Genomic DNA, 113,687 nt, shown 5'->3' with positions numbered 1-113,687 from the left:
CTGTCAGGATGCGGCTTTCTTCTCACTTTTTTAAGGCTTAAGGATTACTTTAATATTTCCATCGGACTTCTTATCGAAAATGTCATACCCTTTTGCCGCTTCTTCAATTGAAAAGGTATGAGTGATGATGTCGGTAGGGTCAAATTGCTTCTCTTCAATCATATCGTATAATTTTGGCATAAGATGAATCACGGGAGCTTGCCCCATCTTAATGGAAACATTCCGGCTGAAAAAGTCCCCTAAGGGAAATCGATTTGCTTCAGTTGCATATACACCCGTCAATTGAACAGTTCCGAACTTCCGAACCGCTTCTGAGGCTGTCTTGATCGGACTTATTGTCCCAAATTGATTATCAAAGTCTGAACCGAACGATTCATTTGGCTGAACGGTCCCATCCATTCCCACACAGTCGATCACAACATCAGCGCCCCCTTTTGTTTCTTCATGCAGGAGCGACCCGATATCGTTATGATTTTGAAAGTTAAATATCTCTGCTTGATTGGTACGTTTAGCATGTGCAAGTCTATGATCTACCTGGTCTACTGCGATGACTCTTTCGGCGCCTTTCAATTTAGCGAATTTCTGGGCCATCAATCCAATTGGGCCGCTACCTAACACAATGACCGTATCGCCTTTTTTAACACCACTGTTTTCTACGCTCCAGTAAGCAGTGGGTATTACATCGGAAAGGAAGAGAACACTTTCATCCTCCAGCTGACTTGATTCAGGGACTTTAAACGACGTGAAGTCTGCATATGGCACCCGCAGATACTCCGCTTGCCCCCCCGGATATCCACCATTCATCTCAGTGAATCCGAAAAGACCGCCCACTTCTCCATGGGGATTGGACTCATCACATTGACTTTCCATTTGGTTCTCACAGAAAAAACACTTCCCACAGCCAATATTAAAAGGAATAACCACGCGATCCCCTTTTTTAAGCGTCTTCACTTCCGATCCGACCTCTTCGACGATACCCATCGGTTCATGTCCCACAACATAATCTTGTTCTGGTTCGATTCCTCCCTTGTATAAATGTAAATCAGAACCGCAAATTCCGCTTGCCGTAATCTTTACGATGATGTCAGTATTTACCTGAATGGTTGGATTTGCTACTTCTTTCACGACCATCTTTTCTTTTCCTTGAAACGTAACACCCTTCACGATCATCACTCCTGTAAATTTTGTAAGATTCTTCTATGTGTTTAAACTCTTTTGGAGTGAGCTAAACATCAAGTCGTCCCAATTTTGAAAAACTCAATAAACCGATGAGGAAGTCTTATTAGAAAATCTTGTTTGAACAGTGTTCCATCAATTATTAATTGGATTTAATTACCACTATTTATTTAAGCGTCCGGAAACAGGGGGATTTAGATAAATGAAAAAATAAATTTAAAATTCTTACTTTTCATTGACAGTCTTCTCTGTTTGTTATAAGTTATGGGAAAGCACTTTACAAATTCATATTGTTTCTTATCAAGAGAGGTAGAGGGACTGGCCCGAAGACACCTCAGCAACCAGCCAACGTTTTAGGTATGGTGCTAATTCCAGCAAGTTGATATCAACTTGGACGATAAGAGGGAGAACGAACGTACAAAACCTTCTTATTTTCATTAAGAAGGTTTTTTTGTTTATTCCCTTTTCGTTTTCATTGAGAGAAAAGGAGAGAAGAATGTTGAAAAAACATATTAATACTTTGCTTGTCCATGCAGGCACTCGGAGGGATCCTGCTACAGGTGCCGTCAGCCTGCCCATTCATCTTTCGACAGCATATGAACATAAAGGGATCGGTGAATCAACCGGTTATGATTATACGAGAACAGGAAATCCAACCAGGTCTACCCTCGAAGAAACTCTTGCTCAATTGGAAGAGGGGCACAGCGGATTTGCATTCAGTTCGGGAATGGCTGCGATTCAGGCAATCCTGAGTTTATTCTCAAGTGGCGATGAATTGATTGTATCGAAGGACCTTTACGGAGGAAGCTACCGCTTATTTGTTCAGTATGAAGCCCAATATAATATCAAATTTCATTTCGTTGATACAAGTGATACAGGATCCATAGAAGAGAAAATATCGGAGGGAACCAAGGCTGTTTTTCTTGAAACACCAACCAATCCTTTGATGAATGAAACAAGTATTTCTGAGGTTGCCGGTATTTCAAAGAGACATGGATTGCTCTTGATCGTAGATAATACCTTTTACACACCTGTCCTGCAAAAACCGCTTAAAGAGGGAGCGGACCTGGTTATTCACAGCGCCACCAAATACTTAGGGGGCCATAATGACGTTCTGGCCGGGGTTGTCGTCGTAAACACAGAAGAATTGGCTGAAAGGATCTATACGATCCAAAATTCAATCGGGGCAGTTCTGGCACCTTTTGATTGTTGGCTCTTAATAAGAGGGATGAAAACCCTTAGTCTCAGAATGGCTCAGCATGAAAAAAATGCAAAAGAATTAGCTCAATATCTTGAAGGGCATGATTGTGTAACGGACGTCTTATATCCAGGTAAAGGAGGCATGCTTTCATTTCGGATAGCAAAGGAAGAATGGGTCGGTCCCTTCCTTAAACATCTGAAAGTCATTACGTTTGCTGAAAGTTTAGGAGGAGTAGAGAGCTTTATCACTTATCCAGCCACCCAGACCCATGCCGATATTCCTGAAGAAGAGCGGAAAAGACTTGGTATCTGCAACAGACTGCTCAGGTTCTCTGTAGGAATTGAATTTATTGATGACCTGATTGAAGACTTGGAGAATGTTTTTCATCAATTTGAAGAAGAGGTGTCCACGTATGAGTAAAAAACCATTTTCACTTCAGACGTCACTCATTCATTCCCACGGATTTGATAAAGAGACAGGTGCTGTTTCTACACCGATTCATCATGCCACAACTTTTCATCAGCAGGATTTTGATCAATACGGAACGTACGACTACAGCCGCTCAGGCAATCCAACGAGGGAAACTGTCGAAGAAACGATTGCGGAATTAGAAGGCGGGGTAAGGGGTTTTGCCTTTTCATCCGGTATGGCGGCGATCTCCACAAGTTTTCTTTTATTATCGAGTGGCGATCACGTTCTCGTCTCGGAGGAAGTCTACGGGGGGACCTATAGGATGATCACAGAGGTCCTTACTAAGTTTGGAATAGAATACACCTTTGTGAATATGAAGGACTTGCATGAAGTGGCTTGTGCAATTAAGCACAATACGAAGGTGATTTATATGGAAACCCCTTCGAACCCGTTATTGAATATTACTGATATTGAAGGGGTCGTGAAGCTCGCCAAGGCAAATGACTGTTTAACATTTCTAGATAATACATTCATGACGCCACTGCTGCAAAGGCCAATCAGTCTCGGGGTGGATGTTGTCCTGCACAGTGCGACGAAGTTTCTTGCCGGTCATAGTGACGTCTTAGCGGGTCTTGCGGTGACTGGAAATGAAGAGATTGCGGGGAAACTTGCTTTTCTGCAAAATTCCTTTGGGGCGGTGCTTGGGGTACAGGATTGCTGGCTGCTCTTAAGAGGACTGAAAACACTGCACGTTCGATTGAAGGAATCGTCAGAATCGGCTTATAAGATTGCAAGCTTCTTAGAAGGTAGAAAGGAAGTGGAAGAAGTGTATTACCCGGGCTTAAGCTATCATCCCGGTCGTGAAATTCAAGTCCGGCAAGCAGAGGGTCCCGGAGCGGTTCTTTCCTTCCGGTTAAAAGGGGAAGCGGAAGTGAAGCAGCTCATCAAACATGTAAACATTCCCGTATTCGCCGTCAGTTTAGGAGCGGTTGAATCGATCCTATCCTATCCATCAAGAATGTCACATGCATCTATGCCTAAAGTCGAAAGGGAAAGAAGAGGGATTACAGATGGATTACTGCGCTTATCCGTCGGTCTTGAAAACGTGGATGAATTAATAAAGGATCTCCAAAACGGTTTGGATAGTATACAAAAAATCAATCGAAACAACGTGATAAATTTGTAAAGTAGGAGGGAGTCTCATGAAGCCGTTGCTGGAAGCATTGAAAGAGAGAATCTTGATTGCAGATGGAGCAATCGGAACATTGTTGTATTCATATGGAGTGGACAGATGCTTTGAAGAACTGAATCTTTCTCACCCAAATGAAGTGTTGAAAGTCCATCAAGAGTATATCGATGCAGGAGCAGATATTATCCAGACCAATACGTATGGGGCCAATTATCAAAAGCTATCGAGATACGGACTGGAGGATTCCGTTAAAGAAATAAATACAGCTGCAGTTCGTCTCGCTAGAAAAGCAGCAGGTGAAAGCACTTATATTCTCGGGACCATCGGTGGAATCAGGGGCATTAAACAAAATGTGTCACTGGAAGAGATCAAGAGGAGCTTTAGGGAACAGCTTTACTGTTTATTATTAGAAGGCGTCGATGGCATTCTGTTAGAAACCTATTATGATTTCGAGGAACTGACCACCGTGCTGAACATTGCCAAACGGGAAGCCGATATTCCTGTCATAGCCCAAGTTTCCCTGCATGAAACGGGAGTCCTTCAAAATGGAATGGAACTTAAAGACGCTCTTCAGCAATTGGAGTTACTGGGGGCCGATGTTGTTGGCATCAATTGCAGGATGGGACCATTTCATATGGTCAATTCATTAGAAGAAGTACCCTTACCGAAAAGGGCATTTCTATCCGTTTATCCGAACGCGAGTCTCCCAAACTATGAAGAAGGCCGATTCTATTACTCTGCTGAGCCTGATTACTTTGGGGATATCAGTAATGAATTACGGCTCCAGGGTGCTAGAATCATTGGGGGGTGTTGTGGAACCACCCCCGATCATATTCGTTCTGTAGCTTCCCGGTTGAAAAGCAGGGAACCTGTAATAGAAAAAGAGGTAAAAAAGAAAAAAGTAGTTCAGTTATCATCACCATCCATCAGTGGAAGTTTGCTGCATGAGCAGGTAAGAGAGAAGAAAACGATCATCGTTGAACTCGATCCACCAAAGCATCTCGACACGAAACTGTTCTTCCAAGGAGCGGCTGCACTAAAGGAAGCAGGCATTGACGCGCTAACCCTTGCAGACAATCCGTTGGCATCGCCGCGAATCAGTAATGACGCGATCGGGAGCCTGGTGAAGTCGAAATACGATCTTACACCTCTCGTTCACATCACTTGCCGTGATCGAAACTTGATCGGACTTCAATCCCATTTAATGGGCTTACACACATTAGGGATCCACAATCTATTAGCGATAACCGGTGATCCAGCCAAAATCGGGGATTTTCCCGGTGCTGCATCCGTATATGATCTTTCTTCCCTGGAACTCATTGAACTCATTAAACAGAACAATGAGGGGATATCGTTTTCCGGTAAATCACTCCGGGAACACACTCAATTTTCAGTAGGGGCAGCCTTTAATCCTAACTTCCGTCATTTAGACGCCTCTGTAAAAAGGCTTGAAAAGAAAAAGAAAGCCGGAGCCGACTATTTCATTTCTCAACCGATCTTTGGGAAGGAACAGCTGATTCGAGTACATGAAGCGACAAAGCATCTGGATGTTCCGGTCTTCATCGGAATCATGCCGTTGATCAGCTCAAGAAATGCAGAATTTCTCCATCATGAAGTGCCCGGAATCAACGTGCCGGAAGAGACGAGACGTAGAATGAAAGAAGCTGGAAATGATCCTGTCACTGCCAGATCAGTCGGAATGGAGATAGCCAAAGACTTACTGGATACTGCCATAGAACTGTTTAATGGCATTTATCTCATCACACCTTTTGTTCGATTTGATATGAGCATTGAACTGATTCATCATTTACAGGAGAAAACCAACATAGAAAGAGAGGTTCCCTATGGCCATCACATTGTTTGAAGAACAGCTTAGAAAAAAAATACTCGTACTTGATGGAGCAATGGGGACGATGCTTCAACAAGCGAACTTATCCCCGGAGGATTTCGGAGGAGAGGAACTTGAAGGGTGTAATGAAAACCTTGTATTGACAGCGCCGGAGGTAATCTATCAAATCCATTTGGAATATTTAAAAGCGGGTGCTGATATGGTTGAAACAAATACATTTGGCGCAACCCCCATCGTACTGGACGAATATGATTTAGGGCATAAAGCATATGAAATCAACAAAGTAGCCGCTGAAATTGCCAGGAAAGCAGTAGAAGATGTCTCGACTTCCGAATGGCCAAGATTCGTTGCAGGATCGCTTGGTCCCACTACGAAAACCTTATCCGTAACTGGGGGAGTAAGCTTTGACGAACTAGCAGACAACTACCGTGTTCAAGCAGAGGGCCTTCTCGATGGAGGTGTTGATGTACTGTTACTTGAAACAAGTCAGGATGCTTTAAATGTAAAAGCAGCGAACCTCGGAATTCGAGAAGCCTTCGAATCCAGAGGGAAGGAAATACCGATTTTGTTATCCGGAACCATTGAGCCAATGGGCACCACACTCGCCGGGCAAACAATCGACTCATTTTATTTATCCCTTGAACATTTAAACCCTTTGGTCGTAGGCCTGAACTGCGCAACTGGCCCAGAATTTATGCGTGACCATATCCGTACATTATCGGATTTAGCCACTACCTATGTAAGCTGTTATCCAAATGCCGGACTCCCTGATGAAGAAGGGAATTATAATGAGACAGCTGATTCACTCAGTGTAAAGATGAAAGGATTTGCAGAGAAAGGCTGGCTGAATCTTGTTGGGGGGTGCTGTGGAACGACACCGGAGCATATTCGTGCCCTTTCAGAGGTGGTGAAGGGATTCCCGCCTCGTAAACCGAAAGAATCTCATCCCCATGCGGTCTCGGGAATTGAAGCCTTCATCTATGAAGATGAAGACAGAAGACCGATTCTGGTCGGAGAACGGACGAATGTCATCGGTTCCCGGAAATTCAAACGATTGATTGCAGAAAATAAGATAGAGGAAGCGTCAGAGATTGCAAGGGCACAAGTGAAAAATGGGGCTCAGGTAATCGACATCTGCCTTGCCGACCCCGATCGTGAAGAAGTAGAGGACATGAATGTCTTTATTCAGGAAGTTGTGAAGAAAGTGAAAGTACCACTTGTCATCGATTCAACGGATGAGAAGGTGCTTGAGGCAGCTTTGAAATTTTCTCAAGGGAAAGTGATCATTAATTCAATTAATCTGGAAGACGGGGAAGAAAGATTTGAGAAGGTCGCTAAACTGATGAAAGCCTACGGAGCGGCAGTGGTGGTCGGGACGATTGATGAAAAGGGAATGGGTGTGTCAGTAGAGCGAAAGGTGGACATTGCCCTTCGTTCCCATAGACTCTTAACAGAGAAATACGGGATTGCTTCTGAAGACATCATCTTTGACCCTCTCGTATTCCCGGTAGGTACGGGGGATCAGCAATATATAGGGTCAGCCAATAGCACCGTGGAAGGAATAAAGAGGATTAAAGAAGCCTTGCCGGACTGCCCTCACATACTGGGAGTCAGTAATGTTTCATTCGGGCTGCCTCCTGTCGGAAGAGAAGTACTTAATGCTGTGTATCTTTATCATTGTACAAAGGCGGGGCTTGACTATGCCATAGTCAACACGGAAAAGTTAGAGCGCTTTGCCTCTATTCCTCAAGAAGAAGTCCGAATGGCTGAGAAACTATTATTTGAGACGACGGATGAAACCCTTGCAGAATTTACGGCATTTTACAGGGGGAAAAAGAAAGAAGTAAAAGTACCCGTCAACACTATGACTCTAGAAGAGAGACTGGCCCATTATGTGGTGGAAGGGACGAAGGAAGGGCTGATTGCCGATTTAAATATCGCATTGGAGAAATATGACGCTCCCCTTGATATCATCAATGGTCCCCTTATGGCAGGAATGAGTGAAGTAGGTAGATTATTTAATGATAACCAGCTGATTGTAGCGGAAGTATTACAGAGTGCCGAAGTCATGAAAGCCTCCGTTGCCCATTTGGAACCACATATGGAACAAACGGAAAGTTCATCTTCGAAAGGCAAGGTAGTCTTAGCTACGGTTAAGGGAGATGTACATGATATCGGTAAGAATCTCGTGGATATTATCCTTAGTAATAACGGATACAATGTGATTGATTTGGGCATTAAAGTAACACCTCAGGAACTGATCGGAGTCATACGGGAAGAGAAGCCAGATATCGTAGGTTTGTCCGGACTCCTCGTGAAGTCTGCCCAACAAATGGTCATTACTGCTCAAGATTTAAAGCAGGCCGATATTTCAGTTCCTCTTGTAGTAGGAGGTGCAGCCCTTACCCGAAAGTTCACTACAAACAAAATCGGCAGGGAATACGGCGGGCTGGTCCTTTATGCAAAGGATGCAATGGATGGATTAAGTATTATGAATGGAATTCAACATGAAGAAACAAGGCTTCAACTGGAAGAGGAAAGCCGTGAGAAACAAAGCAGGATCGTAATTCGTGACGAATCGTCTAATCGAGACAGATCATCCGTTGCTGTGAAAGCTCGTTCCGCCGTATCGACTGGTGTAAAGGTTCATGTTCCGCCAGACTTGATTCCACATACTATAAAAGAATTTTCACTGGATCAAATCCAGCCCTATATCAATCAGCAAATGCTTCTTGGCCATCATTTAGGAATTAAAGGAAAGATTTCTAGATTGTTGGAAGAAGGGGACGAACGAACAATCGGCCTGAAAGCCGTGACGGATGAGTTGTTCCAAAAAGCAAAAAGGGAAGGAATGATCCATGCATCTGCCCGGTATCAATTCTTTCCTGCCCAGTCAGATGGTGATGATATCGTTATTTATCACCCGGAAGATCCATCTTCAGAAATGGAGCGCTTTCACTTTCCAAGACAATCGGGGAATCAGCATCTGTGTTTAGCTGATTATTTGAAAACGGTTGAAAGTGGGGAAATGGATTATGTCGGATTCTTTGCCGTAACGGCCGGCGTGAAGATCAGGCAGTGGGCCAGGGAGTTAAAAGAAGAAGGGAGGTTCCTGGAAAGTCACGCATTGCAGGCTATTGCCTTGGAAACAGCAGAAGGACTGGCTGAAAGAGTTCATGAAATGATGAGAAGCAGATGGGGTTTTCCTGATCCCGTAGACTTTACGATGCAGGACCGTTTCCGTACCCATTATCAGGGTCAACGTTTTTCATTTGGGTATCCTGCGTGTCCCGAACTTGAGGATCAGAAAAAGCTGTTTAAGCTTATCCAACCTGAAAAAATCGGGATCCAACTAACAGACGGATGTATGATGGAACCCGAGGCGTCGGTAACTGCAATGGTCTTCGCTCATCCGGAAGCAAGATATTTTAATGTATTGTGATCACATTATTAAAAAGGCAACTTCCAAAAACGGAGTTGCCTTTTTGTAATTAATTTTAAGCTTGGTAAGTTCTTGCAATAGTCGACTATTCAAAGTAATGACGGGGATTTTGGCAATGGCAGAACGTAACGTTAGAGATGAAGGGAAATCGGCTGGTAGAGTAATAAAGGGGAAATACAGAGTTAGAAAGAGTGATCTTCTGCTTTTACACTTTGATTACTAAACTTTGTTTCAAGTATTTCGAGGATCTTTTCTTCGGAAAATCCTGTGATCATCGTTAGATTAAGCAGACTGGGCTTGAGACCTATTGTCTCACAAAAATGATAGGCACTTTGGATAGAAAGTGTTTCGATACACTTTCTTGTCAGCTTATTATTCATTCTCTCATCAGCTCCCAACTATTTTGACATATGACTGAGTAGTAAGAATACGACATCATATTAAGATTAGAGGTTGGTTTCTAATAGGAGATACCTATACATCAAAATAGTATATCGAGACATACCCTTGCTGTCTGATTCTCTGCTAATATCCCCATTATACACTTTATATTGTGAATTGTAGAGGGGATTTACAAAATAGTGTAATATTATTTAAAAATGCTCATTATTCTAACTTTACTGTTTTACCCGAAAAAAGAACCCTTTTTTTTCTTTGCATTTCACATTGTATTCATTTCCTTAGGTACCCTCTGAATGACATTGCTCCATGAATGTGTTATATAATAGAAGGAGAGAGAAGATAGTTTTGAACATTTTACTTGAAAAGAGTATGATTTCCCGACTACTCATAACGTCAGATAGGGAAGAGGAAAAGGAACATTTTGATGGATATTATAGGAGGAATCATACATGCATAGAAACAAAGAAGTACATACATTTTTATTGAGCAAGGCTCGTCAATTGACAGATGAATGGTATGAGACATTGGATAAAAACACAACGAGCGGGGTTTACTCTTCCACCGATCCGAAAGTGATCGAAGCATTGAAAAAGCAAAACTTTGAATTCCACGGTATCCTCTCTAATGTATTTGCGGAAGATAGAGAAACGTTTAGTAAGAAAATTGATGAATGGGTGACTAACCTTGCGAATGATAAGGAACATTTAGATACCCCTACCCACTATATCCTCAAGGAATTTATGAGGGTAAGAAATCAGTATCTGGACTTCATAAAAGAATATGCCGATTCTCATTTGGATGAGGGTATATTTGACCAATTTAATTTATGGAGCAAGGTGATCATGGAAGCATTTGACCGGGTCATGATGCGTTTTGTCGAGTTACAGTCTGAAGTCATGGAACAGCAACTGCAGAATCAGCAGGAAATCATAAATGAACTAAGTTCTCCCGTCATCTCTTTGAATGAACATACGGCTCTGTTGCCTCTTGTAGGTAACATCGATCCTTCAAGGGCGGAACTGATCTTAGAAAATGCCTTGGAACAATGTGTGAAGATGGAAGTTTCTCAATTGTTCATCGATTTATCCGGTGTTGTATTAATTGATACGATGGTAGCCCACCAAATTTTTCAGCTGATCGACGCCCTTCAATTGATCGGGGTGAAACCAATTCTTTCCGGACTGAGACCTGAAATTGCTCAAACGGCTATTCAACTTGGATTGAATTTCGAAAACCTCACCATTACCTCAACATTGTCTCAAGCTTTAACGATCAAAAACAATGAAGTATAATCAAACAGATTAGAAGCATCCTTACATCTTGTATGGATGCTTTTTTATTTTCATTAAGCTTCTAAATATAGAGATAAAACTCTGAATTAAAATATCTTGAATTAAAGATAAATATCGTGTATGATACATTTATAAGGTAATACTATCTCTTAAGGAGTGAAAAAAGATGAACCTGAAACCATTAAAAGGGCAGCATCACGTTTCTGCCATAACAGCAAATGCAAAGAAAAACTATGAATTTTATACAAAAACACTTGGATTAAGATTAGTGAAAAAATCCATTAATCAAGACGATACCTCTGTTTATCACCTTTTTTATGCAGATGAAAGAGGGAATCCAGGGACTGACCTTACATTCTTCGAGATTCCACATGCAGGAAACACGTATAAAGGAACGAACAGTATTTCATTGACGGCTCTAAGGGTGAACACAGATGAGTCATTGTCTTATTGGAAACAGCGTTTTGAAGAGCTGGGTGTCGATCATGACCCTATTTCTCACCATACTGGCCGGTCTACTTTACGTTTCCGTGATTTCGAAGGTCAGCGGCTTATGCTGGTATCTGATGAGACGAATGAAGGAGTACCCGGCGGTAAGCCCTGGGATAAGAGTCCGATTCCGGTCGAACATGGAGTTGTCGGTTTAGGTCCCATCACTTTGACCGTCGCACGTGGTGATAGCACAGCAGCTGTGCTGAAAGATGTTTTAGGCTTTAAAGAAACCGGAAGCTTTCCTTCGGATATAGAAGGTCAGGCAGATATCAGGGTATTTGAAACAGGGGAAGGCGGAACCGGTGGAGAAGTGTATCTTGAAGAAAGAAACGATCTTCCCCAGGAAAGACCGGGAAGAGGAAGTGTCCACCACGTGGCATTCAGGGTGGAGAACGAAACAGAGTTGCAAAAGTGGGTAGGATGGATTACAGAAAACCGCCTGCCGAATTCAGGTTTTGTGGAGCGTTTCTATTTCCGTTCCCTCTATTTCCGGGAACCAAATGGAATTCTATTCGAACTTGCAACAGATGGTCCGGGCTTTGAGACTGATGAGGACTTCGATACTTTAGGCGAAAATTTATCTCTACCACCATATTTCGAAGCTCAAAGAGAATCCATTGAAGCGAAATTAAAACCATTGGATACGAAAGAATAAGGAGGACAATTTCTTGAAACATATCTTCAAACAAGGAAACAAAGAACTCCCTACGCTTTTGTTGCTGCATGGGACAGGGGGAGATGAACGTGATTTACTTCCCCTTGCCGGGATGATAGCACCGGAAGCTTCCGTTTTAAGTGTAAAAGGGAACGTGGATGAAAATGGAATGGCACGTTTTTTTGCCCGCTTACGGGAAGGGATTTTTGATGAAGAGGATTTAGTATTCCGTACGAATGAATTGAAGCAATTCGTTGATGAAAGCGCGATTGAATATGGATTTGACCGGGATCATGTCATTGCATTGGGCTATTCAAATGGTGCAAACATTGCTGCAAGCATGATGTACCATATAAAAGACTCATTAAAAGCCGGTATCCTATTACATGCCATGGTACCAAGACGCGGGATCGAACTTCCGGATTTATCTGGTGTCCCGGTCTTTATTGGTGCCGGTAAGCGCGATACCCTTATCCCAATGAATGAAACAAAGGAACTTGTGGAAAACCTGAAAAAGGCACATTCTCCCGTTACTGAGTTTTGGACAGATGGAGGGCATGAGCTTCGTCGTGAAGAGGTGGATGAAGCAAAGAAATGGTTTGAAAAGAACTTTAAGTGATTGTGGAAAAACTCCGGAAGACGTTTGTATTCCGGAGTTTTTTTGTGAATTAAAATAGAAGAATTCTATCTTTCAAATGGTATGGCTATCTTATGATATGCCTGGAAGATTCTTAACATGTCCACGGTTAAAATCCCCCGCCATTCCGTTTCCGCAACGGGCCATGTTTCTTCGTAGTGCCCAAACCAGGACCAAGTGGGCTGCCAGAACCCGTCAGGATGTTGAGATTCTAACTCCTTCCCCAATTGTATCTCTATGACATCTTTCAATATCTCATAAAAAGGTGATGAAGGTTCATTCGCTACCTGAAGCGGTTTTGCCACATATTCATTCCACCTCGCAGGATCCGTGCAAACCGTTTTACGAACATTCGTCGAGAGGATTTTGAATACAGTGGATTTTGTTTTCCCATTCACTTCATTTAACAGCTTTTCGTAACAGAGGAAATCATGCATGTCGATTGGCTCGATGAATCCAGTAAGTTCACTGACCGCTTTTTCCGTCCATTCTTGAAGACGGGGATGATCCGGTTGAAAACGATGGAAATATCCTACGATCTCTGCATTTGGATTTGCCCAAGTCGTCTGGACGCCGCAATGGCCTCTCTCAGGATCGAAATGCCACCATGGAGCGTGAGGCACTGAATTGACCTCTTTGGGTACAGCATTCCAACCTTCGTTTTCTTCATCGAATTCGTTCTGTAAATAACTCATAGCCTTTTGAACGATGGGGTGACTGGCGGGAAGTTTTAATTCCTTAGCCTTTTGTAACCCAATGGTTGTAGCAAGTGGGGATGAACTGTCCAGACGAAAGTCAGGTTCGATTGACCGGCCGAATCCACCGTCTTCATTTTGGTAGCAAGCTAACTCATGAATGGCTTCGTCTTTACTTCCTTCTTCAAAGTGAAAGTTGAATAATTTCTGTTCAAGGGGCCTTGCATGCTGTCGGATATAATCTTTTGCCTTTTTCCATTGCTCGGGGGAAAGGTTCATAATATGAAAAACTCCTTATTTAAGCATATTTGGTTATAGTAATAGATTATCTATTCGCAAGGGGAATCCCTGCTTGTTAGGTGAAAAATTCAGAGATCCGTCCCTCTTTAAAAAATTGATGCCTGATTTTCGGCGGCATCGTTTTTTGATGTATGTATAATAGGATTATATAAAGGATATAGGGGGACTGAGAGGATGATCTCGCTTAAATTGCAAAGGGAGTATTATAATGCATTGGTAGACAAGAGGACGGACTATGAAGGTGTATTTTACGTCGGAGTGAAAACAACGGGGGTGTTTTGCCGCCCTTCTTGTCCAGCCAGAAAACCGAAATTTGAAAACTGTGAATTCTTTCACACAGCAGAGCAAGCATTGCTTTCATCTTATCGTCCTTGTAAGAGATGCAAACCATTAATTCATCCGAATAGTGTATCGGAAGTAGTGAAAAAGTTAGTGGAGGCTGTAGAGGAAAATCCGGAGAAGCGATGGAAGGACAAGGATTTTCAGCAATTATCGGTTGATGCGTCCACTGCCCGGCGCCAATTCAAGAAAAGATTTGGCATGACATTTGTTGAATATGCGAGAGCCCGCAGGATGGGGCTTGCCATGAAGGAAATCAGATCGGGTCTCAAAGTCATTGACGCCCAGCATGTAACCGGTTATGAATCAGCCAGTGGATTTAGAGACGCTTTTTCAAAAATCATGGGTTCTGCACCGGCTTCCTCGGAACATAGTACTGTGTTAAAAACAGCGTGGATCGATACCAAACTCGGGCCAATGATCGGGATTTCTGATGAAAAGGCATTATATCTATTAGAGTTTGTTGACAGGCGAGGCCTGGAACGGGAAGTGGAAAGGTTGAGGCATAAAACAAAGTCAGCCATCATCCCAGGCACATCAGAGCCACTTCGTTCCATAGAAAAGGAACTGGAAGCTTATTTTAACGGGAACCTGTCCGCGTTTAGCACTCCTTTGCATATGAGTGGATCTACCTTCCAATTAAATGTATGGAAGGAGCTTGAGAGGATTCCAATTGGAGAAACAAGGTCCTATACCGAGATCGCTAAACACATTGATCATCCCACAGCTGTTCGTGCAGTTGCCAGGGCAAATGGGTGTAACCAGCTCGCCATCATTATACCTTGTCACAGAGTGATCAGGGCAAATGGTGATCTAGCGGGATATGCGGGAGGCCTTCACCGGAAAAAATGGTTGATTGAGCATGAACGGAAGGTGGCAAATAAGAAGGGGCAGGTCTTATGATGTTGAGCAGATGGATCCTCATATGTAAAGGATTTCAATGCTACCGTAAGGAAATAGGTGTTGCAGATTCTGAAAAGAGCTACTAGACTATGAAATAGAGTCTTTTACAGAATCGGGAGCAATGTACATATGAATGTGTTGAGAAAAGCAGTTATTTTAGGGTTCGCATCAACCATACAAGGTTTGGCTATGGCGGTGTTTTTGTTTCCCCACTTCATCCCTTCCGGTGGTGCAGCAAGTGTGAGTGTGTTATTAAACTATTTACTGCATATCCCTTTTGCGGTCACCTTGTGGGTAATGAACGCATGTTTATTGGGTGCTGCTGTGAAGTGGCTGGGGAAGGGAAATGCGATCTGGACCATGTATTGTGTAACAGTCACTTCAGGGGTGGTGAATGCGGCCGATCCATTCCTGACGGGTACTGTTTCATCTGTTCTTGTGGATCTTCTCATTGGAAGCATCCTTTTTGGAATCGGGGTCGGAGTCCTGTTTAGGATGGGGGCATCCTCCGGGGGCATGGACATTTTAGCCTTAATCATTTCAAAGCTGAAAGGATACTCACCAGGGAAGACGTTATTCGTAATAAATGGCAGTGTATTACTGTTAACAGGAATCGTAGTGGATCTGAAAATCATCCTATTCGCCATAGCGTGTCAATTTATCGCTACCAGAATCTTGGATATCATCATCAAGTTTGACTTCAGGCGAAGCCTTACACATGTCGAAAACGTTTAAGTGAAAGGTCCGTCCCTCAGCAAGAGGGACGGACCTTTCACTTAGGATATTTCTTTGATGATTGATTTGACTGTATGTGTAGGAGAGTTTTCAAAGAAAGAGATGTATTGAAACAATTTGTTTTTCGGCAGGAGGTTTTTGCGTATTTTCTTGGCTGATTTTCCCTCCAGGTGCGCTTTTGTGACAGAATCCTGGAGATGGAGAAGGTAATCCCGTTTCTTCTCGAGGAGCTTTCTACCGTGCTTAAGGTACCCTTGGTGAGAACAATACACCTCTTCAAAGGAATACGTCAGGACTTTGTTTATGGATCGAATCAGTTCTGGTACCGACTCGAACGAGAAATTAGAAGTGGGAGAATGAAACAAATATAAATCTCCGGAAAAGCAGATCCCTTTTTCTTCATCGATCAGAATAATATGATCATCAGCATGGCCGGGGGTATGGACGATTTGAAACGAATGGTGTTTCGTCTCAAATGTAGCTTGCAGAAGGGGCATAGGATGAAACGAAGGCCGGTTATTCCAAAACATGGCCCGATAGAAAGGCAGTTTGGTACTTTGACTGCACTTATCAACTCCCAGGGGATGAATCCATTGAGGAATGGAATAAAATCGTTCTATCCAAGCACTATTTCCCGTATGATCTTCATGGTGATGAGTGTGAATGACCCTTTTGATGGGAAGCTCTTTGAAAATCGTACGAACTTCATTTTTCATACTATATGGTCCTGTGTCTACAAGAACATCATCGACTTGAAAAATATAAACGGGCATTTTTTGACCAAATGTTTGAACGCTTAATTTAAATGATTGTATCAAATCAGTTACTCCTCACGAATAAGTGTTATAGTACAATATTCGAATAAAATGTGGAAATCCCTGCCTGTATCTCATCTTTTCTAGGGACGGACCTCAAATATCATCTATTACTCGAATGCCGAAAATGGTAAACTAGAGAAAAAGTAGTTGTTCGACATAGGGGGATATGCTTTGCAGAAATGTAATATATGTAAACATCAATTTCAGTGGAAAGAGTTATTATTTTCAATTTGGGCTTCATATAAACCAATTGAGTGTAGTCAATGCGGAAAAAGGCATACAATCAATTTTGTCTCAAAATTCATCGTGTCCTTTTTGATTATCATACCGGCAGTAGTTTTTGGTTTATTGATTGCACCTTCAGAAGGGCTATCAAAACCGGTGACATTCGGAATCATTGTTATGATGGCGTTTGTTATTTCACTTTTCCTCCCGTTATTCGTTAAATATGAATATAAGCAAGGATAAAGAGAGAGCTGCCAATCATGGCAGCTCTCTCTTGAAAGATTCACTATTTCTTCTTCATTTCCTTTAATACCTCTTCTAATCGATCAGGGTAGTTGGTGAACATCCCTGTCACTCCCCATTCAATCAATCTTTTCATATCTTCTTTTTCGAGGACAGTATAAGGATGGATAAGAAGATCGTGTTCACGCACTTTATCTACATATTCTTCATCGATTTTCTTGAAACTCATTCCAAGACCAACAGCATATTCTTCATAATGATCAAGCTCTTCGTCAGTGATGGTTGCCTTATTCTTATAGTCAATTAACTGGACAAGGGGGATGTCTTCATTCATTTCATGAACTTTTTGAAGGCTTGCTTCACTAAAAGACTGAATGATCACTTTACTGGAAGGGCCATTTTGTCTTGTCAGATGATAGTCTTTTAATATCTTAAGTAGTTTTTCCTCCATACCGGGATATACTTCAGGAGATTTTGTTTCAATATAATAATGTTTGTTTTTTCCGAAATGCTGTATGACTTCTTCAAGAGTCTGAACTTGAAGGCCGTTATATTCCGACTTAGCCTTTTCCGGATACATTTCATTAAACCAGGATCCGGCATCCAATTCTTTGATTTGATCCAGCGTATAATCCTTAACAAGGCCCGTCCCATTCGTTGTTCGATCGAGTGTTTCGTCATGCATGGCAATCAATTCACCATCTTTGGTCATTTGCAGATCAAGTTCTATGTAGTCACCGCCCATTTCATCACCCAACTGATAGGATGGCAGCGTGTGTTCCGGGGCGTAACCTGATCCCCCTCTGTGAGCAATGTTCAAAATCTTATTGTCATTCATTGAGGGGTGACCTGATTGCGCAGAGGCTGGAGAAACGGCAGCGGCGCCGATGCCCATGATTGCTGCAGATAAACAAACATTCTTCATTAATGTATTCATTTTATTTTCTCCTTTCTGATACGAGCTCAATTAAAGGATATAAAATGAATGTGAATGGAAATGCAGAAGAATGAAAAGCTTATGTGAAAATTCGATGAATGGAATATGACAGTTAAGGCGAAAGGCATGCGTCCAAAGTTTGCAGAATAATTTACAACATAAAACACTATAAGAAAAAAAAGGAGCCGAGAGATGGAGAAACAGGACATCAGATTGACTACATCAGAAATCTCCGCTTTGTGGACGACATATATTAAATGCTTGGCATTGAATTGTATTTACACTCATTTTCTTACTTACCTAAAAGATGAAAGTATTATATCCCTTGTTGAAGACAGCTTGAACACAAATGTTGAGACGATGGGTGAAATAGAGAAGACCTCTTAATGCCCCTTTCTATCATCACAAAATGTTCGGAATTTCTTTTTGTTTCTAAATGACAAGAAACGTATGGATAGGTTAGAATATAAGACATCAAGGTAAGGCTTCAAAAGCGTTGAAAGTATCATGTGACTGGGTCGAAAAATACGGTTTCACTATAAAGAAGATTATTATAGAAGGAAAACGGTGCTTGATTGACCATTTGATTCGTTCCAACCTTTTGGTAGGTTGTGCTGTTTATAAGGAGAAATGGATGCTAGAATACATCGTACATCAGGGAGTCGGCAAAGAATATGTGGTTTTCCTTCATGGAATCGGAGGGACCTCAAGCATTTTCTGCAAACAAATGGAAACCTTTAAAAATCATTATAACGTAGTGACGATTCACTTACCTGGTCATGGTGATTCACCAGGGGTTGATACATATAATGAACCATTTACAATCAATCTAATTGTTCGAGAGATCGTAAAAGTTCTGGATGAGATTGGGATTGGACAGGCTCACTTTATTGGGATATCTCTTGGTTCAGTGGTTATTCATGAACTGATGCAACAAGTTCCGGATCGCGTGCAAACGGCGGTACTCGGTGGTTGCATTACTCGTTTCACATTATTATCAAACACTTTGCTGCAGGCAGGGCATGCTTTGAAAAGCATGATTCCATTCATGTGGTTATATAAATTATTCGCATACGTCATGATGCCCAAAAGAAATCATAGAATTTCGAGGAAGTTATTTATTCGGGAAGCAAAGAAAATGAAGCGGAAAGACTTTCTTGGGTGGTACAAGCTTACCCCATTTGTGAAATCGACCTATGCCTCTGTGCAGGAAAGGGCCTCACATATCCCGAAACTGTACATTACAGGAAAAGAAGATCATCTGTTTGTTCGTTCGCTTGATGAAGACACGAAAGGAGACCCTTCTGCTATGAAGGTATTCCTTGACGGTTGTGGACACGTTTGCAATGTAGAAAGACCGACTGAATTTAATAGACTGGCGCTTGATTTCATTCATAATAGACAGGTCCTTCCGCTGCAGAAGGTTCAATAACTTGCATTCATCCCATTTCTTAATCGAAGTGGGATGTTTTTTGTGTCGCAATTTGGATTGGGAGGATGGGAAGGAATATTCATAAACGAATGTACGGAGATAGGGATGAAAGGTCCGTCCCTAAGGGTTGGTCTATAAAAGGCTCTAATTAAGGGAAGTGAGAGGGGGAATCGAGGTCCGTCCCTTTAAAGGAAATGGAGGCATGTTGGGAGAATATAGTATAGATGGGTGTATGTTGGGGGGGATTGAGGATTTGATTCGTGAGGTATTGAATTTCAGGTATGAGGAGTATCCGTTTGAGCTGTTTTCCGCTTCTCATTTGGCTGCGATTATGGTTTCTATTGGATGCATGGTGGGGTTATATATTTTCAGAGATTATGTAAAGGGTAGTATGAAGAACTTATTGAAATGGGTGCTGGTTACTTTTCTCGTATTGAGCGAAGTGTCTTTTCAGGTTTGGTATGGTTTGAATGATCTGTGGGACGTAACGATAAATTTACCTTTTCAATTATGTTCTATGTCTTTATATCTTTGTACCATCATGCTAATTAGCAATAATTATAGAATGTTTGAAATTAGTTTCTTTTCCAGTATGTCCGGGGCGTTTATCGCCATCGTCACCCCTGAATTATTTTTTGGCTATCCCCATTTCCGTTTCTTTCAATTTTTTCTGGCTCATCTGTCGATTGTTCTGTCTTGTTTGTACATGGTATGGATTGTAGGGTACAGGTTGTCTTTCGGATCTGTGATCAGGGCATTTATGGCATTGAATGGAATCGCAGTCGTAGCTTATGCAGTCAATAAAGTAGTCGGGGCAAATTACATGTTTCTTATGCATAAACCGTATAACGCAAGTCCGATCGATTATTTGGGGGAATATCCCTGGTATCTCCTTTCACTCGAAGGGGGGAGTCTTTTATTATTTTTACTTCTCTATGCTCCTTTCGCCCTTTTTAAAAAGAATCGGAAAGGTGAAAGGTAAATATATGAAACTTTCCTTCGACTACATTCGTCTATTAACATATAAAGTGGGGAGCAGGTTTTATGAATCAACTGGTAATCATAAGTGTAATCGTTTTGGTTTCTTACGGATTGGGCAGTATGACAGGAGCTTATTATGTAGTGAAATTATTTACTGGCAAGGATATTCGTAAGATCGGAAGCGGCAATGTCGGCGCAACGAATGCAGGAAGAATTACAGGTAAGAAAGGTTTTTTACTGACTCTCGTTATAGACGCAAGCAAGGTGATACTGGCATTATCCTTCACTTCTGTACTGACTGATGGGGAGGGTTATTTGATCATAAGCTCGGTACTGATCATGATGGGGCATCTGTTTCCCATTCAACTTGGATTTCATGGGGGGAAGGGGGTTGTAGCTTATTTGGCTACAGCATTATTTTTCTGCCCTATTAGTATTGGTGTTTTCGCTATTATAATGGGCGGATCTTACATCATCATTAGGAGATACACATTCTCAGGTTTTCTTTCAATGGGTACCATCCCGATAACTGCCTATGTGATTGAAGGTTCATTCATTACATCTGCAGGCCTGGGAGCTTTATTTATGACTGTCCTATTTTTCCATAACCGATCATTTCATCATTCAGTCGAAACATAGGAGGTACGAGAATGAATAATGATACTCTACACTATAAAATTGCATGCGAACAAGAAGAATTTCAACAAATATACTCGCTGAATTATCAAACGTTCGTTGAAGAAATCCCGCAGCATGAGGGAAATGATAGGTTTATGCTGGTGGATAAATTTCACGATGAAAATACATATGTAATAGCAAAAGCGGATGATGAAGTCGTCGGGATGATTGCCGTAAGGTCCGAACGGCCTTTTTCGTTGGATCAGAAGCTCGGCAATCTGGATAAGTATTTACCTGATCGGGCAGTCCCCTGTGAAATCAGGCTGCTTTCAGTGAAGGAAGCGTATAGGAGTACAAGAGTCTTTTATCAATTATGTGATCGCCTCGTATCCTATTGTTTGGATCAGGGATATACTATGGCGCTCATTTCCGGTACGGTACGTCAGCTTAAACTTTATAAGCGGATTGGATTTCTCCCGTTTGCTGAACTTGTGGGAGAAGAGGAAGCAAGATTTCAACCTATGTATCTGACACGTGAGAGCTTCGAGACTTCTACAAAAGCGTTTCAGCGCCTAATGACCCGTAAAACGGGTACACTAACTACCAGGTCTTTTCTGCCAGGACCAGTACCGCGTCATACAAGAGTGGAGGCCGCATTTAAAAGGGACGCAACATCTCATAGAAGCCGCTCCTTTTTGCACGAAATGGAAGTTGTAAGAAAGAGTTTACGCGATATGACGGGTGCGAATCATGTACAGGTGGCTGTGGGGACCGGAACCTTATCTAATGATATGGTGGCAGCTCAGTTGAAAAAGATACCAAGTAAAGGTCTGATTCTTTCAAACGGGGAATTTGGCTCCAGATTGATGGATCATGGTAAACGATTCGATTTAACCTATCATACAATTGAAAAGGAGTGGAATGAACACATTACGGTGGAAGAAATCGAAACCGTCCTTCAATGTGATCCCGAGATAAAGTGGCTGTGGACGGTTCATTGTGAGACATCAACAGGTTACTTATATAATATAGGAGACATTCTTTCACTCTGTCAAAAATATAATGTAGAACTTTGTATTGATGCCTGCAGTTCAGTCGGAACAGTTCCAGTCGACTTTAGTCAAGTGTTTCTGGCTACCTCAGTAAGCGGAAAGGGACTGGGATCGTATCCTGGACTTGCCATCATTTTTCATCGGGAAAAAATCAATCCAAATGCGTCAATTCCCAGATATCTGGATGTGGGAATGTATGCTTTGAATAAAAGTGTTCCATATACTCACTCATCAAATCTACTCGCTGCTTTAAATGAAGCCCTCGAGTTGATTGACTATATTGGGACCTTGAACATCTCCAAAAATGTAAGGCGGAGGTTAGCCGATGAAGGGATTCAAGTCTTAGGGGATGAAGATTATTCCCCCGGAGTGATTACCATTGCACTAAATAGGGAACAGTGTAGTAGACAATTCGGGGATGCCTGCAAAAGGAGGGGCATCTTATTAAGCTATGAAAGCGAATATTTGATTAATAGGAATTGGGTGCAGGTGGCACTTATGGGAGATCAGAATGAACGAGAGGTTTTGGATGCCATGACAATGCTCATCAGAGAATATAACAGTATGCTTGGAACAAAGGTAGTGAAATGAGTGGGGTGAAAGATTTCTTTTCGCGTTTTAAGACAAATAAACTGGTTGGGTTTGCTCTGCTTTCACTATGGATCAAAACCATTTTGGTCTCATTAATAGGGTTCAACCTCCACGTAGAGACTTTTCTGGACTTAATTCTCATATTATTGAATCCGGTCGGTTCCATAATGATATTGATCGGGTTCAGCTTTTTTTTCTTTAAGAGGGTCAAGAAGATCCTGGTCGTACTTTTTATGGGGATTGCGACCGGTCTTCTTTATGGCGATCTTCTTTACTTTCGTTTCTATTCAGATTTCGTAACGGTTCCCATTCTTTTTCAATTTAAGAATGTAGGGGGCATCGGACCCAGTACGTTTGAATTGATGAGCCCGTGGGATCTCCTCTTATTGGTTGATATCATCATTGCAGGATGGATGGTAAAGAAGGTCCGGGGAGTTTCTGACACCTTGTCACGCAGATGGAAGTTGACCTATATCATCATTAGTGTTTCATTATTGGCGTTGACCATTGGACTGGGGTTGATCAAATCCCCCTATTTATTTGCCGAATCCTATGATAGGGAACAAATGGTTAAATCCGTTGGGCCTTATAATTATCATATGTATGACATCGGGATTGCCGCAACGAACCCATTTTCTCATCTGCTTGCGAGCAAATCTGACACCAGGGCATCCATGAAGTATATTCAATCAAAGAAGCAAGATCCTTCTGATTTATTTGGGGTTGCTGAGGGGAAAAACCTGATTTTAGTCAGCATGGAATCCACCCAGAACTTCACTATCAATGCGAAAGTGAATGGAGAAGAAATTACACCATTTTTGAATTCCTTGATTAAGGAAAGTTTTTATTTCAATAATATATACGACCAGACGGCTCAAGGGAAAACGTCGGATGCCGAGTTCATGATTGATACCGGGTTATACCCATTATCAAGCGGATCGGCTTTTGTGAGAAAACAGGATAATACCTACGCCAGCCTTCCTCATATGCTGAAAAAGAAGAAAGATTACTATGCAGCTGTTTTTCATGGGAATGAGCGGACGTTTTGGAACCGCGAAATGATGTATGAGACTCTGGGATATGATCGCTATTTTTCAAAGAGGGATTATACGGTAACAGAAGATAATTCGATCAATTATGGCATCAAGGACATTCCTTTTTTCGAGCAGACGATTTCGCATCTTGAGAATATTCCACAGCCATTTTATACCCGTCTAATTACGTTGACGAATCATTTTCCTTTTTTATTGGAAGAAGAAGATCAATTCATCGATACCGCTTCCACGAATGTAGACGTAGTAAACCGCTATGTCACAACAGTCCGCTACGAGGATGAAGCGATTAAAACATTATTTGAGAAGCTGAAAGCAAATGGGATGTATAAGAATACGGTTGTGGTCCTTTATGGAGATCACTATGGAATTTCCGAGAAATACGAACCGGGTGTATTTGAGCTATTAGATCAGAAGGATACACCCGTCAACCACGCCAAGCTTCAGCAGGTACCCCTGATCATCCATGTCCCAGGCGAAGAGGCAAGGACCATTGACACCACAGGAGGGGAGATCGATATCAGGGCAACGGTCCTGCATTTAATGGGGATTAATACAAAGAATACTCTCTCATTCGGTCACAGCCTATTCACACGAAATGAGAATCATCCCGTTATTTTCCGTGATGGGGATTTCATTACAGATAAATACATTTTCCAGGATAATGTCTGCTATAATAAACAGAATGAGGAGTCTGTCAGTGATTCCCAATGCGATCCATTTAAAGAAACGGTTAGAAAAGAGTTGAGGATGTCAGATGACATTCTGTATGGTGACTTATTAAGATTTCTGGAATAGAAGCAATTGAAACCCCCGGCTTAATGGGAGCCGGGGGTTTATTATGGAAAAGAATGTTATGTGGCGACTATAATTTTATTATGTAAACAATATTGATGATGTCTTAAAATTCATCGTTATTATGCAGGGGATAAAACCTGCCGTTAAAACCAATCACGTCGATCTGTTTAATCTGCAGAGGATCATCTAGGCTCTTATACTGTCTGTTTATCCGTAAAGTAAATATTCCGGGAGAATAGGTACCACTTGCATCAGTGAATTTAATCCTCTCTGTTATATCTCCACTGACACTTTCCACTTCAATGATGGAACAATCTTCGTTGCAATCGATCATATACTCTTCCTGAAGCCACTTTTTAAAATCTTTTTCCGTCGGTCTGTTGAGAATCGTAACAATACTTAGTGTTACGACAACAGCCACAACAAAAAGAAACGTCCATCTTTTGTTCATTGTTCGATCACTTCTTTCAAAAAATGTTGGAAAATACTGATAAAAATAGTTTATCACAGTTTGTGAGAGAAGGGTATAAACACCATATGAAAAGAGCCTGGGGTCCCAAGCTCTTTTCAAAGATTCATTTTACGGAAGAAGCGGCAGTGTGATTTTTACAACAGTTCCTTTGTTCAATTCACTTTCATATTCAATCATGCCGCCCATTTCACGAATAAGTTTATTTGTCACCATGCTTCCCAATCCCGTCCCTTTGGTCTTCGTTGTATAAAAGGGTAAGCCGATTTTCTTTAACTCATCTCCGGTCATTCCCTTTCCGTTATCCGAAATGCTGATATGAATAGAGCGAGAGAAGGGATCTTCTTTTAAAGTGATTGAAATTTCCCCTTGATTCTCAATGGATTCGATGCCATTTTTAATAACGTTCATGATGGCTTGCTTCAAATGGTCCTCATCACCTTTAATAAGATGGGAGCCGGTCCTATGAAAAACGATAGAAGTATTGGAGTAAGCTGCAAAAGGCCTCAATAGATCTACACAGTCCCCGATGATATCTTCAATGTTAAGCTTTGCCAGTTGAAATCCACTTGGTTTTGCCACGCTCAGATAGTCTGTGATAATTTTGTTCGTTCGATCCAATTCATTCAGGATGAGGGGGGAGTACCTCTTTAACCTGCTATCCTGTGAATCCTCGCTTAGATGCTGAATGAATCCCCTAACAGTTGCAAGGGGATTGCGGATCTCATGGGCGATAGAAGCCGCCATTTGTCCTACCATATTCAGTTTATCAAGATATACCATTTCTTCAATCTGTTTATTCGTGCGGATGAGATGCTCGATGATGAACACCAAAGCAAGAAATGTAAAATAAAATACTGAAAAATAAATGATGTAAAAGGGCAGATGTAATATAGGGATATAAACATTAATAATCGTTATGTAGAGTGTAGAGTGGATAAGAAAGATAAGAGTACTTACTAAAAATTTGTATTGAGTCTTCAACAGCAACTTACGAAAGATCATTCCCATCACAAGAGCCAATACTGAAACGGCAATACCCACTGCAACATAAGGACCTCCGATTAAATAACGAAAGATGATGACACACCCGAGTACGATAGACCCTGATAATAACCCTGCATATATGGTGGAAATCAGGATCGCAATCATGCGTAAATCAAAATGGGTGGCACCAAGCGTCTCGATGGGGTACAACATGCATAAAAGTGCACCAAATGCTCCGACTAACCCATACGTGATTTTATGTTTGAAAATAGAATCCTGTTTTTCTCTGAATGGAAAAAGGACATTTGCATTATAGGTAAAAGAAAATAAGATTGTGATATTGACCAGTAGAGTTTTGATTAATGTAATCAAAGAAAAGCCTCCAAAACGATTTGACTCAGGAACACCAAAAGCTTCCTGTCTAAAAATATACAAGAACATACAAATATTAAAAATACTTCATTTCCCCCTTTTAGTCAAATTTGAGGGACGGACCTCTATATTGCTTGGATTTTTAAGCAATGATTTTTAAAAAATGTAGTGTTGAAGCATGTTACAAGGGAGTTTGAGAACGAAAATGTGACTTATTCCAAGGTCCGTCCCTCACTATGAGCAGGTATTTTAGCAGGGGGAATAGAATATATAAGATATACAGGCTTTATTGTTGGTAATTGTATGAAAAGGGTATGATACATAGTTGGGTGTTGCCAAGTGCATATAGTAGTTCGGCCGTTCTGTTAGAGTATCGGAAGGGGAGGAATGAAGATGATGGAAGGACAGGTCTTGCATCAACGGCAGCAAGTGAAAATCATGCATAAGAAAATCCCAATGAAAGAAGTGGTGAAGAGGGCATTCCTGATTACTATAGGAGCTGTGATCATGGCTGTCGGTCTTGAGATTTTCCTTGTTCCCAACCAGGTCATCGATGGAGGGATTGTCGGCGTTTCCATTATGCTCTCACACATAACAGGCATTAAGCTGGGAATTTTTATCTTTATCTTAAATATCCCCTTTTTCTTCATTGGATATAAACAAATCGGTAAAACCTTCGCATTTTCTACGCTTTATGGCATTATCATCCTTTCGATTTCAACAACCTTTCTACATCCTGTTGCGGCCTTTACACAAGATATTCTGTTGGCTTCCTTATTCGGAGGCATCGTTCTCGGCATAGGGGTCGGCATTGTCATCAGATACGGGGGGTCCCTTGATGGAACTGAAATCCTCGCCATTTTATCAAGTAAAAGGCTTCCTTTCTCCGTAGGGGAAATCATCATGTTTGTGAATCTATTCATTTTAGCCAGTGCAGGCTTTGTCTTCAGCTGGGATAGGGCCATGTATTCTCTGCTCGCTTATTATGTTGCATTTAAACTCATTGATATTACGATTAAAGGACTGGATGAATCCAAATCCGTTTGGATCATCAGCGAGAATTACGAAGAGATTGGAGACGCCCTTCTTCATCGGTTAGGCAGGGGTGTCACTTATTTAAAGGGAGAAGGTGCCTTTTCAGGAGATGATAAAAAGGTCATATTCTGTGTCATCACACGACTTGAAGAGGCAAAATTGAAGGACATCGTGGCAGAGCATGATCCATCCGCGTTTCTGGCAATAGCAGATATTGCAGAGGTAAGGGGAGGAAGGTTTAAGAAAAAAGACATTCATTGACCACAATGTTATGAAAGCTACATTTAAATGCGCAGAATCGGGATAACTCCTGGTTCTGTGTTTTTTTATATGTGAAGTCCAAAAAAAGCAGAATGTGTCCGTTTACTCGGTATGCTTTCTGTATTGGATTATGTATATATACTTATTGTCGACGACTACATCTACTTGTAGTACTATTATCTAGGTTGCGATGACTCGTTTTTTTCTGAGATACCGAACATTTAATGAGGAACCTTCCAACGAGTCAAAAAAATATCATCTTCAATAGAGGAGAACAGAATCATGGATGTTGTAATACTGATTAAAGCATTTATTCTCGGTATGGTAGAAGGCTTGACGGAGTTTGCTCCGGTATCCTCTACCGGCCATATGATCGTGGTGGACGATCTATGGATCAAATCGAAAGAAGTTTTGGGGAAATACCCAGCCAATACGTTTAAGGTACTCATTCAACTTGGTTCCATTCTTGCGGTAGTCATAGTATTTCGAGAGAGATTCAAGGACTTGTTGGGGATGGATTCCCGTAAAGAAAAAAGATCACCAAAATTAAAACTATCACATATTTTAGTCGGTTTGCTCCCGGCAGTAATACTTGGGTTACTGTTCGAGGACTACATCGATGAACATCTCTTTTCACTAAATACGGTCCTTGCAGGATTAGCCATAGGTGCGTTCCTTATGATCGCTGCCGATGTGTTCCGGCCAAAGGTACAGGCGGTGGAAACCGTTGATGGGATCACCCACAAGAAAGCGTTGATGATTGGACTGATACAATGTCTATCATTATGGCCGGGATTCTCAAGGTCTGGTTCTACCATTTCAGGTGGTGTATTACTTGGCTTAAGCTACCGTGCAGCGTCTGATTTTACCTTCATTATGGCTGTACCTATCATGCTGGGTGCAAGTGTCCTGTCTCTGATGAAAAATTGGATGTATTTCAATGCTGAGTTCATGCCCTTTTTGCTTGTGGGCTTTATCAGCGCATTTCTATTTGCTTATTTCTCGATCCGCTTTTTCTTAAAAGTGATCAATAAAGTCAAGTTAATCCCATTTGCCATTTACCGCCTTATTCTGGTGTGCATTATTTTACTGATTTTTTTATAATGGAGCCCTTGACAGTTAGAAAATACTCCCATATAATTTCAGTAACACTTTTATCAATAATTGAATATACTATACGAAAGCAAAGAAAAGGACATGATTCATTCACTATTTTCTTGATCAGAGAACAGGGTCACCGGCTGAGAGCCCTGAAGAGAATTGAATGTATTACCACCTTGGAGCTATTATGGAGAAATAACAGTATCCATAATCGGGAAAACCGTTATCTTACTTAAGCGAAGCGTTATTTTTTAAACTTCGAAATTAGGGTGGAACCACGACCGCACTCGTCCCTTGGTTAGGGATGAGTGCGGTTTTTTTATTATAAATAATCAGTGCGCTATGAAGAGGACACGGATCATTTAAACTTTCTTACCAGAGAACAGGGTCATCAGGCTGCAAGCCCTGAAGAAAGGAAAATGGTTTACCACCTTGGAGCTATTATGGGGAAATAACAGTATCCATAATCGGGAAAACCGTTATCAACTTTGAGCGGAGGACCAAAGAACTTTTTGTCCTTCGGAATTAGGGTGGTACCACGACCGCATTCGTCCCTTGGTTAGGGATGGGTGCGGTTTTTTATATACAAAATTTAAGGAGGAAAAGACATGTCGATTCAATCAGAGGTGGAAAAGAGAAATCACAGGAAACTAGGCCAGGAGCTAGAATTGTTTATCTCCATGGAAGAAGCACCAGGGATGCCGTTTTATTTACCCAAGGGGATGCTCTTGCGGAATGAGCTGGAGGAATTCTGGAAAAAGGAGCACCTGAAAGCAGGCTATCAGGAAATCAGGACTCCCATCATGATGAAACAGGAATTATGGGAGAAATCAGGTCACTGGGATCATTATCATGAAAACATGTATTTCTCAGAGGTGGATGATCAGAAATATGCCATCAAGCCAATGAGCTGTCCTGGAGCAGTCCTGATTTATAAAAGTAAACGGCGAAGCTACCGGGAATTACCTATCCGTTATGGGGAGCTGGGATTGGTCCATCGCCATGAGTTGTCAGGGTCGTTAAGTGGATTATTGAGAGTGCGTTCGTTCACTCAAGATGATGCTCATCTATTTGTAAGGGAAGATCAAATTCGCGCAGAGCTTCATAAGGTTCTGGATCTCATTGATCGTTTTTATGGAAAATTCGGTTTTGAATACAAAGTTGAACTGTCAACTCGCCCGGAAGATTTTATGGGATCCGTCGACCTTTGGAATCAAGCGGAAGGGGATCTCGAAGGAGTATTGGAAGAAAGGGGCGTCGATTATCAGATCAACCATGGAGATGGAGCCTTCTACGGCCCGAAGATCGACTTTCATATTTTTGATTGTCTAGGGAGGAGCTGGCAGTGTGGAACGGTTCAACTTGATTTCCAAATGCCTGAAAAATTCCAGTGTGAATATATTTGGGAAGATAATCAAGTTCTGAGACCGATCATGATCCATCGTGCCATTTATGGATCAATTGAACGGTTCATGGCCATAATCATTGAACACTTCGGAGGGGATTTTCCCCTTTGGTTAGCTCCCCACCAGGTTAAGGTCCTCCCTATTTCTGAAGCTCATATCCCATATGCCCAAGAAGTGAAGTCAAAGCTTGAAAGAGAAGGGTTCAGGGTGGAACTGGACGATCGCGTTCAGAAAATGGGGTTGAAAATCAGGGAAGCCGAGCTGCAGAAAGTGCCATATATGATGGTTATAGGGGATAAAGAAGTCCAGCAACAATCGGTTTCACTTAGAAAAAGGAAGGAGGGCAACGTGGGAGTCCTTCAAGTGAGTGATGTTATCCAAAAATTGAAAGAGGAGATGCGGTAACAATGGTAATTCCTTTATTGGCTGGAACAAGAGGGAGAAAATACTTATTATCCCCTTGACCATTTCCTTTATTTTCTATAAACTAACAGAAGGAAAATTCTGAATACAAAGAAAGGGGGAGGAGAAATGGGCACATTTAGTCTGGTTTATCGYTTTATTCCTTCTTTCCTTTATAAGAGCTAAAAGGTAATTTATTTACTTTTTAGCTCTTTTTATACTATGGGGGAATGAATATGGGATATAAGAGAGTGTTAATAAAATTAAGCGGTGGGGCTTTGGCAGATAACGAAGGCAATAATTTTGGGACGTCAGAGCTTGAGCATATTGCAAACGAGATCTTATCCATTGTAAATATGGGTATTGAAGTGTCTTTAGTAGTGGGAGGAGGAAATATCTTTCGTGGGAGTTTGGCAGATACATGGGGGATTGAAAGAGTCGAAGCCGATAGCATCGGGACGCTAGGAACGATCATTAACAGCTTGATGCTGAGAGGTGTTTTGAAAAGCAAAACGGATAAAGAAGTCAGGGTCATGACCTCAATCCCCGTTTCAGCAGTGGCTGAACCTTACATCCGCCTTCGAGCGGTCCATCATCTGGACAAAGGGTATATTGTCATCTTCGGAGGGGGTAACGGGCAGCCCTTTGTAACGACCGATTATCCCAGTGTCCAACGTGCTATTGAAACAAACAGTGATGCTATCCTTGTAGCAAAACAAGGAGTAAACGGTGTATTCACCTCTGACCCGAAACGGGATAAAGAGGCGAAGATGTATCAAAATTTAAATTACGATGATGTGGTATTAAATAATATAAAAATCATGGATCAGTCAGCGCTCCTACTAGCACGTGATTATAAACTTCCTGTTCATATCTTTAACTTTGACCAGGTGGGAATCATGAAAAAAATATGTTCCGGACAGAAATGGGGAACATTGATTAATCACGAAGAGACTAAACTTTAAACGAAATGATTGCATTTCCAACGGGGATCAATCTCAGCTTTCAGAAAATGATGTGTTAGTTATTAGTTAGTTTAAAAGCAATAATTTATAACCGGGAGAGAAATAGAAAGTAAGGAGGGGGAACGGTGAACGTCAGGATCCAGAACCGTTTTGAACCGGATAGACTGAATGAAATGAAAGATGTATACCATTCAGTAGGGTGGCTTAAGCATACAAATGAGGTGATATCCAAAATATTTCTGAGGAGTGATATCGTATCTGTGGCCGTTATAGAAGGACGCATTGTTGGATTGGGAAGAGCCCTGACCGATGGAGTCTTCAATGCGACGATCTATGATGTGGTTGTTCACCGGGATTATCAACGCAAGGGAATTGCTACTCTTATTATGAATGATATATTGGAGCAGCTGGCGGATGTATCTTGTGTCTTATTGATCTCGACTACGGGTAATGAAGCTTTCTATAGAAAACACGGAATGAAAAGTTTGAAGACGGGAATGGCAAGGTATCTCAACCCATCCCTTGCCGAGGAATATTTAACATAATCATGGAAACGAGCCGGCCACAATATGACCGGCTCTTTCACTACATATCTTCAAATCGTATGTGTTTTTTCCTTGGGTTCTTCGAGATTCATTTTTTCTAATTCAAGTCTCATTTTCTGGGTTTCTATGACGAAATTTTCATGTTTGAGTTTTTCAAGTTCGAGTTCATCTTCTATCAATTTTTGTTTCAGCTTGGATTGTTTTTGGAAATGGTCTGTAATGATACCGAGAATAGGTATGGAAAAAATCATGATTACAGCTATGGTTCCAGTCATTTCAATCCTCCTCTTTCTCATTTTATGCTCGACTTGTAATAGTTAAATTATAACAAAGTGCGAGATGAAATAGTATAAAATGTGGTAATCATAAGTAAGAAATCATTATAAAAGTATATACGAATGAATCCGGGAAAGAGTTTCAAAAATTTCAAAGTAATAGAATGGAATCCACCAATATATCAGTAGAAATAGGGAGATTTATACGTTCCACTTTCTATGAACGAATGTAAGCAATGTCACTCGGTATTTTTTTAGGGCAGAATTCATGATGGCATAGGTTAGGATCCCGAATAATGGAATGTTGATCATCATTCCTGTAAAGAAAGCTTTTCCTATTTGCAATCCGACCCCTACCGCGTCACCCGAGGAATCAACCGGAAAGAAGAGATGTCCTACGACAAGATTCAAGTAGAAGAAGAAAGGGAAAGCCCATATTAAAGAGACACCGCCAACTAATCCGGCGAACGGGTTTCCTTTGAATATCTTTGCACTGGCTGTAGAAATGACAGGACCGATGCCGAAGGAAGGCACGAAATTAATCAATAAGCCAACCGTGAATCCTAATGCGATGCTATGGGCGTTATCTTTAAGCCGCAATAGTTTTAAAGTCAAGCACTTTAATTCTCTTAGTTTTTTTCTAATCATTTGATCATCACCATATATTATTAGAATGTGATTCCGTTCGATTGTGTTATTATCATCCTTGTTTATAGTATGTCTAATTTTGAGCTTTGTAAATTAAAAAAGGACTTTTTTATAGGAATTATTGATCTTTTTTCATGACACAGCTTTATGAGGATGAATAAAATGGTATTCTAATACTAATAGAATTTTTGGCAGAGTGAGGACTGAACATGAAACTAACAAAAAAAATCCCCAATATGGTGACCTTGGGGAATTTATATTGCGGATTCTTATCCATCGGATTTGCAGCGAATGGACAATTTAAAAATGCAGCAGTTTTAATCATTATTGGCATGATGCTCGACAGTATGGACGGTAGACTTGCGAGGATGCTCAATGCAGACAGTATTTTGGGGAAGGAATTGGATTCACTGGCGGACATCGTGACATTCGGGGTTGCACCATCATTTCTTGTGTATTATACATACTTTTTTCAATTCGGATTATTAGGGTTCATAGTGGCTGGTTTATTCCCTTTATTCGGTGCGTACCGTCTTGCACGATTCAACACAAGTCCCCCGAAATCGTCTCTTCACTATTTTGTGGGCGTCCCTATAACGGCTGCGGGTGGGATCTTGGCCATTCTAACATTATTCGGTAACTGGATTCCGAATATCGTGACAACGGTCATTTTTACAGCGATGTGCTTTCTGATGGTGAGCAGGATCAGGATACCAAGTCTGAAAGAAGTTCCGTTACCTAAATACGGGACGATTGTGACAATCTTCATCGGGGCATTATTGTATGTAATCTTCAAAGGTACATATGAAGAATTCCCATATTTAATTTACATTGCAACCCCTTTGTATATTGCTTATCTGGCGTACAGATTTATTAGAAGGTAAGATAAAATTGTTTCTCTACGTACAATCGACAGACAGAAGATATCAAAATATGAAATGAGCCAGGCGATGAATGCCTGGCTCATTTCTGTATTCTATTACAATATCTTGATCACAATCCCACCAAGTGCCCCTGCAATCACGACCATCCAAGGCGGCAGCTTCCAGTACACCAGCATACTGAACAGAATCGCTGCAAAGGCAAAATCAACAGGTGCCTGGATCGATGATGTAAAGATCGGGTGATAGAAAGCCGCAATCAGAATCCCGACCACCGCTGCATTCACTCCCATCAATGCGCCTTTAATCTTGGGATTCTGTCTAAGGGAATCCCAGAACGGCAAGGTCCCGGTAATCAGTAGAAATGCGGGCAAGAAAATGGCGACAGTCGCAAGCATCCCACCTTTCCACCCGTTGATAACAGCTCCAATATAAGCTGCAAACGTGAAAAGGGGACCCGGAACCGCCTGGGCTGCACCATACCCTGCTAGAAACTGTTCTTCGGTTAACCAGCCAGTCGGAACAAATTCACGTTCCAACAGCGGCAGTACAACATGCCCCCCACCAAAGACCAGTGATCCCGATCTGTAGAAACTATCAAATAGTGCCAACCATTCCAAAGTGGTTGCTTCCCGGATAATGGGAAGAAGGATTAATAATCCAAAAAATATCAATAAGCAAATCACAGCTAATCTGCGGGAAATCGGTATCTTCACTTTTGCTTCCTCACCTGAAGCGTGATGTTTATAGAGTAGGAAGCCGACAAGTGCAGAGAGAAGGATGACTGCAACCTGGGAGAAAGCGGTCTGCCACATCAAAATGACAACAAGAGCGAGCAGGGCAATGGCTTTTCTTTTCAAATCCGGCGTCAACTTTTGTGCCATTCCCAGGACCGCATGACCCACTACTGCAACTGCAACGATTTTCAGTCCATGTATCCATCCAGCGTCAGTCACCCCCATTTCCTGGAGGACTAGTGCAAAGAGAACTAATGCCACGACCGATGGCAGAGTGAATCCGAGAAAAGAAACGATACCACCAAGCACCCCTGCACGCATAATACCGATACCCATCCCAACCTGACTGCTTGCCGGTCCAGGCAGGAACTGGCAAAGGGCAACAAGATCAGCATAGCTTTTTTCATCCATCCATTTTCTTCTGCGAACATATTCTTCATGGAAATAACCAAGATGGGCAACAGGCCCTCCAAATGATGTGAAGCCAAGCCTGGTTGAAATAATAAGGATTTCCATTAGTGTTTTAAGATTCAATGTTTTCACCTTCTTATTAATCTTTAATTTCTTTAAATAGCTCGAACGCTTTGTTACGGGCCTCGATCAAAACGGCACTTCCTTTATCAGTGATGGAATAATACTTCCTGATTTTCCCTTCCACGTTTTTATCTTCTTTTATTAGTAGTCCGTCGGTTTCCATCGAGTGCAGGATCGGATACAAAGTACCCGAGCTGATGCTGTATCCATGCTCCTTCAGTTCCTCCAACATCCATGTCCCATAAATGGGTTCTTCTTTGGCATGATGAAGAATGTGTATTTGAATGAAACCGAGGAATAGTTTCCGTAAAACTTTTTCTTCCACTTTAGTCACCTCCAATTGATATCGATATGCGATATCGATAATCGAAATCGATTGAGAATACTATAGCATAAGGTTCAAGTTAACAGAAGAACGAACATACAGATTTACAAAACTTTAATATAAGTAGAAATGATTGATTTAGGTTTAAGAGTGAAATTTATTAACTGAGTCATTCTTACTAGTCTCTCAACACCTTTTAGACCTTTCTTCACATATTATTTAATCCATGCATATCTTCTGATTCATGCCGATATACTTTACAGGTTTAATTCAACGGTAAAGGAGAGATGATATGTTCAAAAAAATGATCATGACGATTGTAGCGCTGTTTTTATTCCTGCCTTCATGGAGTCAAGCGGGATCTTTCGGAAATGATGATCCATCAGGAGTTCCAGGGCAGTGGTATGTAGGTACGACTCCTTCGTATGTTGCTCCTTCAAAGCAACCGATTCTCTTTGTTCACGGTTTGAACAGTTCTTCAAATACCTGGTGGAACGAAAATAATATGTACGATACCGCCTATCAAAATGGGTATGAAACCGCTTTTATCGACCTGTATCCTACAAAGAATATGTGGGACAACGGCGCGCTCCTGGCTCAAAAAATACGAGAGATTTACAATTACTACGGAGAGAAAGTGGTGGTTGTAGCCCATAGTAAAGGAGGAATCGATACCCAATCGGCACTCGTTCACTATGGTGCCTTTCCTTATGTTTCAAGAGTGATCACCCTTTCTACACCACATCACGGCTCACAATTGGCGGACTTGGCTTATAGCAGCTGGGCTGGGTGGCTTGCTGGCATCCTTGGTAGTAAGAACGATGCCACCTACTCCCTGCAAACGGGGTATATGGCATATTTCCGCTCTGAAACCGATCAGCACGTAAATGTAAATAAAAATCCAATTTACACATTCGGGGGGACTAAGTGGGGTGGCTTTGGAAGCTCTCTTTATTGGGGAGGATTATATCTCTGGGGGTATGGAAGCAATGACGGAGCCGTTACGGTCAATAGTTCCAGACTGCCGTATGCCACTGAGTTAAGGGTGGGGGACTGGAATCATTTCACCATTAAAGAAGGATCCTCCACTTTCAATTTATTCAGGGATTATTTAAATGAGGGCACCACCAACTCATCAGGTGCAAAGATTCAAAGCAGTGAGCATTCTTCGTCCTATAATACTGAGACAGCCTCGTACGTCAGAGGTGGGGAAACGAACGGGAAAAAACAAGAAAAAGTCCTGGTTGAAGAAGGGGCAGAGTCGGTGACCTTTGATTGGATGAGTAATATTCCTTCCTCTCGCTTGACCCTGGAAGATCCGAAACGGAAAATACATTCTTCCTTCAAAGTAACTAAAGACGAAGGGGAGTATTTTAACGGGGCTTATCATTTTACCCTTACGATTCCGAACCCTGTTCCTGGGGAATGGACTCTCCAATCAACCTCTGTAAATTCAGAGAAATATCTTATGGATGTTACATTCGAGAGTCCAGTGAATGATGCTGTGAACGTGAACATTGCTCAGGGTGAGATCAGCTTGAAGAAAAATGATATTAAGTTAGACCTACAACAAGACATCACAATTGAATATTACAAGAACGGCAAGGTGAAGGAGAGTAAGATGAAACTTAAGGACGGTACTCTTAAACTACCGAAACTGGGCGAAGGCGTTTACAATGTAACAATTGATATAGACGGTGCAAAAGATAAAAAGAAATTCAAACGGACTTTTATCAAAACGATTTATGTTGATCAAACGGGGAAGATTTTCGGTCAATAATAAGTTCACTTATTAGGGGGAGCTCACGAACAGCTTCTCTTTTTTTGATATCAGAGAGAGGGACGGACCTCCAATTTTATGATCTAGGATTGAACGAATGCTGATTATTGCTATAATTAAGGTTAGTAGGTGGGAGAAATTGGAGGTCCGTCCCTCCGGTAGGAAAGGGTGGTTTTATTGGGTGCATTGTATCTTTCTGGCGGTGGGGATAGGGATCAGACGTTGGCGATTGATAAGGAGTTTGCAGGTGAATTGAGCGGGGGAAAGTCATTGTTATATCTGCCGGTGGCGATGGATCCGGGTGAGATTTCATATGAGACGTGTTATGAGTGGATAAAGAGTGTGTTTGCACCATTTGGGGTTAAAGACATTGCGATGTGGGAGGATCTTAGGGGGAAGACCCTGCAAGACCTTATGAGGTACTCTGCTGTGTATATAGGGGGTGGAAACACGTTCAGACTAATGAGTAACATTCTTCAGTCGGATTTCCATGTTCATTTGTCGGCTTTCAAAGAAAAAGGCGGAACGATCTACGGTGGCAGTGCCGGTGCGATTGTGCTGGGCAGTAATATAGCAACGTGCACCCATGTGGACGACAATGATGTTCTGCTGAAGACGAGAAATGGCTTGTCTTTTCTCGATAACTTTTCGATCTGGTGCCATTACGAGGAAGGAAATGACCCACTGATCCATCAATTTATTCAGGCATTCCATAAACCTATCATAGCCCTGAGTGAAGAAACCGGTCTGAGAATCCTGAGTGGAAGAATGGAAGTGCTTGGTACTAAGCCCGCCTATGTTTTTGATAGGGATCTGATTAAACGGGTTTTTGAACCGGATCGATTTATCTGAAAGCAGTTGAATAATAAGAGGAAGAAGGAAAACGATGAAACAAAATATTTATGACAATTCCACATTTTTTGAAGGGTATATGAATTTGCGCGATTCCAAAATGACCTATAATGATTTTCTTGAACAGCCTGCCATGAAAGAAGCGCTTCCGGATCTGAAGGGGAAACGGGTAATGGATCTTGGATGCGGAACCGGAGAATTGTCCAAATACTGTATAGAAATGGGTGCAGCAGCTGTCGTAGGGGTGGATATTTCTGAAAAGATGATCACCAGGGCGTTAAGAGAAAATAAGGATGACAATATTACATATATTTGCAGTCCGATTGAAGACCTATCCAATCAAACAGAACCTTTTGACTTGATTGTAAGCTCACTGGCGATCCATTATATTGAAGACTATGAATCTCTGATCGAGAAGCTTCACACGCTATTAAAGCCAGGCGGAATATTGATCTATTCAACCGAGCATCCAGTCGTAACAGCACGTAAAGACATGAAGAATTGGTGGAAAAATGAAAACGGCGAACGCCTGCACTGGGCACTTGATCATTACCGGGAAGAAGGGAAACGGGAACAGCATTGGTATGTGGACGGGGTGATCAAATATCACAGAACAATACCGACCCTGGTCAATGGGCTTATCTGTCATGGTTTCATGTTAGAAAAAATGCTTGAGCCCCTGCCCACTAAGGAAGGGCTTAATCTGATGCCTGATTTAAAAAATGAAGAACGCAGACCATCTTTTCTTATTATTAAATCAAGGAAAATAGACTGATCGGCTAGCTAATCTACACTTACGCAAGGTATCTCATATACATATAAAAAAGGACTTCAGCTTATGATGTCCTTTTTCATGTTTATAGAAGCAATTAATGAGCTTCTACGGCTTTATTAAGTGTTTGATAGATTTTGATGGTTGAAATATTAATTCCCATTTGAACAAATTCAATGCTCATCTCTGGACGCATTCCTGACAAAATCGGTTCAATTCCAAGTAATTTCAGGCTGTCAATCAGTTTCATGATCCCTTGTTGGAACAAAGGATTCACTTCATATACTCCTGAAAGATCTATGATCAACTGATGAATGGATAGCTTTTTGCACTCAAGCAGAACATGCTCTGCCATCATTTCCCCTCGAACTTCATCTACATGACCGATAAGGGGCAGTACAGCCAGGTCCGAGAAGATGGGGACGACCGGTGTAGACAGGGACAGATATTTTTCTTCGGAGATCTTCAACTGCTCATCTGCATATTCACTATACGCTTCACAAAAAGCGGAAATCATTGTCGTGAAGGATTGATCGATATCGTGTGTAATCTCTAGAAGAATATCTTTCGCCAGAGTGTCATTATTATGAAGGACTATATCTTCTAATACCACTTTTTTATAGAGAGAAACTTTACTAATTGACATATTGAGAGGGACTCCTTGACCGGAAGCGAGTTTTCCAACCTCTTTCCCCCAGTCCTTTGAATGACTGTCAAAGCTCTCTCCTTTCAGTAACCCATTGCCTATGAGTTCAATCAGCTTAACAAAATATGGCAGACTGTCATTTCTTCTTTCTTCGACATATAGATCGGGGTACGATGTTGCAAGTTCAGAGAAGATCGAGTTGGCGATTTCTCGTTTTCTTTCAATCAATTGATCCCCTATGGAAGTGGTGATTGTGTGGTGAGTCATTTTCATCCTCCAGTTGAATCTTTTTCCTCTAGTATAGAGGATTATTCTCATTTAGTATAGGCGAATAATAGTATACCAGGTATATTGACAAAGGGGTTAGTATTCCCTTATAATTTCAATAATTTAAAATATTTCCAATTAAAACGAAACAATCAGGGGATTGCTTCAACCTGCTACATATTAAAATTGCGTCGTAAAATCCCGTTAATGATAATTCGTTAAGTCTGGAAACGTACTATGCAGATAACTGAGGTGGTGACTCGCGTCCTAAAGATTCAGTTCTTGAGGAGGAGGGTTTTTTATTTTAAAGGAGTGTTTTGCAATGAATACCGTATTACTTGATGTTCCTCCAGTGATCACAACAGAAAGACTGGAACTAAGGATGCCTCAGCCGGGTGACGGCCATGCAGTCAATGCAGCGATCAAGGCTTCCCTGCCTGAATTACAGCCATGGCTGGGTTTTGCCCAAAGTAACCCTTCCGTAGAAGAAACGGAGACGAACACCCGTCAAGCACACGCTAAGTTTGTTACCAGGGAAAGTTTAAGGTATTTGATGTTCTTGAAAGATACCAATGAATTCGTCGGTTCAACAGGTTTTCACAACATCGATTGGAGTGTTCCGAAATTTGAAATCGGATATTGGATCGACACCCGAATGAGTGGAAATGGGTATATGGCAGAAGCAGTTGGGAAACTAACTGACTTGGCTCTGAATGAGCTGAATGGAAAAAGAGTGGAGATAAGATGTGAATCGACGAATGACAAAAGCAGGGCGGTTCCTGAAAGGCTCGGCTATAAATTAGAGGGTGTCCTACGAAATGAGGATCTGTCAGTCGATGGAGAACGATTAACCGACACATGTGTGTATGGGAAAATCTCCGGAAGCTAGAATAAGAACGTTTAACACTTGAAGAGAGTAAATAATATGATTTGAAATAAACAACCAGTTTTCTTCAAAAAACTGGTTGTTTTATTCATTTGATTTTTCATGAAACCGGCCAATCTTTTTTCAACATACTATAGGTCACAATGTCTTCATAATGATCATACAACCACTGTCCATCCCGTGTGATGCCTTCTTCTGTAAATCCTAAGCGTATCGGAATCCCTATGCTTTTCCCATTGTTGACGGCACATTGGATTTCCACCCTGTTAAGATCCATTTCGTTAAACAAATAGTTTATCAGGGAAGAAACGGCACGTGTGATGATCCCATTTCCTTGTGCTTCTTCACTTAGGAGGTATCCAATGCTCGTGCTACGGGTTTTCCAATCGATAAAATGCAGTCCGATCATGCCTACTAATCTCCCACGATAGCGTATGCCGGCATCGAATCCGTTGTTATCAGCGTAATTCCGGATCCAAATTGGGATGACCGGCTCTAAATCCTCTGGTGATCGGCGTTTATCTACCCACAGAAGCCACTGACGAAGATGATCCCGGTTCGAATCAATCAGCTCGTATAATTCCTCCTTATGGTGTTGTTGAAATAGCTCGATTGAAATCTCTTTATCTACTGTAAATGAAAACATGGGAACATCTCCTTAATAATATTTAGAAGATTATACCATATTTATGGTGTGATTCGTTTATATAAGAATAAAATTTATGAATATAAAGGGGATTTATTTTATAATAGAAGAAAATAGTTGAAGGAGGTGGTGACATGGTAATGAGATCGATCTTGCCAGAGTCCCAAGCGTCTCATGCAAAGCCTATTATTAGAAAGGCGACACTTTGCATGGGATGGTATCTAATTTGATCGCCCAGAAAGTTCATTTCTAGTAAGTCGGCTTTGCACCTTATTGACTGAATTCAGGTAGAAGATAAGGAGCTGACTGAAATGAAATATGTAAAAGCGGAAAGCGTGTTACCACAATCATTAGTAAAAGAAATCCAAAAATATGTACAGGGGGAAACCCTCTATATACCGAAACCGAAAGCGGAATACCGAAAGTGGGGGAGCCTTTCCGGAAGCAGAAGGATCATTGATGAACGAAATGCCAAAATCAAATCAGCTTTCTCAAATGGAAAGTCGATTCAGAAATTAGCCCGTGAATATTACCTATCAAGTGAAACAATCAAGAAAATCGTGTACAAAAAGCGCTGAGTTGTATCAGTGCTTTTTTCAGTGTATACATTAATTCTAAGTGAAACTCTACATATCCTAATAGCATGTAAATGTATATATTATACAAGAGAGCAAATGCATATAGGCATGGCTTAAAAAATAAAAGAATAACGTTTTAGATTTAGGAGCGATAAAGATGGATCCATTTATTCGAAATGATCAATACAATTTCATCAAGTATCAAACACAGGCGCTGATTAACGGGTATTCAACGGTAAATGATCTTGGTGTTCTCCAAGCTTTGAGGGGACTCGTGCACGATAAGGTAATGAATCTATTTGAAGATCTATCCCCAGTGCAGCTAAAGGAACTTGAATCGATTGTTACTATCCGGGATACAGACCAAGCAGAAGACTTTCTGATTGGACTAAAGCCATTCGTGATCCCTTTTCCTGCTTTGAGTGATTCTACAGTGAAAAAATTATTCCCTAAGGTAAAAAAGTTAAAAACACCTGCTTGGGATGAAATAGAGTTAAAAGACATTTCCTATCTGGGCTGGAATGATTACGGGCAGGAACGGAAGTATATCGTAGCAGAATACGAAGGGAAATTGCGAGGCTTCAAAGGGACGTTCAAAAACAGTAGTAAGAAGGGGATTTGTACGATATGTAACACGTTTGGAAGCATAGGGTTTTACCTTTCTGAATCGAAAACGTCTGCTCATGGAAACTTTGTAAAGAAGGGGAATTATATTTGTCAGGACAGTGATGAGTGTAATGAAAAGCTGAAAGATAAGGATAAATTGGATGATTTCATTCAACGGATCAATCATTAAGACCGTGCGCCGGGCAACGTCCCCGGGGTTTATTTTTTATCTTTATACTATATTACGGAATTCCAATTCTTCTCAACACTTATAAATCCCTTGAAACATTCCCATACTTTAAGTAGTATAAATAAGTAGAAAATTGTAGAGTTTTGAAATGAGGGTTTTAAATGGAAAAGAAATCCATATATGGATTAACATTAGATCAACTGACTACGTGGCTTGTTGAAAACGGACAAAAGAAATTCCGCGCGGCTCAAGTGTGGGATTGGCTATATAAAAAAAGAGTGACAAACTTTGCAGATATGAAGAATTTGAATGCGGACTGTGTACAGCTGCTGGACGATCACTTCTATCTTCATACGCTCACACAAGAAGTTAAACAGGAATCGAAGGACGGTACAATCAAATTCTTGTTCAAACTTGAAGATGGAAATCTAATCGAAACTGTTCTTATGCGTTTCAACTATGGCCTGAGTGTGTGTGTCACCACACAGGTAGGCTGTAACATCGGATGTACATTCTGTGCAAGCGGACTGTTGAAGAAGAACCGTGATTTATCCAGCGGCGAGATTGTCGAACAGATTATGAATGTTCAACATCATCTCGATGAAGCTGGGAACGGGGAACGTGTCAGTCACATCGTCGTGATGGGAATTGGTGAACCGTTCGATAACTACGATAATATGATGGACTTCTTCCGTGTTGTAAATGATCAGAAAGGCCTTTCCATCGGAGCGCGCCATATTACCGTTTCCACAAGTGGACTGGCTGATAAGATTTACAAATTTGCCGACGAGAATATTCAAATCAACCTGGCCGTTTCCTTGCACGCTCCGAACAATGAATTGCGTACAAGGATCATGAAGATCAATCGTGCGTATCCGCTCGAGAAGCTAATGCCGGCTATTGATTACTATTTAGAAAAAACAAATCGACGCATCACGTTTGAATATATCTTGTTGAGTGATGTGAATGATCATAAAGAAGAAGCCATTCAGTTGGCCAAACTGCTGAAGAACAAGCGGCACCTTTCTTACGTCAACCTGATTCCATATAACCCGGTCGACGAACACAACCAGTATCAACGAAGTACGAAAGAAGCAATCGTTGAATTCTACGGTACCTTACTGGAACATGGAATCAACTGTGGAGTCCGAGTGGAGCAGGGGACAGATATCGACGCGGCATGTGGTCAGTTGAGAAGTAAGCAAATCAAGAAAGATAAAGTAAAATCATAATAATGGAGCACATGAATTCCTGATGGGGAATTTATGTGCTTTTTTGTTGTGAATGACTGTCCGGATTTTCCTTAATTTGTAAAAATACGCAATTCACATAAAATTTGACGCAATCACGGTCCGATATGACGCAATAAAGTAAATTATGACGCAATCAAGATAGAAAATGACGCAATAATCTAAGCACCCCTTCCTCCCTGTTTATGAAACAGGACTTTAACAGCTGTTATTATCCTTTGAATCTACTGATTAACTCATGTTGAGTCATATTTTAAAGAAAATGACAATGGAAAGTCATATTCTAAGAAAACTTTGAACTATTTTGAAAATCAGTTCAAATATTATTGAATTTAATATTCGATAATTATATAATGTTTATTAAGGAAGAAATTTTTGGGAAAGAGGTGTGTGGGTATGGATGTGCTCCATATGACCAGTCGAAAAAGAGAAACATATGAGGTAAGGATCGAAGCTTCCCTGTTATGGGAATGTGCTTTAGGGATTGCTGCGATCACCAACACGAGGCTTATAGATACGTTAGAGAGGCCCAAAGAATCATGGGACAAGATAAAAAAGTCTCTAACGGACCCCCTGATACAGGATTTGGAGTATGTAGAAATGAATAATACGTGGAAATCCCTTCTTCTGTTGTTGCATCAAAGAGAATTTGGAACCTTACAAGAGTTCATCACCTATATAGATGATTTGGAAGAAGAAGAAATCAAATATCATTGCCTTCCTTACATAGGGCTTAAATTTCAGGAACTTCGAAAGCTTGCTTCAAAGGGGGATGTGGCAGCAAGGAACAGATTAAAAGAACAGACGGAGGACAACCCGTATTATCCAGGCTATATTGAATTCATCTGCACGACAAATGTCCAAATGTTTAAGAAGCATTTAAAGAGTGTGATGATCCGCTGGTTTGAAGAAGTGATTCTACCTGAGCAAGAGACACTATCTGGAATATTGACAAGGGATAGACAGTCTAAGAAAGAGATGGGTGAAAAGCTCAATCCTGAGGCTTTGGTGGAATGGGCCACCGGCGGTATCACCTATTTGCCCGAGCCTTCAGTACACACAGTACTCCTCATTCCCCAGTCGATTTACCGCCCTTGGAATGTAGAAGGGGATGTTGAAGGTGTGAAGGTGTTTTATTACCCAGTAGCCAACGAAAGCATCTATCCGGATGATAAGAATATGCCAAGCTATTTTCTCGTCCAAAAGTATAAGGCACTTGGGGATGAAGCCCGCCTGAGAATGGTGAAATTCTTGAAGGGATCAGAACGGACCCTCCAGGAAATCACTAATGAACTTAACATGGGGAAATCCACCGTCCACCATCATTTGAAAATTCTCAGATCTGCCAGGCTGGTAGAAACCCAGGATGGGAAGTATCGTCTGAAAGAGAATGCTATTCAAACTTTATCGAATGAATTGAATCAATATTTAACTGGGATATAAGGGGGATGTCCAGTATGGGAGTACGTGCGGTCAAGCTGAGTCAATTGGCAGATTTCCCGCCTTTAAAGAAAAATTATCCTGTTTTCAGGTTTATGGGTGGAAATCTGATTTCCTTTTTCGGAGATCAAATCTATTTAATTGCCATTCCACTTATGGTTTTATCTATTACAGGTTCACCTGTGAGTATGGGGATTGTAGCGGCACTTGAGCGGTTACCGATTCTGCTGCAGCCTTTCGCTGGTATCCTTTCAGATCGTTTCAATCGGAAGTGTCTGCTACTCTTATGCGATTTAGGACGGTGCATACTTGTCGGGATGATCGGGATCTTATTTATAATGGGTATACTGGAGATGTGGATGGTATATCCCGTGGTGTTTGGTATTGGATCACTGAGTCAAATCTATAATACTTCTCAATTTGCTTCCGTTCCAGGACTTGTGAGAAGAGAAGACCTTCAAGCCGTGAATTCACTTAACTCCGGAATGTTTAATTTAGCTGTTTTTTTCGCACCAGGTGTAGGCGGGTTAATCATTTCTTTTCTTAATCCAGGATACGCCCTGTTGGTGAATAGCGTCAGCTTCCTCGTTTCTTTTCTAGCCATTGCGAGTCTCAGGATGAAGAGAGAAGAGAGAGATTCCTCAAAACAGTCCATATGGAGAGAAATCAGGGAGGGGGTTGAATTCGTTATACAGACAAAACCGATTTTGTACACAAATCTGGCGATGGTATCTTCTGTATTCGGAACAACATTGTTCCTCACATTATTAGTGTTTCATTTGAAAGATTCCCTGGATATTAATACGGTTATGATAGGGTGGCTATTATCAGCTGGCGGAGTGGGTGCCATTTTAGGTGCAGTGATGTCGAATTTCTTTCGGAGATGGTTTTCTTATAGAAGCATATTATTTACTGCCTCTGTCGTTGGAGGACTTTCGATTCTCCTTTTCGGATTGATGGACACCTATTTCTGGCTCGTGATCACGAACGCAGCAGGGACATTCTGTGCTTCGATGATGAGTCCCTGCATCATTACGATCCGACAAACGCTTTCCCCTGATCACTTACTGGGGAGGGTGCAGGCAACGAGCCGTCTCATGACGTGGATACTCATGCCCATCGCCGCATTTCTGGCAGGAATACTTGCCGAAGCAATGGGAACCAACCTGACCATCGTACTGGCCGGAGCGCTTTCGACACTCGCCTCCATCCCCTATCTGCATCATAGTTTAAAAGAGTACTAGAGGGACGGACCTCCAACCTTCATTATGGTAGGATAGGAATAGCATGTAATTGGCGAAAGTAAATTGAGAAAGAAAGTAATCGTTATGACATAATATGGAACTTTCAGAACTTAGAAAGGGGGAGAAAGGGATGCAATCGAATCACCATGACATCACCATCATTGGAGCAGGAGTAAGCAGTATTTTTCTTGCTTACACCTTGATGAAGCATAATGAACACGTCTCCATCCACATGATCGATCTCGGCAAGGAATTGAGTGAACGTACATGTGGCTTAGATGAGGGAGGAATCTGTACGTGTGAAGGTCTGTGCAGTAAATACATAGGATTTGCAGGCCTTGGGAAATCCGAGGGAAAATTTAATTATACGAATGATTTTGGCGGTGAGCTTGGCAGGAAAATCGGACCGCAAAACACACTTAAATTGATGAGGGAAGTAGACAATATTCTCTGTGAATTTGGCGGTGATAGCATCCCCTCATATAGTACGAAAAATGAGACGCTCTCAAGCAGAGGTGATGAGGCTGGCTTGAAGGTTCTTTCAACGGAGGTCCGTCATTTAGGAACACGATTGGCTGGTGATATTTTTCAGGAGTTGTATGAAGTTCTGAAAGCACGTGTTACCTTTAGCTTTGAAACCTGTGTCGAGACCATTTCAAAAAAGGATGATACCTTTCATCTAAAATCGACAAGTGGTCAATTCACAACCGGAAAATTAGTGATCGGCACCGGCATGAGTGGAAGCAAATGGCTTAAAGAACAAGTAGCATCACTTGGACTGTTTCCAGGAAAGACGCGTCTTGATATGGGGTTTCGCGTAGAAATGAAAGGTGATCAGCTTCAATCGATATTACAAGATACGTTTGAAACAAAGTTGCAGATCGAAAGGGATTCATTCAGTGCTACAACCTATTGTATGAATCCACATGGAAGGATCATTCGGAAACATCAGCATGGATTAGTGATGCCGGACGGGCAAAATGCCCGTGAAGAGGATACACCGAGTGCGAATCTGAACTTCAGCTTATTCGTTCCTCGTTATTTTCAATCCCATGATGAAGCGATGAAGTATGCAGGGGACATCATTGGTGGGATCAACCAAGGACGGGGGAGGATAGTCGTTCAAAGATTGCAAGACTTTAAATGTCATAGAGCTACTGAATCGGTGGAAGGGAATTTGATAGATCCGTCCCTCAATGCGGTATGCGGGAATGTTCGAGAAGAGGTCCCTGAAGTGTATGGGATGGCGCTTATGGAGTTTTTAGGTTCTCTGGAAACGCTTATTGGGGAGCCGGTCCACCCCGATACACTGCTTTACGGGCTCGATGCAAAATTTCATGAACCGAAATTACAGACGGATGAGAACTTTGAAACAGATATATCAAACCTGTTTTTGGTTGGTGATTGTTCGGGAGAAACCCATTCCCTATCCCAGGCAGCGGCGAGCGGAGTATATCTAGGAGAATATTTCGTCAGAGAGACTTCCAATAAATGATAAATTCAGAATAATTTAAAACCCTTTTGTCTGTTTTTTCGTATTAGTAGAAAAGAACAGGCAGAATTTATGCAATTGAGAAAAGATCAAACCGGTATTGATTATGAGGAGAAAGTATACAGTCAACCTAAAAAGCAAATGAGTATGTATTCTTTTCTCTGATTGTTTTTTTTCCTCTTAATTATGATCATTATGAAATGATCGATGGGGACCAGGTGGAAAAGGAGGAGGATGCAATGAATAAACAACAGTATTCAATCATTGAAAAATTGAAAATCATAAGGCGGCAATTATGCGACCGTTGAAGATCTCTCTAAACTAACACTAGACGAAGTAAAGGAACTAGTTAACATTCTGGAACAGGTCCCTCCCTTTCATACCTTAAAAAGTTTGAAGGTTTTAGTGAATCAAACAGTCCCTCTTGAAGTGGATAAATATTTGGAAAGCAAGGGATACGTTCTGGTTGATAAGTTTGTGACCGTATATAAGAGGCTCGAATTGGAAAATATCGACCATTCATTTGGTTTAAAAAACGTACATATCATTCCGGAAAAAGAATTTGCACAAATTTGGATGGAATCCATGAGTGGATCCCCTAATGCAGCATCATCTTTAACAATAGAAGAGCATATGAAAGGTGTTGCTGATGAGCTGGGTAATCATTATAAGGATTCCTGTATTGCGATTTATGAAGAAGGTCAGCCCATCGGCGTCATGACGCCACATATAGAACCGGGAACTCTGGATGAGGGTAGACTGTTTTATTTCGGATTGATTCCTGAAGAGAGAGGCAAGGGAAAGAGTAGGATTCTTCATAAAGTGGCCTTAAACCTTTTAGCCGGTGAATTTAATGCCAACTATTACATAGGAGGGACGAGTCTTCAAAACATCCCGATGATGCAGACATTTCATGCCAATGCGTGTAAAGTGAAGGATGTAAACAGGGTGTTCAAGAAGAAACCCCTTTAGTACTATGACCATCGGTGATATACTTGATGGAATGCATATTTGGAAAAGAGGAATGAAAGCTGTATGAGATATATGAAGTCACAAATGAAACTGTTAGTCAGGGATAATAAAGAATTACAAGGAAGATTGAAAGTATTGATGGAAGATATGAACTTAGAGAGAACTTTTGCCCTTAAAGCCCTCTATCATTCCGAGGTGGCGGATGGTGGAAAATATCAGGCTGAGTATCAGGCACTGGACTTACCAAAGGAGTAAGTCTTTTTTTGTAGAAATGTTCCTCGTTTATATTTATTATGGTAAAATCATACATATTGTGAGGGGGGAATATATGAAATTTGTATTTGACTTAGATGGAACGATTTGCTTTAGAGGAAAACCGATTTCACAAAGAATCGTCCAATGTTTACTGGAACTGAAAACGAATGGCCACGAAGTAATGTTTGCATCTGCTAGACCGATTCGGGATATGCTCCCTGTACTGGATACACGATTGCATTCATTTCCTTTGATTGGTGGGAACGGTTCTCTTCTTTATCAAAATGGAAAAGTGGTTCATGCAGCTTCTTTTCAAGAAAAAGACCTAAAGAGGATTTATGAGCTTATTGAACAATATGAGGCAACCTATTTAATCGATAGCGAGTGGGATTACGCTTATACAGGTGCTGCTGATCATCCAATTCTTGATTTCCTTGATCCTGACAATCTTGCCCAGGTGCTGTCAGTCACTTCACTGAACTCAATTGTGAAGATATTATTGTTAACTTCAACTGATTTTCAGGAGTTAATTGATGAATTGCAAGAATTGGATATTGTCGTAAACATACATACGAATGAAAATGTAGTGGATATCAGCCCTTCCAACATTCATAAATGGAGCGCACTTTCGAAATTTGGAGTTGATGAAGAAGACTTTATTGCTTTTGGTAATGATGCCAATGACATCAGTATGTTCCAAAATGCAAGACACGCTGTCATGATAGGGTACCATGAAGGACTTTCGAGATTTGCTGATGAAGAAATCCCTCTTACAGGTGACTATKAAGCCGAAATCATTAAGAGGTTGAAGGAATTGACATTTGCATTCAGTGAAATAAGTACATCAACCAAGTAATCCGGCAAGGGAGATATCCTCTTTTGCCGGATTTTTTTATCTGAATCGAAATGATTGACTATCATATTTAAATATATTATATTAATTGACGGGTCAACAATTGACCTGTCAATTATCTAAAAGGAGGAGGATGCTTTGTCCAACTCGTGCCGTGAAGAAGAGAAGATCATTGTTCAACTCAATGATATATATAAGCAAATGAGTCCGAAATTTGAGCGTTGTACAGGAATCAGTCAATCTCGCCTGGACCTGCTGCACAGACTGTTTGAAGTGGAAGAGATCAGTCAGACCGCGCTTCAGCGTGAAGTGAATATTGATAGTGCTGCCGTGACCAGGCACCTGAAACAGCTTGAGGGAAAAGGAATGGTTTCCCGTCGCAAGAACCCTGCCGATAACCGTTTTACCTATGTTCGACTGACAGAAGAAGGAAGAACGAAGATTGAGGCGTACAGGGAAGAGAAAGAGATTTTCATCTCTAAAGTCTTCAAGACATTCACTGAAGAAGAGCGTTCGATTTTATCTGGAATGCTAAACCGAATCCAGGATAATGTCCAAGACATCGAATACTAATAAAAACATATGAAGGAGAATGCATCATGAATACAACAAAAATCAATGATTTTAATGAAATTATCACAGGTCGTCGCTCCATCCGAAACTATGACCCATCTGTGAAAATCAGCAAAGAAGAAATGACAGAAATCCTTACGGAGGCGACACTTGCACCGTCTTCTGTTAACCTGCAGCCATGGCGTTTTGTTGTAATCGACAGTGCTGAAGGAAAAGAAACCCTTGCACCACTTGCCAAATTCAATCAAACCCAAGTGAAAACATCCTCTGCAGTTATCGCTGTTTTTGTTGATATGAACAGCCTTGATTATGCGGATGAAATTTACAACAAAGCTGTCGAAGAAGGACTAATGCCTGCAGAAGTAAGGGACAGACAGCTTCCAGCCATTAAAGGTTTACTTGAAACGATGCCTGCAGATCAGTTCAGGGAAATGAACCTTATTGATGCAGGATTAGTATCAATGCAATTGATGCTTGCTGCACGTGCCCACGGATATGATACAAATCCGATAGGTGGATACGAAAAAGATCAAATTGCTGAAGCTTATGGCATGGACAAAGAACGTTATTACCCTGTCATGCTGATTTCAATCGGGAAAGCTGCCGATGCGGGGTACAAATCAGTCAGATTGCCAATCGAATCCATTACGGAATGGAAATAAATCAACGAGGAGAAAAGATATGATTATTATACATGCAGAATTTCAGATCAACCCAGTGAAAGAACAGGCATTTTTAGATGAGATCCGCCCACTGGTCGCTTCATCCAGAGCAGAGGAAGGCAACATTTCTTATGATTTAATGAAGGATACGGAGAGAGAAAGTGTTTATACAATGGTAGAGGTATGGAAAGATCCATCTGCTGTTGAGAGTCATAATTCGAGCGAACATTTCACTTCATTCGTTGGAAGAGCACCTGAGTATTTAGCGGCTCCTTTAGATGTGAAGATATATGAGGGAAATAAAGTAGAAAAATAACCTTTTAAGAAGCACCCGGCATGAGCTGGGTGCTTTTATTATGATAAAAATGCATCTAAACTAAATCTCAATAATAATCGGCAGTAGAACAGGCTTTCTTCTTAATTGCTTGAATAAAAATTGACCAACGTCTTTTTTGATTGCTTGTTTCATTTCTTTCCAATCCCGGATATTCGCTTCGGTCAAATCATCGACTACTTTTTTTACTAAATGATTAATCTCCTTAAGGAGATCCTCTGAATCACGTACAAATACAAATCCTCTTGATATCGTATCAGGACCTGAAATAATCGTATGATCTGATTTATTGAGGGTTACGAAGATAATCAGCATCCCATCCTCTGAAAGCTGCTTGCGATCGCGCAGTACAATGGAACCGATATCTCCAACACTCAAGCCGTCCACATAGGTATCACCCGCTGGATGAGATCGAGTTTGACGAGCGATGGAATTCTTAATATCCACGGCTTCCCCGTTTTTGATGAGAAACGTATTCTCTTTCTCCACTCCCACCGATTCTGCCAGTAAACGGTGATGGTGAAGCATTCGATATTCACCATGAATGGGGATAAAGTAAGTTGGTTTCATCAATGTCAGCATGAGTTTTAAGTCTTCCTGATATCCATGACCGGAAACATGCATTCCTGTAGAGCTTCCATTCCCATAAATGACGTGGGCACCCAATTTGAATAGGTTATCAATGATGCGGGATACGTCTTTTTCGTTACCGGGTATGGGGGAAGCTGCTAGGATGACCGTATCATCAGGATAAATGGATACACCCCGGAAGTTGCCATCGGATAATCGGCCGAGGGCAGCCATGACCTCCCCTTGACTTCCAGTACACAAAATGGTTACTCTCTCTGAAGGTAATCCATCGATCTCACCAGTATCAATCAGCATGCCCTCGGGAACCGTCAAATACCCTCGGTCCATCGCGACAGACACCACATTGATCATGCTGCGACCTAATAGTGCCAGCTTCCGGTTCGTCTTGATGGAAGAGTTCACCACTTGCTGTACACGATTCACATTGGAAGCGAAAGTGGAGACAAAGATCTTGCCGCTCGCTTTAAAGAATGCTTCATCCATATGGTTACCTACCATTTGTTCGGAAGGAGTTAACCCGCTCCGTTCTGCATTGGTGCTTTCAGAAAGCAGTACAAGGACACCTTCATCGCCAATCCGTGCCATCTTATGAATATCCGCATATTGGTGATTGGCTGGGGTCAAGTCAAATTTGAAGTCGCCTGTATGTACGACATTCCCTTCTGGCGTATGAAAGACAATCCCCAGACAATCAGGAATGCTGTGACTGACCTTGAAGAAGGATACGTCGATTGAGCCCAAATGGATTGAACTCTCAGAATCAATCGTAAAAAGTTTCGTATCCCGGAGGAGTTTATGTTCCTCTAACTTTAATTCAATTAATCCCAATGTAAAATAAGTTGCATAAATAGGGATATTGATTTTTTTGAGAAGGTAGGGAATCCCTCCAATATGATCCTCATGACCATGCGTGACAATGAGTCCCCGTATTTTGTCTTTATTCTTCTCAAGATACGACACATCGGGAATGATTAAATCGATTCCCAAAAGGCTTTCATCAGGGAATTTCCCCCCGCAGTCAATGATGATGATATCATCACCATATTTAATGACATACATGTTTTTTCCGATTTCATTCAGTCCACCCAGTGCAAAAATGGTCAAAGCGTGTTCATTAGTTTCCAAGAAAGAACCCTCCAAAACAAGTTTTTCTTACTATTCCCGAATGAGATTGTTCCAATTATAAAAATTCAGCTTTTTAATTTGGACTATACTAATTGAATATCCTGATACGGAAAATTATGCTATTATAACAAGAGGTAATTTATAAGGAGTGAATAGAATAGTGTCAACAAATACTTGGACAGAAGTCGATGAATATTATGCTAGTAAACTACAAAAACCGGATCCCATTATGGAGGCTGTACTGAGAGAAAATAGTGAAGCCGGACTTCCTGCAATCGATGTTTCTCCGAATCAGGGGAAATTCCTTTCCTTGCTTGCTCAGCTAAAAGGGGCAAAAAACATTCTAGAAATAGGAACCCTGGGCGGGTACAGCACAATTTGGCTTGCCAGGGCCCTGCCGGAAGATGGACGTCTTGTCACTCTTGAGTTCAGTGAAAAGCATGCGATGGTCGCGGCCCAAAATATTCGCAATGCTGGCGTAGATGAAAAGGTCGAAATCAAGGTAGGTGCTGCTCTTGATACACTGCCGTCTCTCGAAGGTACATTTGATTTCATATTCATAGACGCCGACAAACAAAACAATGCCAATTATTTAAAGTGGGCGCTTCAACTGGCACAGCCTGGTGCGGTCATCATTACGGATAATGTTGTTCGCGGTGGAATGGTAATTGACGAAAACAGTGAAGATGAAAGCGTTCAAGGTGTTAGAACATTTGCCGAGATGCTATCTCAAGAGGACAGAATTGATTCAACAGTGGTTCAGACGGTTGGATCAAAGGGGTATGATGGGTTTGTACTCGGAATAGTGAAAAAATAATAAAGATTTCTATTGTAATGATTACCTTTTTTCTGTAAAATTAATGAAAATTCTAAATCATATATGTCATGATAGGACTCAGTAGTGACTTATCTCCCTGTCTTAGAGAACTGATATTTGGTGAAAATCAGTACACAGATAAGCGCGAATTACCTCCTTGAACATTCTTTGTGAACACATAAGTAGCAGAGAACGGCCGGTCCGTTATCCGAATCGAGTGGAAGAGAGATCTTCAATGAGGGTGGTACCGCGTAAACCACGTCCCTTTATATTGGGGCGTGGTTTTTTGATTAAAGATTTTGAACATGGAAGAGGGTAGATCATTTGATTTAGCGGCGAAATCCCAAAATCTGAATGTTTCTACCATCAATCAAGGAGGAAAGATCATGGATCACAAATGGGAATCGCTTTCAAAAGTTCAACAACTTGAAGTCGAAAGGCAGCTTCTACAATATAAAAATGGAGTACATGAGATCATTCCGGAAGCAGAGTTGAAACACAAACTGGTGAAATCTGTATCGACAGGCCATCCTTTAAAAATCAAGCTGGGGCTGGATCCAACTGCTCCAGATGTTCACATCGGACATACAGTAGTACTGAATAAATTAAGACAGTTTCAGGAAAACGGTCATATCGTACAGCTGATAATCGGTGATTTTACGGGTAAAATCGGTGATCCGACAGGGAAGTCTGTTGCAAGGAAACAACTGACAGATGAAGAAGTGAAGAGAAATGCCCAGACATATTTTGACCAATTCGGAAAGGTCCTGGATAAGGAAAAAGTTGAGCTGCACTACAATTCAAGCTGGCTATCATCCTTGAATCTTGAAGATGTGATGCACTTATCTTCAAAGATCACAATCGCGCGGTTGATTGAGCGAAACGATTTCTCCAAACGATTATCAGAAAAGAAACCGATTTCTCTTCACGAGCTGTTCTATCCTTTAATGCAAGGTTATGATTCAGTCGCTCTTGAAAGCGATGTGGAGCTTGGGGGAACGGACCAGCAGTTCAATGTCCTGATGGGGAGACACCTGCAGGAACATTATAACCAGGAAAAACAAGTGGTCATATTACTGCCATTACTTGAAGGACTTGACGGCGTCGATAAAATGTCAAAATCGAAACATAATTACATCGGAATTGATGAAGAACCCAATCAAATGTTTGGGAAGACGATGTCGATACCGGATGAGTTGATAACAAAATACTTCAATTTGATCACCGATTTATCTCTAGAAGAAAAGGAGAGGTTAGCTCTTGAAGTAGAAAAGGGTACCCTTCACCCGAAGGATGCCAAAATTCTTTTAGGAAAAACGATTGTCAGTATGTATCACGGAAAAGAGGCAGCGGAACAGGCTGAGAACCAGTTCAAGGAGGTCTTTCAGAAGGGGGCACTTCCTGAAGATATTCCTGAGGAAGAATGGACAGGGGAAGAGAACATTTCGGTAGTCGATCTCCTTGTAACCTTAAAGATGCAAAGCTCTAAGAGTGAAGCACGCCGGATGATCCTAAATGGAGGCATCAGGATCAATTCAGAAAAAGTTCTGGATGTGCAGACTAACGTGGAGATTAAAGATGGGATGGTTTTGCAGGTAGGAAAGAGGAAGTTTATAAGGGTAAGAGTGCAAAAAGAGATGTAAGACATAACTAAAAAGGGGAAACACATGGGTACTGTTAGAATAGAAAAGGCACATATCAAAGATGCTTTAACCCTTACAGCTTTAAAAAAGAAAGTCTTCGACACGGAAAAAGAGAAATGGCTAAGGGGTCAGACAGGTATCACGGATTATAATATCCAGCCACCAGGCTACGATTCAATCGAAATGAATAAGTACATGATCAGGGAATTGAATTATTTCAAGGTCCTCTATGAAGGAGTGCTTATTGGGGGATTGATTCTTACAGTGGTAGGCAAACGCCACGGCAGAGTCGACCGGATATTCGTTGATCCCTTACATCAAGGGAAAGGTATCGGCTCTAAAGTAATGAGATTAATGGAATGTGAGTATCCCGAAGTGATGACATGGGAGCTTGAGACCTCAAGTCGGCAGCTGAATAATCATTATTTTTATGAAAAAATGGGTTACAAAAAAATATTCGAAGCGGACGATGAATTTTGCTATGAGAAAAAATTGAAAAAAGGGACAATTGTTGATGGGGAGTCAAGGGGAATCACCATTAATGGTGATACATTAACCGACGGGGATCTCTCTGAACTACAGGTGGAATACAGCAACCTGAAAGACATCGATTTCTATGGAATCAATGGAAGTAACTCCACTTTCAGCAATAGCAACCTGAGTGGCGTTTCGTTCAACAATTGCAATCTAAGTGAGGCCCGCTTTCAAAATATCAATCTACAAAAAGCGTTGATTGCAGACCTGAATTTGTCTCAAAGTGAAATGGGTCATCTCACACTGGGTGGCTTACATGTACATGACACAAATCTCGGTGAAAAAAATGAGCCGGTCATGTTTGAACGCTGCGACTTTCACGGTAGTAAGTTTGAAAACTGCCAGTTGAACCATGCTGAAATTTCAAGCAGTGATGTAACAGGTATGAAGATCAATGGCATATCGGTGGAAGATCTTTTAAAAGCTTACAATTCAGTGCAGGATAAAAGGAAAGAATAAACGATACAGACACCCATTATTCAGTCAGACATATCATATGTATTGACTGAATAAAAGAGGTGTTACTTAGAATGAACCCATATCAATTTTACCGTCAATTTAAACCTTTTTATCTTGATGGCTATTCCCGGGCACAAGGGAATAAATCTTTGGAGTCAGATCTCCAAAAAGCCATTAATGGTGAATATAGTGCCATTATTTGTTATGAAAAACTTGCGAAATTGGCTCCTACAGAGGATGAAAGGCAACGAATCTTTGAAATTCGCAGGGACGAAAAAAGACATTTGAAGTCATTCACTGACATCTATCGAAATTTGACGGGGATGGAGCCCAGTCCTCAATTGCAGGAAGGTTGTCCAAACTCGTATAAAAGGGGATTGGAATTTGCCTTTCGGGATGAGCAGGATACGGTGGATTTTTATTATAGCGTTTCTGATGGGGTACAGGATCCATTTATAAAGGATACCTTTCGTCGTGCAGCTGCTGATGAACAGAATCACGCCGTATGGTTTTTATATTATAAAGTGCAGAATAAAGGAAGCAGGCGAGCATCAAGACAAGTGGATTACGGTGCCAAAGGAGCACTTGCTGCCTCTACACTTTCAGTTCCCCAGATGCTCAATTATGCCATGCAGGACGAATACCTTGCCCAGGCACGATACAATCGGATCTTAGAGAATTTCGGGAATGTCCGCACTTTTTTACAGGTAAAAGAAGCAGAGTTGCGTCATATTAACGCATTGCAGACTTTGTTCCAACGTTACGGATTGTCGCTTCCCAATGATCAATCACAATCATATACAACCACACCAGATTCACTAAAAAGTGCCTATGCAGCAGGAGTCCAGGGGGAGATTGATAATATCGCTATGTATGATCGGTTTCTGACATTTAATCTTCCCCAGGATGTCAGGATTGTTTTCACCCAATTGAGAAATGCTTCACAGAATCATTTAGCTGCATTTGAGAGAGGATTAGCAAGATAACAAGATCACTATACTTGTTATTCTGATTCCCATAGTGAAATAGAAGAGATAGATGAGTTGCTCATCTATCTCTTCTTTGTGCTTATTTAAAAATACCGAATGGCTTTCCAACAGGAAGCGTTTCTTTCCCGAAGTGTGTATTCAGTACGCTTGCAGCTGAGCCGTAAAAGCTGAAAAGGGCAATGAACAATTCAGCGATCGCTGCTAATTTGTGCGTGGCTTCTGGAGCAACTCCCAGTGTAGACAGGGAGAGGCCGAGGAATAAGAAATCGATCAGGACAAAAATGATGAATAAGACCTTATGAGTCTCCATGGCTCCAACTGTCATGAAGATACTGAATATCAGATAGCCGATATATGCAATGCCGAGCTGACTTGGATCGATTGCAGCCGCCGCGGCTTCTCCGAATACCCCGAATGAAATCAACCAGGAAGTCCCAACCCCCAGCCAGAATAATCCGAACGCACCGAATGCCGTCATACCAAATGTATTATTGTGCTTTGCATCTCCAAAGCTCGCCATCAATTGAGCAATGCCTCCAAGGAAAATCGCCCAAGGCAGGACGAACGATACGCCGTCTGTCCAGCCAAGTTTAGCAGAAGAAGCGACGAGTGTGACCATAGCCAGTCCGAAAAGTCCAAGTGAAGATGGATCAGCTGTCGTGATCTGAACCCGTTGAGTGGTTTGTGTGTGATTCATGATGATACCTCCTATTAAACATACTTGACTAATTTACATAAAAAAGTGTGGGTATGCAATAGAAAATATCATGTAAGCGAAACTTTCATAAACATGGGTATCTGCCCCTGGGATAGTTATTCGTCAATAAATCCGGAATTTCCCTGATAAACGAAAATATCACCTATAATTGGATCCTTCAAAACAAAAAATTCGGGATTAATCTCTTATAGATCATCCCGAATTTCGATTTCCCCTATATGGACATCTAATTCACAACAAAAAAACGCATGAACTGAGTCAATCTTACATAGATATCAAGTGGGGACAAATTTCTTCTCGTTGCTGGAGGTGACACTGATGGAACAATATTTCATTTTTATGCTCATTTTTCAAGCCGGCAGTTTCTTCATCTCTTTATTGAACCACATCGATAAGTAGAAAAAGACATGAACGTTTTCCGGACTATGACTGGCCCCATAGTGCGGATTTTTTTCTGTTTCCCTTATAGTCTATGTCGCTTTATTCTTTATTATACGTTTCTATGAAAATACTAATCCTCTCAGGATGTTTCTAAATCCCCAAATTGTTGTTATCATTAGAATGTTAAACGTTAAAAAAATTGATCGCTCATGACTATACATATTCATGGAAGGAATCAGAACTTTGAAGGCTATAAATCAAAAACTCATAAAAGAACGCTGCGGTACCGTTTCTTTCAAACGGGGAGAGGCATATTACCGATCCAATAAAGTAAGATTAGAGAAATATACGAGACATTTTTGTCGAGGAACTGTAATGGGGGAAGAAGAATTCCACATTACCATTCAAGAGGATGCAAAAGGTGAAATCGAAGCCTCTTGCAGCTGCCCAAAGCTTGCTTCATTTGATAAGGATTGTCAGCATATAGCTGCTGTGCTTTTGAAAATGGAGAAAGAAGCGCGAAAGATGAAAAGGAATGAAGAAGACGTGACAGAGGAATTTTTCACATTGTTCCAGGAAGAATCCTTCCGTTCCCCGGCCAAGCTTCGTCATTTTGAAAACAGACAGATTGTGCCATGTGAATTTCAGATTAAACCCTTATCCACGCATGACGGGGGCCACAAGATTGGAATTGAATGTACTATAGAGGGGAAGAAGGTAAACCCGATCCGACACTTCCTGGAAAATATAAATGAATGGAAACCCTTTCAGGTTTCAGACTCATTCATCTTCAATCCCGAGTTTCATTGTTTTGAAAATGATACGGCGGCTGTCATTCAATATCTTGTGAAAGCGTCAATGGGATCTGTCATGAAAAAAAACGACGACTATTTGCTTATCCCGCCCTCATCATGGGAGAACCTCATTCCATTGCTTATACGTGCTAAAGACGTTAAAGTGCAACATAACGCAAGAGTCTGGGGAGGCTTCAGGCAAGGAAGACTGCCTCTTCCATTACAGTTCCATTTTAAGCAGGACGACGCAGGGGGTTACAGGTTATACATCTCGGGACTGGATGATATGACGATCATGGAAGAGTATCAAACCGTCATTCATGATGGTATTTTTACACAGCTTGACAGCATGGATGGTAATAGACTAACTGAATTAAAGAGACTGTTGGACCATTCAGGGGCCCGGTTCATCCCGATTTCTCCAGATCAGATCGGCTTTTTCCTTGAAAAAGTGGCTGTTGGATTGAAGAAATTAGGGAAAGTACAAATATCAGAAGACATCGCCAAAAGACTGGAAAGGGCACCTCTTGTTGCGAAGCTATATCTTGACCGGGTAAAGAACCGATTGTTAGCCGGACTTGAATTCCATTATGATCAAATCGTTATTCATCCCCTTGAAAACCGAGAGGCTCCATCAGGTTCATTGCTTATACGGAATGTAGAGAAAGAAAATACCATTCTGGAATGGATGGACGAGTTTTCTTTCGGGAAAACAGAAGGTGGTTACTACTTACACAATGAGGATTTGGAATATGAGTTTTTAACCTATGGAGTGACGAAGATTCAAAAGGATGTTCAAATTTATGCTACCACCGCTGTAAGAAACAGGATCTCCAGAGGGAATCAACATCCTAAGATAAAGGTCAAAGTTAAAAAGGAACGAATGAACTGGTTGGAATTTACATTTGAAATGGATGGCATCCCTGATAGACAGGTAATGGATATCCTCGGGGCACTGGAAGAAAAACGTAAATATTTCAGGATGCGAAACGGCTCACTCTTGTCACTGGAATCAAAGGAATTTCAAGATATTCAGCGCTTTATGCATACCTCACAAGCAGATAAGAACGATCTCGTGAAGGGGCTCGAACTACCTTTGCATCAAAGCCTGCACCTCCTGGATACAGTTGATGGGGGGCATTCTTTCACTTTGGAACATTCCTTCCATGAATTTTATGGGCATCTTATGAATCCCGACAAGAGTGAGATTTCGGTGCCTTCCATATTAAACGATCAGCTGAGAAACTACCAGAAGACAGGCTTTCGCTGGATGAAGACTCTTTCCCATTATGGTTTAGGAGGGATTCTGGCTGATGATATGGGACTTGGGAAAACGATTCAGAGTATCACGTTTATTGTATCGGAACTTGAAGAAATCAGAAGAAAGAAGCTTCCGATTCTGATTGTCTGTCCTTCTTCCCTCACTTATAACTGGAAAAGCGAATGTGGGAAATTTGCGCCGGACGTCAATGTCCTCATCATGGACGGTAATCAGGCTGTACGAAAGAAGAAACAGAAAGCTATGAAGGATGTGGATGTAATCATCACTTCATATCCTTTACTGCGAAGCGACAGTAAATGGTATGAACTACAGGAATTCCATACGGTCTTTTTTGATGAGGCTCAAGCCTTCAAAAACCCACTCACCCAAACAGCAAGAAGTGTTAAGAAGATCCAAGCGGTTAATCGCTTCGCCTTGACAGGAACACCTGTGGAAAATTCACTTGAAGAATTGTGGTCCATCTTCCACGTTGTATTTCCAGGATTATTCAACGGACTTAAGGGTTACAGCCGCTTAACGAGAAAAGATATAGCGAAGAGAATCAGGCCGTTCGTTCTTCGCAGAATGAAAGAAGACGTGTTATCAGAACTTCCCGGAAAAGAAGAAATCATCGGTTTTTCAGAGCTCCTCCCCCAGCAGAAAGAATTGTATGCAGCTTACCTCGCCAAGCTGAAGCATGATACCATGAAACACTTGGATAAGAACACGCTGAGGAAAAACAAAATTAAAATTCTTTCCGGATTGACCCGTTTAAGACAAATCTGCTGCCATCCCGGCTTATTTGTAGATGGTTATCAGGGCTCATCAGCAAAATTCATAGAGCTAATGGAGTTATTGGAGGAGTCAAGGTTGTCTGGCAGAAGGGTCCTAGTCTTTTCCCAATTTACGAAAATGCTCGAAATGATAGGGAGAGAGCTTGCTATCAAAGGGCAATCCTACTTTTACCTGAATGGAGCGACCCCTTCAGAAGAGAGGGTAAAGATGTGCAGTCGCTTTAATGAAGGGGAACGGAACCTATTTCTCATCTCTTTAAAGGCAGGGGGGACAGGGCTGAATTTAACGAGTGCCGATACGGTCATTCTATTTGATACTTGGTGGAATCCTGCAGTAGAGGAACAAGCAGCAGACCGGGCACACCGGATGGGGCAGGAAAATACGGTAAAAGTGATCAAGCTGATTGCCAAAGGAACAATCGAAGAAAAGATGAACGAGCTACAAGATAAAAAGCGAAATCTGATCAGCGATATCATGGACCCTAATGAAAAGATTGTTCAAACTTTAACCGAAGATGAATTGAAAGAGATATTATCTCTAGATCAACAGACAGTACAATAGAAATTAGCATGAACACAGGATTCGGGAGATACTAATAGGGGGATGGGCATTCTTTACGGTATCTCCTCAAGCCTTCCGATAAGAACACAGTTAAGGAGTACACTCTATGACATTAGCCATGACGGAAAATGAAATTACCCTTGCCATCATCCAAAGCTTGAAAGATGGGAAGAAAATCACTTTCTTAGAAATCATTGAAGAGCTTCAGCCGTACGATATCGCACAACAATATCTACATATCCCGTCCAAGCACCGAAATAAATTCCTTCTTTATTTACCTCTTGAGCAACTAACGGAATTCATTCAGGAGATTGAAAAAGAAGACCAGCTGCTCGTATTAGAAAAGCTGGGGATAGAGAAATCAACAAAGGTCCTCGATTTGATGGAAAATGACAACCTGGCCACATTATTGACGGATTTAGAGCCCGAGAAGATAGAGGAATTGCTATCAGAGATGAACCAGGCAGAGTCTCAGGTGGTTCAGAATCTAATGACCTACCGACCGGAGACAGCCGGCCGGATCATGAACAACCGTTACGTCTGGATACCTAAGCATTATACGGTCCGCGAAGCAGTGGATAAACTGAAGCATTTCGCAGAACTCGCCGAATATCTGAACTATCTTTATGTCATTGACGAAGAGAAGAAATTGATGGGAGTCATTTCCTACAAGGATTTATTACTTAGTGAGCTAGTTGATAAAATTGAAGATATCATGTACAGCCGTGTGGTAAAAGTGGATGTTCATACTGATCAGGAAGAAGTGGCCAAACTAATCAGCCGCTATGATTTCATCACACTGCCGGTAATTGAAGAAGACGGGAGACTTGTCGGCGTCATCACCGTCGACGACATCATTGATGTTGTCATTCAAGAAGCGAATGAAGATATTGAGAAGTTATCTGCATCTGGTAAATCCATTGATTTTACGACTAAACCATTTGTTGCAGCATATCGCCGACTTCCATGGCTTATTTTATTGCTATTCATCGGCCTCGTATCGGGAAGTATCATTGACAGATTCTCTGCAACCTTGGAACAGGTTGTTGCGCTTGCTTTCTTTATGCCGATGATTGCCGGAATGACCGGGAACACGGGTACGCAATCATTGGCCGTCGTCGTCAGGGGACTGGTCTCGAATGATTTGGATGTAAAGCAAGTCATAAAGCTGGTTTTCCGGGAATTATGGGTAGGCATCATCATCGGTGTAACCTGTGCCGTCATGATTGCACTGATCGCCTTTGTGTGGCAGGGTAATATTGTTCTTGGACTCGTGGTGGGAAGCTCCTTATTGATTACGTTAATTATCGGGACATTGGCAGGAACCATCATCCCCCTCATCCTGTATAAGTTTAACGTAGATCCGGCCGTTGCTTCCGGCCCGTTGATCACAACGATCAATGATATCCTTTCCCTGCTGATCTATTTTGGAATTGCCACCATGTTTATTACGAAATTGATGTAAAGGATTTTTCGATAATATTTCCTGTGGTAAAATAGTCAGTGATCGCCATGAGAGTTAGCTTTATTACTTAAAAAGTGAGAGACTCCTACCGTTACCCATGTGTCGGTAGGAGTCTCTTTCATGAAAGAAATAGCATGTCAGAGGTGAAAAATATGATTTATATAATAGTCGGTGCAGCCGGTATGGTGGGCGCCCTGTTGCGATATTATCTTGGGATATTTGCCGGAGGATGGTGGGATTACACATTTCCGATGGGGACATATCTCGCCAATATGATTGGAAGCTTCACGTTGGGATACGTCACAACGTACATATTTCAAATCAAGAAGATCCGTTCAATGACAGCCACAGCCATTGGGACGGGTATGATTGGATCTTTCACCACCTTTTCCACATTCAGTGTCGAAACGGTCGACCTCCTTACTCATTCACATTTGTTTTTAGCTCTTATTTATGTATTAGGAAGTGTATTCGGAGGTTTATTCATGTCATGGGCGGGTTTCAGACTTGGCAAGCTACAATTTGATCTGTATAAACGAAAGGGGGTCTAGTGATGATGATGCAGGGTATGATGGTCGCAATCGGAGGCTTCTTTGGGGCAATCTCACGCTTTGGGATCAGCCGTTTATTCAAGAAATATTATACTTCTGACTTTCCATATGCCACCTTATTTGTCAATCTTGCAGGTTCATTTCTTCTTGGATATGTAATCGGCTTGGATATCTCAGAAACAGGCATTCTACTTCTTGGGACCGGTTTTCTCGGATCCTTTACGACTTTCTCCACTTTTAAACTGGAAAACATTCAGCTTCATGCAGATAAAAAATGGAAGCCCCTGATTACTTATCTCCTGCTCAGCTACACGATTGGTATTTTATTCGCATTTTTGGGGATGGCTTTAGGCAGAGTGTAAAGAAGGGCCGGCCATTCATAGGTGAATCATTAAGAAACTCAGGTCTCCCCTGAGTTTTTTTATATCCAACAATACATATTGTCTCATGTAGAAGAAGGAAATTAGTGGAGTCAGCCATTATTTGAAAATAATATTGACCACACTGGTCAAAAGGATTAGAATAGAATTGACCACAGTGGTCAATACCTTGTCCCTTAAAAGGAGGTCTACAAAGGTTGTTTAAGTCATTAAACATCGATCCAGAGAAAGAATATCGAATTATTAGAGCCGCAACCCGGGTTTTCGCCGAGAACGGTTATGAAAAAGCCTCGACAAATGCCATCGTAAAGGAAGCGAAGATTTCAAAGGGAATTCTTTTTCATTATTTTAATAGTAAAAAGGAATTGTATGTTTCTCTTTATGAATATCTCTCGGGTTTGTTCACAGAAAAAGTTTATGAAAGACTCGACCGGAATGAGCGTGATATTTTCGCTACGATCCGTTCAGTGACATTGATCAAGTTTGAATTTTTTTCTGTCTATCCTGATCTGATCAATTTCCTTACCAGCGCCTTTTCAGAAGAAGCTTCCGAAGTGAAAGACGAAATTGAAAAGTATAAAACGAAGATGGTGGAGAATAGCTTTGCCACTTTATTCTCTAACATCGATACCTCCAAATTTAAAGCGGGGATCGATGTAATTAAATCGATCCAGGTTATTTATTGGACCTTCGAAGGCATGGCCAATCAGCAACAACTGAAAGCGAAGTCACTATCTGTAGATGAAATCAATCAAGAAGAAGTGCTGGCGGAAATCGACGCCTATATCGAATTGTTGAAGATTTCGTTTTACAAATAGAAAGCTAAAGGGAGGGTAATGCGATGAATGTGATTGAGATTCATTCATTAACTAAAAATTACGGAAAATCCAGGGGAATCAGCGACATTAGTTTTCATGTAGAAGAAGGGGAGATCTTTGGATTCATCGGGCCAAATGGCGCGGGGAAATCAACGACCATCCGGACTCTTCTTTCATTGATTCATCCGTCGAGCGGCAGTGCAACGATTTTTGGAAAGGACTGCATTGAATCTGCCCCTGAAATTGCAAAGGAAGTAGGATACCTGCCTTCTGAGGTATTTTATTATGACAATATGAGAGTGATTGATCTTCTTAAGTACTCTGCCAGCTTTTATAAAAAGGATTGTACAAAAAGAATCAAGGAATTGGCCGATATGTTAAATCTGGATGTAACGAAGAAGATTGACGATCTATCCCTTGGTAATAAGAAAAAGGTCGGCATCATTCAAGGTTTGCTTCATGAACCTAAGCTGATTATATTAGATGAACCTACTTCAGGCTTGGACCCGCTCATGCAGCAGAAATTCTTTGAATTGCTAAGAGAAGAAAATAAGAAAGGAGCTACCATCTTGTTTTCATCACATATATTGAGTGAAGTGCAGCGAATGTGTGATCGGGTCGCAATCATCAAAGAAGGAAGGATCGTTCAAGTTGAGAAAATCAGTACGTTGAAGGAAAATAATCATAAAAAATTCAAGGTAGAAGCGAAAGGGAATTTCGACCCTTCTTACTTTGAGATGGAAGGGGTTAGTAAACTGGAAATAAAAGACCGCCAAGTCAGCTTCCTGTTCAGGGGGGATATCAATAAGGTCATGAAGAAGATTGCCGATATCGAAATAATGAATCTATGGATCGAGGAGCCCGACTTGGAAGAAATCTTTATGCATTATTATGAAAAGGAGGCTTGATCCTCTATGAATATCTTTCTTTATGAGCTTAAGTCTAATCGAAAGTCGACTCTTATATGGACTTTGGCCCTTATTTCATTGATGATTCTGTTCATGTCTATGTTTCCGTCCATTTCTAAAGAAATCGACGAATTTAAAAAGCTTCTGGAGGGGTTTCCGGAGGGGGTTCGGAAAGCGTTGGGCATACAGATTGAAAGCATCGGATCCCTAAACGGTTATTATTCGTATTTCTTTCTTTATATAACATTATGCGGTGCAATACAGGCAATGAATCTGGCGATTTCAATCAGCTCGAAGGAAATCAGGGGAAAAACGGCGGACTTTCTTCTCACCAAGCCTGTTACCCGGACGAGGATCCTTTCCTCGAAAGTACTGGCAGCGCTTGTTTCTCTCATCTTTACGAATATTGTCTATGTGGTTTCGGCGGTCATTGTTGCCAACCTGGTAAAGGAGGAAGCGTTCAGTCTGAATATATTCCTATTGATTTCAACGACTCTCTTAATCACACAATTCATCATGTTTGCCTTAGGAATGATTATCGCTGTCGTATGGTCAAGGGTAAAATCTGTCCTTACGTTATCGCTTGGTATCGTATTTGCATTCTTCATCATTGGGATGGTGGCTGCAACGGAAGAAGCGGGCCGGTATTTCACACCGTTTAAGTACTTTGACTACACATATATTATCAATCACGCTGCATATGAGTGGTCATTCCTGGTGGTAGGGATGACAATAATCGCCGTCGCATTAGTCTTTAGCTTCATCATTTATAATAAAAAAGACATTCATACGGTATAGAAGGAGGGGATGTCATGAATGTATATGTAAGAGAAATGAGGGCACATCGTAAATCCCTTATCATCTGGTGTCTTGGAATGATTGGATTGATTGGATCTGGCATGGGGAAGTATGCAGGCTTCTCGTCCTCGGATCAATCCATGAACGAGTTGATGGGAGGGATGCCTAAGTCTATGCAAGCCATTCTCGGAATCGGCACTCTAGATATGGCAACAGCGAGTGGGTTTTACGGAGTGCTCTTTCTATATATCGTATTACTTGCAGCCATCCATGCAGCATTGACCGGTGCAACCATCATTTCCAAGGAAGAAAGGGATAAAACCGCCGAGTTTCTATTTGTCAAACCTCTTACAAGGAAGACAATCATAGGAATTAAGCTTCTGGCTGCCTTGACTCAAATTGCAATACTCGCCTTTGTCACGTGGATCTCCTCCTTGTTGATTGTAGGCTATTATAGTGATGTGCCGGTGGCCATGGATATTGGATTAACGGTAGTCGGAATGATTATTTTACAAGTGCTATTTTTATTGATCGGAACGGCCGTGGCAGCATATAGTAAAAAGCCTGGAAAGTCAGCTGCAGTCGCAACTGGCGTATTATTACTCACATTCATTCTGTCATTCGCCATTGACTTGAATGAAAAAATCGAGGCAATGAGTTATTTCACGCCATTTAAGTATTTTGAGGCTGAAAATGTGATGTATGGGGGAGGATTGGAATCTACCTATGTTGGGGTTTCAATCGTGCTGATAGGGATTTTTACCACTATGACGTTTTTATTTTATGATAAACGTGATCTGAAAGTGTAAGGATGGATTGATGAAAGAAGGATCTGTTTCAATCAGAAACAGATCCTATTCAAGCAGGTTTATAACGTTGATTTCAACTCTTCGATCTGTTCTAAATGTCTCTTTTCATGGTAACCAATAAATGGAACCCACTCATCTAAACGGATATGCCCGAAAATAGGGTGAGGATATGCTTTTTTCTGTAGAGCTTCTTTGCTTGTTGTTTCAAGGAAAATAAAGAGATCTTTTCGTGACGATTCCAGTTTATCTTTCATTTGTTGAAGAGTCTGCTTTTCCTCTGAAGGGACCACAAATGGAGGGGCGTCTACCTTGGTCGATCGATTTACCGTATAGTGAATCGGCTTCGAGTCCACTTGCTGTTCTTCTCCTTTTTCGAGCGTCAACTGAATCGTTTTTGTAAGAGATCTCTCCATTAAATAAAGATGATCCAATACTTGCATGATCGTCCAACGACCTTCTTCTACCTCTTTGTTTAATTCCTTGTCTGTTAGGTCATTCACACTATTTAATAAATCAGAACGAATATCTTCAATGATCTTTATTTCTTTCTCCATGTGGGATCCTCCTCATATTTGCTTTCAAGCTCATTTTACTCTTGAAGAGGGGGCACGTACAGTGATAGTACTTTAAGTGTTTTATTTGGAGAAATAATAAACGGGAAGCCCGACTTTGTATCGGGCTTCCCGTTTGTTGGATATTCGATTCATTAAGCTTCCGACTTCACTTCGTCAAAATCGGGTGCAATCGCTTTTCGGATAAACAGTGAAATGAAGAATGCTATTGCCGCCAAGGCAAGCGCAAACCAATAGGCATGATGAACGCCGTAGGTCATGGCGCTGTGAAGGATTCCTTCATTAATCATCCCTGATTGGTCTTCAATATATCCTTTCTGACTTTGGGTCATGATGCTGACAAAGATGGAAACCCCAAGTGCACCTGCAACCGGCTGCAAGGTGTTGGCAATGGCGGTTCCGTGTGGGTATAGGTGCTTCGGGAGTTCATTCAATCCATTGGTTTGAGCAGGCATCATGATAGCTGATATCGACAACATGAGAATCATGTAGACCAGTACAAATAACCAAATCGGTGTATCCGGATTGATGCCGCTAAAGAATATCATGACTCCCACCAATGTGAGCGTACCTGGTATGATGAGTTTCCTGGGGCCGTATTTATCGAAAAGGGAGCCCATGGTAGGAGACATCAGGCCATTCAGGAGGGCTCCCGGAAGCAGCAATAATCCAGCTGCTTTTGCAGAAAACCCGAGAGGTCCCTGAAGGTACATCGGCATCACAATTTCTGAAGCAAACATGGCCATAATGACGATAACGAAGATGGTTACCCCTCTCGTATAGCTCTTATAACGGAATACCCTTACATCAAGGAGCGGTTCATCAAGCTTTAATTGTCGCAGAACAAAGAGAACGACACTGATTAAAGATATGGCTATGATGGTAATGATTTTCACCGATGTAAATCCTGCTTCTTCTTCGCCTGCTGCACTGAAACCGTATACGATACCTCCGATCCCGATGGAAGAGAGGATGATTGAGAATACATCTACAGCGGGGCGGGAAACTTCACCGACATTTTGCAAGTACTTCATAGCAAACAGAATCGAAAATATGGCAAATGGGATGACGGTGATGAACAACCATCTCCATCCAAGGAAATCGACGATTACTCCAGACAGAGTCGGTCCGATGGCTGGTGCGAACATGATGACCAATCCAAATGTACCCATGATTTTCCCGCGTACTTCAGGACGGTAAATCAGGAGCAGGGCGTTCATGATGACCGGAATCAACAATCCGGTACCAACAGCTTGAATCATCCTTCCTATAAGGAGCATAGGGAAACTAATGGCGCAGGCTGCTATGACTGTTCCAAGGAGAAATACACTCATGACCCCGATGAACATCTGTCTCGTTGTGAACCACTGAATCAACAAGGCAGAAATGGGCATCAATACCCCCATCACCAGCATAAACCCTGTCGCAAGCCATTGGACAGTGGGGGCATCCACGTTAAAGACTTCCATTAATTCTGTGAGGGCAATATTTAATAACGTTTCATTCAATATGGCGAAAAAAGCACCGATCATGAAGGTGATGAGGATTGCTTTTGAATTTAGTTTAGATGTCATGTTGGTCCTCCAAAAAAAGTATAAAATGTAACACTTATCTATAATGCTTGATGAAGGGGAATTTCTCAAGGGGAAAGTTTGAATCATAAAAAACAGTCACCTATCAATCAATAAACTGTACATAATCTGTTGTCTCTATCATCCTAAAAATAAAAAAGAGAGGAGACCATGTCTCCCCTCAGGATATTATGATTTATGCTTCACGTTTTTTTCTTCTGAAGCGATGGAAAACCATGTACATCATCGGCACGATAATCAGCGTTAATACAGCTGAGAACAAAATACCTGATATGATGGTGACCGCCAACGGAGTGAATAGAGCATCACCGCTGACTGCCACTGGAATCAGTGCAACAATCGATGTGAGGGCGGTGAGCAGGATAGGGCGAAGTCGTGTCCGACCCGATTCAACGACTGCTTCTTTCACACTCATTCCACTTTGTAATCCTTGTTCAATAAACTCAATTAACACCACTGAATTCCGTACGACGATTCCGGTCAGGGAAACCATTCCCATCACTGCAAGGAAGCTGATTGGAGTCTGAGTGACGAATAATCCGAGAATCGCACCTGCGATCGCCAGGTATACAGCAACCAGGACCAGGAATGGCAGAGATAATGAATTGAACTGAAAGGCAATTAATAAATACACCAGGAAAATCACGATGATAAACAGGATGGTAATTTCCGCAAAGAAATCATTCTGGGCTTCATTTTCCCCGCCTAATGTAATGGAGTAGTTATTGTCATCAAGATCTTTCCTGACTTCTTTCACGATTTCCTGTACATTTTCTTTATAATTCTCTTCATCACCAGGGAATGCGCGTATCGTAATGGCACGCTCTCCATCCTTATGAGGGATGAGTTGAAGTTCTTCCTTTTTCTCAGGTGTCACAAGTTCATCAAGTGAAACCAACGTTGGCGGTCCGGAAGGGTTTGCACTTTGAGCCGGAACTTCCAGGGAAGTAAGGTCGACTTCATCATTATTTCCTTCCAATAGGAGAGTCATATCACGTTTTGTCACACCATTATCGAAGGATTTCATCGGAATGCCTTCAGTAGCCAAGCGCAGCTGCTGGCTGACATCATTAATCGTTATGCCATTTTCTTTAAGTTTTTCGCGATTAGGCTCATACACAATAGTAGGTTCCATTTTTCCGACGTTATCAACGACCAATTCAGTATCCAATGAATTTATTTCAGTGGAAATTTTATCCCTTAGTTCAATTAATCGATCCATATCCGGACCTGAGACAGTCACCGTGACAGGAGCCCCTGCCGGAGGACCTTGCTGGATTGTTTCCATGAAAATCTTTGCTTCAGGGTACTCTTTTCGCAATTTGTCTGTCCATTCATCGATCAATCCTTGGGCAGTCTGGTTTTTTCGATCCACCCTTGCGACCAATTGACCTGTATTTTGACCTGAATTGGATAATGAACTGTTGAACAGATTCGGTAAGCCAGTACCTGCAAAGGAAGACGTTTCATAGACACCTTCATCTGTTTTCAAAAGTTTTTCCATTTCTTCCAGAGTATTGGATGTTTCTTCGATCGGCGTACCGATCGGTAATGTTACATCGACTGTCACTTCTTCACGATCGGCAGAAGGGAAGAATTCAAAAGGTGTCAGAGCGATCAGACCAAAGATCGCAGTCGTGAACACGAGGCCAATGGCAGAAACGACGAACGGTCTTTTCGAGAATTTTTTCAGCACTGTATCGGCATAGAAATCCGCGATCTTATTTAATGGTTTACCCAGCAGTCCGGGGGCATCGGAAACTTTTTTCTTCGTTTTGCTATAAAGAAAGTATCTCATGATAGGAACGAAAATCAGAGCCACCAATGTGGAAGCAATGATGGTTGTGATCAAGACTGTCGGTAATGCCCTGATGAACGCTCCATTTCCCCCGGATAAGAATATGAGCGGAAGGAATGTGAATACAATGGCAAGGGAGGAAGTCACGATTGACACCCATATTTCCTTCACACCGGTAATGGCACCGATAAGCGCACCGTCCCCGAGTTTATATCTCCGTTGGATATTATCGTTTACAACGATGGAATCATCGACCAGGATCCCGAGTGCAATGATAGCTCCGATGACGGAAATCTGATTGAGATCCACTCCAGCAAATGGGAGGGGAATCAGTCCCATCAATACGGAGATCGGTACTGCAAGTGCCACTACAAAAGCACCTGAAATCGTCAGTCCAAGAGCTGTAGTCAGGATAACAGCCACAACGGAAATAGCGAGAGACTTAAACAAACCATCGAAAATGTCAGTTACAGTAGAGGCTTGGGAATAGTAAGGTACAAGTTCTACACCTGCTGGAAGGGAGTCCGACAGTTCATCCACTTTGTCACTCACTCTTTCATCGACCGTTGGGATATCCTCACCTGGCTGTACAAAAGCAGTAAATGATAGTGATGGTTTCCCTTCAAACGTTACAATATCCTTGACTTCTTTAGGGGAGACTTTCACATTGGCAATGTCTCCGAGTAAGACCGATTCGCCTTTGGGATTATTCCCGACATAGAGTTCCTTCATTTCATCTAAGGTAGTGAAATGATCGACAGTCAGTTGAACAACTTCATTATCCACTTCCTGCTTTCCAAGTGGAGTAGGGTAATACTCATCATTGACGGCATTCATAACAGAAGAGGGGTTCAGGCCTGACGCTTTGAGTTCCTCTTTATTTAATTCAATGATGATCTCTTCTTCCGGAAGGCCTTTGACCGTGACACTTGAAACCCCGGATAAATCTTCCACTTCCTCTTTCCATCTGTTTACCTCATCGTCCATCTTAAGTAGAGATTCCTTATCATCACTTACTAAATGATAAGATACGATGGGCATTTTGACAGTGGATTCATTGACTTCAGGGTCGAACACCTCTTCGGGAAAAGAGGTAGATGCATCAGAGACAGCTTGGCGTACATCCCCGAACACTTCTTTTTTGTCTTCCCCATCTTCAACCTCTACAATAATAGTAGAGAAACCGGCTGCAGAAGAAGAGCTGATTTCTTTAATCCCTCCGATCGATTGGAGAGAGGATTCTATCGGATTTGTAATGGTCCTTTCAACGGAATCAACGGTAGCCCCGGGATATACAGTTGTTACTGTACCAATGTTGACACTGGTTTCCGGTATTTCCCGTTGTGGTAATTGGATAAAGGTGAAAATTCCGATGATCACAAATAATAAGATGAAGATCAGGACGATTTTCGAACGTTTTAAAATAGCTTTTAACATGGTTTCATCCTCCTTTGATAGTGTTTGACTTGTGGGTCATTCGTTCATTTTTAGAAGTTCTAAATCATTGATATATCAGTCATTATTTTACTTGACTCAATAGTCATTTTACCTAAAAAAATCATCTAGTCAAGAAATAATGCTCTTCTCATTTTTAATGAATATGGGTAAAATGAAAAAGGGATAGTTTTCTCTGGATATAGAGGTGTGGAAAATGGATAAACGGAACGCAATACTAGAATCAGCAGTGGAACTCTTTGGTGCCCACGGTTACAATCAAACATCCATGCAACAAATCGCCGAAAGTGTCGGCATATCAAAAGGCTCCCTTTACTCATTTTTTCAATCAAAGGAAGATTTGATCATATCTATTTATGAACATTATCAGCAGCTTGTATTTGAGCGGGCATTCGTAGTTGGACTGGATGGAAATCTGCCTCCTATGGAGAGGTTTGCAAAACAGTTTCAAGTGCAATTCGAAGGAATATTGGAGTACAAGTCTTATATGAAGATGCATATGAGAGGGGAGTCCACGAAAAATAGTGAAAAACTGGCGGCCATGGAGCACCGTATGAGGGGGCGTCTATTCAGCTGGCTGGAACAAAATCTCCTGGATGTATATGGGGAAGAAATCAGGCCATACAAATGGGATCTGATGTGGATGACTCAGTCCATTTATTCGTCTTATATGATGCTGATGATTTCTCAGGAAGATACCCTTGATCCCTCACGACTGGGGACGCATTTAGTAAGACAGATCACTCTTCTCGCAAATGACTTCCTAAGTGGAAAAAGCTTTCCCCAATTGAGTGATGACATGATGAAATCCTTTACCGTCAGTATGGACAAAGAAGGTGCCTTCATCTCGTTTGAGAAAAGGGAAAAAGCTTGGGAATCCCTGTATGGGAAGATCAAAGGGATGGATAATAGTAGAGATTATGTGGACATAGCGAATCGGATTTCTGACGAATGCCGGGAATCGGAGCCGGACAAGTTGATTTTGAAAGGATTATTCAGGTTGTTAAAGGATGAAGCAGATTTAAATATGGAAGCTGAAGAGTTAGAAAGACAGCTCCTTCCCGAGTGATTGGGAAGGGGTTTTTTTATGATCAATAAAAACCTGTGATTCTTCTCATTTACTAGGTATTTGGTAGGGCGAAACGACCTTCTTTTTAATATTCTAATAGAGATCATATCATGTAAAGGAGGTTTTATTGTGGCATTTCCCAGTAATGCACAGTATACACCGGTTTTAGTAGGGGGATCACCCTTATTCGACGTCTTAGGAGATGAAAGTCCCGTTTCAACGGATATTGTAGGGAACTCAACTTTCCCTGCAGGCTTTTTTGCCTACGACGGAACCAATGTGTATTTTAGATTAAGGCTGAACGGTGATCCGCGGAATAATCAATTAACCGGCTTCAGGAATTTTGCGTGGGGGGTACTAATAAACACAACAGGGGTAGCAGGAACTTACGACTGGCTTTTTAACATCGATGGATTGAACAATCGAGTGAGCCTGATTCAAAATACCGTGAAGTTGGTCAATTCATGGAATGACCCTGCGGAAGGGACGGGAGGGGGGAATCCTAATTTTGCCCAACCAATTACAAACTTTGACTATGCCAGGGTAACACCTGCAGATTCAAGCATCGGCGGAGATCAGGATTTCTTCCTTGATTGGTTCCTCCCGGCGAGCACGGTTTTCTCATTCTTGGGTATCAATGCATCGTCATCCATTCGTGCCGTGTACTTTTCATCTGCCAATGCAAATAATTACAACAAGGATTCATTAAGAACAAGTGAAGGTTTTTCTTTCGCCAATGCCTTCACTGACCCCATCACTCCAGGCCAAGCGGACATCAGGGCGAGGCTCGCAACGAACAAAGTACGGAATTCCGGACCTCAAACCGTTGTCCTGGGTCAGCAGGCAACTTGGACAGGTACAGTAAGCATAACAAATACTGGACTTTCCCAAGCTACTTCAGTCTTTCTAGATGACATCATCGGTCCTGATCAAGTGAATTCATTTCTAGTCAACTCTACCTCACAAGGCTTAACTACTTACAATCCAACCACTAAATTGCTCACCTGGAATGTAGGAAACCTAAATCCAGGAGCCACCGCCACTTTAACATTTACATTAAATGGTGCGTTTACAACCAGTGGTTCACGCAATTTAGACAGAGTACAAGCTACAGGATTTGATTCTTCGTCAGGTAACGCCATTCAGTCCAACACTTCCGTCGTTACCATCAACGTCCAACAGACCGCCACCATCAATGGGACCATTACTGATCAATCAACCGGATTGGTGCTTCCGAATACAACAGTTTCGCTTTTACAAGGAATAAGTATAATTGCAACCACCCAATCGAACGCAAGTGGATTTTATACGTTTACGAATGTAGTGCCAGGCAACTATACGGTACAGGCTGCCAGAACGAACTACGTGACAGGAACTGCTAATGTGTCTGCAGTAGGGGGCACATCAACAACGGCAGATATTGCACTCGTCCCTCAGCCGAGTACCATTTCAGGAAATGTATCAAATGGCGGCCCTATAAACAATGCAACCGTTCAACTTCTAAATAATTCGGGTACCGTAGTAGCTACCACCACCACAAACGTAGCAGGGAATTATTCTTTCGTAAACGTAACTCCGGGTCTTTATAATGTCACCGTTCTTGCCTCTGGCTTTCAGTCCCATACCAAATCCGTCATGACAGAGCCTAATCAGGCAGCTGTGGTCAATTTCATACTGATCGCAAATCCCGGTTCGATTTCCGGTACGGTCCGTGATTCCACCAATAATACGGTCATCGCCCTTGCTAATGTTGAATTGTTGGATTCAAATGGAATACCCATTGCCAGTACGACTGCAAATGGAAGCGGTCAGTACAGCTTCAACAATCTGGCCCCTGGAAATTATCAGGTAAGATCCTTTGCCGCCAATTATAGTACAACAACGGTATCATCTACGGTTACGGCAGGTAATATTACGAATACAAACATTTTTCTTGAACCAAATCCCGGCTCAATTCAAGGAACGGTAATAGACAGCGAAACCATGTCAGCTATAACCGGAGCTTCGGTGCAAGCGGTAAATAGTCAAAACGTCATAGTAGCTAGTACCATCACAAATGGTAGTGGTCAGTATTCATTGAGTAGTCTTTTACCCGGCTCATATTCTCTCATTTTCACGGCAAATGGCTATGCTACTCAAACATTAGGTGCGGTTGTCACCTCCAACGCTGTTACCATTGTGGATGCTGCCTTATCGAAACTCGCAGGTGCCCTGATTGGTACCGTACAGGATCCTAATGCGGTTGCCATCCCGGGTGCAACGGTTACCGTCTTCCAGAATAATATTCAAGTCGGTTCGGTCATCACCGATTCAAATGGAAACTATATGGTGTCGGGATTGCCTCCTGGAAGCTATACAGTTGTCGTAAGTGCCCCTAATTACACAACGGAATCTGTGGCAGCAATGATAGAAAATGGTCAAACCACAACTGTTAATGTAACCCTTAATGAAGACCCGGGTACGTTGACCGGGTTTGTGAGGGACACGAATAATGTTCCGATCCCTGGGGGGAGTGTAACGGTACAAATCAGTACAGGAGCTGGAATCATTGTAGCTACGACGGTTACGGCTCCAGACGGTTCCTATACGGTACCTAATTTATCTCCGGGAAATTATACAGTAGTCGCAGCGGCTTCCAATTTTCAAGCTGCCACACAGGGAGTGACCATTTCATCCAACACGACTTCAATAGTGAATTTTAACTTGGCTTCCGACCCTGGATCAATTTCCGGTATCGTCACAAATGCGCAGACGGGAACGCCCATCATCGGTGCAAATGTACAGGTTAGAGTGGTGGATTCAAGTGGCGCAGTAATAGCCACGGTCCTAACAGATGAGAATGGACAATATGTTGTAAATGGCTTAGCGCCCGGAATCTACACTGTTGTTGTGTCAGCACAAGATTTTCAGACTAATGCTGCTACTATACAGGTTATCTCCAATCAAACAAGGGATGGAAGCATCGCCCTTCAACCCGATCCAGGTCAGATTACCGGTACAGTCGTGGACAGTGTAGGAAGCAATCCAATCCCTGGAGCGAGTGTCAGTATTGTGAACAGTTCCGGAAACTTGATTACGACAGTACTGACAGACACAAATGGTGTTTTCATGGTGGAAGGTCTTGCCCCTGATAATTATACAGTGAATGTATTTGCAAACAATTTTCAAAATGGTATGGTCGGTGCACTTGTTTCTTCAGGACAAACGACCCCGGTATCTATTGCATTAAACCCTGATCCAGGTACCATCACCGGCACCGTCAGTCCTCAAGTTCCAAATACAATCGTCCAATTAAGGGATGTGAACAATGTACTGATCGATTCAGTCGTGGCGAACCAGGATGGTACGTTCTCATTTAACAACTTGACACCTGGAACCTATACAGTGTTGGCATCAGCCCCGAACTATTCAACTGCTCAGGCGGGGGTTTCGGTCCTCGCAAACCAGACGTCAACAGTGGGTTTGACTCTTGTTCCTAATCCAGGTTCTGTATCTGGGATCGTAACCGATAATCTTGGAAGCCCGATTGTAAACGCAATCGTACAGATATTCGACCAAAATAACATTCTGATTGGCTCCGGATTCACAGATTCATCAGGTCAATATATTGTCGGTAACCTTCCAAGTGGATCATTCAATGTGGTGGTCAACTCTCCTGGCTTCGGCCAGGTCATCACCGGGATAAACCTAGGTGTTGGAGAAGATTTAACCGGAGTAAATATTTCATTGATTCCTAATCCCGGCATCATCGATGGACAAATTACAAACTTTGCGACAGGCGATACGATCGCAGGGGCTACAGTAGTCATTATTGATGGCATTTCCCAAATCCCGATCGCAACCACAACAACTTCAGCCTTTGGAAACTATTCGGTCAGTGGCTTGTCACCTGGTTCATATATTGTGTCCGCTTCAAAAATGAATTTTACGACAGAGCAAATCGGCGCCATTGTCATAAGCGATTCAGCTACAAGAGCAGACTTGGCATTAGGGGAAAACCCGGGAACGATATCCGGGAATGTGGAGGATACCAATGGAAATCCGATTACGGGGAATGGGATTCAAATCTCCGTATTCAATGAAAATAATGTGTTAGTTGTAAGCTTCTTAGCGAACTCTGATGGAACGTATTCAGTTCCTTCCCTAGCACCGGGCACATATTTCATTACCGCAAGTGCTCCGAATTACTCATCGTCTACCGTATCTGCCATCGTAGAATCAAATCAAACCACTACCGTTACCAACGTCTTAGCTGCAAATCCCGTCACGCTTACGGTGCAAGTCGTCATCGGAAATACCTCGACCCCTATTGAAGGATCCGCCGTCACGATTCGTCACTCAAATAACATCGTGATTGCAACAGGGATTACAGATGTAAACGGTCTTGTAACCTTTTTCTCCTTGCCGACAGGGACGTTGAATATTACAGCCGATGCTTCTTCTTTTGGAACAGATACAAAGTCGGTCATCGGGGGGCCTGGAGATAGCTTATCTGCTGTCCTGAGTCTCGCTCCAAATCCCGGGCACATACAGGGCCTTGTATCAAATCTTGCAAGTGGAGAGGCGATACCTAATGCAGTCATTCAGCTCTATGATATTACCAATGTACTTGTACAAACCACTCTTTCTAATCAAAATGGGGCATATGCGTTTTCAGGGGTAACACCTGGCGTATATACTGTCATTGCCAACGCAGCGGATTTCGGACCGGAGACGGCCGGGGCCATTGTCACTTCCAATCAAACGAGCTTTTTGAGCTTCGCATTAAGCCCGAATCCAGGGGGCGTCCAAGGATATGTAAGGAATTCGGTTACCCTGGATCCCATAGTCGGAGCCACTGTGGTAGTTCGGGAACTTTCCGGAACGGGTCCGGTCATCTTCACTACAATCACAGATTCGGATGGATTCTTCCAGACAACCACCCTGTCCCCAAGAGTATATGTATTAGTAGGAAGCAGTCCTGATTTTGGTTCGAACTCTGTATCGGCAGAAGTCATGAGCGGGGGGGTAACCAATGTTGAAATCCTCCTTAATCCAAATCCGGGGGCTTTGACTGGGACGGTAAGGGATGCACAGACTTTGCAAACTTTAACAGACACTTTAGTGAGGGTTATCAATAATCAGGGAACGATAGTCGCAACCGTTCAAACGTCAATTGATGGGACATATTTCATTCCTGGATTGACTGAAGGAAGCTATACCGTTTCAGCAATCAACACGGGTTATCAATCCTTGCTTCAACAGGTGAATATTCTACCAAATAGCACCATTGTGCTGGATTTCAACCTATTGGCCAACCCGGCAACCCTTAGTGGAACAGTCGTGGACGCAATTACTGGATCACCATTAACGGGCGTCATCATCGAGGTTTATGTCAGTGGGGCGGATATTTTGGTAAGACGTGTTCTCACTGATGAAAACGGGAATTATTTGATTGAAGGACTTCCCCAAGGGACTTTTGACGTGAAGGCTCAGCTTCAAGACTACGCGATCAGTGTCAATACAGTTTTCTTGTCTCCAGGTGAGAGCGAGGAGTTAAATATTGCGCTTGTCCCATTCCCGGCAACGGTCCAAGGAACGATAAGGGATGCCGTTACGCAGGATCCGATTAGCGGGGCTCTTATAAAAGTGGTGATACCAAATACAGACATTGTCGTTGGAAGCATAATAACCTCGAGCGATGGAACGTATTTGATCGGGAATTTACCAAGTGGCAGCTATAATGTGGTTATCTCAGCAGAGGGTTATGCGACAGAAGTCATTCCTGTCATTCTTGCTCCTAATGGAACAGAAACCGTAAATGCGGATTTGGATCCAAATCCGGCCGGGATTACAGGTTTCGTATTAAATGCACAAACGACTGTTGGCATACAAGGGGCGTTAGTGAGAGTATTTAATTCTGACGGAGTGTTTATTATCAGTACTCTTACAGATGACAATGGTTTCTATACAATTTCAGGTTTGGCTCAAGGTCAATACGCCGTCATTGCAAGTGCAGATGGTTTCGGAGACCAGATCGCGATTGTCACGTTATCTCCTGGTGAGACGGAAAGCCTGAATTTCAGCTTATCAAACCAAACCGCAACCCTAAGAGGGACGGTACGGGATGCAGTCAGTAATCAGCCAATACAATCCGCCCTCGTCCAAGTCTTCAGGATCGGAACATCGATTCCCGTGGCTTCTGTTCTCACCGATGGTTCAGGTAAGTATGAATTTACTGGTTTAGATCCAAGGGAATACAGGGTGGTCTTTTCGGCAGATGGTTATACAAGTGAGGTTTTTAGAGTATTCCTTACGAATGGGGAAGTCCAAACGTTGAATGCAGAGCTTGGTCGTCGACCAGCTACAATTAGAGGACGGGTAACGGATGCGAATACAGGAGAACCCATCCAAAGTGCAGGTGTCATAACAGTCATAAGCGGAAGCGGGATCATCGTAGCATCAACCCTGACCGACCAGGAAGGGAATTATATTCTAACCGGTCTTTCAGCTGGTGATTATAATGTCATTTTCTCTGCGGTCGGCTATGTGAGTCAGACGGTGATGATCAGATTAAGTACAGGTGAAATGGCGATTATTAATGCGGCATTAGAATCAAACCCTGCCACCCTGACCGGGTTTGTGCGGGATGCTGCAACCCTGTCTCCGATTGAGAATGCGCTTATACAAGTGTTCAAACCTGATGGAACACTTATAGGAATAACAGTCTCGGATATGAACGGGAACTATACAATCTCAGGATTGCCGGGAGGAATGCTTGTCATCATCGCAACGGCAACGGGATACCAGAGTCAGTTACAAACAGTCACGCTCACCCCGGGAACGACGAGCGCGCTCAATTTCTTATTAGCAGACAATCCTGGAAGTGTCAGTGGTACCGTCACGGATATTCAAACAGGTGAGCCCATCTCACAAGTGCTGGTACAAATCTTCCCTGTAGGTTCACTGGTACCGATCCGGTCCACGTTAACCGATCCCGGTGGATTCTATATTTTGACGGGCTTACCTCCTGGAACATATGTCATCAGATTTACTGCTTCAGGATATCCGGTTAAAGAGGTGACAATCGTATTAGCGGAAGGGGAGAACAGGCTGCTGAATGTTCAGTTGGGAGAAGTCATTCCTCCACCACCTTCAAACCTCAGACCTGAATGTATTTCAGTCGAGAAGTTATATGATTGGGTCATCGCTACTCATAATTCAACACAAGCATTCGGACTATCCCCGGACTGCAGGAAACTGGTGAATGGATTGCTTGAAAGGGGAGAGGGAATAGATATTCAATGTCAGCTTGATCCTTCCCTTTCTCCTGGATGCTCTCTGATTTCTTTTGAAAGAGGGACCCCGGGTACTGTTGAAATCAGGGGGGAAGTGAAACTCCTTGTAACGTTGAGTTCCAGAACGGATAATGCCGAAACATGTACAATGGAAGTACCTGTCTACTTCGATAAAATAGTCGCGGTTTGCTTACCCGAAGGAATGGATGCGGGAAATGTGAACTGCTCAATCGTTGATTTTAAATGCCGCGAGAAGGGAGTAATTCTTACTCGCGACCAGGCAAAGATTCCATTTATCGCATGCCTGGAGATAGAAATACTTCAGCCTGTCACTCTTGAAGTACTTGGTGAATTTTGCAGACCAAGGACAGTAGTCGAACGTGTGAAAGAGGATGAAGATTTGTGTTAAGATGAAGTAAGGGGCTGTTTCAAAGGTCAGTACTAACTGACTTTTGGACGCTCCTTTTTTATGGTGGGTAATCTATGCCTTATATCCCTGGCCAAGAATTGCTTCACCTTCATAAAATTACCGTCATCCTTTCTACCTAAGACCATTGACACAATGTGATGACAAAATGTTTTGAAATTCGACAACAAGGGTAAAGGAATGTTGGCGCATTTATACGGTAATACTAATTCCGTGGGTCGTCAGGACGATACTAGATCCTGAACGGCTTTTATTATGGCCAAAAATACATATATTGAGGAGGGTGAAATTGTGGATAAATGGATGAAGTTCCTGGAAGTCAATGCCCCTCGGATTCTAGATCTAACGATAGAGCATGCGGTTCTCGTAGGTCTAGCCATCATCGTAGCGTTAATGATTGGGGTACCTTTAGGAATTTATTTAACGACCAACGATTATCTGGCGGAGACGGTGCTACAGATTGCATCCGTCATGCTGACTATTCCGAGTATTGCTCTGTTTGGCGTCATGATTCCGATCTTTTCCATCATCAATCAGGGGATAGGATTTGTGCCAGCATTTGTAGCCTTGGTTCTTTATTCCCAGCTTCCGATTATACGGAATACATATACAGCGATCCGGAACGTGAGTCCCGAGATGCGCGATGCAGCAAAGGGAGTCGGGATGAAGACCCACCAGCGACTGTTAAGAGTCGAAATTCCAAATGCCTTTCCGGTTATTATGGCAGGCATACGTACAGCTGTCGTCATGAATATCGGAATTGGAGTGATCGCAGCCTATATAGGTGCAGGAGGACTTGGTGTCCTTATTACTCAGGGGATTTCCAGAGGCGACAATTACCTGATCATCAGCGGATCTGTTGCAGTTGCGATACTTGCCATGATTGCTGACGCGATCTTGTTATGGATTCAAAAACGTTATACACGTAAAAGCATTGCATAAAGTGAAAGAGGTGAAGAGATGATTACGTTTGATCAGACTACAAAGACCTATGAAGGTGGTGTGACGGCGGTGAAAAGTGTCGACTTTACCGTGGAAGAAGGTCACATCGTCGTACTACTAGGACCATCCGGTTGCGGGAAGACGACTTTATTACGAATGGTGAATCGACTTGAATCGATTACTGACGGTAAAATCATCATAGACGGACAGGATTCAATGGAATTAAACCAAATCGAGCTTCGCAGAAAAATCGGTTACGTCATTCAGAGTAATGGACTATTCCCGAATATGACGATAGAAGAAAACGTCATGATTGTCCCTGACATGTTAGGGTGGGGCAAAAAGGAGAAGAAGGAGCGTTTCAACAACCTGATGGAGATGATCGGACTTGACGGGGATAAATTCGGTAAACGATATCCTCATGAATTATCCGGTGGACAGCAGCAGCGTATCGGCGTCATTCGTGCTTTAGCAGCGGATCCACCCGTAATGTTGATGGATGAGCCGTTCGGGGCACTCGATCCGATCATCCGTGAGAAGATTCAGGATGAGTTCCTGCAGATTCAACGGGAAGTGAAGAAAACGATCCTATTTGTAAGCCATGATATCGATGAAGCGATCAAGATGGCAGACAAGATTGTATTATTGCGCGGAGGGGAAATCATGCAGTATGATACGCCTTCAGAGATGCTTGTCCGTCCGAAGAGTGACTTTGTGTATGAATTCTTCGGAAAAGACCGTGCCATAAAGAGCCTCAGTCTCCATACGATATCCGATTTGAAAAATATCATAGGACTGGCAGATTTTGATGAAGCGATTCCCGATACAAAGACCATCAATGTGCGGCATGACCTCAGAAATACGTTGTCGATGCTTTTGAATCAGGAAGCTGATCAAGTGATTGTAACCGACGATGAGGGCACTAAATTAGGTGCGATTACCATCGATCTTGTTCAGAAGTATCTCCATTATGAAATCAAAGGAAAATCGAACGCGGTTCAGAAAGGGTGATTCGGTGAATACCAAGAAGGTCGTCAGTAATATTGTCCGGTATGTGGTGTATGCGCTGGTTATCCTGTTCTTTGTCTGGGCGGTGAAAAATCATTATTTTGACTATATGTTCAGTCAATCCAATACGTTTCTCCACTTATTGAAGCAACATCTGCAGCTCGTCCTGGTGTCTTCGTTGCTTGCGCTTGTGGTTGCTGTTCCAGTGGGGATCCTGATTACCCGGAAGCAGTTCAGGAGAGCCGAGTGGATTGTATCGAATACAGTTAATTTTGGTCAAACCATACCAAGTTTGGCCGTTCTTGCCCTGATGATCAGTATTTTGGGGATCGGGTTTAAAACAGCCATATTCGCTCTGTTTATTTACTCCCTTTTACCGATTTACCGAAATACGGTTGCAGGAATTGACTCGATTGACGATAATCTCATAGATGCAGCAAGAGGGATGGGGATGAAGCCTCATCAAATCCTTTTCCGTATTGAATTGCCAAATGCAGCGTACTCGATTCTTGCTGGAATCAGGACAGCCGTCGTTTTGAATATTGGGACTGCAGCTCTCGCTTATGTCGTCGGCGGCGGGGGATTAGGTGTCTGGATCTTTACGGGGATTCAGTTATTCGATAATGGCTATTTAATATCAGGAGCCATTCCGGTAACGATACTGGCCATTCTGGTTGATTTATTATTGAGACTTATTGAACGGCTGGTGGTTCCTAAAGGCACCAAACAAACATTGGAAATGTAATGGTTGAAGCAGGAGGTGAAATTCATGAAACAGAAGCTGAAATGGGTTGGCGTCGTGGCCCTTATACTTATGCTTTCCGCTTGTTCAAACGTAGGGATAGGCGGTAAACAGATTTCCGTCGGTGGCAAAAACTTTACCGAGCAATATCTGCTTTCTGAGATGACGGCCTTTCTTTTAAAAGAAGAGGGTTTTAAAGTCAAGCAAATGAACAATCTTGGAAGTACCGTCGTACGCAAGGCACTGGAAAACGAGCAGGTGGATATGATGTGGGAATATACGGGGACAGCCTTGATCACCTATATGGGGAAGGAACCGATGTCAGATCCCGAAAAAACATTCAAAAAAGTGAAAGAACTTGATGCAAAAAAGGGCATCCATTGGATGAATATGTCCAATGTCAATAACACATATGCCCTTGCCATGAATGAAGACCAGGCAAAGGAATTGGGTATCGAATCCATTAGTGATTTGGCACAGTACATCAATAGTCATCCCGGTGAATTAACAATGGCATCTGATGCTGAATTTGCCAATCGAGCTGATGGCCTCCCAGGAGTGGAGGAAAAATACGGCTTCAAATTCGGTTCCGGGCAGATAAAGCAGATGGACCTGGGGTTGACTCAAAGAGCCTTGAATAACCGACAGGTGGACGTATCGGTTGCCTTTGAAACGGATGCAACCATCGTGGATTATAATCTTGTAACATTAAAGGATGATAAGAATTTCTTCCCACCATACAGGGCAGCGGTCAGCATTAATAAAGAAGTATATAAAAAGTATCCCGAAATTAAAGAAATCACTGGTAAATTGGCAGATAAACTAAACAGTGATATTATGAGGGAACTGAATTATAAAGTGGATATCGAAGGAAATAGTGTATCCGTTGTGGCCCATGATTGGCTGGTGGAAAACGATTTAATAAAAGAATGATAAAAGAGACTTATAGGGCTGGACCGATTATGGTTCAGTCCTGTTTTTTTGAATAAATCCGGCTTTTCTTATCTCCTTAAGACTCATCGAGATGCAGCTCAAGAATCAGATAAGTTAAAAAGCATCAATTTCTAAGAGGAGGTGGAAATTAAAGATTCAAACCCAATCATTTGACATATGACACCGTGTCACATAAAGTGGAGAATGTTCCATGTGACACGGTGTCATTTTTTGAAGGAGGATTGTAAAAAATGCCTAAACCAACATTCTTTAATTTGAAGGAAGAGAAAAGAAATATACTGGTGGAAGCAGCCAAGAAGGAGTTTTCCAGGGTCTCCCTATACGATGCCTCCATTGCAAACATCCTGAAGACGGCTGGAATTCCCAGAGGGAGCTTTTACCAGTACTTTGAAAATAAAGAGGATGCTTTTTTCTATCTCGTTGGGGAACATGCCCGGAAACGGTTTGAAACCTTCATTGCTTTATTGAGATCACATGATGGGGATTTGTTCGAAGCTACGAGGGTCATGTTTCATTCGATGCTGGCTTTTTCGTATGAAAGTGGACAAAATAATTTTATTCGGAATGTACTCTTGAATATGAACTACAAAATAGAAAAAACGTTCACTCAGACTTTAACGAAGGAAACCATCGATCAGCGCTATGAGGAAATCTTCCTCTTGGTAAATAAAGATCAATTCACTATTGATAATAAATCTGATTTGTATCATGTATTGCAAATCCTTTCAGCCGTCACATTCCATAATCTCGTTCAAAGCATTGCAGACGAATTGACGCTTGGAGAAGCTCTGGATAAATACGATAAGGAAATAAACATGATTAAAAGAGGATTGTATAAATCCTTTTCATAATTGAATAGAAAGAAGGGAGAACATGAAAAACAGAGAAGAAAATACCCAATCCGAAACCTTTAATAAAACACCCCTGCTTATAGTCCTCATATCTGGGGCCTTTGCTGCCATCCTGAATCAAACATTGCTTGGGACGGCTCTCCCTCATATTATGACAGATCTAAATCTTGATGCGAGTACCGCCCAATGGCTGACGTCGATCTTTATGCTCGTAAACGGGGTGATGATACCCATTACGGCATTCCTGATTGAACGATTCACGACCCGGGCTTTGTTTCTGAGTGCCATGGGCCTGTTTGCCGGAGGGACGCTCATCTGTGCCATTGCACCTAACTTCGGGTTCTTAATGGTCGGAAGAATCATTCAGGCGTCGGGGGCGGGTATCATTATGCCCCTCATGCAAACCATTCTATTTCTCATTTATCCTGTTGAGAAAAGGGGAGCGGCAATGGGGATGTTCGGTCTTGTCATTTCGTTCGCGCCGGCAATCGGACCTACACTTTCAGGATGGTTGGTTGAACAATTCCCTTGGAGAAGCTTGTTCTATGTGATTTTGCCGATTGTCATCATCGATTTTATCGTTGCATATTACATTTTAAAGAATGTGACCAAACAAACGTATCCGAAACTCGATGTCCTTTCCATCATCCTTTCATCCCTTGGATTTGGGGGATTATTGTATGGCTTCAGTATCGCAGGAAGTCAAGGATGGGGAAGCGTTCAGGTGATTATCTCAATGATTGTGGGAAGCATCACCCTCTTCTGGTTCATCACAAGACAATTTAAGTTGAAGCAGCCAATTCTTGAATTCCGCGTATTCAAAAACAAGATGTTCACGCTAACGACAGTTCTTGGAATGGTTGTGTTTATCGCGATGATCGGTGCGGCCACTGTACTTCCTCTTCTTATGCAGAATATGCTGGGATTCTCAGCCTTTGAATCAGGACTTATGCTCCTGCCCGGGGCACTCTTGATGGGGTTGATGAACCCTATTACAGGGAGGATCTTTGATAAATTCGGAGCCCGTTGGCTTGCCATCATCGGGTTATCCATCCTTACGATCACGACATTTATGTTTACAAATTTATCGGCTGACACATCGTTTGCGTATCTGGCAACAGTCAATGCCGCCAGGATGTTCGGGGTTGCCATGGTAATGATGCCGGTAACAACTGCCGGGCTGAATCAGTTGGACAGGAGTCTGATACCACACGGAACAGCCATGAACAACACGATGAGACAAGTCTCCGGTGCCGTTGGAACAGCACTTCTTGTCACTGTTATGACAACGAGTGCAGATCCAAGCCGTGGACTTGAAGGGATGATCCATGGAGTCAACGTCTCATTCATCGTGGCCGGCATTACGGCCATTGCTGGACTGGCGCTCTCCTTTTTTGTAAAAAGCGGTCGACCTGCAAGGGTTAAAAGCAATGCATAATGAAAATAGAGGGACGGACCTGGCAAATTGCTAGGTCCGTCCCTCATTTTATTTTCCTTCTTGCAGATACTCTTCGTTTTTCCAATCGGTAACGAACATACAGCCAGGGGAATGGGTTAGCATGTAGGGGATTTTCGCATGTAGGGCCACAGCTTGAGGGGTAACCCCGCATGCCCAGAACATTGGGGTTTCTCCCTCCCTGATACCAACAAAGTCACCGTAATCAGGTTTAGTGATATCAGAAATGCCGATCTCAGCAGGATAACCAATATGAACAGGAGCACCGTGCATTTTTGGGAAAAGGGCAGTTATATCTGTTGCTTTTTGTACGAGTGAATCTGGTATTGGTCTCATGGAAACGACCATCGGCCCATCGAATACGCCGGCTTTTTCTGTCTGGATATTGGTCTTATACATTGCTACGTTTTTATTTTCTTCTATATGACGGAGAGGAATGTCCCCCTTGATGAGCTGACTCTCGAATGTGAAACTGCATCCAATGAGAAAGCTGACAAAATCATCCCTCCAAACTTCATCAATCCGCTGCTTCTTACCAACTAGTTGTCCATCTTCATACACGTGGTATAAAGGGATGTCAGTGCGGATGTCTGAATTTTTGGCATACCTGGATTGAAATTGCCCTGGTTCCAGCACTTCGACAATCGGACAGGATTTTGGATTACGAGTGGTGAATAATAAAAAGTCAAAGGCATATTCCTTAGGGAGAACAACCAGGTTGGCTTGTACATAATCCTGGCATATCCCTGAAGTGTGAGTTTGGTGTTTTCCTCTTCTGATGCTCGCTCTTAGTTCTGAAGGTATCATGGAAACCGGCTCTCCTTTAAATGAAATTTTAATTATCTGAAGATTGGTATCCATTTTATCATATATTTGTGCTACGTTATCAGTAAACAACCATTTCAGTTAAGGGGGGAATCGAATTTGTCTCAAAATCTACATGGCATGGGTCCGACACTATTATCGGATTTGCAGTCGCAAAAAGAAACGTTATGGATCAACCCTTTGATAGCATCCGATCATATTACTGGGGATGGCATTCAGGAGATCGTTGAAGCGGAGCAGCGGCTGACCCGTTTTGCTCCCTATATAAATAGGGTCTTTCCTGAAACGGAGAACGGAATCATAGAGTCACCCATCAAACGTCTGAAAAACATGCAAACTGCCCTTCAGGATGATGCTCAATCCCCGATACAAGGTCAGTTGCTCCTTAAGTGTGATAATGAACTTCCGATTGCAGGGTCGATCAAAGCAAGGGGAGGCATTTATGAAGTATTGAAGATTGCCGAAACGGTTGCTTTGAAACAGAATTGGATCCGAGAGACGGATGACTATTCGGTGTTGGCAACGAGCCGTTTCAAGAAACTCTTTTCACAGTACTCCATCGCTGTCGGCTCCACGGGAAACCTTGGCTTAAGCATAGGGATAATGGGGGCGGCACTTGGTTTCAAGGTTACTGTACATATGTCCCGGGATGCGAAGAGATGGAAAAAGGAACTTCTGAGAGAGAAGGGAGTCAAAGTGGAAGAACATGCACAGGATTTCTCCCATGCTGTTGCTGAAGGCAGGAAACAGTGCATGTTGGATGCAGACTGTTTCTTCATTGATGATGAAAATTCAAAGGATTTATTCATGGGTTATGCAGTTGCGGCTCTCAGGCTGAGGAAACAATTTGAAGAAGAAGGGATAAAAGTAGATCATGATCACCCGTTGATTGTTTACTTGCCGTGTGGAGTGGGGGGCGGTCCAGGTGGGGTTACATATGGTTTGAAGCATGTATTCGGCGAACATGTTCATTGTTACTTTGCAGAACCTGTAAATTCCCCTTGTGTGCTCCTTGGACTTGCTTCAGGTAAGCATGAGGGGATTTCCGTGCAGGACATCGGATTGAACAATCAAACGGAAGCGGATGGTTTGGCAGTTGGCAGACCCTCTGCCCTTGCAGGTAGAATGATTAATGAGCTGGTAAACGGGGTATATACGGTAAGCGATAAGAATCTATTCAAAATGCTTGCCCTCCTATATCAGTCAGAGTCCATCTTCCTTGAGCCTTCGGCAGTAGCGGGGATGCTTGGACCAATTCTGCCGGATCTTCAGAAACACCTTGCCTCTATCCAAGTGGATTTAACTCATGCTACTCATGTAGTATGGGCAACTGGAGGAAATCTAGTGCCCGATTCCATCACGGAAGAGTACGTGAAAAAAGGGAAAAGTTATTTGGGTGAATGAATCCCGGGATAAAGTGGAACTGGGTAGATGCACACCTTCTGAAACCACGCATAAGATATCGTGGTAAAAAGCAGAAGGGAATGATCAGGATGTACAATGTGCCGACGACGTATTCATTTTATCCACAAACCTATATAAACGCTGCCCCAAGAAGTGAAGGTAATTCTCAGCACTTAGTGAATACCCTGCTTCACGGTATAAGCAGAAAGGCATCAACTGCAGATTTATATGATCGATTGGCTGAAGTCGCGCCAAATAATGAGGAACGTCAACATCTTATGGGTATGAAGGAAGACGAAGAGCGGCATTGGTGGGAGTTAACAAATTTATACACCTCCCTCACCGATACCCAGCCTTCTTACCAAGTAGAAAGGTTTCCTTTTCAATCATATCGGGATGGACTGCAACGAGGATATGAAACGGAGCTTGCAGATTATGACTTATATCGGATTTGCAGCATGCAGGCTCAGCATTCCGCGGTCTACGAGGTCCTCGTGAATACATGCAGAGATGAGTGGGAGCATGCTGGAAAATTAAGTGTGTTAGGTGCAGCAGAGGGCAACCGGATGATGTCAAAGGATTTTGGGCCATCACCGTATTCCGTGAATATTGATGAGGTGACGGTTGATAATGACACGTTCCGCACAGCTATATGGACAGGTGAACATTTGCAGGTAACGCTTATGAGCATTAATCCCGGCGAAGACATCGGCTTGGAAATTCATCCGAACATTGATCAATTCCTCCGCCTCGAACAAGGAGAAGGAATTGTGCGAATGGGTGATCGGCAGGATAACTTAACCTATGAGAAAGAGGTAAAGCAGGATTTTGCCATTATGATTCCTGCAGGCACATGGCACAACGTCATCAATACTGGAAATACTCCTATCAAGTTGTACTCGATATATGCACCTCCACAACATCCCCGGGGAACGGTTCATGCAACCAAGGCTGACGCAATCGCTGCAGAGGAAATGCATAGCAGTTATTAAACGTACCGAAATAAAAAGGATGTGGAATCGGATAGATTCGGCATCCTTATAAAGGCTATTAATTTTATACGAACTTACAGGATTTATATGTTAACATTAACCAGTGAGTATAAATAGAATAAGAGTTTGCAAGTGAGAGGAGGAATCGATTGGTGAATAAAAGCAAAAAGATTATGGGATGGGCACAACCTTTGATAATTGGGATAGCATTAGCAATCATTATTCGTTCCTTTATCGTGATACCCATTGTGGTTGAAGGAGCTTCGATGAATACGACTTTACTGGATCATGACCGCATGATCGTAAATAAAATGGATGAACCTGAGCGGTTTGATATTATCGTATTCCACGCAACCGAAACAGAAGATTATATTAAACGCGTAATCGGGCTGCCTGGTGATAAGATTGAATACAAAAACGATACGTTATACATAAATGGTGAAGCCTATGATGAGCCTTACCTCGATGAGCAAAAGGAAGTGACGGTAGGGGCGTTAACCCCTGATTTCACTTTACAGGATACCCCGTTAAAACAACTCACGGTTCCTGAAGGTGAATTATTCGTCATGGGTGATAACAGGAGATTCAGTAAGGATAGTCGTCTGATCGGCTCGATCCCGATCAATAAAGTAGTGGGAACGACGAATATAGTGTATTGGCCGGTCAAGGAGATGAAGATCATTCATAATTAGATGAGAGAAGTGGCGATCATTATCTAGTGGGGAATTTTCAAATCTCGAAAAAACAGCAAATACAAAGAGTCTGGAGGATGGAAATATGGACAGCATCATCTTTGACCTCGATGGTACCTTGTGGGACCCTATCGAATCGGTACTAGAAGCATGGAATGAGACTATCATAGATCATAAGCGGCTGGAGCATGGGATCACCAGAAAGCACTTGGAAGGAACCATGGGGCTTCAAATGAAGGAAATTGGTAAAGAGCTGTTCCCGGAATTGAATGAAGAGGAAAGGGAACAATTATTGAAAGACCTTTCCCGACGTGAAATTCCCCATCTGAGTAAAAACGGCGGTCAATTATATGACCATGTAGAGAAAGTCCTTGAGAAGCTTTCGGAGAAGTACAAACTATTCATCGTCAGCAACTGTCAGGACGGTTATATCGAAGCATTCTATGAGTATCATGAACTGGACAGGCATTTCATCGATTATGAGAATCCAGGAAGGACAGGTCAATCAAAAGGGGAAAATATTAAACTTATCATCGAGCGAAATCAATTGAAGGAACCTGTCTATATTGGAGATACAGAAGGGGATCATAAAGCAGCCAAAGAAGCAGGCCTCCCGTTTGTATATGCATCGTATGGTTTTGGAAAAGTAGAATCCTATGATTATATGATTCAATCATTTGATGAATTACTGAACATTTTTTAGACGTAAGGTCTGTTCTCTTCGAGGGACGGACCTTTCATTTTGTTCTTAATGAATGAAAAAGTCAGTAAGCATCTTAGAATGCTAGCTTCTTTTTATATCGTTAAAATGGTAAGCTAATGAATTAGTACATGTAAATTCTCAGGAGGCATAGGGATGAATATTGATAATAACGATATCTTAATTCGGTTGAGGTACGCTCTCGACCTTAAAAATACAGAAATGGTAGACATTTTCAAGCTCGGTGGAATTGAATTATCTAAAGATGAAGTGCTGAAAGTGCTCACGAAGTCAATGGATGAAGAATTAGAAGAGGATATGATTGAAGAGGAAAATTACATACCTTGTGACGATGAGATGTTCGAATCCTTTTTAAATGGATTTATCACATTCAAAAGAGGGAAGCAGGAACCAAAGCCTGGACAGACGGACAGACCGGAGATAACGTATGAACATGTGAATAATCTTCTTTTAAAGAAAGTTAAGATTGCGCTCTCCTTAACAAGTGAGGATATGATTGAAATCCTTGAATTAGCTGACGTTCATATCACAAAAGGTGAATTGGGTGCAATATTACGAAGAGAAGGCCATAAAAATTACCGGATTTGCGGCGATCGTTACGCGCGGAACTTCTTAAAGGGACTGGCCATCCGATATAGGGATTAGGAAATGAATCATACGTATTCAGGTGAAACGATTCAATTTGAGCTTAAATATAAAAACCGTAAATCCATCGGCATTTTTCTGGATGGCTATGGAAATATTGAAGTCCAAGCACCTAAAGGGACGGATGAAGAATCTGTCATTCGGTTGCTTGAGCATCACTGGGGTGGGATTCTTCAGAAATCGAAAGAAAAGAAGGAACGACTGAATGGCCCACAGGTGAAGTCCTACCAGCATGGTGAGCCTTTCCTGTATCTTGGAAGAAGCTACCCCATTGAAGTCCTTCACACCCCCGACATCACGAAAGACTCTGTTACTTTCAACGGGAATGCGCTGAAAATACAGGTGGGTGAGCTTGAAGACGAACGGGTAAAGCAGGCGTTAAAACGTTTTTACTACAAGAAGTGCAAGTCCATCGTAGAGAGCAGTATTTCTTTTCATCAGCACCATTTCAAGATCAAGCCCCGTTCGGTACGCATTTCGGATAGTCAAAAGACGTGGGGAACATGCGATGGAAGAAGACAGCTGACCTTTAACTGGAAATTGGCCATGGCGCCCCAGGATGTCATCGATTATGTGGTTGTCCATGAAATGTGCCATATGATACACCTGAACCACGATCGCTCTTTCTGGCGGCTGGTTGGGAAGATTGTACCCGATTATAAAGAAAAAGAGAAATGGCTGGCAAGTACCAGTTGGAAGATGACAGTGTAGAGAGTAATATTATGAACAGGTAGGGAGGAATACTATATGTCTGAATCACAGGGAATAACTAAGAAAGAAATAGCCGTTTCGTTTCTGGAACGAATTGCATCGGGGGATGTAAGGGGGGCGTTCAAGAATTACGCAGAAAATGATTTTCAACACCATAATCCCTATTTTCGAGGTGACGCGGAATCCCTCATGCAAGCCATGGAAGAAAATGCTGCAAAAAACCCTGACAAGATATTCGAAGTGAAACGAGCGATGGAAGATGGAGAGTCAGTAGCGGTTCATTCACATGTCAGGCAGAATCCCGATGATCCCGGAGCAGTGGTTGTACACATTTTTCGATTTGAAAATGGAAAAATCGTAGAATTATGGGACATAGGTCAACCGATTCCGGAAGAATCCCTGAATGAGAATGGGGTTTTTTAAGAACGGTAATTAACAACATTGATCTCTGTTTGCATACAGGGGACCGGCATATATTAATAAAGAAAAACCCTGCATCCCTATGAGTATTAGGGGGGCAGGGTTTAATTTATTATTGATTATGTATTGGAAATATGATAAATTAATACAGAAACACTTYTCTAACTTAAAAGTTTCCATATTACCTCAATAATAATTATACAATACAACATCCTCATTAGTCAACCCCGAATTATAAAGTTGAAGGAGTGCTTTGATGAAATCTGAAATTAGACATGAGCAAAAGCGAGTGGACGTAGTGATCGATACCATCATGAGACAGATCGAAACGTTGGAAACCGAAACAGGAAGGCGCAAGGAGGAAGTGACGCAGACCCGAAAACATTTCTGGGATGAGGTAAAGGTAAACACAGATACCTTCGATGATTTTCTGGAAACCGTTATAGCCTTAAGACAGCAGGCTCAATCGTTGACGGTTTCGGAAAGTACTCACAAACAAGCACAAAAAAAATTAGCCGCATTGCACAGGATGAAAGGGAAGCCATATTTCGGCCGCATCGATTTCACGGAAGAAGGAGAACCCACTGAAAGGGTATATATCGGCATTTCGACCCTGACTGATCAAACGGGTGAAGACTTTCTTATTTACGATTGGCGGGCGCCGATTTCAAGTGTTTATTATGATTATCCACCAGGGCAGGCGGAATACAACACCCCAGGGGGCATTATACGTGGGACCGTGGAGAGCAAGTGGCAGTATCTCATCAGGGATGGTGTGATTCAGTCCATGTTCGATACGAGTATCACGATCGGCGATGAGATTTTACAGGAGGTACTTGGTAAAAGAACAGATAATCATATGCATAGCATCGTCGCCACGATTCAACAGAAGCAGAATCAGATTATCCGGCATGACCATGGCAGGTTACTGATTGTCCAAGGAGCAGCAGGAAGCGGGAAAACATCTGCTGCCCTGCAGCGTATCGCGTACTTGCTATATAAATATAGGGAAACCTTGAAAGCGGATCAAATCATATTGTTCTCACCTAACTCTATGTTCAACAGTTATGTTTCTCAAGTTCTACCAGAACTCGGGGAAGAAAACATGGAACAGGTGACGTTCCAGGAGTATTTGCACCACCGATTAAGCAAGGAATTCCTGGTAGAGGGACCGTACGATCAACTCGAATACGTATTGAGAAAGGAGGATAACCGCCAAACGTACGAAACACGTACGGCAAGCATCCAATTCAAAGCATCTTCCGATTTCTTTAATGTAATAAAATCATATAGAAATTCCTTAGAGGATTCCGGGATGAAGTTCAAAGGAATTAAGTTCAGGGGGAAGAATATTGTAACGGCTGATGAGATCACCGAACGTTTTTATACTTGTGACTGCTCACTGCACTTCCATAACAGGCTTGAAAAGCTGACTGAATGGCTTCTCAGCCTGATCGACCAGGCTGAGAAACTGGAACGGATGGAGCCGTGGGTGGAAGAAGCAATTGAATTGATGAGCAATGAGCAATATCATAAAGCTCGAAAGCATTTTAGGAAGAGAAATATACCCGATGATTACGAAGTGGAGTACGAAGCTTTGAGAAAATTAATCGTACGGAAAAGGTTCAAGAAGCTTCGTAAATGGATCAACTCCCTCCAATATGTGGATGTAAAAAGTGTTTATAAGCAGCTCTTTGCAGACCCTTTGGAAATTGGTTCATTAATGAGTAAGAAAACACCCGAAAAGTGGGAGGGTATCTGCGAAACTACGTTGGAAATGCTTGAAAAAGAGACACTGAATTATGAAGATGCAACACCATATTTGCTATTAAAAGAGCTGATTCTCGGTTTCCAAACGAATACATCTATTAAGCATGTACTCATTGACGAAGCACAGGATTATTCTCCGTTTCAATTTGAATTCATTAAAAGGCTGTTTCCTTCAGCCAAAATGACCGTCCTCGGAGATTTTAATCAGGCCATCTTTGCTCATGCAAATGAGCATATTGATTTCAGTAATCTGACAGAATTGTATGGTCAGGATGAAACAGATCAGATTAACCTGACCGAAAGCTACAGGTCCACTAAACCAATCATAGAATTTACACGCAGGCTGGTACCCGGCGGGGAACATATCTCCGCATTTGAACGGGACGGAGCAAAACCTGCCCTAACGAGAGTCGCCGACCATGATGACCTGCATGATCGAATTGCCGAAACAATAGAGAAGTGGAGGGAGCATGGGTACCATTCAATCGCCGTCATATGCAAAACAGCCGCAGAAAGTGAAATGGTGTTTGGTTCATTAAATCAAGTGGAAAACCTTAAACTCATGAAGAGCGTTTCTCTCGAATATGAACAGGGTGTCGTGGTCATTCCTGCCTACCTGGCCAAAGGCATCGAATTCGATGCCGTCATCATTTATGACGCGTCTGACAACACATATGGTGACGAAAGTCTCCGAAGACTATTCTACACAGCCTGCACCCGGGCCATGCACCAACTCCAACTCTACACCATAGGCAAACCAACCCACTTCATCGAACTATAAAATGAGGGACGGACCTTCGTTTTTTAGAAAGAATCCCTGTATCATAGGATTTCGCTCTGAAAATAGGGGTCCGTCCCTCTTTTTGTGAAAAATGGTAAAATCAAGTAAGGATGGATTGAAATATTTATTTAATGATCAAGGAGTGAATAAGATGAATTTTTATGTGGATGTATTGAAGAGTATGGCCGCCCGTCATGATAAGCCGAGGTTTATATTGGGAATTGACGGGTTAAGCCGCTCGGGGAAAACGACTTTTGTGAAACAATTAAGCGCTGTGTTAAATGAAGAAAGTCTACAATATCATATTTTTCATATAGATGATTTTATCGTTGATCGGAAACGCCGATATGACACGGGTCTTGAAGAATGGCAAGAATATTTTCAACTCCAGTGGGACGTGACCTGGCTTTCAAAACATTTCTTTCAAGGGCTGCCCGATATGGAACGAGTCACTCTTCCCTATTATGACGGTGCAACGGACACGCATGAAACCAGAACTATCCAGTTGCCAAAGGAAGGATTGATCATCATTGAAGGAGTATTCCTTCAGCGGAAAGAATGGAAGCATTTCTTTGATAAGGTTGTCTATTTGGATTGTCCGAGGGAGACTAGATTCAACCGCGAATCAAATGAAACGAAAAAGAACATTTCAAAATTCAAAAACAGATATTGGAAGGCAGAAGATTACTATATCAATCAATATAATCCTAGAGAGCAGGCAGATATCGTCATAACTACATAAGGCAGTGCACGAGGTAGCAGGTACCTTTCATTTTGGAAAGGATTGTGTTTTATAAAATAATTTGGAATAATTGGAATATACATTCATGGTATATATGTTCGGATTCAAAATAGCTGTAATAGGGATTGGGGGATTTGAATTGTTATTTTTTATCCTAGTGCCTTTTGTTATGGGACTGCTGGGGGTGTATTTGATTACAGTCGGTCTATGGGAACTTAGGGTAGGAGTCGACAGGAAGAAATACGCAACCTACATGTTTACAGGACTTGCTTTGATTGTGTTCCTGGCTATGGGTTAGAAAAAATATAATTGATTAAAGACAATGAATCTATTTGTTAAAACTCTAAATCCGTTTACCTATCTAAAAAACAAGACGAAGGAAATTGATTACATGAAGCAGCGTAATTTGTTTCGAAAATAAGATTCAATAGGAGAGTGGGAAAACCATGAAATTTTATATCGCCTCAAGCTTCGCAAATAAGGATCTTGTTCGATATGTAAGTCACAAGCTAGAACAGAAAGGTTATACCCAAACATATGATTGGACGAGAAATGAACGTGCCTCAACAGTGAAAGACCTCCAGCGCATCGGACAGAATGAAAAAGATGCCATCACTGATTCAAAAGTCGTCATCATCATACTCCCCGGTGGTAAAGGAAGTCACGTCGAACTGGGTATGGCCTTGGGTCATGGTAAACGTATCATTTTGTATTCGCCAAATGGAGAAATAAATGATTTCGCTAGCACGACTACCTTTTACCACTTACCCGAAGTGGAGAAATGTTCCGGAAGTATTGATGAGTTAGTTGAATATGTTGTTCGAAGCTGAACAGCCCAAATAATTAAGAGTGATGTGACCATCGCTTGAGGAAGGAGACCACATTGAAGAAAATAAAAGAAGTGAAATTACCTAATCAAGGCAGGATTATTGTAATTTCGGACATCCATGGAGAACTGAATCTATTTACAAATCTATTAAATAACTTGAATCTTAGATCAGAGGACTATGTAATCATTAACGGTGATCTTTGTGAAAAAGGAAGCAACAGTAAAGGAACTGTCCGATATATCATGGATTTATCGAATAGCAACCCGAACGTCCATGTGACGGAAGGAAATTGCGACACAGTGGTGGAGGATCTTCTTGAAGAAAACCCAAAACTGATGAACTACCTCAGATCAAAAAAACATTCTATTCTGAAAGAATGGCTTGATGAAGCAGGGTTTGATCTAAAAGAAGAGACGACGGTTCAGGAGGTGAAAAATATCCTGACACAACATTTCTCTAATGAAATCCAATGGCTGATGGAATTGCCGACTGCAATCGAAACAGAAGACTATATTTTCGTGCATGCAGGTCTTGATGATAAGGAGGATTGGAGAGAAACGGATCGACTATCGGCGATCACAATGCCTGCATTCCTGGAGAAGTCACACCGTACAGGGAAATATGTCATTGTCGGGCACTGGCCGGTCGTCAATTATACCAGCGACATTCCTTCGAATAATCCAATTGTAAATCAAGAGAAAAAAATTATCTCCATCGATGGCGGGAATGTTATCAAATCGACGGGCCAGCTAAATGCATTTATCATACATAGAACAAAGAATGGAGACACCTTTTCACATATCTATACAGATCATCATCTATATTGTGAAGCAATGAAGGACTTTACTGCAGAACCAACCATGTCGGGATCCATTTCCTATCCAAATTATGAATTGATCCCCCTTCAACCATCTGAGCACTTTACACTATGCAGACAAGTTGGAACCGATGAGCTATTATATGTTAAAAATGAGTACATTCATCAAAGTGAAAAGGGCACTTATTCGGCAAAAACGGATATTTCATGTGCGCAGATATCTGTGAACATTGGAGATATCATAAGTGTTGTAGACAGTAGCTGCACAGGGTATGACTTAATTAAGAAAAATGGGGAAGAGGGTTGGGTACCTAAAGGTGTCCTGCCATTGAAACAACGTGCCTCGACCCCCGTCGTTTAATCAATATGACTATAGGGTGAGATATGGAATGGAATATAAAATAGACAGACGAAAAGGTTATAGTCCACAAATCAGTTTTCTGGTCTCTCAGATGGACTATGCCAGAAAAACGACACTGGACAGTGTAAAAGGATTAACTTCTTCTGAATTGGATTTTTTACCGTGCGAAGGTGCCAACAGCATTGGAGCTCTATTGTTACACATGGCCGCCGTAGAAAAAGGCTTTCAAATAGAACTATTTGATGAGAGAAGGCCAAACGAACAAGAAATGACCGAATGGGGTGCAGCCTATAGCCTTGGAGAAGAAGGTCGAAAGAATATAAAAGGGTACTCTCTAGAATTTTATCTGACAAAACTTGATGAGATAAGAAGGAAAACGTTACAGGAGTTTTCCGAACGTAATGATGAATGGCTCTTTGAAAGCAGAGTTTGGGATAATCAGCCTTCCAATCATTATTTCATCTGGTTTCATGTATTCGAGGATGAGATTAATCACAGGGGCCAGATCCGGCTGATTAGAAGAATACTCTCTGAAAAGAATAAATCTTGATACAGTTTTTGTGATTCAACCATTTCTTTCAGTGATGTGATAGCCTAATTCAGGGGAAATCTTAAATAAAAATAGTGGGGGATCCAATGAAACCACAAACGATCAACTTTAATGAAAAATTGATAGATTACCAGGTAGTCGGAGTCAGCATGGCTACAATTGAAGGCGCCTGCATAAGTAAAACCGACTGCTTTGGTTTCCTTAAGGCAGGAACAAATAGACGAGTGGAACATGAGTCAATCTTTCATGCGTGTTCAATCAGTAAGTATTTCACTTCCATGTTAGTGATGACTCTATCTGAACAGGGCATTCTGGATATAGATAGGAATATTAACGAGTACCTGTCATCATGGAAAGTTTCGGTGAATTCTTTTGGAATCATAACTTTGAGGCATTTACTCAGTCACCATTCAGGGATTGTGGATCCCGAGGGCTCATTTCCTGAACTCATGCCTATGTTTGATGCCCCTTCCATGGTTGAAATATTGGAAGGCAAAACCCCCTATTGTGATAATCCAATAGAAGTGAAATATAAGCCCGGGAGCGAATTCTCATATTCTGATGCCGGCTTCTGCGTCATCCAACTCATGATAGAGGATATCATGGGAGAATCATTTGAAGAGGTTATGGAAGAATATTTATTCTTGCCCCTAAAATTAAATAATAGTACTTTTCAGCTGCCACCATCCAAAGATCAGTTCTCCTGCGGTCATACCAAGGATGGAGGATTGGTGAAAGGAAAATACCCAATATACCCCTACCCTGCAGCTTCGGGATTATGGACCACCCCAACGGATGTGGCTCTTTTGGTTATTGAATGGATGAATGCAATCAAAGGCGAAAGTAATCTGTTCTCTACAAATTGTGCTAAAGAGATGTTAACCCCTCAATTTGGAAAAGAGTGGAAGGGGCTTGGTGTTTTTCGTGATATTCATGAGAAAGGGATAGAAGTTTCCTCAATCGGTTGGGGAGTCGGCTTTCAAGGTATGATGGTTGCATTTCCAAATGAAGGAGAGGGTCTGGTCATCATGACGAATACAGACACAGGTGTCCATCAGCTAAAGGGGCTCATTGGTGAAGTATACAGATCATATTATTAATAGTTGTAAAAGTGGAGAGATCCATTTGAAATGAATTGGGGGAACTGGAAATGTATCAGTATTTCAACGGCTTAGTCATTAGAGAAGGAACCGAAGGAGTGCCTGGACATTATGTTGAAGCATTATTTGAAGATGCCGGATGGGCTAGAAACACCCCATCATGGCAGAAAGAAAAATTTTCATTGATATTCACCAACTCGACCTGGGCATTCACGGTTTGGGATCAAGACAAGATGATTGGCATGGTCAGGGTCATATCAGACCAGATCATGGCCGCCAATATCATGGACCTAGTGGTATTATCAGAATATCGGGGCAGGGGGATAGGGAAGAAACTTGTTGAACTCTGTGTAAGCAAATTACCTCATGGAGATTGGTTTGCCCATACTTCTGCAGACAATTTTAAGTTCTATGAAACCTGTGGATTCGAAGTGAGAGATTTAACTGAAAATGGGACATGCGCTTTTTATGGTTATATTCAAGCGCGCAGAGATGGTCATCGATAAATAACTTGATCATTTATTTGCTTATTAGTTGTATTTGAGACAAAAAAAAGGCTCGTCCTATCAAGCCTTTTTCTCAAGTTAATTAAACAACTTATCCTAGAAATTTCTATTTTTTCTCGCTTTTTTTCTAAAGTAACCAATGGTTATTCCAATAATGACCGCAATAATTAATAGAGGAATAACTATAAATAAAAATGCTCCGGCTGCTCCACTCATTGAGGTTCCTCCTCTCGATTCATACAAAAGAATATTCCCGATAACTTCATTACTAAAACGTATGGATGTGTTGTGATTGGAAAAAAAGTAAGCTCATGAGCCGTTCTTATTTTTCAATTGAATTTTCCTAATGAATCGCCGGAATTTTAATTTTCACCGTGAATTCTTCTTCCTTATAAACAAAGTCCAGAAAGCCATTGAATTCTTTGACGGTTTCTTGAATGATTTTGGTGCCGAAACCTTCGTGCCCTTCCTTTGTTGTATGTCCGTAGCTTTGATATAGCTCATCAAGGATGGACGTTGATATCGGGAGGGAAGGGTTCTTGCAAATCAGCATATAAAGACCGCTTCGTTTATAAAACTGAAGGCTGACGCTTGCTTGATTACCGTTACGTTCAAGCCATTCGGAGGAAGCCTCTATACTGTTGGACAACAGATTCCCAAGAAGAGTCACAATCTTCTTATCTGGCAAGGGCAGCGTCGAAAGGGGCATATCCACATCATAGATCATCGTTATCCCGCAAGACTTTCCTCGGTTGTACATCTGGTGGAGAATTCCGGCCACACTTCCATGTTCCCCTTTAATAGAAAGGTTGGTTTCTTCATATCCGTCTACCAAATCGTCTAAATAGGCAGCTGCTTCTTCATGATGGCGATGTTCAAGCATATAGTGAATCGAAGAAACGTGTTTGAGAAAATCATGCCGTTCACTTCGTACAACACGAAATGTTTCCGATAAATGTATCTGATCAATCTCGAGCTGCTCATAATTTTTCTGAAGAACCTTAAATTTGGTGGAGACATCCCATCTTACCCATTCAATTATGATGAAAATTATGAAAAAGAACGCTGGTAACCATGATGATCGAACGACCAAATATGGTAATAACAAGAATAGTTGTGCAAGGGAAAGGAGGTTGCTCCATTTCTGATAAAATCGGAAAGTCTGTATTTTCGTCTTTCTATAAAAAAGATAAGTAACGAAAAAGACTGCTGGATAAATGAAATAATAGGGCAGATGCCACGGTAGGTTCGTTACTAATGCATGTATATGTATAAATCCAAATAAGGATAGTATTAACCAATAGATCTTCATTTGTTTCACAGCTGGCTCCACCTTTTAGAAATAATGTTGTTGCAAATAGTCTACTTTCTCCTTTGTGATCATCGCCTGTGCTTCTATTCCTTCAAATGTAATCACATATGAATTCTTCGCATAAAGAGAGAAATTTTTTACATAGTGTATATTGATGATAAAGGAGCGATGGGAACGGATGAAATCCCTTTCACGTAATTCTCCTTCTAATTCATTCAAGGTCAAATAGGTCTTAATACTCTCTTCTTTGGTGTAAATCGTCGTTGACCTTCCAGATCTCTCAATGAAGACGATATCTTTCTTCTGAACAATATGTATGTCATTTTTTTGTTTTAAGTAAAGCCGTCCTTTCAGTTCAGCCGATCTCGATTTTTCCATTAGGCGATCGATTGATTTCATCAGGCGGTCATTTGTATAAGGCTTCATAATATAGTCGTGGACGTTCAGTTCAAAGGCGTGGACAGCATATCCACTATTTGCCGTTACGAAAATCACCGATATGTTCAGTGCGTGTGAGTGTATAATATCTGCCAATTCATAACCTGATAGATGGGGCATTTCAATATCCGCAATCAATAGGTCAATGGTTTCTTTCTTGATTTGGTCATAGGCTTCCTCGGCGGAGGTGGTGGAAAAGACGATTTCCACACCCTGTGCACGGGAAACGATGCCGTTCAATTTATCTAAGTCAATCATTCGATCGTCCACTAGACCAATCTTCATTTCCATTCCCCTCGCATCTTTTGAAGTTCTCCTTCATTTTACCATCTTCAAAGAAGAATTTGGCATTTTCACGACAAGAAACGGACTTTTCGCGACAAAAGTAAAGATTCTCAATCGAAATGTTTGTAAGATAAAAATACAATATTGACAGATGGGGTGAGGAAATTGATCAAAGTAAATGAAGTTTCGAAACAGTTTAAAGATAAGAAGAAATATGTCTCAGCGCTAAAACATGTCTCTCTTTCGGTTCAAAAAGGGGAAGTGGTCGGGCTGTTAGGAGAAAATGGTGCCGGAAAGACGACGCTTCTAAGGACGATTGCAACTCTCTTGACACCTACAGAGGGTTCCATAGAAGTTGCCGGTCACGATACCCTAAGGGAACCTAACGAAATCAAAACAAAAATCGGCGTGTTATTTGGAGGGGAGACGGGTTTGTATGACCGTTTATCTGCAAGGGAAAATCTTCAATACTTCGCTCGATTGTACGGATTAAGCAAACATGAAACGAAGGTGAGGATTGATGATCTATCGAGAATGTTTGGGATGAGAGATTATCTTGATCGAAGGGTAGGCGGATTTTCTAAAGGGATGCGTCAGAAAGTCGCCATCGCACGAACCTTGATTCATAATCCGGAAATCATTCTTTTTGACGAACCGACGACCGGTCTCGACATCACTTCATCAAATGTATTTCGCCAGCTTGTACATCAGTTGAAGAGAGAAGGAAAGACGATCCTCTTCTCCAGTCACATCATGGAAGAAGTTTCTATGCTATGTGACAAAGTAGCCATGATGCATAAAGGGGAATTGGTGTACCAAGGAGATATTGAAGAATTATATAAGACTGAAAAGAGCAGGGACCTTAATTATATCTTTATGAGTAAATTGGTGAGAGGGGATGAACACTATGCTTCTTAATATCTATCTGAAAGAGTTGAAAGACAGTTTTAGAGACAGGAGAACTCTTCTTTTGACCGTCTTTCTTCCAATTTTTATGATGAGTGGACTCGTATTTTTCTATGAGAATATGGTTTCCGATGGCGAAGGAGACACTTATGCCCTTGCAGTGGACTCCAACGTTAGTAAGGAAATCTCTCAAATATTCTCAGGATTTGAAACCATTGAATTAGTTAAAACAGACAATCCCAAGAAAGCCGTAGAAGAGGGAGAGGCACTTGTTGCCATGATTGTTAGCAATGATTTTATTCAAAATATCAATGAAGGGAAAGAAGCGGATATCACCTTAATCGGAGATTCCTTCAGCCAGAACTCCAGCAACCTCATGAATGCGACTACAAATGCCCTAACAGCCTTTGAAAAAGAAGTTACGTCAGAAAGGTTGAGAGCTGAAGGGACGGACCTTTCCATCATCCAGCCATTCACCATCACACAGGAGGAAGTGTCTGATGACGAGGGGAGTATGTTCCTGTTATCCTTTCTTGTTCCTCTAATCCTGGCCATATCGATAGGGGTGGGAACCACACCGTCGGCTGCAGACTTGTTCGCAGGTGAAAAAGAGAAGAAAACGATGGAAGCTTTGCTCATGACACCTGTGAAACGATCCACATTAATGCTTTCCAAGTGGTTGACCATTGCTTCAGTAGGAGTGATTACAGGTCTTGTCACGCTCATTGTCCTTGCCATAGAGATTACGCTATTCACAGAAAACCTGAAAGCCGCAGTATCCTTTGGTGAGAATGTCTATGTGATAGTGGGAATCTCTCTGTTGCTTACCATTGTGTATGCCGTGTTTATCGCTTCACTCCAGATGATTACAAGCATTTTAGGGAAAACCGTAAAAGAAGCAGGGAGCTACAGTGCGCCAATCATGATGCTTGCAGCGTTCCCAGGCATGTTCATCACAAATGTCGGACTGAATGAACTTACTTTTAAACATTTTACCATCCCGATTCTGAACCTATTCAGCCAATTCAAAGAATTGCTGATGGGTGTGGTCGATTATCAGCACATCGCGATTACGATAGGAAGCAATCTGGTGATTATGGTGATTATCTTTGCCATTGGGCGAATTCTATTTTTGAAGGATAAATGGGTGATGAACTGAAGTGGAATGGAAGCTAGTGTTCTTAAAAGATACGTCATTTGCAATCATAATTGATCACTTTTCTTTTGAGATCAGAGGAGGTTGGGGAATGAAGGAGAATCTTACCTTGGCATGGATCGCTTCATGGTTTGCCCTTTTGGGTCAACTGTTGTTTTTTATCTGTGTGGCGATATACACCGGTCAATGGATGTACGTGATGTGGAGTTTTATTGTAAGCATGTCGGTAGGTGTACCGAGTATGATCCGTACGAGGCAGGCCCAAAAAAAGAAGCAACAGGAACCTTTTAGAAAGGAAGGGTAAACTCGCAATGGGCAATATCGATAAACGAAACCGCTTGGCTGATATTCCTTTTGATTACCGAGTCAATAAAGATGGAAGCATATATATCGAATATGAGGGAAAACAGGTGAAAATCTTAAAAGGAAGGGAAGCGGATAAATTTTTGAAAAAAGTAAAAGGTGCTGACGATGAAAAAGGAATTCAGTTGATCATGGCAAAAGCAACAGGGAATTTCAAAAGGGGAAATGAACGGAAGAATTGAATTCAGTTTATCAGGTTCAATGGAAAGGGGATTTCTAATAAGGGAATCCTCTTTTTCTATTATGCTGGCAGTTTGAATATTATGGTAAAATAAAAAGAGGTATTTAAATCCTTCACTAATTTTTTTGCTGTTTCCGTATAATTTTGCATTGTTTAAACGTTTTACATATGAACGATAAATTAGAGGGGGATGACCATGCAGGAAAAAATGAAAGAATCATTTACGGAAAAAAACAGGGAATTGGCGATTGAATTCAATTCCATGATGGAAGGATTCAAAGAAGGCTTTTGGAGGTATTGCCGTTACTTAACTGGCTCACCCTGGGATGGTGAGGATTTATTCCAGGATACCATGCTAAAAGCTTTCGGAGGTTATCATCAGCGATGGCACCCGACTAACCCAAAAGCTTATTTGTATCGAATGGCGACAACCACGTGGATTGATCAATGCCGTAAAGAAAAAAGGTATGTCGGTCTTCTTGAGGAAGATGACCTTCTTCAAGAAGACTTCACAGATGGTCTGGAGGCTGAGGAAGCATTGCACATCCTTCTAGATCTTTTTCACCCCAGGCAGGTGGCGGTCTTCTTGTTAAAAGAAGTGTTCAGGTTCGATGCAAGTGAAGTGGCGGGTATGGTGAGGACGACTCCAGGAGCGGTTTATGCAACGGTACGTCGAATGAAAGAGAAGTTGCAATCTGTCGATCTACTCGAAAGCAGGACTCAAGATTCGGTAACTGAAACTCATCCGGTCATCCAAGCCTACCTGAAAGCAATGAATGAAGGTGATATGGAAGCGGTTCTGACATTGATTAGTGAAGAAGCCCACAATGAGGCTGCCCTCGGGTTCCAGGAATACAGCAAGAAAGAAATGCGTTCCGGGTCTATGAAATATGGCCTCCCTGGTATGAGGGCTGAGGAATACAGCTTATGGGGACGTAATGTCATCGTCATACTTTCAGAGGGAACGAAAGGACCTGAAATTCATGATATCCAATACCAGGAAGTGGAGAATGGTAAGATTGTGCATCATGTTAGTTACTACTTTAGAAAAGAATTGATTTTTGCCGCTTGCGAAGAATTGGGGATTCCACCTCAAATCGACAAGCCAGTTGTGGAATGGAATTGATGGGAGTCAGGGAGCCAATCTGATGATTTGGCTTCTTATTTTTTAAAAAAGAAGGGTTTATGGATAATTATGTTAAAGTATAGTCAGAGGTTTCTGTTATGTTTTACTGAAGTTTAGTATGAATTAGATTGGTAGAGAGTTAGTAAATTTAATAGATGGAATGGACAAAGGGAGGAAATTCATGATGCAAATACGTTTGAAAAATGAAAACCTTATAGAAATAAGGGCATATAATCCGGAAGATTTTTCTTGCATACATACCTTAAATACAGAAGAAAAGTGGAATAATCTTGTGGAAAATAGCGTAAGTACCAAAGATGCATGGGATCATTCGAACATTGCATATGTAGCTGAGTTTAATGGTGGGGTCATCGGCTATATCCGGGGACTTACGGATCAATCTGTTACTTTGTTTGTTTGCGAATTATTAATAAAAGATGACTTCCGCGGGTGGGGAATAGGAGATGCTTTGCTTAAATACGTTCATGGGCTATATCCAAAGACCAGAATTGAAATGCTGGCAAGCACGTCTTCCCATACCTATTATGAACAAAAAGGATACAGACCGTTTTATGGATTCAGGAAGACCTTCGAAGAACATTAATTGGAAATGATTCTTGGTACTATCAAAGTCTTCAATATCACCAGGATTGAATAATTGGTAGAAATGTAAGTTATCAAGGGAGGTTTTTGAATTGAAATTAACACATACCAGATTACTGGTGGACAATTATAGAAAATGCTTTCTTTTTTACAAAGACGTCCTTGGGTTTGAAGTATCATGGGGAGATGAAAACTCCCTATATGGGCAATTTAAAGTTGGGCAAACGCATTTAGGGATTTTTGAGAGGAAACAGATGACGGATGCACTTAACTCTGGGTACGTTGAAGAGACGGATCAAGGAGCACGTTTTGCTTTAGTATTTGAGGTGACGAGTGTCGAGGATACATATGAAAAACTGAAAGAAAAAGTGGAATTCATTACAAGACCCACGGAGAAATTGGAGTGGGGGATGAAGGTCGCTCATTTTCGCGATCCTGAGGGTACTCTATTGGAAATCTATGAAAACATTTAAGGTGATTACTAACAAGAATCTTCTCTTCTATAGATAGGGGGTACACACATTATGACCAATCTGACAGGCAAAATAGCCATTGTGACAGGAGTAAGCCGGGACAAGGGAATTGGGGCGGCCATTTGCCGTTCACTTGCACGTGCAGGGGCTGATATCTTCTTTACCCATTTAAGTTCATTTGATGAAATGAGTGGAATGGGTGCAGACCAGCATTTCCCTCATCTATTATGTGAGGAGCTACTAGATACAGGAGTGCGTTCTGCCCATATGGAGCTGGACTTGAGTGACGAAACAGCTCCTTCTCGATTGATGGACAAGGTCGAAGAATTTCTTGGAACGCCTTCAATATTAGTGAACAACGCCACATACGAAGCGCCGGCAAACTTTCGTACCCTTGATAAAAGCATTCTTGATAAGCATTACCAAGTGAACAATAGTGGTACCATTCTGTTGACAATGGAGTTTGCAAGGCGATATGAGAGAGCTTTCCCCGGGTATAAACAGGGTCGGATTATCAACATGGTTTCAAAAGGACCGGATCCCAATAATTTAGCCTATATTGCCTCAAAAGGTATGTTGATTGCAATAACTGAACCATTATCAGTCGGCCTTGCACCTGTTGGAATCACCATAAACTCAATCGATCCCGGCCCGACCGACTCAGGGTGGATCACTGATGAAATCAGAAATCATTTACTCCCACTGTTTCCAAGCGGCCGTATCGGGGAACCAGAGGACGCTGCAAGACTGATCAGATTCCTAGCCAGTGAAGATTCCGGCTGGATCACAGGACAATTGATCAAATCCGAAGGCGGTTTTTTAGGAAAGTAATCGATTTAGTGAGGGACGCACCTGCTTTTTAGAAAGGTAGGTCCGTCCCTCTGTTTACAAAATTATCTAATAATGAGATAATAATGAAAATGTTGCGGGGAGGGATAGTAAGTTTATGGAACCAACTAATTGCTGATTAATTTATTTTTTAAATTAATATGATTTTGTAATGAGCTGAAAAAGCCTATGGAAGATAGGTTTATTTGTTATGCTCTTTATGGGATCAGGCAATTAGAAGGAAACTTACTTTCCTGATATCAAGATTATATTTTCACAAAGAGGCAAGCTGCGTCAGCAATATGTATGACGTCAACGGCTTCTTTATGGATTAGATGTTGATCATGATACAAGACTGTAGGAAGGATTCCCTTCTTATGGTCTTTTTTATTGCAATTGAATAGAAGTAAATTCTTTTTTGACCTGACCATAACTAGCGTAACTTCATTTTTGAAGGAAAGAAGGAACGCATATGTTGGAGTTGAAAGTAAATGGAATCAAAAAATATATGGAAGCAACACTTGTCGTTGAAGATGTTTCACTTGAAGTGTATCAATTAGACAAAGTGGGGATCGTCGGGGAGAATGGGTGCGGGAAAAGTACAGTCTTGAAGGTGATTGCAGGTATTGAGCCGATGAATTATTATCCTGGATACCCGCAGACTTCAAGCTATGGGTATGACGAAGGTCTCATTCACATGTCTAAGGGTGCTACAAGTGCCTACTTGGAACAATCGCCTCGCTACCTGGAAGGATTGACGGCGAGGGATGTCCTTAATTCAGCATTTGAAGAAGTTGATCGAATCGAATTAGAAATGCGTATGTTGGAAAATGATATGAGAGTGTTGGAAGGGAATGACCTTGATAGAGCTTTGAATCGATACAGCAATCTCATTCAATTATTTGAAGTAAAGGGTGGTTATGAGAGGGATGAGAAATTAAGCAAGGTCTGTACGGGTCTGCAGCTTACAGAAAGCTTCTTAGACCGTGACTTTGACTTTTTAAGCGGAGGGGAAAAAACAACCGTTGGGCTAGGGAAGCTGCTGATCCATCAGCCCGACATCCTCCTCTTGGATGAACCGACCAATCACCTGGATATGTTATCAATCGAATGGCTGGAAGGCTACCTGAAGAGCTATAAAGGCATGGTTCTCGTTGTCTCCCATGATCGCTATTTCTTAGATAACGTAGTGACAAAAATTGTGGAAATTGAAGATAAGAAATCGATTTCCTATAAGGGGAATTACTCTTCTTTTGTTCTTCAAAAAGAGGAGAATATGAGACTACAATATGAACATTTTAAGGAGCAGCAGAAGAAGATCAAACGGATGGAAAATACGGTAATAAGTTTGAGGGATTGGGCAATGCGATCTGATAATACGAAGTTTTTTAAAAGGGCTGCAAGCGTTCAGAAAAAACTATCCAAGATCGAACAAATTGATAAACCCATTTTTGAAAGAAGGAATATGCAACTTGAGGTGAAAGCCACTGGAAGATCGGGAAAAGACTCGATTAAAGGAGTTGGATTGTCGAAACAGTTTGGAGATAAATTGATACTTGCCAATACTGATGTCATGGTCCGTCAGGGAGAACGGGTAGCCATGCTGGGTCCAAATGGATGTGGAAAGTCCACTTTCCTAAGGATGTTAATAGGCGAAGATCAACCCGATAAAGGCGCACTACAGTTTGGTGCAAATGTAAAAGCTGCTTATTTACCTCAAATCATTACATTTAAGAACGAAGAAGCCACCGTCCTAGACGCTTTCCGGGAAAACATCTTTATTCTGGAAGGAAAGGCGCGGGAATACCTTTCAAAGTTCATGTTTTACAAAGGCAGTGTATTCAAGAAAGTAAAACATCTTTCAGGGGGAGAGCGAATCCGATTAAAACTTGCGATGTTATTGTTTCAGGATATCAATCTGTTGATCCTGGATGAGCCGACGAATCACTTGGATATCGATACGATTGAAACAATCGAGGAAGCCCTGGACGAATTCAGTGGAACCATCTTCTTCATCTCCCACGACCGCTATTTTATTAATAGAATGGCAGAAAGAATCATTGCCGTTGAGGATTATACATTAAAAAGCTACAGTGGCAACTATGATGATTATAAAATAGAAATGGAAAAGCGAAGCAAAGAGAAAAGACACCTTTAAAATCTGATCAGTGAAATCATTTAGGGACGGACCCTGAAAACAGGGTCCGTCCCTTTTTGTAAATGTTGGAATTTAATTGTTGACAATTGACTGGGTAGTCGTTATTATTTAATTAAACACTGGTCAATAAAAGGAAGCTTGATAATATGTCACCAAGAAAAGCGGTAAAACAAGAACTCACTAAAGAAATAATAATGGATGCTGCACGGGAGTTATTTCTTAAAAAAGGGTATCAACAGGCTTCTATAAGGCAGGTTGCATCTGAACTGGGTTATAGTCATGGATCAATTTACTATCATTTTAAAAACAAAGCTGAATTATTCTATGCCATAATTGAAAGTGATTTCAAATTGTTAGATCAATGGCTTGATGACGTAATGAATCAAAAGATGGACCATTTAGGAAAGTTGAAAGCAGTGCTCCTTGCTTACATTCGATTTGGAATGACGCATAAAAGTCAGTATGAAATGATGTTTTTATTATCTGATGATGAAGTGAAAAGCTATGTGAATAAGGGACCGAACGAATCTTATGAGAAATTTGCTAAAGCCATTATCCTTTTGAGTAACAAAAAAATTAGCATCCAGCAGACATGGTCTATATTTCTATCTTTACATGGATTTGTCAGTCACTACTGCCGTTGTGATGACACATATGTTGAAGTAGGGAACCTTGCAGAGTCACATGTGAATTTTATCCTGAAATCCTTAGGATAAAATTTTTTGAATTTATTTGACCGGTGGTTAATTAAGGGGGGGGAGAAAAATGAATAAAGTTATGGTCATTGGAGCATCAGGTGGAATGGGATATGCTCTCGTAGAGGAATTAATCAACAGGGGAATCGAGGTAGTTGCATTTGCAAGGGGTAAAGAAAAACTAATTCAATTATTTGGCAGTAAGAAACTAGTAACTATCCGGACCGGTGATGCTGAAAATCAAGACCACCTTATCAAAAGCGCTATAGGCTGTGAAATAATCTTTCATGCAATGAATCTTCCTTATGAAGAATGGAGCGGGAAGCTAAGTATGATCACGAAAAATATTATCATTGCTGCAGAAAGAAATAATGCTAAATTAGCTGTGGTTGATAATATTTATGCATACGGAAAAAGCGGTGGAGTAAAGCTGGCAGAGGACTTTGATAAGCATCCTCATACGAAGAAAGGAAAGCTGCGTTTAGATATGGATAACTTATTGAAGGCGTCTTCTGTACGGACTTTGGTTTGCCATTTTCCAGACTTTTATGGACCGAACGCCAAAAATACTTATATTCACTTCACCCTTAATCAGCTAATGAAAAAGAAAAAGGCGGGATATGTCGGAGAGAAGGATATTTCTCGCGAATTCATTTATACAAAGGACGGAGCAAAGGTAATGGTAGACTTGGCTTGCATTGATGAAGCTTACAATCAAAATTGGAATATACCTGGTGCCACACTAACGAACGGTATTGAATTTGAACAGCTCATAAAAAGCGTTCTCGGAGAAGAAAAAGGGCTTTACTATATCTCAAAACCGATGTTTTCTCTCTTCGCCCTCTTTGCTGGTAGAGGAATGCGTGAAGCACTGGAGATGCAGTATATTAATTCAGAACCTACAATTCTATCAGGTGAAAAATTGGAAGCGTTCATGGGGAAAATAGAAGCAACTCCCTTCGAGCAGGGGATTAAGGATACGATAGCGTATATGAATGTTTAGTGTAATGAATTACTTAACTGAATATTAATTTTTTATAATTGGAGGAG

The 113,687-nt window shown here is 41.7% G+C and carries 104 protein-coding genes, 1 riboswitch and 3 other annotated features; of the genes, 84 read left to right on the top strand and 20 right to left on the bottom strand.

Translation table 11 applies throughout. The features are described 5' to 3' along the window. Positions 1-30 precede the first annotated feature (30 nt). Complete coding sequence (locus AM506_RS14665; protein ID WP_060673227.1) at positions 31-1,164, bottom strand: alcohol dehydrogenase catalytic domain-containing protein; 1,134 nt, start codon at positions 1,162-1,164, stop codon at positions 31-33. Positions 1,165-1,470: 306 nt separating this feature from the next. Next, positions 1,471-1,580: riboswitch (SAM riboswitch) on the top strand. Positions 1,581-1,672: 92 nt separating this feature from the next. Between AM506_RS14665 and AM506_RS14660 the strand changes: the two genes are divergently transcribed. From AM506_RS14660 to AM506_RS14625, 7 genes are all read left to right on the top strand, one after another. Further along, positions 1,673-2,797 carry a methionine biosynthesis PLP-dependent protein gene (locus AM506_RS14660; protein WP_060673226.1) on the top strand — a complete coding sequence of 375 codons (1,125 nt, stop codon included), beginning with the start codon at positions 1,673-1,675 and terminating at the stop codon, positions 2,795-2,797. Further along, a complete protein-coding gene (gene metC / locus AM506_RS14655; protein ID WP_060673225.1) occupies positions 2,790-3,974 on the top strand; it encodes a cystathionine beta-lyase in 1,185 nt (394 codons plus the stop codon). Before AM506_RS14660 ends, metC begins: the two co-directional genes overlap by 8 nt. A gap of 16 nt (positions 3,975-3,990) precedes the next feature. Further along, positions 3,991-5,841 carry a bifunctional homocysteine S-methyltransferase/methylenetetrahydrofolate reductase gene (locus tag AM506_RS14650; protein WP_060673224.1) on the top strand — a complete coding sequence of 617 codons (1,851 nt, stop codon included), beginning with the start codon at positions 3,991-3,993 and terminating at the stop codon, positions 5,839-5,841. After that, positions 5,822-9,268: a methionine synthase gene (metH, locus tag AM506_RS14645; protein ID WP_060673223.1), complete on the top strand. Its 3,447-nt coding sequence runs from the start codon at positions 5,822-5,824 to the stop codon at positions 9,266-9,268. Before AM506_RS14650 ends, metH begins: the two co-directional genes overlap by 20 nt. An 851-nt stretch (positions 9,269-10,119) precedes the next feature. Continuing rightward, positions 10,120-10,962, top strand: a complete 843-nt coding sequence (locus AM506_RS14635) for an STAS domain-containing protein (RefSeq protein WP_060673221.1) — start codon at positions 10,120-10,122, stop codon at positions 10,960-10,962. 166 nt (positions 10,963-11,128) lie between these two features. After that, complete coding sequence (locus tag AM506_RS14630) at positions 11,129-12,109, top strand: ring-cleaving dioxygenase (protein ID WP_060673220.1); 981 nt, start codon at positions 11,129-11,131, stop codon at positions 12,107-12,109. 13 nt (positions 12,110-12,122) lie between these two features. Next, positions 12,123-12,728 (top strand): alpha/beta hydrolase, encoded by a 606-nt coding sequence (locus tag AM506_RS14625; RefSeq protein WP_060673219.1) that lies wholly within the window; start codon positions 12,123-12,125, stop codon positions 12,726-12,728. A 65-nt stretch (positions 12,729-12,793) separates the two neighbouring features. On the opposite strand, the gene AM506_RS14620 is transcribed toward AM506_RS14625, so the two are convergent. Next, positions 12,794-13,720 carry a hypothetical protein gene (locus tag AM506_RS14620; protein ID WP_060673218.1) on the bottom strand — a complete coding sequence of 309 codons (927 nt, stop codon included), beginning with the start codon at positions 13,718-13,720 and terminating at the stop codon, positions 12,794-12,796. A gap of 195 nt (positions 13,721-13,915) precedes the next feature. On the opposite strand from AM506_RS14620, the gene AM506_RS14615 reads away from it, so the two are divergent. Together AM506_RS14615 and AM506_RS14610 are read left to right on the top strand one after the other, a co-directional pair. Further along, complete coding sequence (locus AM506_RS14615; RefSeq protein ID WP_060673217.1) at positions 13,916-14,983, top strand: bifunctional transcriptional activator/DNA repair enzyme AdaA; 1,068 nt, start codon at positions 13,916-13,918, stop codon at positions 14,981-14,983. Positions 14,984-15,112: 129 nt separating this feature from the next. Continuing rightward, entirely contained in the window at positions 15,113-15,718 is a 606-nt protein-coding gene (locus AM506_RS14610) for a YitT family protein (protein ID WP_060673216.1), read from the top strand. A 41-nt stretch (positions 15,719-15,759) separates the two neighbouring features. Here the strand turns inward: AM506_RS14610 and AM506_RS14605 are convergent, their stop codons facing one another. Then, on the bottom strand, positions 15,760-16,536 hold the full coding sequence (locus AM506_RS14605; RefSeq protein WP_060673215.1) for an MBL fold metallo-hydrolase: 777 nt from the start codon (positions 16,534-16,536) through the stop codon (positions 15,760-15,762). Positions 16,537-16,683: 147 nt separating this feature from the next. On the opposite strand from AM506_RS14605, the gene AM506_RS23435 reads away from it, so the two are divergent. Beyond that, a complete protein-coding gene (locus tag AM506_RS23435; protein ID WP_082386381.1) occupies positions 16,684-17,004 on the top strand; it encodes a TIGR04104 family putative zinc finger protein in 321 nt (106 codons plus the stop codon). A gap of 43 nt (positions 17,005-17,047) precedes the next feature. Here the strand turns inward: AM506_RS23435 and AM506_RS14595 are convergent, their stop codons facing one another. Next, positions 17,048-17,941, bottom strand: a complete 894-nt coding sequence (locus AM506_RS14595; protein WP_060673213.1) for a glycerophosphodiester phosphodiesterase — start codon at positions 17,939-17,941, stop codon at positions 17,048-17,050. Between the two features lie 192 nt (positions 17,942-18,133). On the opposite strand from AM506_RS14595, the gene AM506_RS23430 reads away from it, so the two are divergent. From AM506_RS23430 to AM506_RS14565, 6 genes are all read left to right on the top strand, one after another. Continuing rightward, on the top strand, positions 18,134-18,328 hold the full coding sequence (locus AM506_RS23430; protein ID WP_060673212.1) for a DUF3231 family protein: 195 nt from the start codon (positions 18,134-18,136) through the stop codon (positions 18,326-18,328). A gap of 247 nt (positions 18,329-18,575) precedes the next feature. After that, complete coding sequence (locus tag AM506_RS14585; RefSeq protein WP_060673211.1) at positions 18,576-19,373, top strand: alpha/beta fold hydrolase; 798 nt, start codon at positions 18,576-18,578, stop codon at positions 19,371-19,373. 253 nt (positions 19,374-19,626) lie between these two features. Beyond that, positions 19,627-20,355 (top strand): YwaF family protein, encoded by a 729-nt coding sequence (locus AM506_RS14580; protein WP_235576119.1) that lies wholly within the window; start codon positions 19,627-19,629, stop codon positions 20,353-20,355. Positions 20,356-20,417: 62 nt separating this feature from the next. Beyond that, positions 20,418-20,993 carry a glycerol-3-phosphate acyltransferase gene (locus AM506_RS14575; RefSeq protein WP_235576118.1) on the top strand — a complete coding sequence of 192 codons (576 nt, stop codon included), beginning with the start codon at positions 20,418-20,420 and terminating at the stop codon, positions 20,991-20,993. Positions 20,994-21,004: 11 nt separating this feature from the next. Next, a complete protein-coding gene (locus AM506_RS14570; RefSeq protein WP_060673210.1) occupies positions 21,005-22,615 on the top strand; it encodes an aminotransferase class V-fold PLP-dependent enzyme in 1,611 nt (536 codons plus the stop codon). Continuing rightward, positions 22,612-24,465 carry an LTA synthase family protein gene (locus AM506_RS14565; RefSeq protein ID WP_060673209.1) on the top strand — a complete coding sequence of 618 codons (1,854 nt, stop codon included), beginning with the start codon at positions 22,612-22,614 and terminating at the stop codon, positions 24,463-24,465. The genes AM506_RS14570 and AM506_RS14565 overlap by 4 nt, the downstream gene beginning before the upstream one ends. A gap of 103 nt (positions 24,466-24,568) precedes the next feature. Here AM506_RS14565 and AM506_RS14560 read toward each other — a convergent pair whose 3' ends face one another. Together AM506_RS14560 and AM506_RS14555 are read right to left on the bottom strand one after the other, a co-directional pair. Beyond that, positions 24,569-24,916, bottom strand: coding sequence for a hypothetical protein (locus AM506_RS14560; RefSeq protein ID WP_060673208.1), 348 nt, complete (start codon positions 24,914-24,916; stop codon positions 24,569-24,571). Positions 24,917-25,045: 129 nt separating this feature from the next. After that, entirely contained in the window at positions 25,046-26,293 is a 1,248-nt protein-coding gene (locus tag AM506_RS14555) for an ATP-binding protein (protein ID WP_060673207.1), read from the bottom strand. Positions 26,294-26,731: 438 nt separating this feature from the next. Here AM506_RS14555 and AM506_RS14550 point away from each other — a divergent pair, with 438 nt between their 5' ends. From AM506_RS14550 to AM506_RS14530, 5 genes are all read left to right on the top strand, one after another. After that, entirely contained in the window at positions 26,732-27,589 is an 858-nt protein-coding gene (locus tag AM506_RS14550) for a YitT family protein (protein ID WP_440480353.1), read from the top strand. Positions 27,590-27,871: 282 nt separating this feature from the next. After that, complete coding sequence (locus AM506_RS14545) at positions 27,872-28,693, top strand: undecaprenyl-diphosphate phosphatase (protein WP_060673206.1); 822 nt, start codon at positions 27,872-27,874, stop codon at positions 28,691-28,693. A 73-nt stretch (positions 28,694-28,766) separates the two neighbouring features. After that, positions 28,767-28,988 (top strand) — a binding site (T-box leader). A gap of 35 nt (positions 28,989-29,023) precedes the next feature. Continuing rightward, positions 29,024-29,249, top strand: a binding site (T-box leader). A gap of 49 nt (positions 29,250-29,298) precedes the next feature. Beyond that, positions 29,299-30,501 carry a threonine--tRNA ligase gene (gene thrS / locus AM506_RS14540; RefSeq protein ID WP_060673205.1) on the top strand — a complete coding sequence of 401 codons (1,203 nt, stop codon included), beginning with the start codon at positions 29,299-29,301 and terminating at the stop codon, positions 30,499-30,501. A 233-nt stretch (positions 30,502-30,734) separates the two neighbouring features. Beyond that, positions 30,735-31,463 carry a UMP kinase gene (gene pyrH, locus AM506_RS14535; RefSeq protein ID WP_060673204.1) on the top strand — a complete coding sequence of 243 codons (729 nt, stop codon included), beginning with the start codon at positions 30,735-30,737 and terminating at the stop codon, positions 31,461-31,463. 125 nt (positions 31,464-31,588) lie between these two features. Then, positions 31,589-32,008: a GNAT family N-acetyltransferase gene (locus AM506_RS14530; protein ID WP_440480352.1), complete on the top strand. Its 420-nt coding sequence runs from the start codon at positions 31,589-31,591 to the stop codon at positions 32,006-32,008. Between the two features lie 50 nt (positions 32,009-32,058). On the opposite strand, the gene AM506_RS14525 is transcribed toward AM506_RS14530, so the two are convergent. Further along, a complete protein-coding gene (locus AM506_RS14525; RefSeq protein ID WP_060673203.1) occupies positions 32,059-32,283 on the bottom strand; it encodes a hypothetical protein in 225 nt (74 codons plus the stop codon). A 201-nt stretch (positions 32,284-32,484) separates the two neighbouring features. Then, on the bottom strand, positions 32,485-32,931 hold the full coding sequence (locus tag AM506_RS14520; RefSeq protein WP_082386380.1) for a DUF2062 domain-containing protein: 447 nt from the start codon (positions 32,929-32,931) through the stop codon (positions 32,485-32,487). A 209-nt stretch (positions 32,932-33,140) separates the two neighbouring features. Here AM506_RS14520 and pssA point away from each other — a divergent pair, with 209 nt between their 5' ends. After that, positions 33,141-33,815, top strand: coding sequence for a CDP-diacylglycerol--serine O-phosphatidyltransferase (gene pssA, locus AM506_RS14515; protein WP_060673201.1), 675 nt, complete (start codon positions 33,141-33,143; stop codon positions 33,813-33,815). Positions 33,816-33,910: 95 nt separating this feature from the next. On the opposite strand, the gene AM506_RS14510 is transcribed toward pssA, so the two are convergent. Then, on the bottom strand, positions 33,911-35,065 hold the full coding sequence (locus tag AM506_RS14510; RefSeq protein ID WP_060673239.1) for a chromate transporter: 1,155 nt from the start codon (positions 35,063-35,065) through the stop codon (positions 33,911-33,913). A 34-nt stretch (positions 35,066-35,099) separates the two neighbouring features. Beyond that, positions 35,100-35,408 carry a PadR family transcriptional regulator gene (locus AM506_RS14505; protein WP_060673200.1) on the bottom strand — a complete coding sequence of 103 codons (309 nt, stop codon included), beginning with the start codon at positions 35,406-35,408 and terminating at the stop codon, positions 35,100-35,102. A gap of 292 nt (positions 35,409-35,700) precedes the next feature. Between AM506_RS14505 and AM506_RS14500 the strand changes: the two genes are divergently transcribed. From AM506_RS14500 to AM506_RS14490, 3 genes are all read left to right on the top strand, one after another. Beyond that, positions 35,701-37,188, top strand: a complete 1,488-nt coding sequence (locus AM506_RS14500; protein WP_060673199.1) for a lipase family alpha/beta hydrolase — start codon at positions 35,701-35,703, stop codon at positions 37,186-37,188. Positions 37,189-37,365: 177 nt separating this feature from the next. Then, the gene (locus AM506_RS14495; protein ID WP_060673198.1) at positions 37,366-38,040 is read left to right on the top strand and encodes a Type 1 glutamine amidotransferase-like domain-containing protein; all 675 of its coding nucleotides are present in this window, start codon (positions 37,366-37,368) and stop codon (positions 38,038-38,040) included. 34 nt (positions 38,041-38,074) lie between these two features. Next, positions 38,075-38,815, top strand: a complete 741-nt coding sequence (locus AM506_RS14490; protein WP_060673197.1) for a class I SAM-dependent methyltransferase — start codon at positions 38,075-38,077, stop codon at positions 38,813-38,815. A 94-nt stretch (positions 38,816-38,909) separates the two neighbouring features. On the opposite strand, the gene AM506_RS14485 is transcribed toward AM506_RS14490, so the two are convergent. Next, on the bottom strand, positions 38,910-39,725 hold the full coding sequence (locus tag AM506_RS14485) for an STAS domain-containing protein (RefSeq protein WP_060673196.1): 816 nt from the start codon (positions 39,723-39,725) through the stop codon (positions 38,910-38,912). A 322-nt stretch (positions 39,726-40,047) separates the two neighbouring features. Here AM506_RS14485 and AM506_RS14480 point away from each other — a divergent pair, with 322 nt between their 5' ends. Beyond that, a complete protein-coding gene (locus tag AM506_RS14480) occupies positions 40,048-40,614 on the top strand; it encodes a GNAT family N-acetyltransferase (RefSeq protein WP_060673195.1) in 567 nt (188 codons plus the stop codon). A gap of 97 nt (positions 40,615-40,711) precedes the next feature. Here AM506_RS14480 and AM506_RS14475 read toward each other — a convergent pair whose 3' ends face one another. After that, positions 40,712-41,257, bottom strand: coding sequence for a GNAT family N-acetyltransferase (locus AM506_RS14475; protein WP_060673194.1), 546 nt, complete (start codon positions 41,255-41,257; stop codon positions 40,712-40,714). A 311-nt stretch (positions 41,258-41,568) separates the two neighbouring features. On the opposite strand from AM506_RS14475, the gene AM506_RS14470 reads away from it, so the two are divergent. The 12 genes from AM506_RS14470 (at position 41,569) to AM506_RS14415 (ending at position 51,688) form a co-directional block, all read left to right on the top strand. Next, on the top strand, positions 41,569-41,835 hold the full coding sequence (locus AM506_RS14470; RefSeq protein WP_060673193.1) for a CD3324 family protein: 267 nt from the start codon (positions 41,569-41,571) through the stop codon (positions 41,833-41,835). Between the two features lie 157 nt (positions 41,836-41,992). Further along, positions 41,993-42,631: a FusB/FusC family EF-G-binding protein gene (locus tag AM506_RS14465; protein ID WP_060673192.1), complete on the top strand. Its 639-nt coding sequence runs from the start codon at positions 41,993-41,995 to the stop codon at positions 42,629-42,631. Positions 42,632-42,792: 161 nt separating this feature from the next. Beyond that, positions 42,793-43,863 (top strand): 23S rRNA (adenine(2503)-C(2))-methyltransferase RlmN, encoded by a 1,071-nt coding sequence (gene rlmN / locus AM506_RS14460; RefSeq protein WP_060673191.1) that lies wholly within the window; start codon positions 42,793-42,795, stop codon positions 43,861-43,863. 414 nt (positions 43,864-44,277) lie between these two features. Then, entirely contained in the window at positions 44,278-45,324 is a 1,047-nt protein-coding gene (locus AM506_RS14455; protein ID WP_060673190.1) for an ArsR/SmtB family transcription factor, read from the top strand. A 14-nt stretch (positions 45,325-45,338) separates the two neighbouring features. Then, entirely contained in the window at positions 45,339-46,565 is a 1,227-nt protein-coding gene (locus AM506_RS14450) for an MFS transporter (RefSeq protein ID WP_060673189.1), read from the top strand. 130 nt (positions 46,566-46,695) lie between these two features. Further along, positions 46,696-48,060, top strand: coding sequence for a hypothetical protein (locus tag AM506_RS14445; protein ID WP_060673188.1), 1,365 nt, complete (start codon positions 46,696-46,698; stop codon positions 48,058-48,060). A gap of 402 nt (positions 48,061-48,462) precedes the next feature. Then, positions 48,463-49,029, top strand: a complete 567-nt coding sequence (locus tag AM506_RS14440; protein WP_060673187.1) for a GNAT family N-acetyltransferase — start codon at positions 48,463-48,465, stop codon at positions 49,027-49,029. Positions 49,030-49,092: 63 nt separating this feature from the next. Next, on the top strand, positions 49,093-49,284 hold the full coding sequence (locus tag AM506_RS14435; RefSeq protein WP_060673186.1) for a hypothetical protein: 192 nt from the start codon (positions 49,093-49,095) through the stop codon (positions 49,282-49,284). Between the two features lie 73 nt (positions 49,285-49,357). Further along, positions 49,358-50,140 (top strand): HAD-IIB family hydrolase, encoded by a 783-nt coding sequence (locus tag AM506_RS14430; RefSeq protein WP_060673185.1) that lies wholly within the window; start codon positions 49,358-49,360, stop codon positions 50,138-50,140. Positions 50,141-50,275: 135 nt separating this feature from the next. Next, positions 50,276-50,710: a MarR family winged helix-turn-helix transcriptional regulator gene (locus AM506_RS14425; protein WP_060673184.1), complete on the top strand. Its 435-nt coding sequence runs from the start codon at positions 50,276-50,278 to the stop codon at positions 50,708-50,710. 26 nt (positions 50,711-50,736) lie between these two features. Beyond that, positions 50,737-51,372, top strand: coding sequence for a nitroreductase family protein (locus tag AM506_RS14420; RefSeq protein ID WP_060673183.1), 636 nt, complete (start codon positions 50,737-50,739; stop codon positions 51,370-51,372). 19 nt (positions 51,373-51,391) lie between these two features. Beyond that, positions 51,392-51,688 carry a putative quinol monooxygenase gene (locus AM506_RS14415; RefSeq protein ID WP_060673182.1) on the top strand — a complete coding sequence of 99 codons (297 nt, stop codon included), beginning with the start codon at positions 51,392-51,394 and terminating at the stop codon, positions 51,686-51,688. A gap of 60 nt (positions 51,689-51,748) precedes the next feature. Here the strand turns inward: AM506_RS14415 and AM506_RS14410 are convergent, their stop codons facing one another. Next, on the bottom strand, positions 51,749-53,422 hold the full coding sequence (locus AM506_RS14410) for a ribonuclease J (RefSeq protein ID WP_060673181.1): 1,674 nt from the start codon (positions 53,420-53,422) through the stop codon (positions 51,749-51,751). A gap of 160 nt (positions 53,423-53,582) precedes the next feature. Between AM506_RS14410 and AM506_RS14405 the strand changes: the two genes are divergently transcribed. The 4 genes from AM506_RS14405 (at position 53,583) to AM506_RS14390 (ending at position 57,861) form a co-directional block, all read left to right on the top strand. After that, positions 53,583-54,239 (top strand): O-methyltransferase, encoded by a 657-nt coding sequence (locus AM506_RS14405; RefSeq protein ID WP_060673180.1) that lies wholly within the window; start codon positions 53,583-53,585, stop codon positions 54,237-54,239. A 59-nt stretch (positions 54,240-54,298) separates the two neighbouring features. Continuing rightward, positions 54,299-54,508, top strand: a binding site (T-box leader). Between the two features lie 117 nt (positions 54,509-54,625). Further along, positions 54,626-55,882 carry a tyrosine--tRNA ligase gene (tyrS, locus tag AM506_RS14400; RefSeq protein WP_060673179.1) on the top strand — a complete coding sequence of 419 codons (1,257 nt, stop codon included), beginning with the start codon at positions 54,626-54,628 and terminating at the stop codon, positions 55,880-55,882. 24 nt (positions 55,883-55,906) lie between these two features. Then, on the top strand, positions 55,907-56,875 hold the full coding sequence (locus AM506_RS14395; protein ID WP_060673178.1) for a GNAT family N-acetyltransferase: 969 nt from the start codon (positions 55,907-55,909) through the stop codon (positions 56,873-56,875). 71 nt (positions 56,876-56,946) lie between these two features. Then, positions 56,947-57,861, top strand: a complete 915-nt coding sequence (locus AM506_RS14390) for a ferritin family protein (RefSeq protein ID WP_082386379.1) — start codon at positions 56,947-56,949, stop codon at positions 57,859-57,861. An 82-nt stretch (positions 57,862-57,943) separates the two neighbouring features. On the opposite strand, the gene AM506_RS14385 is transcribed toward AM506_RS14390, so the two are convergent. Beyond that, positions 57,944-58,561 carry an acetate uptake transporter gene (locus AM506_RS14385; RefSeq protein WP_060673177.1) on the bottom strand — a complete coding sequence of 206 codons (618 nt, stop codon included), beginning with the start codon at positions 58,559-58,561 and terminating at the stop codon, positions 57,944-57,946. A gap of 777 nt (positions 58,562-59,338) precedes the next feature. On the opposite strand from AM506_RS14385, the gene AM506_RS14380 reads away from it, so the two are divergent. From AM506_RS14380 to AM506_RS14345, 8 genes are all read left to right on the top strand, one after another. After that, complete coding sequence (locus tag AM506_RS14380; RefSeq protein WP_327205545.1) at positions 59,339-62,374, top strand: DEAD/DEAH box helicase; 3,036 nt, start codon at positions 59,339-59,341, stop codon at positions 62,372-62,374. Positions 62,375-62,480: 106 nt separating this feature from the next. Continuing rightward, a complete protein-coding gene (gene mgtE, locus AM506_RS14375; RefSeq protein WP_060673175.1) occupies positions 62,481-63,839 on the top strand; it encodes a magnesium transporter in 1,359 nt (452 codons plus the stop codon). Positions 63,840-63,991: 152 nt separating this feature from the next. Then, positions 63,992-64,390: a fluoride efflux transporter CrcB gene (gene crcB / locus AM506_RS14370; RefSeq protein WP_060673237.1), complete on the top strand. Its 399-nt coding sequence runs from the start codon at positions 63,992-63,994 to the stop codon at positions 64,388-64,390. A 5-nt stretch (positions 64,391-64,395) separates the two neighbouring features. Then, positions 64,396-64,752 (top strand): fluoride efflux transporter CrcB, encoded by a 357-nt coding sequence (crcB, locus tag AM506_RS14365; protein ID WP_200908454.1) that lies wholly within the window; start codon positions 64,396-64,398, stop codon positions 64,750-64,752. A gap of 215 nt (positions 64,753-64,967) precedes the next feature. Beyond that, positions 64,968-65,588 (top strand): TetR/AcrR family transcriptional regulator, encoded by a 621-nt coding sequence (locus tag AM506_RS14360; RefSeq protein WP_060673173.1) that lies wholly within the window; start codon positions 64,968-64,970, stop codon positions 65,586-65,588. 23 nt (positions 65,589-65,611) lie between these two features. Next, positions 65,612-66,496 (top strand): ABC transporter ATP-binding protein, encoded by an 885-nt coding sequence (locus AM506_RS14355; RefSeq protein WP_060673172.1) that lies wholly within the window; start codon positions 65,612-65,614, stop codon positions 66,494-66,496. Positions 66,497-66,502: 6 nt separating this feature from the next. Further along, positions 66,503-67,294 carry an ABC transporter permease subunit gene (locus AM506_RS14350; RefSeq protein WP_060673171.1) on the top strand — a complete coding sequence of 264 codons (792 nt, stop codon included), beginning with the start codon at positions 66,503-66,505 and terminating at the stop codon, positions 67,292-67,294. A gap of 14 nt (positions 67,295-67,308) precedes the next feature. Then, the gene (locus tag AM506_RS14345) at positions 67,309-68,103 is read left to right on the top strand and encodes an ABC transporter permease subunit (protein WP_060673170.1); all 795 of its coding nucleotides are present in this window, start codon (positions 67,309-67,311) and stop codon (positions 68,101-68,103) included. A gap of 59 nt (positions 68,104-68,162) precedes the next feature. Here AM506_RS14345 and AM506_RS14340 read toward each other — a convergent pair whose 3' ends face one another. From AM506_RS14340 to AM506_RS14330, 3 genes are all read right to left on the bottom strand, one after another. Beyond that, positions 68,163-68,657: a DinB family protein gene (locus AM506_RS14340; RefSeq protein ID WP_060673169.1), complete on the bottom strand. Its 495-nt coding sequence runs from the start codon at positions 68,655-68,657 to the stop codon at positions 68,163-68,165. 152 nt (positions 68,658-68,809) lie between these two features. After that, positions 68,810-70,249: an MDR family MFS transporter gene (locus AM506_RS14335; RefSeq protein WP_060673168.1), complete on the bottom strand. Its 1,440-nt coding sequence runs from the start codon at positions 70,247-70,249 to the stop codon at positions 68,810-68,812. A 193-nt stretch (positions 70,250-70,442) separates the two neighbouring features. Further along, positions 70,443-73,502 (bottom strand): efflux RND transporter permease subunit, encoded by a 3,060-nt coding sequence (locus AM506_RS14330; RefSeq protein WP_060673167.1) that lies wholly within the window; start codon positions 73,500-73,502, stop codon positions 70,443-70,445. A gap of 214 nt (positions 73,503-73,716) precedes the next feature. Between AM506_RS14330 and AM506_RS14325 the strand changes: the two genes are divergently transcribed. The 8 genes from AM506_RS14325 to AM506_RS14290 all read left to right on the top strand — a co-directional run bounded on the left by AM506_RS14325 (position 73,717) and on the right by AM506_RS14290 (position 88,228). Further along, positions 73,717-74,589 (top strand): TetR/AcrR family transcriptional regulator, encoded by an 873-nt coding sequence (locus tag AM506_RS14325; RefSeq protein ID WP_060673166.1) that lies wholly within the window; start codon positions 73,717-73,719, stop codon positions 74,587-74,589. Positions 74,590-74,718: 129 nt separating this feature from the next. After that, positions 74,719-82,275, top strand: a complete 7,557-nt coding sequence (locus AM506_RS22550) for a carboxypeptidase regulatory-like domain-containing protein (RefSeq protein ID WP_060673165.1) — start codon at positions 74,719-74,721, stop codon at positions 82,273-82,275. A gap of 309 nt (positions 82,276-82,584) precedes the next feature. Continuing rightward, complete coding sequence (locus AM506_RS14315) at positions 82,585-83,235, top strand: ABC transporter permease (protein ID WP_082386378.1); 651 nt, start codon at positions 82,585-82,587, stop codon at positions 83,233-83,235. Between the two features lie 18 nt (positions 83,236-83,253). After that, positions 83,254-84,246, top strand: coding sequence for an ABC transporter ATP-binding protein (locus tag AM506_RS14310; protein ID WP_060673164.1), 993 nt, complete (start codon positions 83,254-83,256; stop codon positions 84,244-84,246). Between the two features lie 4 nt (positions 84,247-84,250). Beyond that, on the top strand, positions 84,251-84,988 hold the full coding sequence (locus AM506_RS14305; RefSeq protein ID WP_060673235.1) for an ABC transporter permease: 738 nt from the start codon (positions 84,251-84,253) through the stop codon (positions 84,986-84,988). 24 nt (positions 84,989-85,012) lie between these two features. Further along, entirely contained in the window at positions 85,013-85,918 is a 906-nt protein-coding gene (locus AM506_RS14300) for a glycine betaine ABC transporter substrate-binding protein (RefSeq protein ID WP_060673163.1), read from the top strand. 251 nt (positions 85,919-86,169) lie between these two features. Continuing rightward, complete coding sequence (locus AM506_RS14295) at positions 86,170-86,790, top strand: TetR/AcrR family transcriptional regulator (protein ID WP_060673162.1); 621 nt, start codon at positions 86,170-86,172, stop codon at positions 86,788-86,790. Between the two features lie 22 nt (positions 86,791-86,812). Then, entirely contained in the window at positions 86,813-88,228 is a 1,416-nt protein-coding gene (locus tag AM506_RS14290) for an MDR family MFS transporter (protein ID WP_060673161.1), read from the top strand. A gap of 48 nt (positions 88,229-88,276) precedes the next feature. Here the strand turns inward: AM506_RS14290 and AM506_RS14285 are convergent, their stop codons facing one another. Further along, complete coding sequence (locus tag AM506_RS14285; RefSeq protein ID WP_060673160.1) at positions 88,277-89,053, bottom strand: putative hydro-lyase; 777 nt, start codon at positions 89,051-89,053, stop codon at positions 88,277-88,279. Between the two features lie 117 nt (positions 89,054-89,170). Here AM506_RS14285 and AM506_RS14280 point away from each other — a divergent pair, with 117 nt between their 5' ends. The 15 genes from AM506_RS14280 (at position 89,171) to AM506_RS14210 (ending at position 102,113) form a co-directional block, all read left to right on the top strand. Continuing rightward, complete coding sequence (locus tag AM506_RS14280; RefSeq protein WP_327205544.1) at positions 89,171-90,475, top strand: D-serine ammonia-lyase; 1,305 nt, start codon at positions 89,171-89,173, stop codon at positions 90,473-90,475. An 80-nt stretch (positions 90,476-90,555) separates the two neighbouring features. After that, positions 90,556-91,467 (top strand): cupin domain-containing protein, encoded by a 912-nt coding sequence (locus tag AM506_RS14275; RefSeq protein ID WP_235576117.1) that lies wholly within the window; start codon positions 90,556-90,558, stop codon positions 91,465-91,467. Positions 91,468-91,619: 152 nt separating this feature from the next. Next, positions 91,620-92,159, top strand: a complete 540-nt coding sequence (gene lepB / locus AM506_RS14270; RefSeq protein WP_430341122.1) for a signal peptidase I — start codon at positions 91,620-91,622, stop codon at positions 92,157-92,159. An 85-nt stretch (positions 92,160-92,244) separates the two neighbouring features. Continuing rightward, on the top strand, positions 92,245-92,862 hold the full coding sequence (locus AM506_RS14265; RefSeq protein WP_060673159.1) for an HAD family hydrolase: 618 nt from the start codon (positions 92,245-92,247) through the stop codon (positions 92,860-92,862). 153 nt (positions 92,863-93,015) lie between these two features. Further along, the gene (locus tag AM506_RS14260; protein WP_200908452.1) at positions 93,016-93,525 is read left to right on the top strand and encodes a DUF1456 family protein; all 510 of its coding nucleotides are present in this window, start codon (positions 93,016-93,018) and stop codon (positions 93,523-93,525) included. A 3-nt stretch (positions 93,526-93,528) separates the two neighbouring features. Further along, a complete protein-coding gene (locus AM506_RS14255) occupies positions 93,529-94,236 on the top strand; it encodes a M48 family metallopeptidase (RefSeq protein ID WP_060673158.1) in 708 nt (235 codons plus the stop codon). Between the two features lie 36 nt (positions 94,237-94,272). Continuing rightward, positions 94,273-94,659 (top strand): nuclear transport factor 2 family protein, encoded by a 387-nt coding sequence (locus AM506_RS14250; protein ID WP_060673157.1) that lies wholly within the window; start codon positions 94,273-94,275, stop codon positions 94,657-94,659. 253 nt (positions 94,660-94,912) lie between these two features. Beyond that, entirely contained in the window at positions 94,913-97,207 is a 2,295-nt protein-coding gene (helD, locus tag AM506_RS14245) for an RNA polymerase recycling motor HelD (RefSeq protein WP_060673156.1), read from the top strand. 151 nt (positions 97,208-97,358) lie between these two features. Then, positions 97,359-97,949 carry a kinase gene (locus AM506_RS14240; RefSeq protein ID WP_060673230.1) on the top strand — a complete coding sequence of 197 codons (591 nt, stop codon included), beginning with the start codon at positions 97,359-97,361 and terminating at the stop codon, positions 97,947-97,949. A gap of 139 nt (positions 97,950-98,088) precedes the next feature. Continuing rightward, the gene (locus AM506_RS22810; protein ID WP_160316883.1) at positions 98,089-98,247 is read left to right on the top strand and encodes a hypothetical protein; all 159 of its coding nucleotides are present in this window, start codon (positions 98,089-98,091) and stop codon (positions 98,245-98,247) included. 148 nt (positions 98,248-98,395) lie between these two features. Further along, on the top strand, positions 98,396-98,779 hold the full coding sequence (locus AM506_RS14230) for a nucleoside 2-deoxyribosyltransferase (protein WP_060673155.1): 384 nt from the start codon (positions 98,396-98,398) through the stop codon (positions 98,777-98,779). A gap of 53 nt (positions 98,780-98,832) precedes the next feature. Then, a complete protein-coding gene (locus AM506_RS14225; protein ID WP_060673154.1) occupies positions 98,833-99,957 on the top strand; it encodes a metallophosphoesterase in 1,125 nt (374 codons plus the stop codon). Positions 99,958-99,985: 28 nt separating this feature from the next. Continuing rightward, entirely contained in the window at positions 99,986-100,507 is a 522-nt protein-coding gene (locus AM506_RS14220; RefSeq protein WP_060673153.1) for a DinB family protein, read from the top strand. An 86-nt stretch (positions 100,508-100,593) separates the two neighbouring features. Next, complete coding sequence (locus tag AM506_RS14215) at positions 100,594-101,607, top strand: serine hydrolase domain-containing protein (RefSeq protein ID WP_060673152.1); 1,014 nt, start codon at positions 100,594-100,596, stop codon at positions 101,605-101,607. A 50-nt stretch (positions 101,608-101,657) separates the two neighbouring features. Beyond that, positions 101,658-102,113, top strand: coding sequence for a GNAT family N-acetyltransferase (locus AM506_RS14210; protein ID WP_060673151.1), 456 nt, complete (start codon positions 101,658-101,660; stop codon positions 102,111-102,113). Between the two features lie 343 nt (positions 102,114-102,456). Here AM506_RS14210 and AM506_RS14205 read toward each other — a convergent pair whose 3' ends face one another. After that, positions 102,457-103,425, bottom strand: coding sequence for a sensor histidine kinase (locus AM506_RS14205; protein WP_082386382.1), 969 nt, complete (start codon positions 103,423-103,425; stop codon positions 102,457-102,459). Positions 103,426-103,449: 24 nt separating this feature from the next. Then, entirely contained in the window at positions 103,450-104,148 is a 699-nt protein-coding gene (locus AM506_RS14200; protein WP_060673149.1) for a LytR/AlgR family response regulator transcription factor, read from the bottom strand. A gap of 165 nt (positions 104,149-104,313) precedes the next feature. Here AM506_RS14200 and AM506_RS14195 point away from each other — a divergent pair, with 165 nt between their 5' ends. From AM506_RS14195 to AM506_RS14145, 11 genes are all read left to right on the top strand, one after another. Continuing rightward, positions 104,314-105,066 (top strand): ABC transporter ATP-binding protein, encoded by a 753-nt coding sequence (locus AM506_RS14195; RefSeq protein WP_060673148.1) that lies wholly within the window; start codon positions 104,314-104,316, stop codon positions 105,064-105,066. Further along, positions 105,056-106,213 (top strand): ABC transporter permease, encoded by a 1,158-nt coding sequence (locus tag AM506_RS14190; protein ID WP_060673147.1) that lies wholly within the window; start codon positions 105,056-105,058, stop codon positions 106,211-106,213. The genes AM506_RS14195 and AM506_RS14190 overlap by 11 nt, the downstream gene beginning before the upstream one ends. 88 nt (positions 106,214-106,301) lie before the next feature. Continuing rightward, on the top strand, positions 106,302-106,514 hold the full coding sequence (locus AM506_RS14185; protein WP_060673146.1) for a hypothetical protein: 213 nt from the start codon (positions 106,302-106,304) through the stop codon (positions 106,512-106,514). 7 nt (positions 106,515-106,521) lie between these two features. Beyond that, the gene (locus tag AM506_RS14180; RefSeq protein WP_060673145.1) at positions 106,522-106,755 is read left to right on the top strand and encodes a hypothetical protein; all 234 of its coding nucleotides are present in this window, start codon (positions 106,522-106,524) and stop codon (positions 106,753-106,755) included. Between the two features lie 195 nt (positions 106,756-106,950). Next, a complete protein-coding gene (locus AM506_RS14175; RefSeq protein ID WP_060673144.1) occupies positions 106,951-107,880 on the top strand; it encodes an RNA polymerase sigma factor in 930 nt (309 codons plus the stop codon). A 181-nt stretch (positions 107,881-108,061) separates the two neighbouring features. Beyond that, complete coding sequence (locus tag AM506_RS14170) at positions 108,062-108,484, top strand: GNAT family N-acetyltransferase (protein WP_327205543.1); 423 nt, start codon at positions 108,062-108,064, stop codon at positions 108,482-108,484. Positions 108,485-108,575: 91 nt separating this feature from the next. After that, positions 108,576-108,956 carry a VOC family protein gene (locus AM506_RS14165; protein WP_060673143.1) on the top strand — a complete coding sequence of 127 codons (381 nt, stop codon included), beginning with the start codon at positions 108,576-108,578 and terminating at the stop codon, positions 108,954-108,956. A gap of 51 nt (positions 108,957-109,007) precedes the next feature. Continuing rightward, positions 109,008-109,787, top strand: coding sequence for an SDR family oxidoreductase (locus tag AM506_RS14160; RefSeq protein ID WP_060673142.1), 780 nt, complete (start codon positions 109,008-109,010; stop codon positions 109,785-109,787). A 469-nt stretch (positions 109,788-110,256) separates the two neighbouring features. Next, positions 110,257-111,942, top strand: coding sequence for a ribosomal protection-like ABC-F family protein (gene abc-f, locus AM506_RS14155; RefSeq protein WP_082386376.1), 1,686 nt, complete (start codon positions 110,257-110,259; stop codon positions 111,940-111,942). Positions 111,943-112,088: 146 nt separating this feature from the next. Continuing rightward, positions 112,089-112,658 carry a TetR/AcrR family transcriptional regulator gene (locus AM506_RS14150; protein WP_060673141.1) on the top strand — a complete coding sequence of 190 codons (570 nt, stop codon included), beginning with the start codon at positions 112,089-112,091 and terminating at the stop codon, positions 112,656-112,658. A gap of 49 nt (positions 112,659-112,707) precedes the next feature. Next, on the top strand, positions 112,708-113,640 hold the full coding sequence (locus tag AM506_RS14145) for an NAD(P)H-binding protein (RefSeq protein WP_060673140.1): 933 nt from the start codon (positions 112,708-112,710) through the stop codon (positions 113,638-113,640). The last annotated feature ends 47 nt before the right edge of the window (positions 113,641-113,687 follow it).

Origin of the sequence: Rossellomorea vietnamensis, assembly GCF_001305855.1 — a bacterium.
In the GTDB taxonomy this organism is placed as follows: Bacteria; Bacillota; Bacilli; order Bacillales; family Bacillaceae_B; genus Rossellomorea; species Rossellomorea vietnamensis_A.
This window is presented reverse-complemented; position numbering and strand designations above follow the sequence as displayed.

Excerpts from the sequence above, each read along its gene's own strand:
- AM506_RS14300 (WP_060673163.1), top strand. The coding sequence starts at position 85,013 with ATGAAACAGAAGCTGAAATGGGTTGGCGTCGTGGCCCTTATACTTATG.
- AM506_RS14615 (WP_060673217.1), top strand. The coding sequence starts at position 13,916 with ATGATCTCGCTTAAATTGCAAAGGGAGTATTATAATGCATTGGTAGAC.
- metH (WP_060673223.1), top strand. The coding sequence starts at position 5,822 with ATGGCCATCACATTGTTTGAAGAACAGCTTAGAAAAAAAATACTCGTA.
- AM506_RS14295 (WP_060673162.1), top strand. The coding sequence starts at position 86,170 with ATGCCTAAACCAACATTCTTTAATTTGAAGGAAGAGAAAAGAAATATA.
- pyrH (WP_060673204.1), top strand. The coding sequence starts at position 30,735 with ATGGGATATAAGAGAGTGTTAATAAAATTAAGCGGTGGGGCTTTGGCA.
- thrS (WP_060673205.1), top strand. The coding sequence starts at position 29,299 with ATGTCGATTCAATCAGAGGTGGAAAAGAGAAATCACAGGAAACTAGGC.
- AM506_RS14480 (WP_060673195.1), top strand. The coding sequence starts at position 40,048 with ATGAATACCGTATTACTTGATGTTCCTCCAGTGATCACAACAGAAAGA.
- crcB (WP_060673237.1), top strand. The coding sequence starts at position 63,992 with ATGATTTATATAATAGTCGGTGCAGCCGGTATGGTGGGCGCCCTGTTG.
- AM506_RS14545 (WP_060673206.1), top strand. The coding sequence starts at position 27,872 with ATGGATGTTGTAATACTGATTAAAGCATTTATTCTCGGTATGGTAGAA.
- AM506_RS14620 (WP_060673218.1), bottom strand. The coding sequence starts at position 13,720 with ATGAACCTTTCCCCCGAGCAATGGAAAAAGGCAAAAGATTATATCCGA.
- AM506_RS14350 (WP_060673171.1), top strand. The coding sequence starts at position 66,503 with ATGAATATCTTTCTTTATGAGCTTAAGTCTAATCGAAAGTCGACTCTT.
- AM506_RS14500 (WP_060673199.1), top strand. The coding sequence starts at position 35,701 with ATGTTCAAAAAAATGATCATGACGATTGTAGCGCTGTTTTTATTCCTG.
- AM506_RS14630 (WP_060673220.1), top strand. The coding sequence starts at position 11,129 with ATGAACCTGAAACCATTAAAAGGGCAGCATCACGTTTCTGCCATAACA.
- AM506_RS14660 (WP_060673226.1), top strand. The coding sequence starts at position 1,673 with ATGTTGAAAAAACATATTAATACTTTGCTTGTCCATGCAGGCACTCGG.
- AM506_RS14200 (WP_060673149.1), bottom strand. The coding sequence starts at position 104,148 with ATGAAGATTGGTCTAGTGGACGATCGAATGATTGACTTAGATAAATTG.
- AM506_RS14485 (WP_060673196.1), bottom strand. The coding sequence starts at position 39,725 with ATGACTCACCACACAATCACCACTTCCATAGGGGATCAATTGATTGAA.
- AM506_RS14395 (WP_060673178.1), top strand. The coding sequence starts at position 55,907 with ATGGGTACTGTTAGAATAGAAAAGGCACATATCAAAGATGCTTTAACC.
- AM506_RS14285 (WP_060673160.1), bottom strand. The coding sequence starts at position 89,053 with ATGATACCTTCAGAACTAAGAGCGAGCATCAGAAGAGGAAAACACCAA.
- AM506_RS14190 (WP_060673147.1), top strand. The coding sequence starts at position 105,056 with ATGCTTCTTAATATCTATCTGAAAGAGTTGAAAGACAGTTTTAGAGAC.
- helD (WP_060673156.1), top strand. The coding sequence starts at position 94,913 with ATGAAATCTGAAATTAGACATGAGCAAAAGCGAGTGGACGTAGTGATC.
- mgtE (WP_060673175.1), top strand. The coding sequence starts at position 62,481 with ATGACATTAGCCATGACGGAAAATGAAATTACCCTTGCCATCATCCAA.
- AM506_RS14470 (WP_060673193.1), top strand. The coding sequence starts at position 41,569 with ATGAAATATGTAAAAGCGGAAAGCGTGTTACCACAATCATTAGTAAAA.
- AM506_RS14160 (WP_060673142.1), top strand. The coding sequence starts at position 109,008 with ATGACCAATCTGACAGGCAAAATAGCCATTGTGACAGGAGTAAGCCGG.
- AM506_RS14510 (WP_060673239.1), bottom strand. The coding sequence starts at position 35,065 with ATGGAAATCCTTATTATTTCAACCAGGCTTGGCTTCACATCATTTGGA.
- AM506_RS14355 (WP_060673172.1), top strand. The coding sequence starts at position 65,612 with ATGAATGTGATTGAGATTCATTCATTAACTAAAAATTACGGAAAATCC.
- AM506_RS14220 (WP_060673153.1), top strand. The coding sequence starts at position 99,986 with ATGGAATATAAAATAGACAGACGAAAAGGTTATAGTCCACAAATCAGT.
- AM506_RS14145 (WP_060673140.1), top strand. The coding sequence starts at position 112,708 with ATGAATAAAGTTATGGTCATTGGAGCATCAGGTGGAATGGGATATGCT.
- AM506_RS14595 (WP_060673213.1), bottom strand. The coding sequence starts at position 17,941 with ATGAATACATTAATGAAGAATGTTTGTTTATCTGCAGCAATCATGGGC.
- AM506_RS14550 (WP_440480353.1), top strand. The coding sequence starts at position 26,732 with ATGCATAAGAAAATCCCAATGAAAGAAGTGGTGAAGAGGGCATTCCTG.
- AM506_RS14635 (WP_060673221.1), top strand. The coding sequence starts at position 10,120 with ATGCATAGAAACAAAGAAGTACATACATTTTTATTGAGCAAGGCTCGT.
- AM506_RS14205 (WP_082386382.1), bottom strand. The coding sequence starts at position 103,425 with ATGAAGATCTATTGGTTAATACTATCCTTATTTGGATTTATACATATA.
- AM506_RS14290 (WP_060673161.1), top strand. The coding sequence starts at position 86,813 with ATGAAAAACAGAGAAGAAAATACCCAATCCGAAACCTTTAATAAAACA.
- AM506_RS14445 (WP_060673188.1), top strand. The coding sequence starts at position 46,696 with ATGCAATCGAATCACCATGACATCACCATCATTGGAGCAGGAGTAAGC.
- AM506_RS14345 (WP_060673170.1), top strand. The coding sequence starts at position 67,309 with ATGAATGTATATGTAAGAGAAATGAGGGCACATCGTAAATCCCTTATC.
- AM506_RS23430 (WP_060673212.1), top strand. The coding sequence starts at position 18,134 with ATGGAGAAACAGGACATCAGATTGACTACATCAGAAATCTCCGCTTTG.
- AM506_RS14380 (WP_327205545.1), top strand. The coding sequence starts at position 59,339 with ATGGGGGAAGAAGAATTCCACATTACCATTCAAGAGGATGCAAAAGGT.
- AM506_RS14215 (WP_060673152.1), top strand. The coding sequence starts at position 100,594 with ATGAAACCACAAACGATCAACTTTAATGAAAAATTGATAGATTACCAG.
- AM506_RS14175 (WP_060673144.1), top strand. The coding sequence starts at position 106,951 with ATGCAGGAAAAAATGAAAGAATCATTTACGGAAAAAAACAGGGAATTG.
- AM506_RS14330 (WP_060673167.1), bottom strand. The coding sequence starts at position 73,502 with ATGTTAAAAGCTATTTTAAAACGTTCGAAAATCGTCCTGATCTTCATC.
- pssA (WP_060673201.1), top strand. The coding sequence starts at position 33,141 with ATGAAACTAACAAAAAAAATCCCCAATATGGTGACCTTGGGGAATTTA.
- AM506_RS14185 (WP_060673146.1), top strand. The coding sequence starts at position 106,302 with ATGAAGGAGAATCTTACCTTGGCATGGATCGCTTCATGGTTTGCCCTT.
- AM506_RS14650 (WP_060673224.1), top strand. The coding sequence starts at position 3,991 with ATGAAGCCGTTGCTGGAAGCATTGAAAGAGAGAATCTTGATTGCAGAT.
- AM506_RS14610 (WP_060673216.1), top strand. The coding sequence starts at position 15,113 with ATGAATGTGTTGAGAAAAGCAGTTATTTTAGGGTTCGCATCAACCATA.
- AM506_RS14385 (WP_060673177.1), bottom strand. The coding sequence starts at position 58,561 with ATGAATCACACACAAACCACTCAACGGGTTCAGATCACGACAGCTGAT.
- AM506_RS14560 (WP_060673208.1), bottom strand. The coding sequence starts at position 24,916 with ATGAACAAAAGATGGACGTTTCTTTTTGTTGTGGCTGTTGTCGTAACA.
- AM506_RS14325 (WP_060673166.1), top strand. The coding sequence starts at position 73,717 with ATGGATAAACGGAACGCAATACTAGAATCAGCAGTGGAACTCTTTGGT.
- AM506_RS14570 (WP_060673210.1), top strand. The coding sequence starts at position 21,005 with ATGAATAATGATACTCTACACTATAAAATTGCATGCGAACAAGAAGAA.
- AM506_RS14585 (WP_060673211.1), top strand. The coding sequence starts at position 18,576 with ATGCTAGAATACATCGTACATCAGGGAGTCGGCAAAGAATATGTGGTT.
- AM506_RS14150 (WP_060673141.1), top strand. The coding sequence starts at position 112,089 with ATGTCACCAAGAAAAGCGGTAAAACAAGAACTCACTAAAGAAATAATA.
- AM506_RS14260 (WP_200908452.1), top strand. The coding sequence starts at position 93,016 with ATGAATATTGATAATAACGATATCTTAATTCGGTTGAGGTACGCTCTC.
- crcB (WP_200908454.1), top strand. The coding sequence starts at position 64,396 with ATGATGCAGGGTATGATGGTCGCAATCGGAGGCTTCTTTGGGGCAATC.
- rlmN (WP_060673191.1), top strand. The coding sequence starts at position 42,793 with ATGGAAAAGAAATCCATATATGGATTAACATTAGATCAACTGACTACG.
- AM506_RS14435 (WP_060673186.1), top strand. The coding sequence starts at position 49,093 with ATGAGATATATGAAGTCACAAATGAAACTGTTAGTCAGGGATAATAAA.
- metC (WP_060673225.1), top strand. The coding sequence starts at position 2,790 with ATGAGTAAAAAACCATTTTCACTTCAGACGTCACTCATTCATTCCCAC.
- AM506_RS14490 (WP_060673197.1), top strand. The coding sequence starts at position 38,075 with ATGAAACAAAATATTTATGACAATTCCACATTTTTTGAAGGGTATATG.
- AM506_RS14390 (WP_082386379.1), top strand. The coding sequence starts at position 56,947 with ATGAACCCATATCAATTTTACCGTCAATTTAAACCTTTTTATCTTGAT.
- AM506_RS14565 (WP_060673209.1), top strand. The coding sequence starts at position 22,612 with ATGAGTGGGGTGAAAGATTTCTTTTCGCGTTTTAAGACAAATAAACTG.
- AM506_RS14210 (WP_060673151.1), top strand. The coding sequence starts at position 101,658 with ATGTATCAGTATTTCAACGGCTTAGTCATTAGAGAAGGAACCGAAGGA.
- AM506_RS14475 (WP_060673194.1), bottom strand. The coding sequence starts at position 41,257 with ATGTTTTCATTTACAGTAGATAAAGAGATTTCAATCGAGCTATTTCAA.
- abc-f (WP_082386376.1), top strand. The coding sequence starts at position 110,257 with ATGTTGGAGTTGAAAGTAAATGGAATCAAAAAATATATGGAAGCAACA.
- AM506_RS14340 (WP_060673169.1), bottom strand. The coding sequence starts at position 68,657 with ATGGAGAAAGAAATAAAGATCATTGAAGATATTCGTTCTGATTTATTA.
- AM506_RS14265 (WP_060673159.1), top strand. The coding sequence starts at position 92,245 with ATGGACAGCATCATCTTTGACCTCGATGGTACCTTGTGGGACCCTATC.
- AM506_RS14310 (WP_060673164.1), top strand. The coding sequence starts at position 83,254 with ATGATTACGTTTGATCAGACTACAAAGACCTATGAAGGTGGTGTGACG.
- AM506_RS14525 (WP_060673203.1), bottom strand. The coding sequence starts at position 32,283 with ATGACTGGAACCATAGCTGTAATCATGATTTTTTCCATACCTATTCTC.
- AM506_RS14240 (WP_060673230.1), top strand. The coding sequence starts at position 97,359 with ATGAATTTTTATGTGGATGTATTGAAGAGTATGGCCGCCCGTCATGAT.
- AM506_RS14520 (WP_082386380.1), bottom strand. The coding sequence starts at position 32,931 with ATGATTAGAAAAAAACTAAGAGAATTAAAGTGCTTGACTTTAAAACTA.
- AM506_RS14415 (WP_060673182.1), top strand. The coding sequence starts at position 51,392 with ATGATTATTATACATGCAGAATTTCAGATCAACCCAGTGAAAGAACAG.
- AM506_RS14335 (WP_060673168.1), bottom strand. The coding sequence starts at position 70,249 with ATGACATCTAAACTAAATTCAAAAGCAATCCTCATCACCTTCATGATC.
- AM506_RS14455 (WP_060673190.1), top strand. The coding sequence starts at position 44,278 with ATGGATGTGCTCCATATGACCAGTCGAAAAAGAGAAACATATGAGGTA.
- AM506_RS14250 (WP_060673157.1), top strand. The coding sequence starts at position 94,273 with ATGTCTGAATCACAGGGAATAACTAAGAAAGAAATAGCCGTTTCGTTT.
- AM506_RS14420 (WP_060673183.1), top strand. The coding sequence starts at position 50,737 with ATGAATACAACAAAAATCAATGATTTTAATGAAATTATCACAGGTCGT.
- AM506_RS14275 (WP_235576117.1), top strand. The coding sequence starts at position 90,556 with ATGATCAGGATGTACAATGTGCCGACGACGTATTCATTTTATCCACAA.
- AM506_RS14255 (WP_060673158.1), top strand. The coding sequence starts at position 93,529 with ATGAATCATACGTATTCAGGTGAAACGATTCAATTTGAGCTTAAATAT.
- tyrS (WP_060673179.1), top strand. The coding sequence starts at position 54,626 with ATGGATCACAAATGGGAATCGCTTTCAAAAGTTCAACAACTTGAAGTC.
- AM506_RS14450 (WP_060673189.1), top strand. The coding sequence starts at position 45,339 with ATGGGAGTACGTGCGGTCAAGCTGAGTCAATTGGCAGATTTCCCGCCT.
- AM506_RS14170 (WP_327205543.1), top strand. The coding sequence starts at position 108,062 with ATGATGCAAATACGTTTGAAAAATGAAAACCTTATAGAAATAAGGGCA.
- AM506_RS14575 (WP_235576118.1), top strand. The coding sequence starts at position 20,418 with ATGAATCAACTGGTAATCATAAGTGTAATCGTTTTGGTTTCTTACGGA.
- AM506_RS14230 (WP_060673155.1), top strand. The coding sequence starts at position 98,396 with ATGAAATTTTATATCGCCTCAAGCTTCGCAAATAAGGATCTTGTTCGA.
- AM506_RS14465 (WP_060673192.1), top strand. The coding sequence starts at position 41,993 with ATGGATCCATTTATTCGAAATGATCAATACAATTTCATCAAGTATCAA.
- AM506_RS14180 (WP_060673145.1), top strand. The coding sequence starts at position 106,522 with ATGGGCAATATCGATAAACGAAACCGCTTGGCTGATATTCCTTTTGAT.